Annotated in this window: 80 protein-coding genes and 1 pseudogene (1 of these 81 running past the window's edge); 40 read left to right on the top strand and 41 right to left on the bottom strand. The window is 71.9% G+C overall.

Translation table 11 applies throughout. The features are described from left to right. Window positions 1-542 precede the first annotated feature (542 nt). From rpmH to ACJ5H2_RS21650, 8 genes are all read left to right on the top strand, one after another. Window positions 543-680: a 50S ribosomal protein L34 gene (rpmH, locus tag ACJ5H2_RS21685; RefSeq protein WP_141005144.1), complete on the top strand. Its 138-nt coding sequence runs from the start codon at window positions 543-545 to the stop codon at window positions 678-680. Between the two features lie 32 nt (window positions 681-712). Further along, window positions 713-1,105: a ribonuclease P protein component gene (rnpA, locus tag ACJ5H2_RS21680; RefSeq protein ID WP_408897508.1), complete on the top strand. Its 393-nt coding sequence runs from the start codon at window positions 713-715 to the stop codon at window positions 1,103-1,105. Beyond that, window positions 1,102-1,422 (top strand): membrane protein insertion efficiency factor YidD, encoded by a 321-nt coding sequence (gene yidD, locus ACJ5H2_RS21675; protein WP_408897507.1) that lies wholly within the window; start codon window positions 1,102-1,104, stop codon window positions 1,420-1,422. The genes rnpA and yidD overlap by 4 nt, the downstream gene beginning before the upstream one ends. Before the next feature lie 36 nt (window positions 1,423-1,458). Continuing rightward, window positions 1,459-2,502 (top strand): membrane protein insertase YidC, encoded by a 1,044-nt coding sequence (yidC, locus tag ACJ5H2_RS21670; protein WP_408899666.1) that lies wholly within the window; start codon window positions 1,459-1,461, stop codon window positions 2,500-2,502. Then, window positions 2,499-3,089 (top strand): protein jag, encoded by a 591-nt coding sequence (locus tag ACJ5H2_RS21665; RefSeq protein ID WP_408897506.1) that lies wholly within the window; start codon window positions 2,499-2,501, stop codon window positions 3,087-3,089. Before yidC ends, ACJ5H2_RS21665 begins: the two co-directional genes overlap by 4 nt. Window positions 3,090-3,224: 135 nt before the next feature. Continuing rightward, entirely contained in the window at window positions 3,225-3,962 is a 738-nt protein-coding gene (gene rsmG / locus ACJ5H2_RS21660; protein ID WP_408897505.1) for a 16S rRNA (guanine(527)-N(7))-methyltransferase RsmG, read from the top strand. Window positions 3,963-4,222: 260 nt separating this feature from the next. After that, window positions 4,223-5,107 carry a ParA family protein gene (locus ACJ5H2_RS21655; RefSeq protein ID WP_408897504.1) on the top strand — a complete coding sequence of 295 codons (885 nt, stop codon included), beginning with the start codon at window positions 4,223-4,225 and terminating at the stop codon, window positions 5,105-5,107. Further along, entirely contained in the window at window positions 5,104-6,165 is a 1,062-nt protein-coding gene (locus ACJ5H2_RS21650) for a ParB/RepB/Spo0J family partition protein (RefSeq protein ID WP_408897503.1), read from the top strand. Before ACJ5H2_RS21655 ends, ACJ5H2_RS21650 begins: the two co-directional genes overlap by 4 nt. A gap of 128 nt (window positions 6,166-6,293) precedes the next feature. Here ACJ5H2_RS21650 and ACJ5H2_RS21645 read toward each other — a convergent pair whose 3' ends face one another. Then, entirely contained in the window at window positions 6,294-7,061 is a 768-nt protein-coding gene (locus ACJ5H2_RS21645) for a lysophospholipid acyltransferase family protein (protein ID WP_408897502.1), read from the bottom strand. A 171-nt stretch (window positions 7,062-7,232) separates the two neighbouring features. After that, the gene (locus tag ACJ5H2_RS21640) at window positions 7,233-8,447 is read right to left on the bottom strand and encodes a pyridoxal phosphate-dependent aminotransferase (protein WP_408897501.1); all 1,215 of its coding nucleotides are present in this window, start codon (window positions 8,445-8,447) and stop codon (window positions 7,233-7,235) included. A gap of 62 nt (window positions 8,448-8,509) precedes the next feature. Between ACJ5H2_RS21640 and ACJ5H2_RS21635 the strand changes: the two genes are divergently transcribed. After that, on the top strand, window positions 8,510-9,181 hold the full coding sequence (locus tag ACJ5H2_RS21635; protein ID WP_408897500.1) for an N-acetyltransferase family protein: 672 nt from the start codon (window positions 8,510-8,512) through the stop codon (window positions 9,179-9,181). A 25-nt stretch (window positions 9,182-9,206) separates the two neighbouring features. Here ACJ5H2_RS21635 and trxA read toward each other — a convergent pair whose 3' ends face one another. From trxA to ACJ5H2_RS21600, 7 genes are all read right to left on the bottom strand, one after another. Continuing rightward, window positions 9,207-9,539 carry a thioredoxin gene (trxA, locus tag ACJ5H2_RS21630; protein WP_408897499.1) on the bottom strand — a complete coding sequence of 111 codons (333 nt, stop codon included), beginning with the start codon at window positions 9,537-9,539 and terminating at the stop codon, window positions 9,207-9,209. Between the two features lie 48 nt (window positions 9,540-9,587). Further along, a complete protein-coding gene (trxB, locus tag ACJ5H2_RS21625; protein ID WP_408897498.1) occupies window positions 9,588-10,571 on the bottom strand; it encodes a thioredoxin-disulfide reductase in 984 nt (327 codons plus the stop codon). A 131-nt stretch (window positions 10,572-10,702) separates the two neighbouring features. Further along, window positions 10,703-11,503: a hypothetical protein gene (locus tag ACJ5H2_RS21620; RefSeq protein ID WP_408897497.1), complete on the bottom strand. Its 801-nt coding sequence runs from the start codon at window positions 11,501-11,503 to the stop codon at window positions 10,703-10,705. A gap of 94 nt (window positions 11,504-11,597) precedes the next feature. Then, window positions 11,598-12,341: an RNA polymerase sigma factor SigM gene (gene sigM / locus ACJ5H2_RS21615; RefSeq protein WP_408897496.1), complete on the bottom strand. Its 744-nt coding sequence runs from the start codon at window positions 12,339-12,341 to the stop codon at window positions 11,598-11,600. Continuing rightward, the gene (locus ACJ5H2_RS21610) at window positions 12,334-14,298 is read right to left on the bottom strand and encodes a protein kinase domain-containing protein (RefSeq protein WP_408897495.1); all 1,965 of its coding nucleotides are present in this window, start codon (window positions 14,296-14,298) and stop codon (window positions 12,334-12,336) included. The genes sigM and ACJ5H2_RS21610 overlap by 8 nt, the downstream gene beginning before the upstream one ends. Before the next feature lie 90 nt (window positions 14,299-14,388). After that, entirely contained in the window at window positions 14,389-16,089 is a 1,701-nt protein-coding gene (murJ, locus tag ACJ5H2_RS21605; RefSeq protein WP_408897494.1) for a murein biosynthesis integral membrane protein MurJ, read from the bottom strand. A gap of 11 nt (window positions 16,090-16,100) precedes the next feature. Then, a complete protein-coding gene (locus ACJ5H2_RS21600) occupies window positions 16,101-18,353 on the bottom strand; it encodes a DUF6049 family protein (RefSeq protein WP_408897493.1) in 2,253 nt (750 codons plus the stop codon). Between the two features lie 91 nt (window positions 18,354-18,444). On the opposite strand from ACJ5H2_RS21600, the gene ACJ5H2_RS21595 reads away from it, so the two are divergent. Beyond that, complete coding sequence (locus ACJ5H2_RS21595; RefSeq protein WP_408899665.1) at window positions 18,445-19,884, top strand: CCA tRNA nucleotidyltransferase; 1,440 nt, start codon at window positions 18,445-18,447, stop codon at window positions 19,882-19,884. 33 nt (window positions 19,885-19,917) lie between these two features. Here ACJ5H2_RS21595 and ACJ5H2_RS21590 read toward each other — a convergent pair whose 3' ends face one another. Next, window positions 19,918-20,703 carry an SDR family oxidoreductase gene (locus tag ACJ5H2_RS21590; protein WP_408897492.1) on the bottom strand — a complete coding sequence of 262 codons (786 nt, stop codon included), beginning with the start codon at window positions 20,701-20,703 and terminating at the stop codon, window positions 19,918-19,920. A 165-nt stretch (window positions 20,704-20,868) separates the two neighbouring features. Here ACJ5H2_RS21590 and ACJ5H2_RS21585 point away from each other — a divergent pair, with 165 nt between their 5' ends. Then, window positions 20,869-21,363, top strand: coding sequence for an SRPBCC family protein (locus ACJ5H2_RS21585; RefSeq protein WP_408897491.1), 495 nt, complete (start codon window positions 20,869-20,871; stop codon window positions 21,361-21,363). Window positions 21,364-21,406: 43 nt separating this feature from the next. Beyond that, window positions 21,407-22,414, top strand: coding sequence for an endonuclease/exonuclease/phosphatase family protein (locus ACJ5H2_RS21580; protein ID WP_408897490.1), 1,008 nt, complete (start codon window positions 21,407-21,409; stop codon window positions 22,412-22,414). An 81-nt stretch (window positions 22,415-22,495) separates the two neighbouring features. On the opposite strand, the gene ACJ5H2_RS21575 is transcribed toward ACJ5H2_RS21580, so the two are convergent. Together ACJ5H2_RS21575 and ACJ5H2_RS21570 are read right to left on the bottom strand one after the other, a co-directional pair. Next, a complete protein-coding gene (locus ACJ5H2_RS21575) occupies window positions 22,496-23,578 on the bottom strand; it encodes an inositol-3-phosphate synthase (protein ID WP_408897489.1) in 1,083 nt (360 codons plus the stop codon). Window positions 23,579-23,649: 71 nt separating this feature from the next. Next, window positions 23,650-24,243, bottom strand: coding sequence for a PadR family transcriptional regulator (locus ACJ5H2_RS21570; RefSeq protein ID WP_408897488.1), 594 nt, complete (start codon window positions 24,241-24,243; stop codon window positions 23,650-23,652). A gap of 204 nt (window positions 24,244-24,447) precedes the next feature. On the opposite strand from ACJ5H2_RS21570, the gene ACJ5H2_RS21565 reads away from it, so the two are divergent. From ACJ5H2_RS21565 to ACJ5H2_RS21550, 4 genes are read left to right on the top strand one after another with little or no spacing between them, the layout of a single operon-like run. Further along, window positions 24,448-25,341: a hypothetical protein gene (locus tag ACJ5H2_RS21565; RefSeq protein WP_408897487.1), complete on the top strand. Its 894-nt coding sequence runs from the start codon at window positions 24,448-24,450 to the stop codon at window positions 25,339-25,341. Further along, window positions 25,338-25,838 carry a SigE family RNA polymerase sigma factor gene (locus ACJ5H2_RS21560; RefSeq protein ID WP_408897486.1) on the top strand — a complete coding sequence of 167 codons (501 nt, stop codon included), beginning with the start codon at window positions 25,338-25,340 and terminating at the stop codon, window positions 25,836-25,838. The genes ACJ5H2_RS21565 and ACJ5H2_RS21560 overlap by 4 nt, the downstream gene beginning before the upstream one ends. Before the next feature lie 24 nt (window positions 25,839-25,862). Continuing rightward, window positions 25,863-28,130, top strand: a complete 2,268-nt coding sequence (locus ACJ5H2_RS21555; RefSeq protein WP_408897485.1) for a transglycosylase domain-containing protein — start codon at window positions 25,863-25,865, stop codon at window positions 28,128-28,130. A 16-nt stretch (window positions 28,131-28,146) separates the two neighbouring features. Then, window positions 28,147-29,589: a glycosyltransferase family 87 protein gene (locus ACJ5H2_RS21550; RefSeq protein ID WP_408897484.1), complete on the top strand. Its 1,443-nt coding sequence runs from the start codon at window positions 28,147-28,149 to the stop codon at window positions 29,587-29,589. Here the strand turns inward: ACJ5H2_RS21550 and ACJ5H2_RS21545 are convergent. Both ACJ5H2_RS21545 and ACJ5H2_RS21540 read right to left on the bottom strand, forming a co-directional pair. After that, window positions 29,547-30,623, bottom strand: a complete 1,077-nt coding sequence (locus tag ACJ5H2_RS21545) for an alanine racemase (protein WP_408897483.1) — start codon at window positions 30,621-30,623, stop codon at window positions 29,547-29,549. The two genes, ACJ5H2_RS21550 and ACJ5H2_RS21545, sit on opposite strands and share 43 nt — an antisense overlap. 7 nt (window positions 30,624-30,630) lie before the next feature. Next, a complete protein-coding gene (locus ACJ5H2_RS21540; RefSeq protein WP_408897482.1) occupies window positions 30,631-31,761 on the bottom strand; it encodes a lipid II:glycine glycyltransferase FemX in 1,131 nt (376 codons plus the stop codon). A 288-nt stretch (window positions 31,762-32,049) separates the two neighbouring features. Here ACJ5H2_RS21540 and ACJ5H2_RS21535 point away from each other — a divergent pair, with 288 nt between their 5' ends. Further along, on the top strand, window positions 32,050-32,475 hold the full coding sequence (locus ACJ5H2_RS21535) for a hypothetical protein (protein WP_408897481.1): 426 nt from the start codon (window positions 32,050-32,052) through the stop codon (window positions 32,473-32,475). Between the two features lie 13 nt (window positions 32,476-32,488). On the opposite strand, the gene ACJ5H2_RS21530 is transcribed toward ACJ5H2_RS21535, so the two are convergent. Further along, window positions 32,489-34,165: a hypothetical protein gene (locus ACJ5H2_RS21530; protein WP_408897480.1), complete on the bottom strand. Its 1,677-nt coding sequence runs from the start codon at window positions 34,163-34,165 to the stop codon at window positions 32,489-32,491. 52 nt (window positions 34,166-34,217) lie between these two features. Continuing rightward, window positions 34,218-35,015, bottom strand: a complete 798-nt coding sequence (locus ACJ5H2_RS21525) for a deoxyribonuclease IV (protein WP_408897479.1) — start codon at window positions 35,013-35,015, stop codon at window positions 34,218-34,220. Window positions 35,016-35,116: 101 nt separating this feature from the next. On the opposite strand from ACJ5H2_RS21525, the gene ACJ5H2_RS21520 reads away from it, so the two are divergent. The 6 genes from ACJ5H2_RS21520 (at window position 35,117) to ACJ5H2_RS21495 (ending at window position 39,855) form a co-directional block, all read left to right on the top strand. Beyond that, window positions 35,117-37,138, top strand: coding sequence for an FHA domain-containing protein (locus tag ACJ5H2_RS21520; RefSeq protein WP_408897478.1), 2,022 nt, complete (start codon window positions 35,117-35,119; stop codon window positions 37,136-37,138). 181 nt (window positions 37,139-37,319) lie between these two features. After that, window positions 37,320-37,607, top strand: coding sequence for a 30S ribosomal protein S6 (gene rpsF, locus ACJ5H2_RS21515; RefSeq protein ID WP_141005114.1), 288 nt, complete (start codon window positions 37,320-37,322; stop codon window positions 37,605-37,607). Window positions 37,608-37,734: 127 nt separating this feature from the next. Then, window positions 37,735-38,292 carry a single-stranded DNA-binding protein gene (locus ACJ5H2_RS21510; protein WP_408897477.1) on the top strand — a complete coding sequence of 186 codons (558 nt, stop codon included), beginning with the start codon at window positions 37,735-37,737 and terminating at the stop codon, window positions 38,290-38,292. Window positions 38,293-38,392: 100 nt separating this feature from the next. Continuing rightward, the gene (gene rpsR, locus ACJ5H2_RS21505) at window positions 38,393-38,629 is read left to right on the top strand and encodes a 30S ribosomal protein S18 (RefSeq protein WP_028656466.1); all 237 of its coding nucleotides are present in this window, start codon (window positions 38,393-38,395) and stop codon (window positions 38,627-38,629) included. Between the two features lie 28 nt (window positions 38,630-38,657). Then, window positions 38,658-39,104: a 50S ribosomal protein L9 gene (rplI, locus tag ACJ5H2_RS21500; protein WP_408897476.1), complete on the top strand. Its 447-nt coding sequence runs from the start codon at window positions 38,658-38,660 to the stop codon at window positions 39,102-39,104. Between the two features lie 106 nt (window positions 39,105-39,210). Further along, the gene (locus tag ACJ5H2_RS21495; RefSeq protein ID WP_408897475.1) at window positions 39,211-39,855 is read left to right on the top strand and encodes a hypothetical protein; all 645 of its coding nucleotides are present in this window, start codon (window positions 39,211-39,213) and stop codon (window positions 39,853-39,855) included. On the opposite strand, the gene ACJ5H2_RS21490 is transcribed toward ACJ5H2_RS21495, so the two are convergent. Further along, window positions 39,845-40,402 (bottom strand): hypothetical protein, encoded by a 558-nt coding sequence (locus ACJ5H2_RS21490; protein WP_408897474.1) that lies wholly within the window; start codon window positions 40,400-40,402, stop codon window positions 39,845-39,847. The genes ACJ5H2_RS21495 and ACJ5H2_RS21490 overlap by 11 nt on opposite strands. Further along, window positions 40,399-41,763 (bottom strand): MATE family efflux transporter, encoded by a 1,365-nt coding sequence (locus ACJ5H2_RS21485; RefSeq protein ID WP_408897473.1) that lies wholly within the window; start codon window positions 41,761-41,763, stop codon window positions 40,399-40,401. Before ACJ5H2_RS21485 ends, ACJ5H2_RS21490 begins: the two co-directional genes overlap by 4 nt. 502 nt (window positions 41,764-42,265) lie before the next feature. On the opposite strand from ACJ5H2_RS21485, the gene dnaB reads away from it, so the two are divergent. Next, on the top strand, window positions 42,266-43,675 hold the full coding sequence (gene dnaB, locus ACJ5H2_RS21480) for a replicative DNA helicase (RefSeq protein ID WP_408897472.1): 1,410 nt from the start codon (window positions 42,266-42,268) through the stop codon (window positions 43,673-43,675). A 121-nt stretch (window positions 43,676-43,796) separates the two neighbouring features. On the opposite strand, the gene ACJ5H2_RS21475 is transcribed toward dnaB, so the two are convergent. From ACJ5H2_RS21475 to ACJ5H2_RS21455, 5 genes are all read right to left on the bottom strand, one after another. Further along, window positions 43,797-45,446, bottom strand: a complete 1,650-nt coding sequence (locus ACJ5H2_RS21475) for a hypothetical protein (RefSeq protein WP_408897471.1) — start codon at window positions 45,444-45,446, stop codon at window positions 43,797-43,799. Between the two features lie 43 nt (window positions 45,447-45,489). Beyond that, complete coding sequence (locus ACJ5H2_RS21470; protein ID WP_408897470.1) at window positions 45,490-48,588, bottom strand: type I restriction endonuclease subunit R; 3,099 nt, start codon at window positions 48,586-48,588, stop codon at window positions 45,490-45,492. Window positions 48,589-48,598: 10 nt separating this feature from the next. Further along, window positions 48,599-49,633 carry a hypothetical protein gene (locus ACJ5H2_RS21465; protein WP_408897469.1) on the bottom strand — a complete coding sequence of 345 codons (1,035 nt, stop codon included), beginning with the start codon at window positions 49,631-49,633 and terminating at the stop codon, window positions 48,599-48,601. Between the two features lie 101 nt (window positions 49,634-49,734). Further along, window positions 49,735-50,967 (bottom strand): restriction endonuclease subunit S, encoded by a 1,233-nt coding sequence (locus ACJ5H2_RS21460; RefSeq protein ID WP_408897468.1) that lies wholly within the window; start codon window positions 50,965-50,967, stop codon window positions 49,735-49,737. Continuing rightward, on the bottom strand, window positions 50,964-52,721 hold the full coding sequence (locus ACJ5H2_RS21455; RefSeq protein WP_408897467.1) for an N-6 DNA methylase: 1,758 nt from the start codon (window positions 52,719-52,721) through the stop codon (window positions 50,964-50,966). Before ACJ5H2_RS21455 ends, ACJ5H2_RS21460 begins: the two co-directional genes overlap by 4 nt. Window positions 52,722-53,854: 1,133 nt before the next feature. Here ACJ5H2_RS21455 and ACJ5H2_RS21450 point away from each other — a divergent pair. Then, on the top strand, window positions 53,855-55,687 hold the full coding sequence (locus ACJ5H2_RS21450; protein ID WP_408897466.1) for a hypothetical protein: 1,833 nt from the start codon (window positions 53,855-53,857) through the stop codon (window positions 55,685-55,687). Between the two features lie 15 nt (window positions 55,688-55,702). Here ACJ5H2_RS21450 and ACJ5H2_RS21445 read toward each other — a convergent pair whose 3' ends face one another. The 3 genes from ACJ5H2_RS21445 to ACJ5H2_RS21435 all read right to left on the bottom strand — a co-directional run bounded on the left by ACJ5H2_RS21445 (window position 55,703) and on the right by ACJ5H2_RS21435 (window position 57,039). After that, window positions 55,703-55,912, bottom strand: a complete 210-nt coding sequence (locus ACJ5H2_RS21445; RefSeq protein ID WP_408897465.1) for a hypothetical protein — start codon at window positions 55,910-55,912, stop codon at window positions 55,703-55,705. A gap of 84 nt (window positions 55,913-55,996) precedes the next feature. Continuing rightward, on the bottom strand, window positions 55,997-56,542 hold the full coding sequence (locus ACJ5H2_RS21440; RefSeq protein WP_408897464.1) for a dihydrofolate reductase family protein: 546 nt from the start codon (window positions 56,540-56,542) through the stop codon (window positions 55,997-55,999). Between the two features lie 95 nt (window positions 56,543-56,637). Continuing rightward, complete coding sequence (locus ACJ5H2_RS21435) at window positions 56,638-57,039, bottom strand: VOC family protein (protein ID WP_408897463.1); 402 nt, start codon at window positions 57,037-57,039, stop codon at window positions 56,638-56,640. Between the two features lie 91 nt (window positions 57,040-57,130). Between ACJ5H2_RS21435 and ACJ5H2_RS21430 the strand changes: the two genes are divergently transcribed. Beyond that, window positions 57,131-57,916 (top strand): TetR/AcrR family transcriptional regulator, encoded by a 786-nt coding sequence (locus tag ACJ5H2_RS21430; RefSeq protein WP_408897462.1) that lies wholly within the window; start codon window positions 57,131-57,133, stop codon window positions 57,914-57,916. Here the strand turns inward: ACJ5H2_RS21430 and ACJ5H2_RS21425 are convergent. Together ACJ5H2_RS21425 and ACJ5H2_RS21420 are read right to left on the bottom strand one after the other, a co-directional pair. Further along, on the bottom strand, window positions 57,882-58,031 hold the full coding sequence (locus ACJ5H2_RS21425) for a hypothetical protein (protein ID WP_408897461.1): 150 nt from the start codon (window positions 58,029-58,031) through the stop codon (window positions 57,882-57,884). The two genes, ACJ5H2_RS21430 and ACJ5H2_RS21425, sit on opposite strands and share 35 nt — an antisense overlap. A gap of 271 nt (window positions 58,032-58,302) precedes the next feature. Continuing rightward, window positions 58,303-59,193, bottom strand: a complete 891-nt coding sequence (locus ACJ5H2_RS21420) for an aldo/keto reductase family oxidoreductase (RefSeq protein ID WP_408897460.1) — start codon at window positions 59,191-59,193, stop codon at window positions 58,303-58,305. Between the two features lie 133 nt (window positions 59,194-59,326). On the opposite strand from ACJ5H2_RS21420, the gene ACJ5H2_RS21415 reads away from it, so the two are divergent. Further along, on the top strand, window positions 59,327-59,755 hold the full coding sequence (locus tag ACJ5H2_RS21415; RefSeq protein ID WP_408897459.1) for a winged helix-turn-helix transcriptional regulator: 429 nt from the start codon (window positions 59,327-59,329) through the stop codon (window positions 59,753-59,755). A gap of 278 nt (window positions 59,756-60,033) precedes the next feature. Here the strand turns inward: ACJ5H2_RS21415 and ACJ5H2_RS21410 are convergent, their stop codons facing one another. Both ACJ5H2_RS21410 and ACJ5H2_RS21405 read right to left on the bottom strand, forming a co-directional pair. Beyond that, window positions 60,034-61,638, bottom strand: coding sequence for an MFS transporter (locus ACJ5H2_RS21410; RefSeq protein WP_408897458.1), 1,605 nt, complete (start codon window positions 61,636-61,638; stop codon window positions 60,034-60,036). Window positions 61,639-61,691: 53 nt separating this feature from the next. Continuing rightward, window positions 61,692-62,342: a class I SAM-dependent methyltransferase gene (locus ACJ5H2_RS21405; protein WP_408897457.1), complete on the bottom strand. Its 651-nt coding sequence runs from the start codon at window positions 62,340-62,342 to the stop codon at window positions 61,692-61,694. A gap of 166 nt (window positions 62,343-62,508) precedes the next feature. On the opposite strand from ACJ5H2_RS21405, the gene ACJ5H2_RS21400 reads away from it, so the two are divergent. Beyond that, a complete protein-coding gene (locus tag ACJ5H2_RS21400; RefSeq protein ID WP_408897456.1) occupies window positions 62,509-63,021 on the top strand; it encodes a helix-turn-helix domain-containing protein in 513 nt (170 codons plus the stop codon). 716 nt (window positions 63,022-63,737) lie between these two features. Here ACJ5H2_RS21400 and ACJ5H2_RS21395 read toward each other — a convergent pair. Beyond that, on the bottom strand, window positions 63,738-65,282 hold the full coding sequence (locus tag ACJ5H2_RS21395) for an LVIVD repeat-containing protein (RefSeq protein WP_408897455.1): 1,545 nt from the start codon (window positions 65,280-65,282) through the stop codon (window positions 63,738-63,740). Window positions 65,283-65,373: 91 nt separating this feature from the next. On the opposite strand from ACJ5H2_RS21395, the gene ACJ5H2_RS21390 reads away from it, so the two are divergent. Continuing rightward, window positions 65,374-66,057: a DUF305 domain-containing protein gene (locus tag ACJ5H2_RS21390; protein WP_408897454.1), complete on the top strand. Its 684-nt coding sequence runs from the start codon at window positions 65,374-65,376 to the stop codon at window positions 66,055-66,057. Window positions 66,058-66,084: 27 nt separating this feature from the next. Here ACJ5H2_RS21390 and ACJ5H2_RS21385 read toward each other — a convergent pair whose 3' ends face one another. Continuing rightward, window positions 66,085-66,927, bottom strand: coding sequence for a helix-turn-helix domain-containing protein (locus tag ACJ5H2_RS21385; protein ID WP_408897453.1), 843 nt, complete (start codon window positions 66,925-66,927; stop codon window positions 66,085-66,087). 101 nt (window positions 66,928-67,028) lie between these two features. Here ACJ5H2_RS21385 and ACJ5H2_RS21380 point away from each other — a divergent pair, with 101 nt between their 5' ends. Together ACJ5H2_RS21380 and ACJ5H2_RS21375 are read left to right on the top strand one after the other, a co-directional pair. Further along, window positions 67,029-67,628 carry an NADPH-dependent FMN reductase gene (locus ACJ5H2_RS21380; RefSeq protein ID WP_408897452.1) on the top strand — a complete coding sequence of 200 codons (600 nt, stop codon included), beginning with the start codon at window positions 67,029-67,031 and terminating at the stop codon, window positions 67,626-67,628. Between the two features lie 9 nt (window positions 67,629-67,637). Then, the gene (locus tag ACJ5H2_RS21375) at window positions 67,638-68,135 is read left to right on the top strand and encodes a VOC family protein (RefSeq protein ID WP_408897451.1); all 498 of its coding nucleotides are present in this window, start codon (window positions 67,638-67,640) and stop codon (window positions 68,133-68,135) included. Window positions 68,136-68,157: 22 nt separating this feature from the next. On the opposite strand, the gene ACJ5H2_RS21370 is transcribed toward ACJ5H2_RS21375, so the two are convergent. From ACJ5H2_RS21370 to ACJ5H2_RS21360, 3 genes are read right to left on the bottom strand one after another with little or no spacing between them, the layout of a single operon-like run. Then, window positions 68,158-68,925, bottom strand: a complete 768-nt coding sequence (locus tag ACJ5H2_RS21370) for a MerR family transcriptional regulator (protein WP_408897450.1) — start codon at window positions 68,923-68,925, stop codon at window positions 68,158-68,160. A gap of 44 nt (window positions 68,926-68,969) precedes the next feature. Further along, window positions 68,970-69,737, bottom strand: coding sequence for an ABC transporter permease (locus ACJ5H2_RS21365; RefSeq protein WP_408897449.1), 768 nt, complete (start codon window positions 69,735-69,737; stop codon window positions 68,970-68,972). Continuing rightward, the gene (locus ACJ5H2_RS21360) at window positions 69,734-70,549 is read right to left on the bottom strand and encodes an ABC transporter ATP-binding protein (protein WP_408897448.1); all 816 of its coding nucleotides are present in this window, start codon (window positions 70,547-70,549) and stop codon (window positions 69,734-69,736) included. The genes ACJ5H2_RS21365 and ACJ5H2_RS21360 overlap by 4 nt, the downstream gene beginning before the upstream one ends. A gap of 186 nt (window positions 70,550-70,735) precedes the next feature. On the opposite strand from ACJ5H2_RS21360, the gene ACJ5H2_RS21355 reads away from it, so the two are divergent. From ACJ5H2_RS21355 to ACJ5H2_RS21340, 4 genes are all read left to right on the top strand, one after another. Next, a complete protein-coding gene (locus tag ACJ5H2_RS21355; RefSeq protein WP_408897447.1) occupies window positions 70,736-71,002 on the top strand; it encodes a hypothetical protein in 267 nt (88 codons plus the stop codon). A 54-nt stretch (window positions 71,003-71,056) separates the two neighbouring features. Next, a complete protein-coding gene (locus ACJ5H2_RS21350) occupies window positions 71,057-71,392 on the top strand; it encodes a YnfA family protein (RefSeq protein WP_408897446.1) in 336 nt (111 codons plus the stop codon). Between the two features lie 93 nt (window positions 71,393-71,485). After that, window positions 71,486-71,983: an RrF2 family transcriptional regulator gene (locus ACJ5H2_RS21345; protein ID WP_408899664.1), complete on the top strand. Its 498-nt coding sequence runs from the start codon at window positions 71,486-71,488 to the stop codon at window positions 71,981-71,983. Between the two features lie 172 nt (window positions 71,984-72,155). Then, window positions 72,156-72,596: a carboxymuconolactone decarboxylase family protein gene (locus ACJ5H2_RS21340; RefSeq protein ID WP_408897445.1), complete on the top strand. Its 441-nt coding sequence runs from the start codon at window positions 72,156-72,158 to the stop codon at window positions 72,594-72,596. Between the two features lie 18 nt (window positions 72,597-72,614). Here ACJ5H2_RS21340 and ACJ5H2_RS21335 read toward each other — a convergent pair whose 3' ends face one another. Together ACJ5H2_RS21335 and ACJ5H2_RS21330 are read right to left on the bottom strand one after the other, a co-directional pair. Next, a complete protein-coding gene (locus ACJ5H2_RS21335) occupies window positions 72,615-73,235 on the bottom strand; it encodes a hypothetical protein (RefSeq protein WP_408897444.1) in 621 nt (206 codons plus the stop codon). Between the two features lie 48 nt (window positions 73,236-73,283). Next, window positions 73,284-73,502, bottom strand: coding sequence for an amphi-Trp domain-containing protein (locus tag ACJ5H2_RS21330; RefSeq protein WP_408897443.1), 219 nt, complete (start codon window positions 73,500-73,502; stop codon window positions 73,284-73,286). 71 nt (window positions 73,503-73,573) lie between these two features. Between ACJ5H2_RS21330 and ACJ5H2_RS21325 the strand changes: the two genes are divergently transcribed. Continuing rightward, complete coding sequence (locus ACJ5H2_RS21325) at window positions 73,574-74,575, top strand: enoyl-CoA hydratase/isomerase family protein (RefSeq protein WP_408897442.1); 1,002 nt, start codon at window positions 73,574-73,576, stop codon at window positions 74,573-74,575. Between the two features lie 56 nt (window positions 74,576-74,631). Here ACJ5H2_RS21325 and ACJ5H2_RS21320 read toward each other — a convergent pair whose 3' ends face one another. Beyond that, on the bottom strand, window positions 74,632-75,042 hold the full coding sequence (locus ACJ5H2_RS21320; protein ID WP_408897441.1) for an arsenate reductase ArsC: 411 nt from the start codon (window positions 75,040-75,042) through the stop codon (window positions 74,632-74,634). Window positions 75,043-75,064: 22 nt separating this feature from the next. Beyond that, window positions 75,065-75,781: an aquaporin gene (locus ACJ5H2_RS21315; protein WP_408897440.1), complete on the bottom strand. Its 717-nt coding sequence runs from the start codon at window positions 75,779-75,781 to the stop codon at window positions 75,065-75,067. Between the two features lie 47 nt (window positions 75,782-75,828). Here ACJ5H2_RS21315 and ACJ5H2_RS21310 point away from each other — a divergent pair, with 47 nt between their 5' ends. Next, on the top strand, window positions 75,829-76,509 hold the full coding sequence (locus ACJ5H2_RS21310) for a helix-turn-helix domain-containing protein (protein ID WP_408897439.1): 681 nt from the start codon (window positions 75,829-75,831) through the stop codon (window positions 76,507-76,509). An 18-nt stretch (window positions 76,510-76,527) separates the two neighbouring features. Here ACJ5H2_RS21310 and ACJ5H2_RS21305 read toward each other — a convergent pair. Both ACJ5H2_RS21305 and ACJ5H2_RS21300 read right to left on the bottom strand, forming a co-directional pair. Beyond that, a pseudogene (locus tag ACJ5H2_RS21305) lies at window positions 76,528-77,640 on the bottom strand (MFS transporter); the annotation flags it as partial. A gap of 55 nt (window positions 77,641-77,695) precedes the next feature. After that, a complete protein-coding gene (locus tag ACJ5H2_RS21300) occupies window positions 77,696-79,024 on the bottom strand; it encodes an NAD(P)-binding domain-containing protein (RefSeq protein WP_408897438.1) in 1,329 nt (442 codons plus the stop codon). Window positions 79,025-79,124: 100 nt separating this feature from the next. Here ACJ5H2_RS21300 and ACJ5H2_RS21295 point away from each other — a divergent pair, with 100 nt between their 5' ends. The 3 genes from ACJ5H2_RS21295 to ACJ5H2_RS21285 all read left to right on the top strand — a co-directional run. Further along, complete coding sequence (locus tag ACJ5H2_RS21295; RefSeq protein ID WP_408897437.1) at window positions 79,125-79,478, top strand: ArsR/SmtB family transcription factor; 354 nt, start codon at window positions 79,125-79,127, stop codon at window positions 79,476-79,478. A gap of 244 nt (window positions 79,479-79,722) precedes the next feature. Next, complete coding sequence (locus ACJ5H2_RS21290) at window positions 79,723-80,301, top strand: TMEM165/GDT1 family protein (protein WP_408897436.1); 579 nt, start codon at window positions 79,723-79,725, stop codon at window positions 80,299-80,301. Window positions 80,302-80,303: 2 nt separating this feature from the next. Continuing rightward, a protein-coding gene (locus ACJ5H2_RS21285; protein WP_408897435.1) for an MFS transporter crosses the window boundary here: on the top strand, window positions 80,304-81,464 show its 5' portion. Its footprint extends 132 nt past the window's final position; 1,161 of the gene's 1,293 nt are visible here — the first part of the coding sequence; its start codon is at window positions 80,304-80,306; its stop codon lies beyond the right edge, outside the window.

Here is an 81,464-nt window from a genome sequence, read left to right as displayed (position 1 = left end):
GCCACTCCCTCTCACTCGGGTGTCTCCCCGGGAGCCCGGCCGCACCGGGCGGGGTGCTGGCTCCACAGGTTTGTCCACAGGTTGTGAACTCTTGCATCATCAGGTCGACGATGCCGAACCGAGGCCGCTGTCGGCTCCGCAACAGACGATGTTTGCGCAGGTCAGGGGCACGATCCCGAGACGGGATAATGATCTGCGCAGGACACGTCGTGGCGAGTGACCGGCACCGGCGGGGAATCCCGGATCGGACGAACCTAACTGCCGGCTGGCCCCGGATCAACCCGCTATCCACAGGTCGTGCCCCTGTCCCGGGCAGCGAGGCGGCAGGAGGGGCGACGGCGTCGGTTTGACCCTTGATCCGGCGTCCGCGTACCGTTGATTGGTCAACCGGTGTCGACCGGTGCCGCATGTCCACGACGTCCCGGCCTGATGTCCGGATCCTCGTGGCTGCGCGGTGCCGGCCGACGTGCTGTGCGGCTCCCGACCGGAGTCCGCTCCCGGCTGCCGGCAGACCCTTCCCGCCATCATCTGAGAGGCCGATCGTGAGCAAGCGGACGTACCAGCCCAACAACCGTCGTCGCCACAAGGTGCACGGTTTCCGACTGCGGATGCGCACCCGCGCCGGTCGCGCCATCCTGGCGAACCGTCGCCGGAAGGGCCGTCAGAGCCTGTCCGTCTGAGGACGGACCAGCGTGTCCGCCCAGCGGTTCCCGTGGGGCTGACCGTGCTCGCTGCCGACCACCGGCTCACCGACCCGGACCTGTTCCGGACGGCGAGCCGTCGTGGCCATCGCGCCGGGTCGCGCACCCTCGTCGCCCACCTGCTGCTCCCTGACGGGCAGCAGGTTGTCGGCATGTCCGGGGACGTGCGGGCCGCCCGCGTCGGGTTCGTCGTCAGCAAGGCCGTCGGCAACGCCGTGGTCCGCAACCGGGTCAAGCGACGGCTGCGCCACGCCACGCGCGGCACGCTCGAGCGGCTGCCGGCGGGCGCGGTGCTCGTCGTGCGCGCGCAGGCGGCCGCGGGGGCGGCGTCGTACGCGGAACTGAGCGCCGACCTCACCCGTTGTCTGGATCGCGTGGTCGCCCAGGGGCAGGAGGCGCGATGAACCCGGTGACCTGGGTGCTCGTCGCGCTGGTGCGCGCCTACCAGCTGCTCCTCAGCCCCTTGCTGGGACCGACCTGCCGCTACTACCCGTCCTGCTCGGCGTACGCCGTCGAGGCGCTGCGCACGCACGGCGCGCTGCGCGGCAGCTGGCTGGCCGGGCGACGCCTGCTGCGCTGCCACCCGTGGGCGCCCGGCGGCGTCGACCACGTGCCGCCGCGCCGCGGTCGCGGGCACGACCACTCCCCCATGCGCGCTGAGCGCGCCACCGACCTCCTGCCGGCGTCCGTCGGCGGTCCCGACTCCCAGCAAGGAGCCTGATCCGTGGGTTTCATCGGCGACATCGGCCACTTCATCATGGTGCCGCTGTACTACATCATCTCGGCGGTGCTGATCGGCTGGCACGAGCTGTTCTCGGCCCTGGGTCTGGACCCGGCCGGTGGTCTGTCGTGGGCACTGTCCATCATCGGCCTGACCCTGGTGATCCGCGCGGCGCTGATCCCGCTGTTCGTCAAGCAGATCAAGTCCAGCCGCAACATGCAGCTGCTGCAGCCCAAGGTGAAGGAGCTGCAGAAGAAGTACGGCCACGATCGGCAGAAGCTGGCCGAGGAGACGATGAAGCTGTACCGGGAGGCCGGGACCAACCCGTTCGCCTCCTGTCTGCCGATCCTGCTGCAGATGCCGATCTTCTTCGCCCTCTTCCGCCTGCTCGACCAGGCCGCGAAGAAGCAGAAGGCGCACGGCTTCCTCGACGTGGAGCGTGCCAAGCAGTTCGGCGAGGCGGACATCTTCGGCAAGATCCCGCTGGCCGACTCGTTCTGGGGATCGCGCACCTGGGGCGAGGACCCCAACGGCCTCGTCATGGGCGTCGCGCTCGTGCTGGTCCTCGCGATGACCGCGACCACCTTCTTCACCCAGCGTCAGCTGATGGCCAAGAACATGCCCGCCGAGGCGATGAGCGGGCCGTACGCCCAGCAGCAGAAGATGCTGCTCTACATCCTGCCGGTCGCCTTCGGTCTCGGCGGCGTGGCGTTCCCGATCGGCGTCCTCCTGTACTGGACGACGTCGAACCTGTGGACGATGGGCCAGCAGTTCTACGTGATCCGCAACAACCCCGCCCCCGGCACGCCGGCGTTCCAGGCCAAGCAGGAGCGGGACAAGGCGAAGGCGGCCCGGCACGGGCACGTGGTCACCGACACGGTGACCGAGACCGCCCCGGAGCCGGCCCCGCGTCCGAGCACCCGGCAGCAGCCGAAGCGCCAGACCCGGTCCCAGCGCCGCAGCACCCCGAAGCCGGGCGGCGCGGCCGCCGGCAGCGGCACGAACAAGAGCCGATCGGCCGAGTGGGAGGGCTATGACCCCCAGGCCGGCACCGAGAAGAACGAGGGAGACAGCAAGTGAGCGCGGAGACCGAGACCGGCACCGAGGTCGTGACGGACGAGACGGCCCAGGACCTGGGTGCGGACGCGGCGGAGGACGTGCGCGACGACGCCGAGACCGAGCGGGACGTCCCCGCCGGTGACGCGGACCGGGTCGCCCGCCTCGAGCAGGAGGGCGACATCGCCGCCGACTATCTCGAGGAGCTCCTCGACATCGCCGACCTGGACGGTGACCTGGACATCGACGTCGAGGCCGACCGTGCCGCGGTGTCGATCGTGGGTGCGGACCTCAGCCAGCTCGTCGGCCGCGACGGCAAGGTGCTCGAGGCCCTCCAGGAGCTGACCCGCCTCGCGGTCTACCGGGAGACCGGTGAGCGCTCGCGCCTGATGCTGGACATCTCCGGCTACCGCGCCGACAAGCGGACCCGGCTCACCCAGCTGGGCACTGAGACCGCGGCCGAGGTCGCGAAGACCGGTGAGCCGGTCTCGCTGGAGCCGATGTCGCCGTTCGAGCGCAAGATCGTGCACGACGCGGTCGCCGCAGCCGGCCTGCGCTCGGAGTCCGCGGGCGTGGAGCCCCGCCGCTACGTCGTCGTGCTCCCGGCCTGAGCGACCCGACGGGTCGTCCGTTTCACGTGAAACAACGGCTGCCGGGCCCTCGCGCCCGGCAGCCGGTGCAGTGACCAAGATGCAGCAGCCGCACGGCCGATCGTGAGCCGTGCACCAGGGAGAGGGGGTGGAGTGATGACCGATGGCCTCCCCCCTCCCCCTGCGGTCCTGGCGGACGTCTTCCCCGCCGACCGACTTCCCCTCGTGCAGGCGTACGCCGAGCTCCTCGCGACGGACGGCGTCGTCCGCGGCCTGATCGGCCCGCGAGAGACCCCGCGCCTGTGGGAGCGTCACCTGATCAACTGCGGCCTCCTGGCCGCCGCCCTGCCCGCCCACGCGACGGTCGCCGACGTCGGCTCCGGAGCGGGCCTTCCCGGCCTGGTCCTCGCGATCGCCCGCGCCGACGTGCGGGTGACGCTGATCGAGCCCCTGCTGCGCCGGACCAACTTCCTCGACGAGGCGGTCGAGCGCCTCGGCCTCGGCAACGTCGCCGTCGTCCGCGGCCGGGCGGATGCGCTGCACGGAGTGGCGACGTACGACGTCGTCACCGCCCGCGCGGTCGCGGCGCTGGACAAGCTGGCGACCTGGTGCATGCCACTGGTCGCACCCGACGGCGCGCTCCTGGCCATGAAGGGCTCGACGGCCACCGAGGAGGTTGCCGCCGCCGCGGAGACCTGTCGGCGTCTCGGCTGCGCGCCGGCCGTCATCGAGGAGCTGGGCGCGGAGCTCGCCGACGCGGGTGAGGTCGAGCCGATCCGCATCGTCCGCCTGTCGTGGGCCGATCCGGCCCGCGTATCGTTGCCGCTTCGTGGCCAGCGCGGTTCTCGGACGCCGCGTGGGGGCTCGTCGCGAAGGAAGAGGAGGAAGTCGTGAGCGACTCGTTGGGTTCTGGTCCCGGGTTTTCCACCGGCCCGGGGCCGAGTGCTGAGCGTGAGTCTCCACAGAACGCCCCTGGTTATCCACAGGGCGCCGTCTCAACGGAGGTCGGTACGGACGCGTCGGTTTCACGTGAAACCGACGGGGCCGCCGCAGACGCCGCCGCCGACGTTTCACGTGAAACGGCGGCCACGGCAGGTGTCGCACCGCTGACCGCGGCTCAGCTCGCTGAGCGGGCCGCCGGGTTCGACGACGACATGACCCCGCTCGCGCGGGCCGCCCAGGCGACGGTCATGGTCCGCGCCGGCATCCCCCAGGAGAGCCTCGACCGCCCTTCCGAGACCCGGGTCTTCGTGGTGGCGAACCAGAAGGGCGGGGTCGGCAAGACCACCTCCACGGTCAACCTCGCGGCGGCTCTGACCCAGCTCGGGCAGCGGGTCCTCGTGATCGACCTGGACCCGCAGGGCAACGCCTCCACCGCGCTCAACATCGAGCACCGCCAGGGCACCCCCTCCTCGTACGAGCTCCTCGTCGACGGTGTCGCCATCGCGGACCTGGCCCAGCCCTGCCCCGACGCGGCGGGCCTGTGGGTCGTGCCGGCGACGATCGACCTCGCCGGCGCCGAGATCGAGCTGGTGAGCGTCGTCGCCCGCGAGCAGCGGCTCAAGCGTGCCCTCGACGCACACCCGCGGATCGGCACCGAGGAGGCCGTCGGCGACGATCGGTTCGACTACGTGTTCATCGACTGCCCGCCGTCGCTCGGCCTGCTCACGCTCAACGCGCTGGTCGCCGGCGCGGAGATGCTGATCCCCATCCAGGCCGAGTACTACGCCCTCGAGGGCCTCGGCCAGCTGCTCGCCACCGTCGACATGGTGCGGGCCCACCTCAACCCCGAGCTCGCCGTGTCGACCATCGTGCTGACCATGTACGACGCGCGTACCCGGCTCGCTGCCGGCGTGGCCCAGGAGGTCCGCGAGCACTTCGGGGACCAGGTACTCAAGACGGCCATCCCGCGCTCGGTGCGCGTGTCCGAGGCGCCGTCGTACGGCCAGACGGTGATGACCTACGATCCGGGCTCGCCCGGCGCGCTGAGCTATCTCGAGGCAGCGCGCGAGATCGTCGTCCGAGGGAGCCTCGCGTGAACAACACCCCCCGCCGCGGCCTGGGCCGTGGTCTCGGATCGCTGATCCCGACGGCTCCCCCGGCCGCTCCCCCCGCGCCCGGCCCCGCCGCCGGGAGTGGGGACGCCGAAGGCGGCACTGTCAAGCAGGACGTCCACAGTTCAGACCTTTCCGCTGGAGCGCCTTCCAGCCCCTCGGCGGACCTGGGGTCCACCGACGCGGCGAACGGCGCTCAGATCGCCGATTCGGCTCTGCGGCCCGTCGACGGGGCCTACTTCGCCGAGCTGCCCGTCGAGCAGATCTCGCCCAACGCGGTGAACCCGCGCACCGTCTTCGACGAGGAGGCGATGGCCGAGCTGGTCCACTCGATCCGAGAGATCGGCCTGCTGCAGCCGGTCGTCGTCCGCAGGACGGGTGCCGACCGCTACGAGCTGGTCATGGGCGAGCGCCGGTGGCGGGCCACCCAGCAGGCCGGACTCGCCACGATCCCCGCGATCGTGCGCGAGACCGACGACACCGACATGCTGCGCGACGCGCTGCTGGAGAACCTGCACCGCAGCAACCTCAACCCGCTGGAGGAGGCCGCCGCCTACCAGCAGCTGCTCGAGGACTTCTCGTGCACCCACGACGAGCTGGCTCAGCGCATCGGCCGGTCCCGCCCGCAGATCAGCAACACGCTGCGGCTGCTGCGGCTCTCCCCCGCGGTCCAGCGCCGGGTCGCGGCCGGGGTCCTGTCGGCCGGCCACGCGCGGGCGCTGCTCGGCGTGGCGGACGCGGAGCAGCAGGACCGTCTCGCGCAGCGGGTGGTGGCGGAGGGCATCTCGGTGCGCGGGCTGGAGGAGATCGTCGCCGTCGGCGACGGGTCCGGTACGCCGAGCGCCCGCCCGCGCCGCGCGAAGCCCCAGGCGCCCGGCCTCGGCGAGCTGTCGGAGCGGCTCGGCGACCGGCTGGAGACCCGCGTGAAGATCGACCTCGGCAAGGCCAAGGGCCGCATCTCCATCGAGTTCGCCAACACCGGCGACCTGCAGCGCATCGTGGACCTGATCGACCCGCGCAACCAAGACGACCGCCCGATCTGAAGACTTGTCGACAAAGCGACAGATCGACTGATCGACGTGTCAATTCAACAACACGAACACCACGGGCCCCGGACGTTTCATGTGAAACATCCGAGGCCCGTGGCCGTGCAGGGTAGTCAGGCCCTGGGCTAGGCCCTCTTCTCGGCCGCGCGCTTGGCGGCTCGAGCGCGCAGCTCCTCCTTGTCGAGGCGGTCGGCCTCCTCCGGGGTGGGTGCGGAGCCGCCGAAGCGGGCCGGGGTCCACCACGAGCCGGGGGCCTTCTCCTCCTCGGGGTAGTCGGCGATGACCTCGTCGAGCATCCGCTGCATCGCGGCGCGCAGCGCCGCGGTCTCCGCGGTGATGTCCTCGCCCGTCGGATACATCGGCTCGCCGACCTTGACCACGATGGTCTTCGGCGAGCGGGAGAAGTCCTTCGGGTGGTCCTTCGTCATCAGGCGGTGGGCACCCCAGACGATCACCGGGATGAGCGGGACGCCGGCATCGGCGGCGATCCGGGCTGCGCCGGACTTGAGCTCCTTGATCTCGAAGGAGCGGGAGATGGTGGCCTCGGGATAGATCCCGACGACCTCGCCCGCCCGGAGATAGGCGAGCGCGTCCTTCATGGACTGCACGCCCGAGGCGCGGTCGACGCGGATGTGGTGGAAGGAGCGCAGCAGGTGCCCGACACCCGGCGCGTCCATCATCTCCTTCTTGATCATGAACCGGACCAGGCGCTTGCGCGGCTCCGCCCCGGCGCCGGCGTAGATGAAGTCGACGTAGCCGGTGTGGTTGATCGCCAGGAGCGCCCCGCCCTTGCGCGGGATCGACTCCGAGCCGCTGACGACCACCCGCTGGCGCATCAGCTTGAAGAGGATCTTGGCGGTGACGATGACGGGCGGATAGGTGATGTCGAGCACCGGTGCAGTCTGTCAGGCGTACGCCGCCGATCGCGACTGCGTGTCGCGCAGACTCGGCGGGCGGAACTGACCGGTGGGAACAGTTGCGAGGGGGTGGGGGGTGGTTTCGAGGCTCGTCGCTGGCGCTCCTCGCACCTCAACCACCGGAGGGGGCTCGCCGCCGCCGACCGGTCAGCGGCGGGTGGCGAGGAAGTCGGCGATGCGGCCGATCGCCTCCTCGAGCACCTCCACGTCGGGGAGGGTGACCAGCCGGAAGTGGTCGGGAGCGAACCAGTTGAAGCCGGTGCCGTGCGTGACCAGGATCTTCTTGGCCCGCAGCAGCTCGATGACGAAGCCCTCGTCGTCGTCGATCGGATAGACCTCGGGATCCAGGCGCGGGAAGCAGTACAGCGCGCCGCGCGGCCGGACCGAGGAGACGCCGGGGATCTCGTTGAGGAGCCGGTCGGCGAGCATCGCCTGCTCGTAGAACCGTCCGCCGGGCACGATCAGCTCGTTGATGGACTGGTAGCCGCCGAGCGCGGTCTGGATGGCGTGCTGGGCCGGCACGTTGGCGCACATGCGCATGTTCGAGAGCGTGGTCAGGCCCTCGAGGAAGTCCTCGGCGAGCTCCTTGGGACCGGAGATCATCACCCAGCCGGCACGGTAGCCGCAGACCCGGTAGGCCTTGGACAGGCCGCTGAAGGTGAGGCAGAGGACGTCGTTGCCGGCGGCCTGCGCCGCGTGGTGGTGCACCGCGTCGTCGAACAGGATCTTCTCGTAGATCTCGTCGGCGAAGACGACCAGGTCGTGGCGGCGGGCGATGTCGACGAGCTGGGCCACCATCTCCTTGCTGTACACCGCACCCGTGGGGTTGTTGGGGTTGATGATGACCAGGCCGTGCGTGCGCTCGGTGATCTTGGACTCGATGTCCTCGAGGTCCGGCACCCAGCCGTTCTCCTCGTCGCACCGGTAGTGGACCGGCGTACCGCCCGACAGGGAGACCGCCCCCGTCCACAGGGGGTAGTCCGGCGCGGGCACCAGGATCTCGTTGCCGTCGTCGACGAAGGCCTGCAGCACCATCGAGATCATCTCGGAGACGCCGTTGCCGATGAAGACGTCCTCGACGGCCGTGTCCTTCAGGCCGCGGGACTGGTAGTACTGCGCGACGGCGGTGCGTGCGGAGTAGATGCCGCGCGAGTCGGAGTAGCCCTGTGCGTCGGGCAGGTTGTGCACCATGTCCGCCACGATCGCCTCCGGCGCCTCGAAGCCGAAGGGTGCCGGGTTGCCGATGTTGAGCTTGAGGATCTTGTGACCCTCGGCCTCCAGGCGCTGGGCCTCGACGAGGATCGGCCCCCGCACGTCGTAGCGGACGTCGCGAAGCTTCTGGCTCTGGCGGATCTTGCGCACGGGCCCATCCTCTCAGGTCCGCGCCACTGCTTTCCGGCTCGCTCGCGCGTACCATCCCAGCTGTGGCCCGGACCACGGTCCCCCTCACCCTGGACCTGCTCGACGCCCTGTTCGACGACGCGGCGGCGCCGTGCCGCGCCTGCCTGTTCTGGGAGCGCGAGCCCGTTCTGCGCGAGCGCCTCGGCCCGGCCGAGCGCGCCGCCGAGAAGGAGGCCTGGGTCTCCGAGCTGCTGCGCGAGTGGGGCTCGTGTGGACGGGTGGCGCTCGTCGACGGCCGCCCGGTCGGCTATCTCGTCTACGCGCCGGCCGCCTACGTCCCGGGTGCGGCGTCCTTCCCGACCGCCCCGGTGTCCCCCGACGCGGTGCTGATGACCACCGCATGGGTGCGTCCGGAGTACGCCGGCAGCGGGATCGGGCGGCTCCTGGTGCAGGGCATGGCCCGCGACCTCGTGGCGCGCGAGGGGATCCGGGCGGTCGAGGCGTTCGCCCGCGCCGGCCACGGGCACCCGGGCCGTGCCGCGGCGTGCGCGGTCCCGGCCGACTTCCTCGCCCGCGTCGGCTTCAAGACCCAGCGGCCGCACCCGCGCACCCCGCGGATGCGGATGGAGATGCGCTCGCTGGTGACCTGGCGCGGCGAGGTCGAGGCCGCGTGGGAGCGCCTGGTCGGCGTCGTACGACGACCCAAGCCGGCGCCCACGCCCGTGCCCCGGGAAGCACGAAGCCCCCGGCCGTGAGGACCGGGGGCTCGCGTGAGGGCACTCAGGCGCCGATGAACTCGCTGAGCTCGTTGAGGATCGCGGCCTTCGGGCGGGCGCCGACGATGGTCTTGACGACCTCGCCGCCCTGGTAGACGTTGATCGTCGGGATGCCCGTGACCCGGTACGACGCGGGGGTGACCGGGTTCTCGTCGACGTTCATCTTGAGGAAGGTGATCTTGTCGCCGTGCGCGCCGGCGATCTCGTCGAGGATCGGGGCGACCTGGCGGCACGGACCGCACCACTCGGCCCAGAAGTCCACGAGGACGGGCTTGTCGGACTTGAGGACCTGCGCGTCGAACTCGGCGTCGGTCACGGCGGAGATGTTGTCGGCCACTGCGGCCACCCCTTCGGTTGGTTGAACGAGACGTCTGTGGACTTGAACCTACGCGTTGGCCGGAGCATTCCCGGCGGTCGCGGCGGCGTGGTCGAGCTCGGCGAGGTAGCGCTCCGCGTCGAGAGCGGCCGAGCAGCCGGTGCCGGCCGCGGTGATGGCCTGGCGGTAGACGTGGTCGACCAGGTCACCCGCGGCGAACACCCCGGGGATGTTGGTCGCCGTCGAGCCGGGCCGGACCAGCACATAGCCGTTGTCGTCGAGGTCGACCTGGCCGACCAGGAGCTCCGAGCGCGGCTCGTGGCCGATCGCGATGAACAGGCCGGTGGCGGGCAGCTCGCTGGTGGCGCCGGTGCGGGTGTCCTTGAGGGTCAGGGACTCGAGCGAGTCCTCGCCGTTGATCGACTCCACGACGGAGTTCCACACGATCTCCAGCTTCGGGTCGGCGAAGGCCCGCTCCTGCATGATCTTCGAGGCGCGCAGCTCGTCGCGGCGCACGATGAGGGAGACCTTCGAGCCGAACCGGGTGAGGAAGGTGGCCTCCTCGACGGCGGAGTCGCCGCCCCCGACGACCGCGATGTGCTGCTCGCGGAAGAAGAATCCGTCGCAGGTGGCGCAGTAGGAGACGCCGCGCCCGGAGAGACGCTCCTCGTTGGGGAGGTCGAGCTTGCGGTAGCCCGAGCCGGTCGAGAGGATCACCGCGCGCGCCGTGTAGGTGTCGGTCGCCGTCTTGACGATCTTGACGTCGCCGGTGAGGTCCACCTCCACGACGTCGTCGGCCACCAGCTCGGCGCCGAAGCGCTCGGCCTGGGCGCGCATCTCGTCCATCAGCTCGGGGCCCTGGATGCCGTTGCGGAAGCCGGGGAAGTTCTCGACCTCGGTGGTGTTCATGAGTGCGCCGCCGGCCGTCACCGAGCCCTCGAACACCAGGGGGTTCAGCTGGGCCCGCGCGGCGTAGATCGCGGCGGTGTAGCCGGACGGCCCGGACCCGATGACGATGACGTTGCGGGGCGCGGACGTGGCGGACTCGGACATGGGACTCCCCGACGGGATCTGGGCCAGCGGGACCTGGCCGATGGATGGATGCGGCGGACACTTCGGCTACGAGATGACCACGAGATGACAACGTGATCGTAGGCCGCCGGATTCCCTCGCGGTGCCGGTGGTCACCCGGTGGCGGTGAGCGTGGTCGACTGGAGCACGTCGGCGGTCCCGCAGGCGAGCACCTCGGCGACCTGGGTCGTGCCGACGGGTGCCCGGAAGGCCACGACGGCGGGCTGGCCGTCGTACTGGACGCCGATCAGGCGGCCCGGGCCGAAGGCGGCGGGCTCGCACACGAACTCAGGCGGTGCGACGAGCACGGTGCCGGCGTAGTCGGCGGTCGAGGGGTGCGGGAGGGAGAGGTGCTGCAGGGCGACCAGGTCCTCGCGCAGGTGCGCGGCCCGGATCTCGTGCAGCGGCCCCTCGGCGGGCACTCGCTGCAGGGTCAGCAGGGCGGAGTCCTCGCGGGCGTCGGGCGGGGCGGCGCTCGGGGCCGGCGCGGCCTCGGGCACGCTCGCCTGGTCGTCGCCGCCGGCGCTGCCCGCGACGGCACTCTCCCGGGCCGAGCCGTCCTCGGCCAGGCCGCTCAGGGCGGCGTCCTCGCCGGACCCGGGATCGGACACGATCCCGACACCCACCGCGATCGCGGCGACCGCGGCGGCCGCGCCGAAGAGCACCCGCACGCGGCGCCGGCGGCGCAGCGCAGCGGGGTCCAGGGGTACGACGACCGCCGGCGCCTCGGGGTGCGACTCGTGGACGCCGCCGGGCGGGAGCCCCGCCGTGCGCTCGGCCGCGAGCTCGGCGAGCACGCCGTCGATGCGCTGCGCGACGTCGTCGGGGATGGCGACCGGGCCGGACGCGTCCGCGAGGGCGCGACGGACCGCGGCCTCCCGGGCGGGGCTCAGCGGGTCGGTCGGGTCGGTCATGGGTGGCTTCCTGGGCGGTCGGTCCCGAGCGGGCAGGGGCGGCGAGGTGCGCCGGTGGGTGGAGCCCGGTGGGTGGACGGTGGTGGACGGTGGGTCAGTCGACGGCGGTGCCGGCCGGCGGGCCGCGCGGGGTCACCTCTCCGACGTCCGCCGCGCTCGGCGGGTTCCCGCGCTCGGCGTCCCGAGGGCCGTCCGGTGCCGGCTCCGGGGCGTCGAGGAGCCCGGCCAGCAGGACGGCGAGCCGGGCCCGCCCGCGCGAGCAGCGGCTCTTCACCGTGCCCTCCGCGCACTCGAGGATCTGCGCCACCTCCGCGACCGGGTAGCCCTCCATGTCCACGAGGACGATCGCGGCCCGCTGGTCGGCGGGCAGCGTGGCCAGGGCGGCGAGGACCTCCGCTCGTCGCTCGGCGGCCAGTCCCTGCTCGGCGGGATCCGCGGCGTCGTCGACGGTCTCCCGGCGGCGGTGGGCACCGTCGTCGTCGAGGTCGTCGGGGAGCGGCTCGGCGCGGCGTACCCTCTCCGCACGCAGCCGGTCCAGGCACGCGTTGACCACCACCCGGTGCAGCCAGGTCGTCACCGCGGCGTCGCCGCGATAGGAGCCCGCTCGCCGGAAGGCGGCCACCAGCCCCTCCTGCAGCCCGTCGGCGGCGGTCTCGCGATGTCCGCAGGTGCGCAGCGCGACCGCCCAGAGCCGGTCGCGGTGCCGGGCGACCAGGACGCCGAACGCCTCGGGATCGCCGGCGACGTGCGCCTCCACCAGCTCGCGGTCGGTGAGCGCGCCGGGGTCCGGACGGGACGGCGCGCCCGAGGCTGCGCTGGACGCGCTCGGCTCACTCACCACGGACCACCACCTCGGCGACCTCGGCCCGGAAGTCACCGGCGACCTCGGGCAGGGCCGTCCACCACAGCACAAGGTAGCGAGCCTTCACCGGTTCCGCAGGCGCGAGCGTGAGGAGCCCGCCCCCGCTGGCCTCGGCGAGCGGCTCACCGGCCGGGGCCTCCGCGGGCGCCGCGTCACCCGGCGCCGCGTAGAGGGACACGGCGTTCGCCCCCATGGCGCCCTCGTCGACCATCCGCAGCTGCACGCCGCTGACCGTCCGGGTCTCCCCCAGGTCGACGACCAGGCCGACCCCGGTCTTGAGCCCCGGCGGCGGACCGAGCTGGTCGAAGTAGGTCTGCGTGCTCCACGTGGTGCGAGCATCGCCGTCGACGAGGAGCGGCAGCGTGCCCGGGTTCTCCTCGCCGTCGGTGCCCAGCGGGTCGAAGTCGTCGAGCCGGACGCCCGTGATCGCCGCGGCGCGGGCACCGGTGGTCTCGGCGCTGGGCGTCGACTCCTCGGGGTCGCCGCCCAGCGCGGTGCGGCCGCGGCCGAGGTTGAACGCGATCGCGACCGCCACGAGCAGGATCACCGCGAGCGCGACCGCCATGGCCAGGCGCAGCCAGCTGCGGCCCGGGACCGCCTCCAGGCCGTCGGTGGCGTCGGTGTCGTGCGGCCCGGCCCCGGTGTCCCACGGCCAGTAGCCGGTGACCGGAGGCGCCCCGGCGCCGGAGTCTCCCGACGGTCCCGGAGGCCCCGGAGGCCCCGCGGGCACGCGGGGCCGCCGTACGCCGTCCGGTGGGTCGGGCGCGAACAGCGGCCGCTCCGGCAGGTCCTCGAAGGGGGGCGGCGGCGGGGGCGGCGTGCTGCGGGTGCGCAGCCAGGTGACGTCCTCCTCGCCGAAGACCGGCATCCCGGCCTCGGTGGGGAGCTCGGTGAGCAGCGGGACACCTGGGTCGGCGTCCTCCCGGCCCGGCGCGTCCGCGACGGGCTCCTGCTCGTCGGCCGGGTCCCCGCCGTCGGGCGGGCCCTCCCCCGCCGGCTCGCCGCCGGCGGGCGCGACCACCGGGATGTCGTCGCGCGAGGCGTCGTGGGGCAGCGGGTCGGCCAGTGCGGGCAGCCAGACCGGGCGCAGCTCGTTGACGGGAGGCACGGCCCGGGCCAGCTGCTCGGGCATGACGCTGGGGTCACCGACGAAGGCGACGAGCTCCGCGGCGATCGCGGCCGCGGAGGACACGTCCGGATGGTCGCCACCGCGCCGCCGCCAGCGAGGCGTCCCCCCGGGAGCGCCGCCGCGCTGGTCGAGCTCGCGCCAGAGCGCGTCGAGCGGCTGGGGGACGCCGGCCACGACCTGGCGGGGGCTGAGCGTCACGTCGGCCTCGCGCGGGGCGGCGGGCACGATCGACCCGGACGGCCCCGGCCAGGTGGCGGTGAGCGCGCAGTGCAGCAGGCCGCCCAGGTCCTCGAGATCGCCCTGGACGTCCCCGGGCGAGAGGCCGTGCAGAGCGGCGTCGACGCACATGCCGATGATGCGGACGGCGCCGTAGCGGTCGATGAGGATGTTCTCCGGGTTGAGCCGACCGTGGGTCACGCCCGCCGCGTGCGCCCCCGCGAGGGCGTCGGCCACGTCCGCGACGAGCCAGGCCGCGTTGCGGGGCGCGAGCGGGCCGTCGTGGGTCACGAGGATGTCCAGCGAGATGCCGGTGCCCCACTCGTTGACGACGAAGCAGCGGCCGTCCTCCTCCTCGGCGTCGAGCACCCGCAGGATGCGCGGGTCGAGGACGCGGGCGGAGGTGCGCGCCGCCTCGACCAGGTCCTGCGCGCGCGGGTCGTCCTGGGCGATCACGTGCAGGGCGACGAAGCGCTCGAGCACCCGGTCGTGCGCACGCCAGAAGCGCCCGCCGCCGCTCTCGCTCAGCAGGTCGATCAACCGGTAGCGGCCGGCGAGGACATCACCCGACCGCGTCGACGTCGCCACCTCGGTCCCCCTGCTCGCCCCTGCGTGTGTCCTCGTGGTGCTCGATGCCCCCATGTCCCACCGGTCACCCTAGCCCGCCCGGGGCGCCGGCTACCGCCTGCGCAGGCGTGCGGCGACGGTGTCGGCGACGGAGGTCACTTCCTCGAGCCGCAGCGGCCGCGCCACGCCGAGCAGCACGGCCCCTGCCCCTGCGCCGACCAGGGCCACCTCGAGCGCCGCGAGGCTCCAGTGCGCGTCGCGGCCGACGAGCTCGACGACGGTGTCGGACACCACGATGTCGAGGACGCGCGCGCTGACGAAGACGGCGACCGCGGCCCCCAGGAGGCGCACGACGAAGCCCCACCACCCCGCTGCCCCCGCTCGCCGGGCCCCACCGCGCCGCAGCCGGCGGACCAGCACCACCGAGGAGAGGGTCGCACCGACGGTGTAGGCACCCCCGTAGGCCAGGACCAGCATGGGCGAGGTGTCCCAGGGATCGACCTGGGCGACGAGCAGGACCGCGAGGCCGATGTTGGTCGCCGCGATCGCACACTGCACGAAGAACACCAGGCGGTTGAGCTCGAGAGCGTAGAACCCGCGCAGCACCAGGTAGTGCACGGTGAAGGCCACGACGGCGAAGCCGAAGAGCACCATCGAGGACTCGAAGCGGTAGAAGTACGGCGCCGTGGCGCCGTGGCCCCACACGACCTGGGCCAGTGGCAGGGCGATCGACGGCAACAGCGCCGCGAAGGGCACCACGACCACCAGCGCGGTGCGCAGCGTGCTGCCCAGGGTGGCGGCGAGCCGGTCCAGGTCGCCGCCGGCCGCCGCGGCCGACAGACGCGGGAGGATCGCGGTCGCGAGCGAGACCGTGATCACCGAGTGCGGCACCATCGTTACGAGCATCACGTTGGAGTAGATGGTGATGCCGGTGCCGTCCGCCGCCGCGGCCGTGCCGCTGGAGGCCAGCCGCACCACGACGACGTACGCGATCTGGTTCACCACGACGAACAGCACCGTCCACAGCCCGAGGCGGAAGGTGTGGCCCAGGCCCACCCCGCGCCAGTCGAAGCGCGGACGGAAGCGCACGCCGGCGCTGCGCAGGTAGGGCACCAGGATCAGCAGCTGGGCGGCGATGCCCGCGGTGGACCCGATCCCGAGCAGGCGCTCCTGGGCGGGCGTGAACGCCCCCAGCTGCTCGGCCGGGCTGGCCGGGCCGAAGGCCACCAGGTAGGCCGCCAGCACACCGATGGCGATGAGGTTGTTCGCGATCGGCGCCCACATCATCGGCCCGAACCGGCCGCGCGCGTTGAGCACCTGCCCGAGGAGCACGAACATCCCGTAGAAGAAGACCTGCGGCAGGCAGAACCGGGCGAAGTCGATCGCGGACTGCCGCTCCTCGGCGAGATGGGCGGCGTCGTAGCTGGGCACCAGCACCTGCATCACCCAGGGCGCCGCCACCACCAGGAGCACGGTCACGGCGCCGAGGAAGCAGGCGGCGAGCGTGACCACCCGGTTGACGTACGCCGCGCCGCCGTCGGGGTCCTTCTTCATCGACCGCACCAGCTGGGGCACGAGCACGGCGTTGAACACGCCGCCCGCCAGCAGGATGTAGAGCATGTTGGGCACGGTGTTGGCCACCGTGAAGATGTCGGCGTGCAGGGAGACCCCGAGCGCCGCGGCCAGCAGGGTCGAGCGGATGAACCCGCTGAACCGGGAGACCACCGTGCCGGCCGCCATCACCGCCGTGTTGGCGAGGATCCGCCGCTGCTCGCCACCGGCCTCCCGCTCCGTCGTGTCGCCGTCGCTCATGGCGTCACCGCTCACGCGGCGGCGCCGCGCGCGGCCCGGAAGCGCCGGACCAGGCGGATGCCGATGGCCAGGAAGAGGATGCCGGCGCCGGTGCCGATGATCACCCAGATCACCACGCCCACCTGACCGGAGCGGATCGGCAGCTCGTCCTCGGCGCCGAGCGGGGTCCCGTCGGTGTCGGTGAGGCGCAGCCGCACGTTGTGGACGCCGGTGCCGTTCATGTCCGCGCTGATCGGTACCGACGAGCGGCTGTTGGCGGCCAGCACGATCGGGTTGGCCGCCCGCAGCACCGCGTCGTCGTCCGAGGACGCCTCGATGTGCACGGTCACGGCGTGGTCGAGGTCGTTGCTGACGGCGACGTTGAAGCTGCCCGAGCTGCTCGAGAGGGTCACGCCCTGCGGGGCGTCGAGGCTGACCTGGTCCAGCTGGTCGGTGACCCACGCGCGGGACCGGCCCAAGCGGGGACCCGCGTCGGCGTCGTCGCGCATCGCGTACGACGTGCCGGCGAGCGCCTCCCCCACCAGGGTGTCGCCGATCGCGTAGCCGTCGCCGAGGATGCTCTGCAGCGAGCGGCCGGCCCGGATCAGGCTGCCGGCCTCGGTGAACACGCCGGCGTCGAGCTGGGCCTCGACCTGGCCCTCCGGGTAGGTGAGCTCGTCGAGGTCGAGCTGGCGCTCCCCTGCCTGCTCGGCGGCGAGGTCGTTGGTGCGGGTGATGGTCGGCAGGTCGACCAGCGTCAGCGGCCCGTCGTCGAGGCCCTTCCAGAACTCGGGGGCGCCGGCGGCGTCGACGCTCGAGGGCAGCACCACCACCAGTGGGTCGGGCCGACCCTCCTCGGCGCGCAGGATGCGCGCCACCGCCTCGCTGAGCAGGCGCTGACGCAGCGCCACCGGCGCCTGGGCGGGATCGGGGCCCGGTCCGCCGCGGGTGGTCGCCGTGCTCGTGGCGACCACCGGCCGGTCGTCCACCAGCGCGCCGACGGGCGCACCGTCCGGGAACGCCGTCGGCGAGAACATCTGCTCCCCGAGCAGGACCGTCGCATCGTCGTCGACCTTCTCGATCGCGGCGGCGTCGAGGTAGCCGTTCGGTGCCGCGACGGCCGGTGTCCCCTCGACCCCCCACAGGGCCAGGGTCGGGGACAGGTGCTTGCGCGCGGTCGCGTAGAGCCCGGGGAGAGCGCGCGCCGCCGCGGCGAGATCGGGGTCGCCGTACGGGAGGAGGGCGACGGTGTCGTCGGGCAGCACCGTGCTCGCGCGCTGGAGCCAGGACTGAGCGGAGCGGACGAGCCGGCTGTCCGGCTCGAGGGTCGCGAGGCGCACGTCCGCGGCGTCGTCGCCGGCCTCGCCGGCATCACCGGTGCTCTCGTCCTCGCTCTCCGACTCGGTCGGCGAGGGGCCGTCGCTCGCGTTCGGCTCTCCCGTCGGCTGCAGGGGGGTGATCGCCCGGGTCGGGTTGCCGGCCGCCAGCTGGCTGACCGCGTCGGGCAGGGCGGGGTCCACCAGCCAGGTCACCGGCGTGGTGCCGCTCGCCGCGCCGAAGGCCAGCGGTCCGCCGAGGGTGCCCTCCGGCGACAGGGCGTCCTCCCAGCGTGCGGTGCGGCCGAGCTCGCCGTCCGCGGAGTGCGCCACCCGTCCGCGCAGCGGCACCACGACCGCCGTCGCCACCCGGGCGCTGGTGCCGGGCGCGACGTACGGCAGGAAGGTCCGCGCGCGGCCGTCGGCGAGGTCGTCGCGGCCGGTCGGGTTCTCGCCGAGAGCGTGGACGCCGAACCAGTAGACGCCCGTCGTGGGTGCCGCGAACACCTGCCGCAGCACCCGCTGCGGGATCCGGATGGTGAACGACTCGCTCTCGCCGGGGCCGAGGGTCTCGACCTCCGCCCGCACGGCGGAGTCGTCGGTGTAGCGCACGCCGACCTGGGCCTCGGGGTCGGTCGCGACGGCGGCGGAGATCTCCTCGGCCGTCGTCATCGGCGGCGCACCCGCGCCGAACATGGGGTAGAGGTTGATCCGGTCCCAGCTCTCGAGGTCCACGTTGGTGACCTGGCCCCGGACGACCAGCGGGCCGCGGCGCGGCAGCATCCCCGGCGTGAGGGCGTCGATGGTGACCTCGAGCGGAGCGTCGTACGCCGCGTTCTTGGGCGCCGCCTCCGGTGCCGCGTCAGGCGTCGTCCCCGGCGCAGCGGCGCCGGGCGCGGCCGGCAGCGCCAGCGCGAGCAGAAGAGCGGTCGCCAGACCCGCGAGCAGGCGGGAAGGACGGCGGACCACGAACCCGAGGGTAGTGGGGGGCCCGGCGGGCTCCCGCCTAGACTCTCCGCCCGTGACCGAGACGCCCGACCCGAGAGACCCTCGCGCCCCGCTGAGGCTGGTCGACGTCCAGGCAGCGGTCGGCGCCGAGCTGGACCGCATCGCCCCGGTCATCGACGACCTCGGTGCCCGGTTCGCCGACGCGGGCCACGAGCTCGCCCTCGTCGGCGGGCCGGTGCGCGACGCGATGCTGGGCCGCCGGTCCAACGACCTCGACCTGACGACGTCGGCCCGTCCCGAGCAGACCGACAGGATCCTCAAGGCGTGGGGCGACGCCTGGTGGGACATGGGCCGCGACTTCGGCACCATCGGCTGCCGCAAGGGCGACTGGGTCGTGGAGGTGACGACCTACCGCTCCGAGGCCTACGACCCCGACAGCCGCAAGCCCGAGGTGCAGTACGGCGACTCCCTGGCGGGCGACCTCGGCCGGCGCGACTTCACCGTCAATGCGATGGCGGTGCGGCTGCCCGGCCGTGAGATCGAGGACCCGTTCGGCGGGGTGATGGACCTCGCCCACCGCGTCCTCCGGACGCCGGGCACGCCCGAGCAGTCCTTCTCCGACGACCCGCTGCGGATGATGCGGGCAGCGCGCTTCGCCGCGCAGCTCGGCTTCGCGGTGGACCCGGCGGTGGTCCGGGCGATGACCGACATGGCCGACCGGATCGCGATCATCTCGGCCGAGCGCGTGCGCGACGAGCTGGTCAAGCTCGTCTGCGCGCCGTACCCCCGGCTGGGCCTCGAGCTGCTGGTCGAGACCGGGCTCGCGGACCGGGTCCTGCCCGAGCTGCCCGCGCTCAAGCTCGAGCGCGACGAGCACCACCGCCACAAGGACGTCTACGAGCACACGCTGACGGTGCTGGAGCAGGCGATCGACCTCGAGCCGCGGCTCGCCGAGCGTGCCGGCATCCCCGCGCCGGACTTCGTCTCCCGGTTCGCCGCCCTCATGCACGACGTCGGCAAGCCGCGCACCCGCCGCTTCCAGAACGACGGCACGGTCACCTTCCACCACCACGACGTGGTCGGCGCCAAGCTCACCCGCAAGCGGATGAAGGCGCTGAAGTTCAGCAACGACCAGATCGACGCGGTCGGTGAGCTCGTCGAGCTCCACCTGCGCTTCCACGGCTACGGATCGGGCGAGTGGACGGACTCCGCCGTGCGCCGCTACGTCCGCGACGCGGGCGCCCAGCTCGAGCGGCTGCACGTGCTCACCCGCGCCGACTGCACGACCCGCAACAAGCGGAAGGCCGACCGGCTGCGTCGTACCTATGACGACCTGGAGGCCCGGATCGACCGGCTCTCGGCCGAGGAGGAGATGGCCGCGATCCGGCCCGACCTCGACGGCAACCAGATCATGACCATCCTCGGCATCGGCCCGGGCCGTGAGGTCGGCGAGGCCTACCGCTTCCTCCTCGAGCTGCGTCTCGACAACGGCCCGATGGCCGAGGACGACGCCGTCGCCGCCCTCCGGGAGTGGTGGGCGGCGCGCGGCTGAGCCCGACCAGGGGACGGGCTACCAGGTTGCGGGCTACCAGGGGACGGGGCCCTCGGCGTCGAAGAAGGTGCCGCTCGGCCCGGACTCGTCCAGGAGCGCCGCCCGGGCCACGACCTCGGCGGCCTCGTCCGCCGGCGTCGGCGCGGCCGCCCGGTTCTCCGGGCCGCCGAGATCGGTCTGCACCCAGCCGGGGCACACCGAGTTCACCTTGATCGGGGAGTCGGCGAGGCTCTTGGCCAGCGCGATCGTCAGCGCGTTCAGCGCCGCCTTCGAGGACTGGTAGGCGGGGACGACCAGGGAGTGGTACGGCGAGTCCGGGTCCAGCTGGTCGGCGAGCGAGCCCATCCGGCTGGAGACGTTCACGATCCGGCCCCCCGGAGACCGGTGGAGCAGCGGGAGGGCGGCCTGGGTCACGCCCGCCGCCCCGAGGACGTTGGTGCGGAAGGTCCGCAGGAGAAGGTCGGGGTCCAGCGGCCGCACGGCGTCGCTCGCCGTCGCCTCCGGCAGGATTCCCGCGTTGTTGACGAGGATGTCGAGCCGGCCGTGCTCGCGCTCGACCCGCGCGGTCGCCGCCCGGATGCTCTCGGGGTCGTCGACGTCGAGCGGCACGGCGCTCGCCCAGATGCCGTCGGCCCGCAGCGCGACGACCGCCTCGCGGGAGCGCTCCTCGTCGCGGGCGCCGACGACCACGGTGGCGCCGGCAGCGCCGAGGCGTCGCGCGGTCGCCAGGCCGAGGCCGCGGTTGCCGCCGGTGACGAGGGCGACGGGGGCGACGGGGGCCGGGTGGGAGGAGGGAGGGGTGTCGGTGTGCGTGGTCATGGCACCACCCTGGCGGCGGCGTACCAGCGGGGTCTGGCGGCAATCGGACGTCGCAGCCACCGCGCCCCTGCTCGCGCCGATGCTGTGAGCGGAGTCACGTACCGCCGGTACGCTACCTGCGGGTAGCGTCGCCGGGACCGCCCTGGACCGACGGAAGGCAACCGCATGAGCGACACCTACGAGAAGCTGCTCGAGGACTCCATCGAGATCGCCGCACCCGCCGACGCGGTGTGGACCCTGGTGACCGACATCCCCGCGATGGCCAAGTGGAGCCCGCAGGTCGTCAAGTCGACGGTCAAGGGCGGGGTGGTCAAGCAGGGCGCGACCTTCAGCAACCTCAACAAGCAGGGCATCAAGCGCTGGCCGACCGGCGGCAAGGTCGTCCGCTTCCAGCCGCCGACCGCGTCGACGCCGGGCGAGTTCGCGTTCCGGATCCGCGAGAACCGGACCGTGTGGTCCTTCCGGCTGGAGCCCACCGCGGACGGCGGCACCCGACTGACCGAGCGCCGCGAGGCGCCCGACGGCATCTCCGCCCTCTCGCTCATCCTCACCAAGCTCGTGCTGGGCGGCCAGAAGCCGTTCACCGAGGAGCTGCGCAGCGGCATCCGGCAGACGCTCGAGCGGATCAAGGCCGAGGCCGAGGCCCGCGTCCGCGGGTGAGCCCGGCGTCCGCCACCGACCACCGTCCCGGTTCAATGGGCGCGTGACCGAGGACCGCCCGAAGCCTCCGCGGCCCCAGGCGGTCCCCGCCGCGAGCCCCGCCACGACGGTCGCGACCATCGCGGCCGTGCTCGTCGTACTCGCTGCCGTGGCGGTGGTCCTGCTGCTCCAGGACGCGAGCGAGCCGCCGGGCGGCCGGCCCGGGGCGCCGACGACGGTGCCCGCGCCCCCGTCCTCGGGGGCCACGCCCACGCGGACCGAGCCGCTGCCGCCCACGCCGACGCTCCCCTCGCCCACCGCCCCGCCCCCGCCGAGCTGCCCCACGCCGACGCCGGTCCAGCTCACGGTCCTCACGTTCAACATCCACTTCGGCGTCGGGCACGGACGGGGCGGCCTGGACCGGATCGCGGAGGAGATCCGCGCCTGGCAGCCGGACGTCGTCCTGCTCCAGGAGGTCGACAAGGGCCGGCCGGTGTCCGGCAACGTCGACCAGGCGGCGGCGCTCGGCGAGAAGACCGGCCTGCACCACGCGTACGGCGGCAACTCGCGCAACACCGGCGCGGGACCCCGCGGCAACGCGATCCTGTCGCGCTTCCCGATCACGGCGGCGGGCAACACCCACCTCCCCATGGCCGGCGGTCGCGAGCTGCGCGGCCTGCTGCACGCCCGCCTCGACGTGGGCGGCGTACCGGTGAGCGTCTATGCCACGCACTTCGACCACCGCTCCCGCGACGCGCGGCGGGTGGCGGCGCAGACCGCCGTCGGGATCATGGCCGCCGACCCGCTGCCCAAGATCTTCGGTGGGGACCTCAACACCGGCCCCGACGGGCGCCCGCTCACGATCCTGCGCGCTGCCGGCCTCGGTGACGCGTGGGCCGTCGGGAAGGGCAAGGGCGCGACCGTCCCCGCCGACCGTCCCGGCAGCCGGATCGACTTCATCCTCCACGACGGCTGGTTCACCCCGCTCCAGGCCGAGGTCCTCTACTCCGACGTCTCCGACCACCGCCCGGTCTGGACCCGGATGCAGCTCCAGCCCCCACCCGCCTGCTGACGGCGAGGTGTGAGTCGCGGGAGATGACACCGGCCCGACTCGCGGAGGCGAGCCGGGCCGGAGCCGTGGAGCGGGTGGGCGTCAGACGCCCTTGATGAAGGCCTCGAGCTGGGCGCGACCCTCGGTGTCCTCGATCTGCACCGGCGGGCTCTTCATGAGGTACGCCGACGCGGGGATGATCGGGCCGCCGACGCCGCGGTCCTTGGCGATCTTCGCGGCCCGGACGGCGTCGATGATGATGCCGGCCGAGTTCGGGGAGTCCCAGACCTCGAGCTTGTACTCCAGGTTGAGCGGGACGTCGCCGAAGGCGCGGCCCTCGAGCCGGACATAGGCCCACTTGCGGTCGTCGAGCCACGCGACGTAGTCGGACGGGCCGATGTGGACGTTCTTGTCGTCCTTGAGGTTGGCCAGCGAGCCGGTCAGGTTCGAGGTCACGGCCTGGGTCTTGGAGACCTTCTTCGACTCCAGGCGCTCACGCTCGAGCATGTTCTTGAAGTCCATGTTGCCGCCGACGTTGAGCTGGTAGGTGCGGTCCAGCGCCACGCCGCGGTCCTCGAACAGCTTGGCCATCACGCGGTGGGTGATGGTCGCGCCGACCTGCGACTTGATGTCGTCACCGACGATCGGGACGCCGGCGTCCTCGAACTTCTTCGCCCAGACCGGGTCGGAGGCGATGAAGACGGGCAGGGCGTTGACGAAGGCGACGCCGGCGTCGATCGCGCACTGGGCGTAGAACTTGTCGGCCTCCTCGGAGCCCACCGGCAGGTAGGAGACGAGGACGTCGACCTCGGCGTCCTTGAGCGCCTGGACGACGTCGACCGGCTCGGCGCCGGACTCCTCGATCGTCATCCGGTAGTACTTGCCCAGACCGTCGAGGGTCGGGCCGCGCAGCACCTCGACGCCGAGGGTCGGGACGTCGGCGATCTTGATGGTGTTGTTCTCCGAGGCGTTGATGGCCTCGGACAGGTCCTTGCCGACCTTCTTGTCGTCGACGTCGAACGCCGCGACGAACTCGACGTCGCCGACGTGGTAGTCGCCGAACTGGACGTGCATGAGCCCCGGGACGGTGCTCGCGGCATCGGCGCCCCGGTAGTACTGCACGCCCTGGATGAGGGACGTGGCGCAGTTGCCCACGCCGGCGATCGCTACTCGAACCGAACCCATGGGGTTACCTTCCTTGCTACTCATGACATCTCGTGAATGAACGGTGCTGACCTGTCCGTGTGCGGTGCCGGTCAGGACGGTGTCGACGGTGTTGCGGGAGCCGGCGTGTCCGGCCCGGGTGCTGCCTGCTGCACGTTGCGCTCGGCGTTGATGAGCTCGGAGAGCCAGCGCACCTCCCGCTCGACCGACTCGACGCCGTGACGCTGCAGCTCGGCGGCGTACCGGTCCGCCTCGGCCTGCGTCATCGCCAGCTCGCGCTGGACGCGGTCGAGCCGCTCCTGGAGCCGCGAGCGACGACCTTCGAGGACGCGCAGGCGGATCTCCATGTCGGTGGAGGAGAAGAACCGGAACCGGATGTCGAAGTTGTCGTCCTCCCAGGCGGCAGGACCCACCTCCGACATCAGGCGCGAGAACTCCTGGGTGCCCAGGTCGGTCACCTTGTAGACGATCCGCTGCCGACGGGTCTGGGGACCCGACGGCACGGTCTCCTCGATGAGGTTGCCACGGAGCATCTTCTTCAGCGCGGGATAGAGCGAGCCATAGGACAGCAGCCGGCCCCAGCCCAGCATCAGGTTGAGCCGCTTGCGCAGCTCGTAGCCGTGCATGGGTCCCTCGTGCAGCAGTCCGAGGACTGCGAGCTCGATGGTGTCCCCGCGCCGTGCCATGCGACCTATCGTAGCGATATATCCGCGAGACGTGAACTCCCGATGGATCGGGGGTGTCGCGCTGGGGAGGGGACCGGGGGGTTGGACGACGAAACTCACGCTGGGACGAAGAAGCATCATCGTCCAGGCGTGAGTTTCACCGGCCGGCCGGTGAAACTGTCTCCGCCCCGGCAACCGATCCCCGGCCCGCTCCGTAGGGAGAGCATGAGCACCATCGAGGACCAGATCGCGGTCGCGTTCGAGGCCGGGTACGCCGACGAGCCGGCGCCGCGCTCGCCGGCTGACTACCTGCTGGGTGGTCGCCGACGGCTGCGGAACCGGCGCCTGGGGACGGGTGGCGCCGCGGTGCTCGTCGCGGCGGCGGCACTGGCCTTCGCCCTGCTCCCCGACGGTGGGACGTCGGGCACCACCCCGGACCGCACCCCCGTCGTCGAGGCGCCGACGCCCTCGCCCGCGGCGACGGACCCGGCCACCGCCGAGGCGACGGCCACCACCGAGGAGCGGCCACGGGAGAAGCTCTCCGACGTCCTCGTGCCCGGCCAGCACGTCGGATACGACGGCCGCGGCGAGATCCGGCTCCGGCCCGGCTGGCGGGTCGTGCGCGAGGTGCCCAACCCCCTGCGCGCGGTCGCGCCCGCGACGTCCGTCGGGCTGGTGGTCACCGACGGCAAGCAGACCTACTGGTACCTGCTCGAGCACGGCCCCGACACGGGCGGCGCGACGTGGGACCCCGCGAGCAAGGCCTACGCCCGCTTCGAGGAGTGGCTCGACGTCATGGTCGACCTCGCCCGCGGCACCGAGCAGGCGGCGTACGTCGCCTTCGCGCCCCAGGGCGCGGTCCTGGAGCCGGGGGTCGGCGTGCGGATCGTGCGCCAGTGGCCCGCGCCGGACCTGCCGGGCTTCGCCGCCCCCGGCGAGGACAGCGCGCTCGCCAAGGTGGTGGTCGACGGGCGCACCTTCTTCGTGCTCGCCCGGCGCACGCCCGGCGGCCCGACCGACACCATCCCGTACGACGCCGCGCTGCTCGCCGAGCCGACGCTCGAGGCGTTCCTCGCCCATGCGCGCGAGGCCTACGCCTCGGGCGAGGGACTGCGGTGAGCGCGCGCGAGGAGCGGGACGCCGCGTTCACCGCGTTCGTCGAGGCACACCAGGTCCGGCTGCGCCGGATCGCGTACGCCGTGTGCGGCGACTGGAACCGGGCCGAGGACGTGCTGCAGACAGCGCTGGCGAGGCTGTACGCGAGCTGGCCGCGGCTGCACGCGGGCGGCACCGAGATGGCCTACGTGCGCCGGATCATCGTCAACGCCGACCTCGACGACCGCCGCCGGCCGTGGCGTCGCGAGCGGCCGGGTCTCGACGGACATGACGCGCCGACCCGCCCCGGAATGCCACCGGACGAGCGCACGGACCTGCTCGCCGCGGTCCGGGCGCTGCCCCCGATGCAGCGGCGGGTCGTGGTGCTGCGCCACTGGCTCGGGCTGTCCGTCGCCGAGACCGCGCAGGAGCTGCGGATCGCCGAGGGGACGGTGAAGAGCCAGTCGTCGCGGGCCCTGGCGACACTGCGGGAGGAGATCGGGCGGAAATCGGTCGGCTGACGCGGGCGCCGTACCCTGTCCAGCGTGGTTCAGGGAAAACGGAAGTCCGCAGCGCCGTCCGCGCGGTCGAAGTCGCGCTCCAAAGGGCGCACGAAGGACCGCACGCCGCTGACCTGGAAGCAGCGGCTGAAGAAGTACACCGTGTGGGGCCTCGTGGCCTGCGTGGTGATGGCCCTGCTCGGCGCGGCCGGCTTCTTCGTGGCCTACCGCTCCATCGACATCCCGGACCCGAACGCCGAGTTCCTCACCGAGACGACGCAGGTCCTCTACGCCGACGGCAAGGGCCAGCTCGGCCAGTTCGCCGTCCAGAAGCGTGACTCGATCGAGTACGACGAGATGCCGCAGTACATGAAGGACGCGGTCGTCGCGGCGGAGAACCAGAGCTTCTGGACCGACAACGGCATCGACCCCAAGGGCATCCTGCGCGCGGCGTTCAGCAACGCCCAGGGCAACTCGACCCAGGGCGCGTCGACGATCACCCAGCAGTACGTCAAGATCCTCTACCTCACCCAGGAGCGGACCTGGAAGCGGAAGGTCAAGGAGGCCATCCTCTCGCTCAAGGTCCGCAACCAGCTGAGCAAGCAGGACGTGCTCGAGGGCTACCTCAACACCATCTACTTCGGCCGCGGCGCCTACGGCATCCAGGCCGCGGCGCAGGCCTGGTTCGCCAAGGACGCCGCCGACCTCAACCTCAAGCAGTCCGCCGCCCTGGCCGCGATCCTCAACAACCCCAACCGCCTCGACCCCGACAACGGCGAGGAGGCGACCCAGGAGCTGCTCGGCCGCTACCAGTACGTCCTGGACTCGATGGAGAAGATGGGCACCGCGCCGGCCGGCGAGGTCTCCCAGGCCCGCGAGTCGCTGCCGAAGTTCCCCCAGATCAAGCAGAGCGAGCAGTACGGCGGCCAGCGCGGCCACGCGCTGACGATGGTCCGCAAGGAGCTGCTCCGGCTCGGCTTCAGCGAGCAGGAGATCAACGGCGGTGGCCTCCAGGTCACCACCACGTTCACGAAGAAGGCGATGAGCGCCGCGGCCGAGGGCGTCGCCGAGCAGCGGCCCGAGGGCTTCGGTCCCCAGCAGCTCCACGTCGGCGTCGCCTCGGTCGAGCCCGGCACGGGCGCGGTGCGCGGCTTCTACGGCGGGCAGGACTACCTGCAGTCGCAGATCAACTGGGCCGTCTCAGGCGGCCAGGCCGGCTCGACGTTCAAGCCGTTCGCGCTGGCCGCGGCCATCGAGTCCGGCTTCGAGCTCACCGACACCTTCGACGGCAACTCCCCCTACGAGCTGCCCGGCGGCGGACGCCCCTTCGAGAACCAGGGCGACCGCAGCTACGGCCGGGTCAACCTGATCAAGGCCACGCAGGACTCGATCAACACCGCCTACATCGACATGACCCTGGCCATGCCCGACGGCCCGACCCAGATCATCGAGACCGCCAACACGATGGGCATCCCGCCCGAGCAGCCGGCCGCGAAGCCCTACGGCATCCCGACGTCGAGCCCGGGCCTGCAGGCCAATACCGGCGTCTCGCTCGGCTCGCAGACGGTCAGCCCGATCAACATGGCCAACGGCTACGCGACCATCGCCAACCGGGGCGTCGCCGCGGACCCGTACATCATCGAGAAGGTCGTCGACCGCGAGGGCGTGGTGCGCTACACGCACAAGGTCGCCACGCACGAGGCGATCCGCGAGGGCGTGGCCGACGACGTGGGCTGGGCGCTGCAGCAGGTCGTGCGGGCCGGCTCGGGCACCGCCGCCCTCGGCCTGGACCGCCCCGCCGCCGGCAAGACCGGTACGGCGACCAACGGCCTCGGCGAGGTCTCCTCCGCCTGGTTCGTCGGCTACACCCCGCAGCTGGCCACCGCCGTGATGTACGTGCGCGGCAAGGGCAACGAGCAGCTCAAGGACTGGCTGCCGTCGTACTTCGGCGGCGACTACCCGGCCGAGACCTGGACGGCCGTGATGCTGCGAGCCCTCGAGGGCGAGGAGGTCGAGGACCTGCCGCCGGCGGCGTACGTCGAGGGCGATGCGCCGTCCGACGGGCACGAGTACGTCCCGCCGCCGCCCCCGCCGCCGAAGAAGCCGCAGAAGACCAAGGAGCCGAAGTCGGACAAGCCGACGGAGGTGCCGCCTCCGCCGCCGACGACCGAGCTGCCCCCGCCGCCCCCGCCGACGACGGACGCCCCGACGCAGCCGACGGGACAGCCGACGCAGACGAACTCGCCGGTGTTCCCGGGGCAGGGTGGGAAGCCTCGGGTCCGACACGGCCGCCGTCGTCCCGCCCCCCGCTAACCCCGGGGAGCGACGAGTGGGCCACGTCCACCCGACCCGCGACGACCGGGTCGTCGCGGCGCTGAGCGAGGTCGTCGGCGGGCCGATGGGCGAGCGCGCCCGGCCGCACCGCTGGTGGACCCCGGCGCGTGTGCTGCTGCTGCTCACCGCCGTGGTCTTCGCCGCGGGGCTGGTGCAGAAGGCGCCGTGCTCGCTGGCGGACGGGCGCGACCAGAACTGGGTCTACTCCCACATGTGCTACACCGACCTGCGCCCGCTCTACGTGCCGCGGGGCCTGGTCGAGAAGGCCTGGCCCTACTCCGACGACGAGCAGGTCCGCGCCCGCTACGACGTGATGGAGTACCCGGTCGGCATCGCCTACTGGGCGTGGGGCACCGCGTGGGTCACCCACTGGCTCAACGGCTCCCCCGACCTCTCCGAGCGCTACCGCACCCCCGTCGACCAGCTGTACGGCGACCCGGAGGTCGACGACGAGCAGTCGATCTTCCTGCTGGTCAACGCGGTCGGCTTCGGCGCCCTCGCGCTGCTGTCCACCTGGCTGATCGCGGGCGTGCATCGCACCCGGCCCTGGGACGCCGCGGCGTTCGCGCTCTCGCCGACGCTGCTCCTGACCGGCCTGATCAACTGGGACCTGCTCGCGGTCGTCCTGGTCGCCGGCGCGCTGTGGGCATGGTCGCGCGACCGGCCGGTGCTGACCGGGGTCCTGATCGGCCTCGGGACCGCGGTGAAGCTCTACCCCCTGTTCCTGCTCGGCGGCCTGCTGGTGATCTGCCTGCGCCGTCGCCAGGTGGGCCGGTTCGCCGTCGCTGCGGTGTGGGCCGTGGCGGCGTGGGCGGCGGCCAACGCGCCGGCGTACCTCACCGGTCCGGAGCAGTGGAAGGTCTTCTGGTCGTTCAACTCCGAGCGCACCGCCGACCTGGGCTCGCTGTGGATGCTCGTCGACCAGGCCGGCGACGTCGGCTTCTCCGCCCACACCATCAACCAGTGGTCGTGGATCCTCTTCGGCGCCTGGTGCGTGGGGGTGTTCGTGGTCGGGATGACGGCGGGGCGCGGAGATTCCTACACCTCGGTCCCGCGCCTGGCCCAGCTCGGCTACCTCATCGTCGTCGGCTTCCTGCTGGTCAACAAGGTGTACTCGCCGCAGTACGTCCTGTGGCTGCTGCCGCTCGCGGTGCTCGCGCGGCCGCGCTGGCGCGACCAGATCGTCTGGCAGGCCAGCGAGGTCCTCTACTTCTGCACGATCTGGTGGTATCTCGGCGGCTACCTGGAGCCGGCCGGAGGCGGGGACGCGGGCTTCTACTGGGTGGGGATCGTGGTGCGCGTCCTCGGGGAGCTCTATCTCGCCGCCGTGATCGTGCGTGACCTGTACCGCCCCGCCCACGACCCGGTGGGCGTCGAGCGGATCGAGCCGCCCGCTCAGGCCGTGACGACCACCCGGTCGAAGGCCGTCGCGGTGTAGCGGACCCGGACGTCGACCTCCTCGCCGACCTCCGGCACCCGCGCGCCGTGCGGCAGGAACAGCATCGACGCCTGCATGTGCGGCGGCTCGGCGAAGAGCCGCTGCTTGCCGTCGATCGCGTACGGCGAGCGCACGAAGCCGACCGCGTCGAGACCGCCGCGGGCGAGGGTCGCCGCGCGGGCCTTGATGCTCTGCTCGCCGGTCGGTGCCTCGAGCCCGATGCCGTGGGCGGTGCCGCCGCTGACGACGAGCACGTGCCCGGCCTTGGGGGCCGTGCGCCCGCGGTAGCCGAAGGCGTCGCCGCGCTCGACGGGGTGGACGTCGAGGACGGTCGCGCTGACCCGCAGCGCGCCGCGGTCGCCGAGCCAGAGGCCGGTCCCGATCCGCGGCCGGAGCGTGAAGTCGCCGTACTGGCTGCGCAGCGTGGCGAGCTCCGCGTCGGTGAGATGGCTGACCCAGACCTGGGGCGCGCCGCGGGTGGGGATCTCGGCGGCGACGAAGTCGTTCACCAGACGGGTCACCTCGCGCAGGTGCGTGCCCTGCCCGAGCGGGAGGTGCAGCGCGAGGCCCTCGACCCGGGCGCCGGGGTGCTTGCGCAGCAGCTCACCGGCCTCCCACAGCTCCCGGGCCGCCATGCCGTGGCGGCGCATCGAGGTCATCCGCTCGAGGACGACGCGCGCGGCCGGGTCGCGCTGCAGGAGCTCGCGCAGGTCCCCCAACCGGCTGACGGTGTGCACCAGGCGCCGGCCGAGGGGCGCCGCGGGCACCGGGACCCACGGCCGCCACGGGGCCAGGACGAGCAGCTCGCCGTGCCAGCGCTGGGCGACCTCGGGCAGCTCGTCGTAGGTGCCCACGGCCAGGGTTCGTACGTCGTGGCCGCGCTCGGCGAGCCACTGTGCCTTGCGCGCCAGCCGGCCGAGGGTGAAGCCGTAGCCGTTGCCCTTGGCGACCGGGACGATGCCGGGCTGGGCTGCGGCGACCGACTCCAGGTGGGCGCGCCAGCGCGGACCGTCGACGGTGAGGGTGAGCGTCATGGCGTCCTCATCCCCGCCGCTTGAGGTAGAGCTGGAACGCCTTGTAGAGCGCGCGGTTCACGGGGAGGTCCCACTCGCCGGCGTACTCGACGGCCTCGCCCCCGGTGCCGACCTTGAACTGGATCAGCCCGACATGGGGGTCGTCGGCGTCGAGGGTCTCGGTGATGCCGCGCAGGTCGTAGACGGCGGCGCCCGCGGCGATCGCGTCGCGGATCATCTCCCACTGGACGGCGTTGGAGCCGCGCACCTCGCGCTTCTCGGTCGAGGAGGCGCCATAGGAGTACCAGGCGTGCTCGCCCACCCGGATCGCGATCGTGGAGGCGACCAGGTCGCCGTCGTGGCGCGCGAGCCAGAGCGTGAGCCGCTCCGGGGCGTCGGCCGACAGCGCGTCGTACATCGTCTCGAAGTAGCGCAGCGGGCGCGGCGTGAAGTGGTCGCGCTCGGCGGTGTGGGCGTAGAGCTCGTGGAAGGCAGGCAGGTCCTCGCGGGTGCCGCGGGTGACCTCGACGCCCTCCTTCGCCGCCTTCTTGATGTTGCGTCGCCACAGCTGGTTCATGCCCTTGAGGACCTCGTCCTCGGTGCGCTGGGTGCCGTCCGCGTGGCGCAGCGGGACCTGGAAGACGAACTGCGGCTGGCCGGCCGCGAAGCCGCCCTCGACGCCCTGGTACTGCCAGCCGAGCTCGTGCAGCTGCGCCACGACCCGGGCGCCCGCGGCGGTGCGCTCGGCCGGGGCGATCTCGCGCAGCAGCCGGACGCCGGGGTCCGCGATGCCCTCCTTGACCTGCGCGGTCGTCCAGCGCCGGGTCACGACCGGCGGGCCGATCCGCACCGCGAACGCGCCCTGCGTGCGCAGGTGGGCGACCAGCGGATCGAGCCATGCGGCGAGGTCGTCGCTGGCCCAGTCGATGACCGGGCCCTCGGGCAGGTAGGCCAGGGAGCGCTTCAGCTTGGGGAGCCTGCGGTAGAGCACCAGCGCGACGCCGACCTGGGTGCCGTCCTCGGCGAACCAGCCCAGCGACTCGCTGCGCCACTCGCTCTTCACCCGCGCCCAGCCTGGCGTCTGCAGGAAGCTGGCCGACGGCAGCGTGGCGAGATGCTCGCGGTGCTCGGTCGGGCTGATCGGGCGCACGCTCGGCATGGGTCCAACCTATCGGGCGGCGGATTCGCCACGGGATGGGGCGAGTGGGCTGGGGGGTGGCGGATTCACCACGGGATGTAGGTGAGTCGGGGGCTGGGGGGCGGATTCACCACGGGATGTAGGTGAGTCGGAGCTTCTGTAGCGGAGTTCCGCACGGGAAGTGCGGGTTCGCCTACATCCCGTGGTGAATCCGCCCCCGGGCGGCGGCCACCCCGCTCCCCCGCGCGACCCTCCGCCTCCGCCACCTCCCCCGGGGTGACCCGCCCGAGGCGGGGTACCGCGACCGGCATGACCGCACCCCGCCCGCTGCCGTACTGGATGAGGACCATCGACCGCCTGGTCGACGAGCAGGTGCTCGACGCCGTGGAGGCCGCCGGTATCGACCGGCGCAGCTGGTCGGTGCTGTGCCGTCTGGAGCACGGTGCCGTCCGGGCCGAGGACGTCGAGGAGCTGCTGGCGCCGTACGGCGACTCCGGGCTCACCCCCTCGGAGGTGCTGCGTGGGCTGGTCCGCGAGGGGCTGACGGAGCTGGTGGGGCACGACTACCGGCTGACGTCCGAGGGCGAGCGCCGGGTGGCCGAGCTGCAGGCCGGCCCGGTGCGCGCCGTGGTGGACCGGGCCACCGCCGACATCGACGACGCCGAGCTGGCTCGGACCCTGGAGGTTTTGGAGCGGGTGGCACGCAACCTCGGCTGGCTCGACGCGGCGCGCTGAGCCGGCCCGGGCCTCAACGCCGGCGCTCGAGCTCGGCAAGGAGGTCGCGGGCGACGGCCTCGAGCAGCGCGCGGCGCGCCGCGACCCGCCTCGGTCCGTAGGTCAGCCGCAGGTGCACGACGACGTTGTCCTCGCGGACCAGCAGGAGCCGGGCGCGTCGGCCGAGGGCCGCCTCGTCGCCGAGTCCGGCCAGGGGCACCAGCGGGTTCGCCGGATCGTCGGCGGCGGCGCTGGTGACCGAGTTGGCGAAGGTCGCCTTCGCGTGGTCGAGAGGGGAGAGGTCGTCCGCCCCCTGGAGCGCGAAGGTTCCGGTCGCCAGGTGCAGCGCCTGGCCACCGGTCGCGCTGCGGATCGCGGTGTACTGGCAGTCCACCGGCGCGCCGGCTCCCCGGCGATAGCCCATGCGGACGAGGGTCGCGGGTCGGAGGCCGGTGCAGAGGTCGGCCGCCTGCTGAGGGGTCAGCACGCCCTCCGCGGTCGCGATCAGCTCGCTCGTGCGGACGCCCTCGGCGGGTAGGCGGTAGGCGGCCAGGCCCTCGTCGTTCTCGGCGAGCAGGAGGTCGGCGACGACCGCGACCGGGCCGCCGACCCCCAGCGCGGCCCCGGCCGAGCGTCGCAGCGTCCCCAGCACCCGTGGGTCCCCCGGCTCGTCGGGGTCGACCGCGCGCACCACCGCGCCCGGCGCCAGCAGGTTGCCCTCGCCGGTGAGGGTGACCAGCCGCCCGTCGTGGGCACCGACCAGCGACTCGCCGCTCTCGAGGACGGTCAGCTTCGTCAGGCTCCGTGTGGCCGCGTCCCAGCGGTCGAGCACCGCTCCCTGGCCGTACTGCAGCACGGTGGAGCCGCCCACCGTGACGGCGCGACCGAAGCGCGGGTAGCTGCCGTCCAGCTCCCGGCCGACCACGTGCGAGGGTCGGGAGAGCTCGCGGAAGTAGAACCCGTCCGGGCCGTTGACGGCGACCAGGGCCGGCTCGGTGCCGGACAGGACCGTCTCGACGTCGTACACGTCGTCGACCGGGATCCTGCGCAGGAGGCGGCCGGAGTCCTGGTCGAAGGCCTCGAGGGAGCGCTCGTCGGAGGCGGCCGCGACCACGGTCGTCCCGTCGGTGACCGACGCGCCGGAGCCGAGCGTCCGCATCGGACGACCGTCGGTGATCCGCAGGCGCCGGGCGCCCGCGGCCGCGTCGGTCACCGCGACGGTGCGGTCGCCGACGCCGATCGTGGTCAGGTACGCCGGCTCGGGCACCCGAGTCCGCCAGCGCTCCGTTCCCGCGACGGTGTCGACCGCGACCACCCGGTCGCAGGCCGTGACGTGCACGCCGTCCTCGTCGAGCCGCCCGACGGCGACCGCGCCGATCCCGTCACCGTTCACGTCCGGGGCCGCCGCGCACACGCGCCCGCGCAGCGGGACGCGCGAGAGGCGCTCGCCGGTGGTCACGTCGTACGTCGTCACGGCGTCGTCGCCGATGACGCTGACCCGCTCGGAGGTGGTCCACAGCGCGTCCCCGCGCCGGGTGTCGGCGTCGTGGAAGGTGTCGGTCTCGTCGCTCTGCCAGGCCACGTCCAGGGCGGGGACCGGCGAGGTGGGCTCCGTGGGCTGGCCGCTCCGCTCGGGGCGGCCGCCGCCCGAGCACGCCGAGGTCAGCAGGAGGAGCGTGACCACGACGGCCGGCAGGCGGGCAGGGAGCATGGGAACAACCTCCCCGGCGGCGCCGTCGGGAAACGGCCTCCCCGGTCGCGGCTCAGACCCGCTCGCGCAGCCAGTCGAAGTCGGCGACGTGCTCGGCGGCCCCGCCGGGCGTCTCGCACACGACCGGCGCCCCGGCGTCGCGGACGACCTGGGCCAGCAGCTCGGGGTCGATCTGGCCGGCGCCGAAGTTCGCGTGCCGGTCGGCCCCGGAGTCGAAGGCGTCGCGGCTGTCGTTGGCGTGCACCAGGTCGATCCGGCCGGTGATAGCGCGGATGTCGTCGACGATCGTCTCCAGCGCGTTGCCGCCGGCGTGGGCGTGGCAGGTGTCGAGGCAGAACCCGACCATGTCGGCGCCCTCGGCGGACGCGATGGCGTCCCAGGTCCCCTTGATCCGGTCGAGATAGCGGGTCATCGCGTTGGTGCCGCCGGCGGTGTTCTCGATCAGGAGCGGGACCTTGATGTCCGTGGCCTCGATCGCCTTGCGCCAGTTGTCGAAGCCCTTCGCCGGGTCGTCCTCGTCGGTCACGTGCCCGCCGTGGACGATGAGCCCCTTGGCGCCGATCTCCGCGGCGGCGTCCATGTGCTGCTGGAGCAGCTTGCGGCTGGGGATCCGCTGGCGGTTGTTCGTGGTGGCGACGTTGATGAGGTACGGCGCGTGCACGTACAGGTCCACGCCCGCCGCCTCGGCCGCCGCTCGCAGCGCCGCCGGGCCGCCGTCGTACGACAGCACGGGGCCCTTGTAGGACTGGGGGTTGCCGAGGAAGAACTGCACCAGCGGGGCGTTGCGCGCCGCAGCCTCGGCGATCGGGTCGGTCTGGTCGACATGGGCTCCGATGCGCAGCTCGCTCATGACGCCACGGTAGCGAGCAGGGCGGACAGCCCCCGCCCCCGATCCCGCCCCGATCCGGCGCTCCCCTCGTGGATCGGGGCGCGGAGCACTACCTTCCTCGCGTGAGCACCCTCCACGTCTCCGCGGGCGGCCGCACCTGGTCGTTCGACGAACCCCGCGTCGTCAGCATCGGCCGCGACCCCGGCTCCGACATCGTCCTCTCCGCACCGTCGGTCTCGCGCCGCCACGCCCAGCTGCGCTCCGACGGCTCCGGCTGGGTGCTGGCCGACATCGGCTCCAGCGGCGGCACCTTCCTCGGCGGCACCCGCGTCACGGAGGTCCGGCTCACCGGGCCGACGGCGGTGCGCTGCGGCGGCGTCGACGGAGAGGAGCTCCTGCTCACTCCCGCCGCCGCGCGGCCCCCCGGGCCCGTCCCGATGGCCATGCCGCCGGCCGCGCTCGAGCAGACCGTGCTGCCCGGCGTCGGGCCCGCCTTCCCCGGTCCGGGTGGGCCGGGCGGCTTCGGCGGCCCCGGCCCGGTCGCCGGCCCGGGGCTGCTCGTGCGGGTCGGCGGCGTCTCGAAGCGCTTCCCCCCGGGCGTGGTCGTCCGGATCGGGCGCGACCCCGGCAACGAGGTCGTCGTCGACGACCCGTCGGTCTCCCGGCTGCACGGCGTCGTCGAGGGCCGCCCCGACGGCTGGTGGTACGTCGACCGCTCGACCGCCGGCACCTACCTGGAGGAGGACCGGGTCGTCCAGCGCCGGCTCGAGGACCCGACGACGCTGATGCTCGGCCACCCCACGGCGGGCGCCGAGATCGAGATCGTGCCCGTCGTCGCGGCCGGCGCCGCGCAGCGCTCGATCGCCAAACGGAAGCGCCGGCGCGCCGCGGCCGTGGTCGCGGGCGTCGCAGGCGCCCTGGTGCTCGTGGGCGGTGGGGTGACCGCGGCGGTGCTCCTCGACGACGACGGCTCCGGCGGCGGGGGCGGGTCCTCGGAGACCGCGGGGCTGAGCACCGAGGAGCTGGACCGGGCCAAGCTGGCCAGCGTGCTGATCATCGCCGTCGACGCGACCGGCGAGCCCCTCTACACCGGCTCCGGCACGATCATCAGCGAGGACGGCCTGATCCTCACCAACGCCCACGTCGGCAAGCCGAGCGCCCCCGGCCAGCAGCCGCCGGCGGAGGACCCGGCAGGGCTCCTGGTCGCGCTGACCTCGGCCGAGGACGACAAGCCCGCCGCGCCGTCGTACTCCGCGGAGGCGGTGGTCGCCGACGGCGTCCTCGACCTCGCGGTCCTCAAGATCACCGCGGACGCCGACGGGGACGAGGTCGACGGCGAGGACCTGGACCTGCCCCCGCCGGTACCGCTCGGGGACAGCGACGCGCTCCGCACCGGCGACGAGCTGACCGCCCTCGGCTTCCCCGCGGTGGCGCACGTGGCCGCCGACGACGGGCTGGACCGCGCGCTCACCGTCACCCGCGGGGTCGTCTCCACCTTCCTCAAGGAGGCCGCGGTCCCCGGCAACCGGGCGTGGATCGACAGCGACATCCGGATCGGCTCGGGCAACTCGGGCGGTGCGTCGATCGACGACGACGGGGAGCTGGTGGGCATCAACAGCGCCGTCGTCACCGAGTCGACGATCGGCGACAGCGGCGAGGGGGGCGCGTTCACCGGCGGGTCCGCCCGGATCCGGCCCGTCTCGCTGGCGGCGGACATCGTCGAGATCGCGAAGCAGGGCGGCGACGCCGACTACGTCTCCCCCTATCTCGACGACGTGCCCGAGCCGCCCGTCGACCCGATGGGCCAGGCGAGCGCCTCGCCGGCGGGCTGGAGCACCGACGGCAACAGCGACTGCGCGACGGCGAGCACGCTCGACGACCCGCAGGTGCTGCCGGGGGTGACCCTGCCGGCGACGCTGTTCGCGCACTTCGCGGTGCGCGGGATGCCCGACGGGACCCCGTTCACCATCGAGCTCTACAACCCCCAGGGCGAGCTGCTCGGCTCGCTCGACGGCGCGTGGGACCTCGGCCAGGACGAGGTGTGCGCGGCGGTCTCGCTCGACGTGCCCGCGGGCCTCGGCGGGGCTGTGGCGGTGCTCGTCGTCGACGAGACCCAGATCCGGAACCCGGTGATCTTCGGGTAGCCGAGGGGTCCGCGCGGGCCGGGCGTCGGGATTCGGCCCGAGCGGTCGGGCGCTGTTAGCCTGTCCCGTCCGGTGCCGCTGGCGCCGGATGCCGTCCGCTGGGCCGAACCAGTGGGCAAGCAAGGCCCTCCTGCCGTGGAAAGTCCGCGGCCGCCTGAGTCCAGAGGAGGTGGAGACCGCTTTGCGCAACTATGAAGTCGTGGTCATCCTCGACCCGAGCCTCGACGAGCGGACGGTCCAGCCGTCGCTCGACAAGTACCTGAACGTCGTCCGCAACGACGGCGGCACGGTCGACAACGTCGACGTGTGGGGCAAGCGTCGCCTGGCGTACGAGATCAAGAAGCACGCCGAGGGCATCTACGCGATCGTCAAGCTGACGGCCGCTCCGGCGACCGTCGACGAGTTCGACCGCCAGCTGACGCTCAACGAGTCCGTCCTGCGGACCAAGGTCCTGCGACCCACCGTCTGAGGAACCGAGAGATCGCGTCTGTGGACGCCGACTACCCGATGTCGGCCGTCCGGGACACGATGGGGGCCGTCGTCCGGGGCTGACCCGGACCGTGCCGTTCCGATCCCACCCTCACCAGGAGACCACCATGGCAGGCGAGACCGTCATCACCGTCGTCGGCAACCTCGTCGACGACCCGGAGCTGCGCTTCACCCCGAGCGGGGCTGCGGTCGCCAACTTCCGGATCGCGTCGACGCCGCGCACCTTCGACCGGCAGACCAACGAGTGGAAGGACGGCGACGCGCTGTTCCTCTCCTGCGCGGTCTGGCGGCAGTACGCCGAGAACGTCGCGGAGTCCCTCACCAAGGGCATGCGCGTGATCGTCACCGGCCGGCTCAAGTCGCGCCAGTACGAGACCCGCGAGGGTGAGAAGCGCACCGCCATGGAGATCGACGTCGAGGAGGTCGGCCCCGCCCTGCGCTACGCCACGGCGAAGGTGAGCCGCGCGGCTCGCTCCGGCGGTGGCGGTGGCTACGGCGGCGGTGCCCCGCAGGGTGGCGGCGCTCCGGCGGCGGACCCGTGGGGTGCCCCGTCCGGCGGCGGCGCTCCGCAGGGTGGCGGCGGCTCCGGCTACGGGGGCGGGGCTCCGGCCAACGACCCGTGGGCGGCGCCGGGCGTGGGCTCGAGCGACGAGCCCCCTTTCTGAGGTTTCGAGGCTCGCGAGCTCGCACCTCAACCATCGATACAACCAACCATTCCGGCCGCCTTGTGACTGACGCGGCCGGGCTCTGAGGAGGAGCACCACAATGGCGAAGGCAGTCGTCCGCAAGCCGAAGAAGAAGGTTTGCCAGTTCTGCAAGGAGAAGGCCACCGGTGTCGACTACAAGGACACCGCCCTTCTGAAGAAGTTCATCTCCGACCGCGGCAAGATCCGCGCCCGTCGGGTGACCGGTAACTGCGTCCAGCACCAGCGGGACGTCGCGATCGCGGTGAAGAACGCCCGCGAGGTCGCTCTGCTGCCCTATACCTCCAGCGGTCGCTGAGCAGAGTCAGAGAAGGAGAGCTGAACTCATGAAGATCATCCTGACCCAGGAGGTCGAGAACCTCGGCGCCGCCGGCGACGTGGTGGAGGTCAAGGACGGCTACGGCCGCAACTACCTCATCCCCCGCGGCTTCGGCATCCGGTGGACCCGTGGCGCCCAGGCGCAGGCGGACTCGATCAAGGCCGCGCGCTCGGCGCGCGCCGTCCGCGACGAGGCCCACGCCTCCGAGCTGAAGGCGAAGCTGGAGAACGCTCCCGTCGACGTCAAGGTCAAGGCCGGCCAGGGCGGGCGTCTGTTCGGTGCGGTCACCCCCGCCGACATCGCCGCCGCGCTCGGTGAGGCCGCCGGCGAGGCGATCGACAAGCGGACCATCGTCCTCGGCAACCCGATCAAGTCGCTGGGCAACCACGCGGTGTCGGTCAAGCTGCACGACGAGGTCTCCGCCGCGGTGGCGCTCAACGTCATCCCGAGCTGACCGCTCTCGCTCGCGTGCCACACGGCGTGGCCGGTCCCTACGGGGGCCGGCCACGCCGTAGTTTTGGGGTCACTCCTTCCTTCCCCGATCCCCAGGAGCAATCCCCATGCGTGTACGACGGCTCTGGCCTGCCGCCCTGCTGATGCTCAACCCCGTCCTCGCCGCCTGCGGCGACGACGAGCCGGACGCGGACGACGACCCGACCGTGGCCTCGAGCGCCACGGAGGAGTCCTCGCCGACCGAGGCGACCTCCCCACCGCCGACCTCCGCGCCCGCGGAGCCCACCACGAGCGCCGCCGCGGGCCTGCCGGCCGCCTGCGACGTGGTGACGGCCGACGACCTCGCCGAGGCCTACGGAATGAGCTTCGGCGCTCCCGAGGTCGGTGGCGACGACACCAGCGAGCGGGGCCTGGCCTGGACCAGCGACGACTGCTCCTTCGAGTCCCCGGGACTCGCCGAGGTCACCGTGAAGCTGACCGGCCCGGAGGACTTCACCCAGGGCGCGTTCGGCTGCCCGCAGCCCGCGGACGACGAGGGCGTCGTCGAGCCGGCGGAGGACATCGCCGGTGCCACCGGCGGCTGGTGGAAGGTCAGCAGCCCGCCGGACTTCGAGGGCGAGCTGCGCGCCTGCACCGCCACCGTGCTGCTGCAGATCGACCTCGACTACGAGGAGGGCGTCCAGTACGAGGGCGACCCGCTCAACCAGTCCGTCGGACTCGCCGAGAGGATCCTGCAGACCCTCAAGGGCTGACCACGTCGGGGGGCGTGGGCTCCGGTACGCCGGCCCACGCCCGCCCGCCGTACACCAGGCACAGCACGAACAGGGCGAGCTGGGCCAGGGCGTTGACCGCGACCGCCGGCGTCTCCAGCCACGTCAGGCCGCCGCCGATGACGAGCACGGGCGCGACGGCGCTCGCGAAGAAGCCGATCCCGGTCCACTGCAGGAGGGTCGTGGGCGTGCGGTAGCTGTCGGCGCGGGCGAGGCGCGAGAGCTCGAGGCAGACCAGGCCGCAGTAGGCCATCGCCGGCAGCCCGACGGCCCACCGCACGGCCTCCTCGGCGTCCTCCGCCCACTCGGCACCGGCCGGCACCCAGGTGAGCGCCGCCGCGGCCACCGTGGCCAGCCCCAGCGCCGTCACCAGCCCCGCGCGCTCCAGGCCGGCCCGGCGGGCCACCAGCCGGACCGCGAGCAGGGTGAGCAGCCAGCCGAGCGGTCCGGGCATCAGGTCCCACTCGCCGAGGCGCAGCTCGAGGGCGACGACGACCAGGCCGAAGGCGAACAGGTGCAGCGGCCTCATCGCGCGCGGCCCGTCGTACCGGTCACCAGCCAGGCATCGGTGCGCGAACGGTGCACGAGCGTGACCAGCCGCCCGCCCATGAACACCGCGCAGAACACCACCCACAGCCAGGGCAGGCCTGCTCCCCCTCCACTCGTCAGCAGCACGAGCGGAGCGTAGCCCGCGAGGACGGCGGCGCCGGCCCAGGCGAGGTACCGGCCGTCGCCGGCGCCGATCAGCACGCCGTCGAGGACGAAGACGACCCCGGCCACCGGCTGGGCGAGCGCGGCGACCAGGAGCACCGGCACGAGCGCCTCGCGGACGCCCTCGTCGGGCGTGAAGAGCGCGCCGAGCCAGGGACTGGTCGCGGCGAGGAGGAGTCCGGTGGCGATGCCGCTGAGGACGCCCCAGCCGACCATCCGCCGGGTCACGGCGCGGGTTCCGGCGACGTCGCCGGCACCGAGGTAGCGGCCGGTGATCGCCTGCGCGGCGATCGCGATCGCGTCGAGCACGTAGGCGAGGAAGCCCCACAGTGTCATCGCCAGCTGGTGGGTGGCGATCGGGACGGCGTCCTGGCCGGACCCGCCGGTGCTGCCGGCGCTCAGCACCACCGCGTAGGTCGTCACCAGCAGCGAGGCGCGCAGCGTGAGCGTGCGGACCAGCAGCGGTACGCCGGCGCGGGCCGCGGCGCGCACGCCGGGCAGGTCCGGGCGCAGGCCGGCCCCCTCGCGGTGTGCCGCACGGACCACGACGACCACCAGCGCGAGCGCCATGCCGGCCTGCGCGAGCACCGAGCCGAGCGCCGAGCCGGCGATCTCCAGGCGCGGCACCGGGCCGGCGCCGTACACGAGGAGGACGTTGAGGAGCAGGTTCGCGACGTTGCCGGCGACGGCGACCACGAGCGGCGTGCGGGTGTCCTGCAGTCCACGCAGCACACCGGTCCCGGCGAGGATGAGCAGCAGCGGGACCAGACCGAGGGCGGCCACCCGCAGATAGGTGGTGGCCGGCTCCGCCACGTCGGGGGAGGCACCGAAGACGGCGACCAGCGGGTCCGCGGCCAGGGCGGTCGCCAGGGTGGCGGGGACGCCGATGAGCACCGCCAGCCACAGCCCGTCCAGGCCCTGCGCGAGCGCCGCGGCCCGGTGCCCGGCGCCGATCTGGCGGGCGACCCCGGCGGTCGTGCCGTAGGCGAGGAAGATGCACAGGCCCACGACGGTGGTGACGACGGTGCCGGCCACCCCCAGTCCGGCGAGCTCCGGCGTGCCGAGGTGGCCGACGACCGCCGCGTCGCCCAGCAGGAAGAGGGGCTCGGCCACCAGCGCGAGGAAGGCGGGGAAGGCCAGCCGCGCGATCTCGCGGTCCAGCGCGCGCCGGGTGCTCACCGGGACCGTCCCGATGCCGGTGGATAAAGAGGGCCATCTTGTGGAAATCCGGGACGACCATGTGCTAGTGGAGCGAGGTCCCGGGCAGACGCGGCGGGACGGCCGGGTGGCCGAAAGGTGAACAGGGTCACACCCCGGCTTTTTGCCCTCCACAGCCCTGGAGAGGCGTTTGCGCAGGTCAGAGCGAGGATGGGCCGACCTGGACCACCTGTCTCCACAGTTTCCTCCCCACCTGGTGCACACCATGTCCGCGTGTCGTCCACGCCCGACCCCGAGTTATCCCCAACCCTTGTGGATAAGGCCCTTTCGATAGGCCGCCTCCGGCCCGTAGGTTGCCGCACTGGCGCGGTGTCCGGGCGGTGCCCCGGTGGCCCGCCCGTCGATTGTGTCGGACCGCACCGGCAGCCTGGCCACCGGTCACCGGACCAGACGAGCGACCAGAGCAGACCGAGCCGAGCAGACCGAGCCGAGCAGACCGAGCCGAGCAGGAGGTGGGAGGACCGTGAGCCTCACGGACGACCCGCCGGCCTGGACCGCCGAGCCGCCCGACCAGTGGGGCGACGGCCCCGCGGCGTACGCGCCGGGCGAGGCACCCAGCGGCGGGCGCACCCCGCCGCAGGACATGGCCGCCGAGCAGTCGGTGCTCGGCGCGATGATGATCTCCAAGGACGCCATCGCCGACGTCGTCGAGGTGCTGCGCGGGGCGGACTACTACCGGCCGGCCCACGAGGAGATCCACGAGGCGATCCTCGACCTCTACAGTCGCGGCGAGCCGGCGGACATGGTGACGGTCGCCGGGGAGCTGCAGCGGCGCGGGCAGCTGCAGAAGGTCGGCGGTGCGCCGTACCTCCACACGCTCGCGGCCAATGTGCCGATCGCCGCCAACGCCGGCTTCTACGCCGAGATCGTCTACGAGAAGGCGATCCTGCGCCGGCTGGTCAACGCCGGCACCAAGATCGTGCAGATCAGCTATGCCGGCGAGGGCGAGGTCGACGGCATCGTCAACGAGGCGCAGTCGGAGATCTACAAGGTCACCGACCGCAACAAGTCCGAGGACTATGCGCCGCTCAGCGACATCATGGACGGCGTCCTCGACGAGATCGAGGCGATCGAGAACCGCGAGGCCGGCATCTACGGCGTCCCGACCGGGTTCGCCGACCTCGACGAGCTGACCAACGGTCTGCACGCCGGCCAGATGATCGTCGTCGCGGCGCGTCCCGCGATGGGCAAGTCCACGCTGGCGCTCGACTTCTGCCGCGCCGCGTCGGTCGGGCACAACCTGACCAGCGCCTTCTTCAGCCTCGAGATGACGCGCGCGGAGATCGTGATGCGCCTGCTCTCGGCCGAGGCGCGGATCCCGCTCAACCACATCCGCAACGGCAAGATGGGCACCGAGGAGTGGGACCGCCTGGCCCGCCACGTCGCCAAGGTGTCCTCGGCCCCCATGTTCGTCGACGACTCGCCCAACATGACGATGACCGAGATCCGGGCCAAGGCGCGACGGCTCAAGCAGAAGCACGACCTCAAGCTGATGGTCATCGACTACCTCCAGCTGATGAGCTCGGGCAAGAAGGTCGAGTCCCGCCAGCTCGAGGTCTCGGAGTTCTCCCGGCAGATGAAGCTGCTCGCCAAGGAGCTGGAGATCCCGATCATCGCGCTGTCGCAGCTCAACCGTGGTCCCGAGCAGCGCGCCGACAAGCGCCCGGCGATGAGCGACCTGCGCGAGTCCGGCTCCATCGAGCAGGACGCCGACATGGTGATCCTGCTGCACCGCGACGACGTCTACGAGAAGGAGTCGACCCGTCCCGGCGAGGCCGACCTGATCGTCGCCAAGCACCGCAACGGCGCGACCCGCGACATCGTGGTGGCCTTCCAGGGTCACTACAGCCGGTTCGTCGACATGGCGCACTGAGCGGCAGGTCGTGTTGTCGAGATGCAGCGAATCTTGACAACTCGCTGTCAAGGTCAAGATCTACTGAGCGAGTAGACTTTTCCCGCGGGCCAAGACCTTGCGCTTCTCCGAAGCGCAAGAATCACCCGCCCTGGCGCAGCCGGAGCGTGAGGATGCGTTGCGGAGTGTGGCGGCTGTCCTCGCCTCTGGCGATCTTGACCGCCTCCGGGGTGTCTGAGCCAATCCAGAGCCCCAAGAAGAAGTCAGCCAACTCCTGTTCAACGGGAACCGCGGCGCTGCGGACGTGGTCATACTGGATCGTCACGGACTCGTTGTCACCCAGTCGGGCGCGAAGCACCTTGGCGGCCACCGACAGCACGGGAGGACGGCTGTGCTGCGCGAACAGCCAGTACGTCGCTGTGGGGTCATGGCCCAAGAGGTCATCGAGCTGGCTTCCCGAGATCAGCCACTTCGGCGCCTCTGCCGAAGCGTCCCGGTTGAGGGCCTGTTTGATCTGGACAAGGTGCCCAACCGTGGTCCTCATTTTCGGCAAGTCGATCTCGAGGATCACGCCCAGATCGGCCCCGAAGATCGGTTCGTGTGTGCGTGAATTGGTCGACGTCACGGACAGAACCACGGGAGGCTCGAGACCAACGCTCTGAGGGAGGGGCGCTGGCGACTCGAATGCCTGGCTGAGCGCCTGCAGTAGGGCACCCGTCAGCTCGGTCTCCTCTGACAGTCCCGAATCCGTCAGTTGGCCAACTGCTCGAGCAAGCCGGGCCCGGATCTCGTTCTCCAAACGCGGGTCGCCGAGCCACGTTCCCGCGGGAGCGCTCAAGACCTGCGGGACCGCGTAGAGATTCTGGTCAACCCACCAGGCATAGGTGGACGTGAGAGACACCAGATCTCCCGTGGTCACTGCTAGGTAAATCCCGCGCGCTTCCGGCGAACCGCGCTCGCCTGCATCCTGAAGCGCGTCTCGGACCTCGGCAAAGTCGTGCGCGCATGCTACGACCAGCTGAGTGTGCTCTTCGTCTGCGCGAGCGATGAATTCATCTACGGCTGACGCCACCAGCGCGGGGTTGTCCCGCGCAATCGTGAGCGCCTCATCGAGGTGCGCTCGCCGAGCGTACGCACCTCCCCGTCCAGTGCTCGCCTCCCGCGCTCGGCGGAGCGCCCGCTCGAGCTGGGTCATCGGATGGTCCGACCACGACGTGTCAGCCATCGAGGATGCTTCGTCGGATCCGACCGTCATTGCGACGAGTGGCGCCAATGCAGGTGGGAGTGAGCTGACCGGAACCTGCGCAAGCACCCGCAGATCGCTCATCGCCGCCCAGTCGACGGAGGGCTCCGCGAGTGCTGCGACAAAGCGTTCGCGCGATCGTTCAGGAAGTAGCTCCGCCACCGCCATGCGGAGCGACAACGGCGCCCGTCCTGACACGTTGCCGAGTGGGCCATCGACACCCGTAGCCCGCGCTGAGCGCGCGCGGCGGGCAGGATCAACTTTGGGCCAGTGACCCGGAGCCTCGGGGGCACTCTCGAAGTAAAACCACTCGGCATCATCGGTGTGGTCGTCCTCGGGATCGGCGGCGCGGGCCATCCAGCCTGCGTACTCCTCAACGTCGGCGTCCTCGCACGAACGCGCCCAGTTCGGCCTCACCAGCGCTCCGCTCTCAAGAGCGGCAGCGCCGATCTTCCTCACGCGCTCCCACTCCTCAAGCCAAGGTTGGAAGACCCGCTCCTCCAGTTCAGCAAGCATGTGCGACGCAGCGTCGTTGTCGCCGTGCTCCACGGGGTACGTCAATCGGCTGCAGTTGCAGTCTGGGCGCTCCACGTCAGCTGGTCTCCACTTTGATGTTCTCGTGCACCAACTCACCCAGGAGCTTCACGAGCTGTACCTTCACCCGGTCGTCGGTGAAGAAGTAGTCAGCCATCTTGTGGTGGCTCGTCTGATTTCCCAGGACCGCCTCGGTGACGGCGTCGGACAGGTCGGGCGACTCGACGAACTGCTTGCGGGTGTTGGCGCCCGCCTGCGCGCGGATAGTGTCGTCCTCCATCAGGACAGTGACGAGGCCTTCGACCCAGGACTGTTGTTCGGCAGGAGTGAAGTCCTCGCCGGCGAAGAGGTCGTTGATCTTCGCGAGTACCTCGGCCAGACGCACCATCCGTGGGTCGCGTGCGGCGCCGGTGCCAGTCGCAGACACAGGACGAAGCGCCACAGGCTCGCCACTGTCGAGATCCAGGGCGTGGTCACCTGAGCGAGCCTGCTTGATGTGAGTGAGCTCGACGGTGGAGAAGTCGACGGCCTCAGCGCCCAAGCGCCCGGTCAGCCGGCCGGCGAGCAAGCGAAGGTAGAGCGAGCGCTTCTCCAGGTCGGTGTCCGCGTAGTTCACGATCTGGGAGAGGAAGTCATAGAGCCGGACGAAGCTTCCGACGTCCTTACGGAAAAGATCGAGCTCCTCGACGGCACCGGCGTCACCGTCCGCGACGGCGGCGGTGTAGCGGCTGTTGAACCGATCGGCGGCAGCCTTGAGCGGTGCCGAGATCGCCCCGTGCTTGCCCGCCAGGTAGGCGGTCACGAACGCGTCGACCTCGGCGTCGGTGTAGATCCCCGCGGCGTCGAGCTTGGCCTGCAGGTCGTGGACGATGTCGGGGTCGGTGGCACCCTCAATCGTGGCCTCGCGGTAATAGGGCTTGAAGGAGCCGAGGATCTCGGCTGGATCGTTGACGAAGTCCAGGACGTACGTCGTGTCCTTGCCCCCGGCGGGATAGGTCCGGTTGAGCCGGGAAAGCGTCTGCACGGCCGTGACCCCGGAGAGCCGTTTGTCGACGTACATCGCGCTCAGCAGCGGCTGGTCGAAGCCGGTCTGGTACTTGTTCGCGACGATCAGGATCTGGAAGTCGTCGGTGCCGAAAGCGACCGGAAGTGTCCTGCCACGCAGCCCGGAGTTGAGGTTGGCCTCGGTGTACGGCGGCTCCGCACCGGCGAAGGCGACGCCATCGACGGTGATCGAGCCCGAGAACGCGACCAGCGTGGAGAGCCGGTAGCCGCGCTTGGCGATGTAGGCGTCGATCGCTTCCTTGTAACGCACGGCGTGCTCGCGGGAGCTGGTGACGACCATGGCTTTGGCGTGCCCGTCGAGCAGGTGTCGCACGTTGGCGCGGTAGTGCTCGACGATGATCTGCACCTTCTGAGCGATGTTCGTCGGGTGCAGGGACACCCAGCGCATCAGGCCCTTGGTGGCCTCGGACTCGTCGACCAGCTTCACTTCCTCCAGGTGCTGCCGAGAGCGCTCGGCGATCTGGAAGGCGGTGTCGTACGTCGTGTAGTTGCGCAGGACGTCGAGGATGTACCCTTCTTCGATCGCCTGCTGCATCGAGTAGACGTGGAATGGCCGCGGGACGCCCTCCGCGTCGGGGCGGCCGAACAGCTCGAGCGTCTTGTTCTTCGGGGTCGCGGTGAAGGCGAAGAACGAGAGGTGGGGTGATTCCGCTCGCGCGTCCATCTCCGCCGCGAGGATCGCCTCGGTGTCGATCTCGCCGCCGTCGTCGAGGTCTGCGAGTTCCTCAGCCGTGAGTACGGCGCGCAGTTGCTGGGAGGTCCGTCCGGTCTGGGAGGAGTGGGCTTCGTCGGCGATGATCGCGAACCGCTTCCCGGCCAGTCCTTGGTTGTCGCGGATCGCCTGGAGCGCGAACGGGAAGGTCTGCATCGTGACGATCACGATGAGCTTGCCGGCGAGGAGCTCGGCGGCAAGGAGACCGGACTTGGATCCGGTGCCCGCGTTGCGGACCTGATCGGCGTTGATGGTGGCGACGGTGCCGTCGACGCCCTCGATCTGCTTGATCGCCTTCTGGAGCTGGTCGTCGAGCACAGTGCGGTCGGTAACGACGATGACGGTGTCGAAGACCTTCTGGTTTCGCTTGTCGAACAGGGTGGCCAGGCCGTGCGCGGTCCAGGCGATGGAGTTGGTCTTACCCGAGCCGGCGGAGTGCATCGCGAGGTAGCGGTGCCCCGGCCCTTCATCGGCGACAGTCGCGAGCAGGTTGGTGACCAGCTCCCACTGGTGGAAGCGGGGGAAGAGCAATGTCGTCTTCTTCGACGCTTCGCCGGTGATGGGGTCGATGTCGGTGCGGGTCTCGAGGTGGAGCAGCTTGCCGATGATGTGCAGCCAGGAGTCGCGCTGCAGGACCCGCTCCCACAGGTACGACGTTGCGGCACCGTGCGGGTTGACCGGGTTGCCTGCACCCCCGTCGTTGCCCATGTTGAACGGCAGGAAGTGCGTTGCCTTTCCCGCGAGCCGCGTCGTCATCGCGACCTCGTCGTTGGAGACCGCGAAGTGCACCAAGCATCGGTTGGCGAACCCGAGCAGCGGCTCGCCCTTCGGGTCGCGGTCGATGCGGTACTGCGCCTTGGCGTGCTCGATCGACTGGGTGTTGTCGGTCTTGAGCTCGAGTGTCGCAACCGGCAGCCCGTTGACGAACAGCACCAGATCGATCGATCCCTTGTGCTCCCCGGAGTAGTAGACCTGCCGCATCACGCGCAGCCGGACGGAGCTGTACCGTTCCATCGCGGCCGTATTGAGCGTGGTGGCTGGCTTGAACTCGCACATCGAAAACCGCGCTGGCGTCTTCTTGAACCCCTTGCGGAGTACGGCGAGCGTGCCACCGCCCGACTCCAACGGCAGGTCGAGTGTCTTCACGAGCCGGTCGAGCAGCTGCTCCTTCGCGCGCTCCTGCTCAGCGGGTGACAGCGACGGCTTGATGACCTTCGCCCACTCCTCGGGCTGGGTCTCCTGAAGCCAGACGAAGACGTCGGCGGGGAACAGGGCTCGAGTCTTGTCGTACCCATCGCCGGTCGGCGAGTAGAGCCAGCCATTAGCGGCCAGGTGGGCGCAGATCTCGTCCTCGAAGGCTCGCTCGTGCTCGACGCTCACAGCAGCCACGCTAATGCGGGGATGCATCGACCGTGGCCGACATCGCAAGAACCAGCGGCTCCAGACGCAGCAACTCGCTGCGGATCTGTCCGAGCGTAAGCGTCGGCGCGAACTGCATCCGTGCTCCGAACAGGCACTCCCGATAGGCCTTGGTCGCGACCGCCATCCCGAAACCCTTCCCGAGCCACTTCGGCCCGCCGGCTTCGACCATGGCCTTCCAGGCGGTGCGGTCGACGGGGTGCCGCGGGTTGGCCGGGGTGAGCTGCCAGGGCCAGTCGGGCAACGGATCACCGTTGGCGTCGAGGACATTCTCAGCGAAGACCCGGCGCAGCAGCTCCCAGTCGAAGTCCTCGGAGGTGTCGACATCGCTCAACCGCAGCGACACGACCGGAGCAGGTCCCTTCAGCCGGTCGCGGTAGCGGCGATGAGGGTCATGGCGCCACTCGTACGCGGTCATGCCTTCCTGCACCTCGACCTGCACCCGCAGGTTCGGCACGGCCGTGGCGGACCAGAAGCGCAGCACCCAGATGCCGCCGCCGGAGGACTGGACGAGGTCGCGCTCCAAGGTCATGCCATCCAGGTGATGCGAGAGCCAGGCGATCCTGGCTCGCAGCGCGAGCTCGAACGCGGGCGGATCGTCCGGCACGTCGTTCCAGACCGTGTCGGCATCGACGGCCGGGACGAGGGTGTCCAGCTGCCGCAGCCAGGCCGTCGCTGTGGCCGCCACCCAGGGATGCGCGCTGCAGGAGTACGCCGCCAGCACCGCCTCCCACGAGAGCTCGTACCACCCGGGAGTGGTGGTCGGGTTGACCGGCAGAGCGGCGAGATGAAGCACGTAGCGCCGCTCGGCGTCGGGGAATGCCTTCGCGTAGCGCGCGAGCTGGTCCAGGCCCAGGTCGGAGAGCACCTTCGCCTCGATCGCCGCGACCTGTCGCTCGCCCACCGTCAGCAGAAGGTCGAGCCGGTCGGATCTCCGCCCTGTCCCACCCGGCACGGCGACCTCGCGCCGGACGTCCTCGGGCGCGACCCCGATCAGCTGCTCCATGGGATCGGGATCGGTCTTGATCAGCGAGGCAAGGAGGTCGCTCCACCGGTTCTCGCTCCAGCCGGGGATGACGTAGCTCAGGTCCGGCTGACGAAATCCGCTCACGCCGACGCCCGAACGTCGATCTGCCCCGTCACCGCAGCAGTGATCAGCGCCGACCTGCGCTCCTTCGAGAGCTCGATGAACTGCTCGGTCTTGTCGATCAGGACGTCGATCTTCGCGGTCTGCTTGTCAATGTGTGTAGCGATCTCGCGCTGCTCATCAAGCGGCGGTAGCGGCACCATGAGCGGGGCGATCTGTCCGACACCGATGCCCGGCTGCGCGGTCGTCATCGAGTATCGGCCGAGGTTCATCAGCCGCAGCATGTGCGCGAGCCACCCGACGTCGACGCCTTCCCTCGGTGTGACAACGATTGCGTGCTCCGACGCCCAGAACTCGCCGTGGACCAAGTGAACGTTCCCGCACAGCGCGCCCTGTCGGCCGATGAGCACGAAGGTTCCGTTGTGTGTGTATGCCGTTGCGTACCCGCGGAGTCCATTGCCGCCGAAGACACGGTACGGTCCGGTCTCTTCAATGTTGTCTGCCGTGATTCCTTCGCCAGCACGCATCGCGAGCGCGAGGTGCTTTACGCGAGTCGCATCCCAGTGCGAGGGCACACTGGCGCCAGCGAGCCACGGGATCGCTGCGGCCCTTAGACCGACCGCACGGTTGAGCCCGCAAACGAGGGCGCGTTCGATCAGTCCGTCGCGTCGCTCACGGAGGGTCGCGATCAGTTGCTCCTGCTTGGCAATGAGCGTGTCGATCTGGGCAGTCTCGCGGTCGAGGTAGTCGGCGATGGCGCGCTGCTCGGCCAGTGGCGGGACGGGCACCTCCATCCGCGCAAGGTTGCCAACGGACAGTCGGGGAAGGCCGGCGCCGCGCATCATCGATACCGCTTGGTCCCTCGACGTCTTGGCGGTGAAGACGTATGCGAGGAAGGTTGAGTCCATAACGTCCGGACGAGGGCTCACGATCACCAAGGAGGACGCGACCGCGAACTCCCGGTCTTCACGGATGACTACGGTTTCGCCGACAGTGCCGTCCTTCGAGAATAGGACATCGCCCGGGACCGGCTTACATCCGGTCTTGACCATGTATGCGTAGCTGTCAGGCGTTGTCTTGAGCGCGCTGGCGAAGTCAATTTGACCGCTCTTTACGTCGCGTGTCGAGACGAAGTCGTAGACCCCACCCTCGGTGTCGGGGGAGATGTGGGCGCCATCGGTGACGCGCCGCGCGATCGACTTCACCCGTCCGCGCTTCCAGGTAGTGGGCGTTGCCGCGTACCACTCGCTCACTTCTCAACCTCGCACAGCAGATCGAGGATCTCGGCGACCAATGTGTTGAGGTCGGCGTCGATCTCCTCGAGCGGCCGCGGTGGGAGGTACTTGTAGAAGTGCCGGGTGAACGGGATCTCGTAGCCGACCTTGGTCTTCTTCTCGTCCACCCACGCGTCGGGCACGTGCGGCAGCACCTCGGCTTCGACGTACGCCTTGATGGTGGAGTCGCGACCGTCCTCGCCGAGGTCGTTGCCGGCGTAGGTGAACGGGACGTTCTCGGTGTCGCGGAGCTTCGGGTCCGGCTTCGGGTTGCCCTTGCGATCCCGGACGACCTCGCCATGCTCGTCGAGGAGCGCTCGTTCGACGGTGATGGTCCAGTAGCCGAAGGTGTCGGTGGGGAAGATCTTGGACTGCTCGGTCTCGTCGTAGGCGGCGTAGAGCTTGACGATCTGCTCACGGTCGGCGGGCGAGATCTCGCGGGACTTGTTGCCGAGGTTCTTCCGCATCTTGGAGTGGAACCCGGTGCCGTCGATGAGCTGGACCCTGCCGATCCGCTCGGCGGGCTTGGCGTTGTCGAGAATCCACACATAGGTGGCGATCCCGGTGTTGTAGAACATGTTGGTGGGCAGGGCGACGATCGCGTCGACCAAGTCGTTCTCCAGCAACCAGCGGCGGATCTGCGATGGGCCGGACTCGGCGCCGCCGGTGAACAGCGGCGAACCGTTGAGAACGATGCCGGCGCGGCCGCCGCCGTCGTGGACGGGCCGCATCTTCGTGGCGAGGTGCTGTAGGAAAAGCATCTGGCCGTCGCTGATCGAGGGGAGTCCGCCCGGGAAGCGAGACCGTTCGCCGGCTCGGGCGACCTCGTCCTTGACCGCCTTCTCGGACGCCTTCCAGTCCACGCCGTAGGGCGGGTTGGACAGGCAGTAGTCGAAGGTGGTCCCGGCGAACTTGTCCTCGGCGAGGGTGTCACCCAGCTGGATGTTCGAGGCGTCCTGACCCTTGGCGATCATGTCCGACTTGCAGATCGCATACGACTGGTCGTTGATCTCCTGGCCGTAGAGACGCAGCCGCGCGTCGGGGTTCAGGCCGGGGTGCTCGGGAGTCCCAACGAGGTGCTCCTCTGCGACCGAGAGCATGCCGCCAGTGCCGGCCGTCGGGTCGTAGACCGTGCGGACCACGCCCTTCTCGACCAACGCCTGGTCGTCGCCCGCGAACAGCAGGTCCACCATCAGCCGGATCGCGTCGCGTGGGGTGAAGTGCTCACCGGCGGTCTCGTTGGAGGCCTCAGCGAACTTGCGGATCAACTCCTCGAAGAGGTCGCCCATCTCGGCGTTGCTGATGTTGCTCGGATGCAGGTCGACCTCGGCGAACTTCTGGACGACGATGAGCAGCCGGTTCTTCTCCGACAGGGTGGCGATCTGGTTGTCGAACCGGAACCGCTCGAAGACGTCGATGTTCTTGGAGAATCCCGCGATGTAGTCCGTCAGGTTCGCGGAGAGGCCGTCGGGGTCGCCCACGAGTCGGGTGAAGTCCCATGGGCTGGCGTTGTAGAAGCCCAGGCCAGTGGCGCGCTTGATCTTGACGTCCCGCAGTTCCTCACGCGATTCGGCTTCGGCGATCTGGCGGACGTGGTCACGGGTCGGCTCGAGGACGCAGTCCAGTCGCCGCAGGATCGTCATCGGCAGGATCACGTCGCCGTACTGGTGAGGCTTGTAGACGCCGCGAAGTTGGTCGGCGATCGACCAGACGAAGTTGCCGAGGGTGCTCACATGTCTCCTGTGCTGTGCTGAAAAGAGGGCGACCGTCGGGATGGTCTCGGCCCCTCGGCTGAGGTTACGTGTCGGTCCCGGCGCTTTGAGTGGATCCCAGGGAATCGGCGGCCGCTGCGGCAGAGGGCGGGTACGCCGAGAGCAGCCACTCAAGGCGAGCCAGCTCCGAGCGGATCTCCCGCTCCCGTCGGTACGTGATGTCGCCCGCGAGAGCTCGGTGTCGCTCATCGATCTGCTGGACCAAGGCGGCGGCGGCATACAGCGCTCGCTTACGGCAGTTGGCTGAGCAGAAGAGCGGTGGACGCCCTCGTCCGGCACTCCAGGTGAGGCGCTGGCTGCACTCGGGGTTGTCGCAGCGTCGAGTCATAGCGTCGTCATGGGCCGCGTGCACATGTCAGCGGGCTAAAGCCCCCAGGGCGAGTGGAGCCGTTGGGTGACGGCCGCCCACTAGCCCTGGACGCATCCATGGCCGCGAGGGGCGCACTTTGGCGAGCGTCTCCTGGGCAGCCGACCTCGTCAAGACCGATGGAAACTCGTCAAGCGTCGCTGCGCATGGACAGTCGTCATCCGCGGGCCGCCCTGGCAGCCAGGTCCTGGCCTCACGGGATGCGGTGGGGCGCCGCGCGCCGGGGCGCGAGTGCTCAGCGCGCGAGCAACCCCACTCGGCCACCTGGGGCGGCAGATCGGGCAGCGGCGAGGATCCCCGACACGTCCCAGACCTGATCGTGCGCGGCGTGGGTGTCGTTGCGGACCAAGTCCTCCGCGCGATGCGGCTGTGCGGTGGCGTGGTGCGGCTCGAAGCCCTCGGCGACGGCCGATCGCAGCACCTCGAGCCACGCGGCCGCGCGGAACTCCCTCCATGCCCGGGATCCAGGGAGCCGTGCGCCCGGGGGAGGCCAGCAGCCTCGACGGTGGGAAGTCTCGAGGCTCGGCGCCGGGGCGCCTCGCACCTCGACCACCCGGAGGAAGAGTTGCGGGCGGAGCGCGCCATGCCCGCTGCGGCATAGCTCCGCACCGTTTTGGCAATGGACGGGCATCCGAGGCGCTGCCTAGCCTCCCCTCAGGGCCCACCAGCCCGAGAGGACGGCGTCGAGGACCGCGGACCGTCCCCGCCCACCTTCCGGAGGCACGTCATGCGCAAGTCCACGCTCGGCAGCGGGCGGCGCGGCGCCGTCGCCCTTCTCGGATCCGTCGCCCTGGTCGGTGGCGTGCTCGCGCTCGCGGGCACCACCACGTCGGCGTCCACGCCGGACGCCTCGGCATCCCCCGACCCCCACGTGCCGTTCGCATGCGAGAACCGGCGGCCCGGGCCGGTCGACCCCGGCAGCTACGGCATGCAGCTCGACAAGACGTTCCTCCACCCGGCACTGACCTATGTCAACGAGGCCGAGAAGCACCCCTTCCCGGGCGGAGGCGCGGATCTCTTCGCCGACAACGAGGGCTACGACCCGGCTCGCTACCGCTCGGACAACGTCAAGGTCGAGGCGCACTATCCCGGGGCGGCGTTCACGCCCGACCCCTTCCACACCTGGCAGAACATCGTCGACTTCGACGGGCGCCGCTATCTGTTCCAGTACGACCGCAGCGACGCGCGGGTCTACGACATCACCGACGTGCGCGACGTGCGGATCGTCGAGTCGCTCTCCCGCGACGACGTCCCGTGGGACGTCGAGGGCAACCCGGAGGCACAGCCGAGCGCCGACTGGGCGCCGCATGACTTCTGGGGCGCCTCGACGATCCAGTGGAGCGAGCGGTACGACGCCTATGTCATGGTGCAGAGCTTCGAGCAGAAGCGTCAGATCGGGTTCTGGCTGGAGGACGCCCCCGGGCACAACAAGTTCGACGACCCGCAGGGTGTCGCCGATGCGCGCGCCGACACCCAGCTGAAGGGCTTCAAGGTCTACCGGCTCGACGGACCCCGCAAGCAGGACTGGACCCTGCTGGCCACGGTCAGCACGGACCAGACCCAGGAGGACCCGCTCGCCCCCGACCTGTCCCGGCCCCAGCAGGGCTCGGGCTCGCTGGACGTGCCCTACTGGACCGGAGGCCGCTACATGTTCATCGCGACCGCGCCCAGCGACGACTGGTCGATGAACGAGTACCCGACCTACCTCTACTCGGCCGGCATCCAGGCCTGGGACATGGCCGACCCGGCGCACCCGACGCTGCTCGACACCTGGCACCGCGAGGGGCAGGTCCGCGGCGAGGAGGCGGCGTACCGGGAGAACCCGCGCTGCGGCAACCGCACCTCGTGGATGGGTGCGCGGATGCCGCTGTTCGTCCCGACGCCGCCGGAGGAGGGCGGCACCGTCGCCTTCGCCGCGCTCGGCGGCTTCGGCCTGTCGGTGCTCGACATCTCCGACCCCGCGGACCTGCGCGAGATCGGCCATCTCGACCTGCCGATGTCGGTCGCCGGCACGGAGGGCGACAACGTCGACGTGTCCCAGTACGAGGAGACGGGCTACGTCTACGTGAGCGGCTACCCTCTCTCGGAGGACTGCTACGAGCCCTACAAGGACGTCTTCCAGGTCGACGCCCGCGACCCCAGCAAGCCCCGCATCGTCGGTCGGCTGCCGCGGCCGACCCCACCCGCCGGCGCGGCGATCAGCGACTACTGCCAGCGCGGCGGCAGCTTCGGGCCCAAGCGCACCGGCTCCTACACCTCGCCGGGTGACCCCCAGGACGGCCTGCTCGTCTACGACTTCTACAACGCCGGCGCCCAGCTCTTCGACGTCAGCAAGCCCGGGGCGCCGCGGATCGCGGGCTACTTCGCGCCGCCGACCTACGGCGCGGAGACGCCCGACTACGCCCGCGGCAATGTCACCCACGCGGTGTACGTCGAGTGGGACCGCAAGGTCGTGTGGCTGTTCACCAACGACGGCATGTACGCGCTGACGTCGAAGAGGCTCCTCGGCAAGCCCGACCTGGACCGTCCCGACGCGCCCTTCCGCACCAGCGCCCGGTGAGGGCCGTGCTCGACGTCAGCGGGAGGGCTCCAGGTCGTCGCACTCGATCTTCGGGTTGACGCCGAAGTAGTTGAGCGGCCCGGCGACGATCGTCAGAGCCGTGTCGCCGAAGGTCTTGCAGTTCACCTCCCGGTCGTCGCTGAAGTAGCCGCGCTGCACGGCGGCCACCACGCCGATCACCAGCCAGATGACGACGATGACGCCGCCGATGCCCGTTCCTCTCATCGTGTCCTCCTCCGGGATGCTCTCCCTGAGCAGTACCCGCGACGGCGCGATACACGTGGCCGGGCCGCGAACGCCCGGCAGGCGCTAGCGTCGGGGCACGTAGCGCAGGGCCACCGCGCCGGAGGCGTAGTCGACGCGGTCCACGAGCTCGAGGTCCAGCGGCCGGGCGAGGCCGTCGAAGAGCCGGCGACCCGCGCCGGCCACGCGCGGGTGGACGACCAGCTCGTACTCGTCGATCAGCCCGAGCTCCGCCAGGGCCTGGGGGAGCTGCACGCCGCCGACGAGCAGGCCGTCGCCCGGCTCCTCCTTGAGCCGGCGTACGGCGTCGGCGAGGTCGCCGTGAACGAGCTCGGCGTTCCAGCCGACGCTCGGCAGCGTGCTCGACACGACGTACTTGCGCGCCGCGTCGATCGTCCGTGCGAAGGGATCGTCGTCCCTCGGCGCGCGGAACGCCTCCTCCATCATCGTGTAGGTCACCCGGCCGAAGAGGAGTGCGTCGGCGCGGGCGAGCGTCGCGGCTGCCTGTTGGTGCAGCTCCTCGAGCGCGGCGTCGCCCACGTCGCCGGGCATCGCCCGGTGGTCGCAGACGCCGTCGAGGGTGACGTTGATCGAGTAGCGCAGTGGTCGCATGGAGGCTCCGGGGGACGGGGGAGTGGTCACCAGGTGGACCGGCGGGCGCGGCCGGACTCATCGTCGGCCGCGCCCCCGATTCCTGCGGCTGTGCCTCAGCCGGCGTACTGCGGGTCGGTGGGCTCGACCCACTGGACCAGCTGGAAGACGACCCCGTTGGGGTCGGTCATCTGGAAGTAGCGCTCGCCCCACGGCTCGGTCTCGATCGGCGTGACGATCTCCACTCCCGCGTCCCGGAGCCGTGCGTACTCGGCGTCGATGTCGTCGACGGTGAACACGACGAGCAGCCCGTCGGCGGGCCCCGCCGCGGAGGCCGGCTTGAAGCTCGCCAGCCCGGTGCGGAGGTAGATCAGGTTGAAGCCTGCCTCGGGGTGCTCCAGCGAGCAGAAGCCGTCGGCGGCCATGGCCTCGGTGAAGCCGAGGTGGCGCTGGGCCCAGGCGGCGGACGCGGCGACGTCGGCGACGTTGAGCGAGATGGCGGTGGCGGTGACGTTCAAGCAGGCCTCCTGGCCGTGGGGGATGCGGTCGGATGTATATTGTACATGGTACAGTGTACAACGTACAGAAACGCTGTGCGAGAATGGCGCCGTGAGTGGGAACAGCACCGGTGGCGGCGAGCCGAGCCGCACTCTCGCCCTGTTGTGGGGGGATCCCTCGGTGGGTCCGCGACGCAAGGGACCGGGTCGCTCGGTGAGCGTCGAGCAGCTCGTCGCGGCAGCGCTCGCACTCGCCGACGAGCACGGGCTCGCCGGCGTGACGACGCGGGCCGTCGCGGAGCGGGTCGGCATCTCGACGATGTCGGTCTACACCTACGTCCCGGGCAAGCCCGAGCTGCTCGACCTCATGGTCGACGCGGTCTATCTCGCCATGGCGCGCCCGCCGTGGCGCAGCCGCTCGTGGCGGGCCCGGCTCACCCGGGTCGCCGAGGCCAACCGCGACCTGCTCCGCGCGCACCCCTGGCTGACCGAGGTCGCCGCCCTGAGCCGCCCGCCCCTGGGCCCAGGTGTGATGGCGAAGTACGAGCACGAGCTGGCGGCGTACGACGGCACCGGGCTCAGCGACGTGGACACCGATGCGGCGCTGACCTACCTCCTCGGCTTCGTGCAAGCGCACTGCCGTGCCGCCCACGACGCCGCCCGCGCGAGCACCGACAGCGCGATGAGCGACGCCGAGTGGTGGGCGGCGAACCAGCCCGTCCTCGCGCGGGCCCTCGACCCGCAGGCCTACCCGCGGGCGGTCCGGGTGGGGTCCGCCGCGGGCGCCGCCCAGGGCAGCGCGTGGGACGCCGACCGGGCGTGGCGGTTCGGGCTCGCCCGGACGCTGGACGGGCTCGCGGCCCTCATCGACCCCCGCCCGGGCACTCCGGGTGCGTGAGGTCGTAGCCCCGCGCGAGCTTCTGCGGCACGACCATCCGCCAGGCGTCCACGACCTGCTCGGTCTCCGCCTGGCGTGCTGGGCTTCCGTACCGGGGTCGCTTGCGCTTCTTCATGGTCACGGAGCATGACAGTCAACGTGGGTTGACGCCTCAGCTACTCCAGGGACGACCCGACGGCTACCGAGGGTGCCCGATCCCCACTTCGTTGGCGTGCTCGGCGGCGTGGCAACGAGTGAGGTAGAAGGCCAGGGCGGCCGCCGCTGCTGCTGGCCGAGGACTCCGTCGCCCGTGGGGAGTCAGCGCACGAGGAATAGGCTGCCCAGCGTGTCGAGGAGGAGCGCGAGCCCGAGCGACCGGCGCGCTGAGGCGTTCAGCTTGTTCGGCCTCAGCTGGGCGATCCGATGAGCTCCAGTTCGGCGAGGTCGTCGTCCGACAGGGAGATGGCGGCGCCGGCGACGTTCTCGCGCAGATGGGCGACCTGGGAGGTGCCCGGGATGAGCAGGATGTTCGGAGAGCGCTGCAGCAACCACGCCAGGGCGACCGACATGGGGGTCGTGCCGAGCCGTTCCGCGACGGCCGAGAGGGACGACGACTGCAGCGGGGTGAATCCGCCGAGCGGGAAGAAGGGGACGTACGCGATCCCCTCTGCCGCGAGCCGGTCGATCAGCGCGTCGTCGTGGCGGTGGGCCAGGTTGTACATGTTCTGCACGCAGACAACGGGCGCGATGGCCTGAGCCTCGCGAACCTGCTCGTCGGTGACGTTGCTGACCCCCAGGTGGCGGATCAGCCCTTCCTGCTTGAGGTCGGCGAGCGTCCCGTAGGCCTCGGCGATCGAGCCGGGCTTCGGTCCCTCGGCGTCACCCATCCGCAGGTTCACCACGTCGAGCGCGTCTACGCCGAGGGCCTCGAGGTTGCCGAGCACCTGCTGGCGCAGGTCCTCAGGACGCCGGGCCGTCGGCCAGCCCCCCTGCGCGTCGCGCGTGGCTCCTACCTTGGTGACCAAGTGAAGGGAGTCGGGGTAGGGGTGCAGCGCCTCACGGATCAGCTCGTTGGTCACGCGCGGTCCGTACGCGTCGCTCGTGTCGATGTGCGTAATGCCGAGGGCCACGGCCTCACGCAGCACGGCGAGCGCGCCGTCGTGGTCAGCCGGAGGCCCCATGACCCAGGGTCCGGCGAGTCGCATGGCGCCGTAGCCGAAGCGGGTCACAGTGATGTCACCGAGGGCGAAGGTCCCGCCCGGCAGGGTGGTGGCGCTGGACTTGGTGCTGGTGGTCATGCGGTGTCGTTCCCTTCGGGAGAGATTGTGCTTCTGCCTGTCGTGGTCCATTCTGGAAACGGCACTCTCCGAAGGGAAGTAGGCACTTTCAAGTGCGTTGCTCTCCCTAATGCCCCACGAAGGGACCCCGCCCATGGCACGACAGGACAGGACCGCCGAGGCGCGGATGGAGTTCAACGCCTTCCTGGCGGTGTGCCCGAGCCGACAGCTCCTCGCCCGGATCTCCGACAAGTGGGTCGTCCTCATCCTGTGCGCGCTGAGCGGCGACCGGGACGCGTCCTCACCGGAACCCACCGCGCCCATCCCGATGCGCTACTCCGAGCTGTCACGCCTGCTGGCCGGCGTCAGCCAGAAGATGCTGACGCAGACCCTGCGCTCGCTCGAGCGCGACGGGCTGGTGACCCGGACGGTGACGCCCACGGTCCCGGTCACGGTGACCTACGAGCTCACCGACCTCGGCTCGTCGCTGCACGACGTTACGCGCGGGCTCCGGACGTGGGCACAGGATCACATGGGAGAGGTCCTTCGGAACCGCGAGGAGCACGAGGCCCCGGCCGGCTGAGACGACGGTTGACACCTGCCGATTCCCGGCGGCGAGGTGGAGCCGGCCGACCCAGAGGGACGCACGGTCGACATCGTGCGGAGAGGTCGGCGAGATCGCATTCCGCGGTCAGAACGTGATGAAGGATTACCTCGGCACCCGAGGCCACGGCCGAACTCCTCGACGCCGACGACTGGTTCCGGACGCGCGACCTCGCCCGCACCGACGAGGACGGGTCTTACTGCATCGTCGCGGGTCCGACCGCACCTCGATCCGGCGCGAGGTGGGTCGAGCCGCCGTCACGGCTGGGCTCCTTCGTCCCCAGCGGCGGCCTGCGCGCCCGGCGCATGCTCGTCGGTGGCCATCACCTCCGCCGTGCGGGGACCGCGCACGAGGACGAGCACCGTGAGGACAGCCATCACGCCCACGCCCACCCACATCGCCTGCTGCCAGCCGATGACGAACGACTCGGCGGCCGCCCCCCGGATCCGCTCGGCGTAATCCCCCGCGCCGCGACTGACGACATCGGCGTTGGCGACACCCTCACGGGCCACGCTCGCCAGCGCCTCGGGCACGCCGTCCAGCCGCTGATCGACGGCCGCCTGGTAGCCACCCGCGAGGAGCCCGCCGAGGAGGGCCATGCCCAGCGCCGCGCCCAGCTCGCGAGTCAGGTCGTTGAGCGCGGACGCGACGCCCTGCTGCTCCCGCGGCAGCGACGAGGTGATCGCCTCGGTCGACGGGGTCATCGCCAGGCCCGCGCCCAGGCCCATGGCCATGAGTCCGGGCAGCACGCTGACGTAACCGCCGTCGGTGGACACGAGAGCCGCCATCAGCACCAGCCCGCCCGTGGCGATCGTCAGTCCGGTCGCCATCGCGGCGCGCACGCCCGCCCGGGCCGCCAGCACGGGGGCCAGGCCGGACGCGACGATCATCAGCAGGGCCATCGGCATCAACCCGAGGGTCGAGCGCAGGCCACTCCAGCCGAGGACCACCTGGAAGTACGGGTAGAGCATGAGTGCGACGCCCGCCTGGACGCCGAAGAGAACGAGCAGCAGGGTGGAGCCGGAGGACAGCCCACGGGTACGGAAGTGGCGCACGTCCAGGAGCGGGTGAGGGTGGCGCAGCTCCCACAGGACGAAACCAACGCCCGAGACGGCAGCGATCGCGAGCACGACGACGATCAGCGGGTCACCCCACCCGTGGACCGGCGCCTCGTGAAGGGCGTACGTCAGCGCCACGGCGGCCACGACCGACGCGATGGCACCCCGCAGGTCGAACCGACCCGGCGCAGGTGCGCGGAAGTTCGGCACCGCACCCACGGCGATCGCGACCGCAACGACGGTCAGGGCGATCGGCAGCGCGAACAGCCAACGCCACGATGCGACATCGACCAGCAGGGCGGAGAGGTACATGCCGAGGATCCCGCCGCCGCCCGCGACGGCCGTCCACATCCCGATGGCCTTCGAACGCTCGTCGTCGGGGAAAGTGGAGGTGATGACCGACAGGGTGACCGGCATGATCATCGCCGCCCCCACACCGCTGGCGAACCGGGCAACCAGCATCACCTCGGCCGTCGGGGCGATGGCCCCGGCGAGGTTGGCAGCACCGAAGACCAGAAGCCCCAGCAGCAGCACGGGCTTGCGGCCCCAGCGGTCGCCAGCTGCACCGAGGGGCAGCAGCAGCGCCGCCAGAGCGAGCGTGTAGGTGTTGATGATCCACAGCACAGTGCCCTGGGAGGCATCGATGGTCTCAGCGAGCTGGGGCTGCGCGACGTTGAGCCCGGACACCGAGGCGACGACGGCCATCAACGCGATGCAGACGGCCCACAGGATCGCGCGACGCTGCGCCGGGTCCTCGACGACGGCGGCGCCAGCGACCTCGGACGGGATGACGGGGGATGACATGACAGTGCTTCCTCTCGGGCTGTGGCTTCAGGCTGCGGCTTCGGGCTGTGCAGTCAGCGAGCGCGGTGGACCCGCACGACGACGTCGTGCAGCTCGACCGTGCGACCGCGTGGAGTGACGGTGCGGGAGGCTTCGTAGGCGGCGTCGACGAGCCAGTCGGCGCCGGAGAACAGATCCACGACCTCATCAATCGTCGCGGCGGCGTGCTCCGGGTGAGTGTGACGGTGACCGTGCGCGCGGGCGGGCGCATGGGCGATGACCAGCAGAGTGCCCCCGGGAGCGACCCACTCACCCACCCTGCGGTAGAGCTCGAGCTGGCCGGCGTCGGCGTGCGCATAGCTGGTGACGACAAGGTCCCACGTACGGTCGGGCTCCCACGCCGTGAGGTCGGCACGGACCCAGTCCACGCGGTCGTCGAGGCCGGCCGAGCGCGCGCGGTCCGCCGCTGCGTCGAGCGCCGCGCGGGAGATGTCGGTCGCCACGACGTCCCAGCCGCGCTCCGCGAGCCACAGCGCCTGCGCCCCGTTGCCGCAGCCCGCGTCCAGGGCAGACCCGATCGCGAGTCCCACCGTCTCCGCGGGCAGGTAGGGATGAACGGGGAGCCCGGCGCCGCCGCCGGCGGCGTAGTGGCGGTCCCAGTAGTCCTGGTCGAACGTGTGCTCCACGTGCTCGGTGTGCTCGGTGTGCTCGGTGTGCTCGCTCATCGATCCTTCTTCGTCGCGTGTCCTCCCTCGAGCATGGGTGGCACGCAGGGCGATTCGCAAAGTTCTTTGCCAAATGGAAAACTGGTCGCATGAGCGCCTCGACGGACGACATCATGGATGCGGTGGGACTCGCCTGAAGCACCTGAGACTGAGGCGGGATGTCACCTTGACCCAGCTCGCCGAGGCGACGGGGATCTCGACGAGCACGCTGTCGCGGCTCGAGGCGGGGCTGCGCCGACCGACGTTGGAGCAGCTCCTGCCACTCGCCCGCTTCCACGGCGTCACCATCGACTCACTGGTCGACGCTCCGCGCACCGCCGACCCCCGCGTGGATCTGCGCCCCCTGGCGTGCAGCGACGGGTCGGTGATCATCCCGCTCACCCGCAGGCCTGGCGGCATCCAGGCCTACAAGTTCGTCCTCCCGCCGGGCCGGGACGACGCGGTGCCCGACCTGCGCTCGCACGAGGGCTGGGACTGGGCCTATGTCATGAACGGCACGCTGCGCCTGGTCCTGGGCGACCAAGACCTTCTGCTGCAGGCCGGCCAGGCGGCCGAGTTCGACACCCGCACCCCGCACTGGTTCGGCGCCACCAGCCGGGGTCCCGTGGAATACCTCAGCCTCGTCGGGCGCCAGGGCGAACGCGCCCACGTGCACACGCACGACCAGTCAGCACCGTGATCCGGGCCCGTCCGCCCCTGCGCAATGGGTCGTCATGCCACGATGCGAGCGTGGGAATCTTCAAGCGCAGCGAAGCCGTCCGGGCCGAGAAGATCGGCGCACACGCCCGGTATGTCAATGAGGACGTGCGGACGCGATGCGGCGACTCACGATCAACGACCCGCTCGCCCGCAAGCTGTTGACCCTCGACCGCGACTGCGGCTCCGGCACCGGCGTCCGCGACTCACTCGATGACGAACCGACCCGATGGCCCACCGGGCTAGCTGGGGATGCGGGTCCACGCAGATCATCGCCGACCACCTCGACATCGACTACCCGCTCGGCCGCGAGCGATCGCCGTGACCTCGCAGAACTCCAACGCCCCGCTCGTCGAGCTGATCCGGGCCGGCCTGGTGCGAGCTGACACGCCGGTCTCGCGCGCGTCCCGCTCAAGGTCTACCCGGCAGAGGACCAAGAAGAGTTCCTCGCCCTCCTCCACGCCCTCCTCCACCCGGCGACCCGCGCGAGACCTCGAGCACGACCGCCGTCGGCGCGTGGGGCGCCGGCTTCGGCGCCCCCGGCCACCAACCGGCAGGTCGAGCTGGCCGCCGAGGACGTGGTTCGACGCCATGACGAGGCACCAGGCTGGACCATCGCCGCGCTGTGGACTCATCGCCGACGGCGACGGGGCCCCGCCGTCACCGGCGAGGCCCCGTCGTGGAGGGCAGAGCAAGCGGTCAGTACGACGTCTGCGACTGGACGTTCAGCTCGTCGGTCTTGAAGGACCGCGCCGGCGCCACCAGCGGGTCGTTGACCTTGAACACGTCGAAGCCCTGCTGGATGTCGCTGGAGAAGATGTGGCCGTTGTACCAGTACGCCGACCACGAGCCGCCCAGGATCAGGCGCTCGGTCGAGAGCGGGCCCCGGTCGAAGTGCGCGATCTCCTTCGGGTTCGCCGAGTCGGTGAAGTCCCACACCGAGATCCCGCCCTGGTACCAGGCCTGGACCATGATGTCGCGGCCCTTGACGGGGATCAGCGAGCCGTTGTGGGCGACGCAGTTCTCCGTGTTGGCCTGGGTCCGCGGGATCTTGAAGTAGGAGCGGAACTCCAGCTGGCCGCCAACGATGTCGTAGATGCCGTCCGCGCCCTTCTTCTCGCCGACGGTCGGGTTGCAGGTCGGGCCGCCTCCGCCGCCGAGCTCGTCGGTGAAGACGACCTTGGTGCCGGCGTTGTTGAAGGTCGCGGAGTGCCAGAACGCGAAGTTCTCGGTGTCGCGGACCTGCTCGGTCACGACCGGGTTCTCACGGTCGGAGATGTCGACGAGGATCCCGTCACCCATGCAGGCGCCGGCCATGATGTCCTTGCTCGGGTAGGCCGTGAGGTCGTGGCAGCCCGAGGTCTCCCGCGAGTAGTTCCCCGGCGGGTTGCCCCCGCCCTCCGCCGCCGGGAAGAGCACCGGCTCGCTGACCACGGCGGCGTCCTGTGGCGCGGCGACCGGCACCTTCACGACGCTGACCTGGTCGTGCGGGGGCTGGCAGTCGGGGAAGCTGGCGTTGGGCGAGTACGACGACACGTAGACGTACACGTCCGCGCCGTCCTTCGACGGGGCGAGCGTGTGCGTGTGCGAGCCGCAGGCGGTCTCGACCGAGGCGACGTACTGCGGTGCGGTGGGCTCGCTGATGTCGAAGACGCGGATGCCCTCCCACGAGTCCTTGATCGTCGCGGACTGCGGGACGTTGTCGCAGGAGTCGTTGCTGCGGCTGGAGTCGACGCTGAGCACGAGCAGGTCGCCCATGACCGAGATGTCGTTCTGTGAGCCGGGGCAGAGCACCTGGGTGACCAGGCGCGGCTTGTGCGGCTTGCGGATGTCGTAGACGGACAGACCGTCGTAGTTGCCTTGGAAGGCGTAGTCGCCCTGGAAGGCGAGGTCGGTCTGGAAGGACGACTCGCCGGCGAACGGGCCGGACTTGGGGATGTTGGCGAGGAGCTCGATGTTCGGGCTCTTGTCGACCTCGCCGGGCGCCAGCACGGCAGCGCTGTCGTCGAGCTTCGCCAGGTCCTGGCCGGGCAGGCAGGCCAGCGCGAAGTTGTCGCCGGCGCGCTCGTTCGCGCGCTGCTGGCCGGGCGGGCACGGCTGGGACGCCGCGGCCTCGTGGGTGGTGTCGTGGTTGTCGTCGTCGTGGGCGTCGGCCGGCAGGGTCACTGCCGTGAGGCCGAGGGCCACGACGCCCAGCGTGGTGACGCCGAGCCTGCGCAGGCGCAGAGGGACAGGGATCGCCATGGTGTCTCCCGAGATTGGTGGATGCGTACCCGAACCCCGATCGTGGCCTATGGTGAGCGGGCTCACAAGTCCCCTCTGAGGAGATTTCTCGGTGTCTCGGTCTCGGTCGCTGTCCCCCGCCATCCCTGCCGCGGTGGCCCTCCTGGTCGGGGCGCTCGCCCTCGGCGGCTGCATCGAGAAGGAGGAGCCCGAGCGTCAGGACGCCGACGCGCCCGCCGTCGTCCAGCCCGGCGCGCCCGGGGAGGGGGCCTCGACGCTCGAGCCCGGCGCGACGGCGGAGCATGCCGAGACCGCCCACGACGACGTCGCGTTCATGCAGATGATGATCCCGCACCACGCGCAGGCGCTGGAGATGTCCGAGCTCGCCCCGGAGCGGGCCGGCTCGCCGCGGGTGAAGGCCCTGGCGCGACGGATCCTCGCCGCCCAGCGACCGGAGATCCTCACCATGGCCGCGTGGCTGACCGACCGTGACCTGGCGGTGCCCTCGGCCCAGGACGACCCCGCCGAGTTCGACCACGGTCAGCACGGTCACGCCTCGATGCACGGCATGCTGACCGAGGAGCAGATGCGGGACCTGGAGGCCGCGCGGGGCAGCGCCTTCGACCGGCTCTTCCTCGAGGGCATGATCCAGCACCACCAGGGTGCGATCGCGATGGCCGACGCCGTCGTCGCCACCGCGGGCACCGACGTCCAGGCCATCGAGCTGGCCAACGAGATCGTCATCGGCCAGGGCGCCGAGATCGACCGCATGGAGGAGCTGCTCGCCCAGCTGTGAGGCCTGCGGTTCCCAGGCCCGCGGGTGCTACGACGAGATGCGGCGCAGCGCCCCGGGGACCCACCCCGCGAGCCGGTCGAGGGCGGCCTGGGCGGCCCCGTCGGCGGGCAGCAGGACGGCGACGGTGAGTCCGTCGCGCGCCAGCAGCACCTCGCTGGTCAGCCGGACCAGGCCGACCTCGGGATGCAGGACAGCGCCCAGCCCCAGGTCGGGCTCGCCGGTCGGGCGGGCGTCGTACCGGGTCGAGAACTCGGGACCGAGCGAGGCCGCGAGCGCACCCACCAGCTGCGCGGTGTCCGGCCCGCCCTGCAGGTGCACCCAGCGCACCAGCGCGTCGGCGAAGGCCGCCCAGTCCGGCACGGCCGTGCGGGAGCGGGGGTCCGCGAAGGCGTAGTGCAGCAGCTGCGGCGCCTCGCCATCGAGCATGCCGAGGGGCCGGACCAGGCCGTCGAAGGCGTCGGTCCAGGCCGCGAGCTCGGCATGGCGGCGCACGACGACGGCCGGCGTCGGCTCCAACCGGTCGAGGAGCGCCAGCAGGCCGGCCGGGACCTCCTCCTGCTCCGGGCACCCGCGGGCGCACACCAGCCCGGTGCCCTGGCTGAGCGCGACGAGGTGGTGCAGGTGGAGACGGTCGTCGGCGTCGAGCCGCAGGGCGTCCGCCACGGCGGCCACCACCTGGGTGGACGGGCGGCGGTCGCGGCCCTGCTCGAGCCGGGTGAGGTACTCGACGCTGATCCCGGCCAGGGTCGCCAGCTCCGCGCGCCGCAGTCCGGGGGTACGCCGGCGCTCGCCGCGCGGCAGGCCGACCTCCTCGGGCTGCACGGCCTCGCGCCGCGCCCGCAGGAAGCTGCCCAGCTCTCCTTCGATCACGCCCGCCATTGTGCCCGCCGGGCGCCGACGGAGGGTGGCCCTGGCAGGACCACCCTCCGCGCGGTCTCCCTCCGGCCGCCGGGCCGCACGACGCTGGAGCCATGGACACCACGAACGCACACGACCAGCTCCGGATCGCGATCATCGTCGGCAGCACCCGCCCCGGCCGGCGCGGCGGCGACGTCGCGGCCTGGGTGCACGAGGCGGCGCGCCGCCGTACCGACGCCCACTACGAGGTCGTCGACCTCGCCGACCACCCACTGCCTCACCTCGACGCGGAGCTGCCGCCCATCATGGGCTCCTACGCCGCACCGCACACCCGGGACTGGGCCGCGACCATCGCCGGGTACGACGGCTTCGTCGTGGTCACGCCGGAGTACAACCACTCGATCCCCGGCGTGCTGAAGAACGCCATCGACCACCTCTACGCCGAGTGGAACCACAAGGTCGCCGGGGTCGTCTCCTACGGGGCCGACGGCGGCGCCCGCGCCTCGACGCACCTGCGCCAGGTCTTCGGCGAGCTCAAGGTGCCGGTGGTGCGGCAGGCCGTCGGGCTCTCGCTCTACCTCGACTTCGAGGACTTCACGCGGCTGGCGCCCCGTCCCCAGCTCGCCGGCCAGCTCGACACCCTCTTCGACGAGGTGGCGCTGTGGGGCGGCGCCCTGCGGGCGGTGCGCGGCCGCCTCCGCGCGGCCGCCTAGGCTGGGCCGATGACCGGCTTCGGCCCCGTGACCCAGCTGGCCTGGGTCACCGACGACCTCGACGCCACCGAGCAGGTGCTGGGGGCCACCCTGGGCGCGACCGGCTGGACCCGGATGCCCGAGATCCACTTCGGTCCCGAGAGCTGCACCTTCCGCGACCGGCCCGCCGACTTCACCGCGGACATCTCCCTCAGCTACGCCGGCGACCTCCAGCTGGAGCTGATCCGGCCGGTGACGGGTGCGTCGCTGTACGCCGAGTTCCTCGCCGAGCGCGGTCCCGGGCTGCACCACGTCTGCTGCGAGGTCCCGGACCTCGACACCGCCGTCGAGCAGGCGCGTGGCACGGGCCTCCGCGTCGTCCAGGAGGGCACGATGGCCGACGGCCTGATGCGCTTCGCCTATCTCGACACCTCCGCCGCCGGTGCGTCGTACGTCGAGCTGGCGCAGGTCGCTCCGGACCTGCGCGCGCTCTTCGCCGACGTCCGCGAGCGCGCCCAGGGGTCCTGACGGGAGCGGGACCGGCAGGACGTCAGGCCCGCTCCACGCGGGTCCAGCCGGCCCAGCCCCGCTCGGCGAGGAGCTCGCGCAGGTGGGTGACCATCGGGTGCCCGCTGGCCATGGAGTCGAGCAGCTGCACGAACGCGGAGTCGTCCATCATCTCCTCCTGCTGCTCGAGCTGCCCGTTCGCGGCGGCCTCCTCGAACATCTCGACCAGCAGGTCGGCCATCTCGAGCACCAGCGCCTCGTCCTCCGAGCCGTCGCTGCGCAGCAGCCGGGCGATCAGCTGGTAGAAGCGCACCGTGCGCGGGTCCTTCAGCTGCTCCCGCTTGTCGGCCATGAAGGCCGGGATCTGGTCCGGGTAGCGCGCGGCGACGAGGATCCAGGCGTCGCGCTCCGCCTCGATCATCTCCTCGGGAACGCCGGTCCCGCGCACGAGCTCCAGGTACGCCGACACCTCGTCCGGCACCGCCAGGGTGTCACCGGAGCCCAGCTGGGCGATCCGCCGGCGGTGCTGCTGGATCGCGCGGATCTCGGCCCGCAGCCGCCGGTCGATCTCCTCGACCGCGACGGCGAAGGTCTCCGGGTCGGCGTCCAGCAGCTCCTGCACCCGGGCCAGCGGGACCCCGGCCTCGGCGAGCGTCCGGATCCGGATCAGCCGGACCACGGCCGCGGCGTCGTAGGAGCGGTAGCCGGAGCCGTCCCGCTCCGGCTCCGGCAGCAGCCCGACCTGGTGGTAGTGGCGCACGGTCCGGATGGTCACGCCGGCGTACGTCGCCAGCTGGCCGATCGTGAGCATGGCCCCACCCTGCCCTGTCACTGCTGTGCCCACGCGACCTGGGCTCACGCGAACCGGCGGCGGTAGGCCCGCATCGCGAGCAGGTACGCCAGCGCGAGCAGGCCCACGCACCAGGCCAGCGCGAGCCAGGCGTCGTCGCCGGGGGAGCGCTCGTCCAGCAGGGCGCGCAGGGTGTTCACGATCGAGGTGACCGGCTGGTGCTCGGCGAACCAGCGCACCGGGCCCGGCATCCCGTCGGTCGGCACGAAGGCGGAGCTGATGAAGGGCAGGAAGATGATCGGGTAGGCGAAGCCACCCGCGCCGTCCGGCGACTTGGCGCTCAGGCCGGCGATCACCGCCAGCCAGGTGAGCGCCAGCGTGAACAGCACGAGGATCCCGGCGACGGCGAGCCACGCGAGGATCCCGGCACCGGAGCGGAAGCCCATCACGAGGGCGACCAGGACGACCAGGACGACCGAGATCAGGTTCGCCACGAGCGAGGTCAGGACATGGCCCCACAGAGCCGCCGAGCGGGCGATCGGCATCGACAGGAAGCGCTCGAAGATGCCGCCCTGCAGGTCCAGGAAGAGCCGGTAGGAGGTGTAGGCGATGCCCGAGGCGACCGTGATGAGCAGGATCCCGGGCAGCAGGTAGTCGACATATCTCCCCTCGCCCGTGTCGATCGCCGCGCCGAAGACGTAGACGAACAGCAGCAGCATCGCGATCGGCGTGATCGCGGTGGTGATGATGGTGTCCGGGCTGCGCAGGATGTGACGCAGGGACCGGCCCAGCAGGGCGCGGGTGTCGCTCACGACGTGGGTGCTCGTGCTCATCCTCGTCCTCCGTTCGCGGTGCCGTCGGCGACGGCGGGGGTCGTGGTGGGGGTGCGGTCACCGACGAGCGCCAGGAAGATCTCCTCCAGCGTCGGCTGCTTCTCGACGTACTCGACGCGGGCCGGGGGCAGGAGCTGCTTGAGCTCGGCCAGCGTGCCCTCGACGACGATCCGGCCCTCGTGGAGGATCGCGATCCGGTCGGCCAGCTCCTCGGCCTCGGTGAGGTACTGCGTGGTGAGCAGCACGGTCGTGCCGCCGGCGGCCAGGTCGCGCACGGCCTGCCACACCTCGATCCGCGCCTGCGGGTCGAGCCCGGTGGTCGGCTCGTCGAGGAAGACGACCGGGGGCTCGCCGATCAGGCTCATCGCGATGTCCAGGCGACGTCGCATGCCGCCCGAGTACGTCGCGGCGCGGCGCCCCCCGGCGTCGGTCAGCGAGAAGCGGGCGAGCAGCTCGTCGGCGACCCGGCCCGGGTCGGGCACGTGGCGAAGGCGGCCGACCAGGACGAGGTTCTCGCGCCCCGTCAGGATCTCGTCCACGGCGGCGAACTGCCCGGTCAGGCTGAACGACGCGCGCACCCGGTCGGGCTGGGTCGCGACGTCGAAGCCCTGCACGCTCGCCGTACCGTCGTCGGCCCGCAGCAGCGTGGCGAGGATCCGGATGAGCGTCGTCTTGCCGGCGCCGTTGGACCCGAGCAGGGCCACGATGCTGCCGGGTGCGACCTCCAGGTCGACGCCTCGCAGGACCGGCAGCTCGCCGAACGACTTCCTCACCCCGGCGACCCGGATGGCGGGTCCTCCTGGTGCTTCCATGGTGGCTCTTCCCTTCTCGAGGACTCGCGGGCGGGCCCCGCGAGGTGGCCGGCGTCGGGCCAGCGAAGGAAGCGTGCAGGGTTGACGTTGCGTCAAGGTCAAGACGGTTTCCCGAGAACTTTCTGGTGAGCCCCCGCACCCCGCTCGTATGGGAGGCGGGCGAGCCCTCCCGGTACCGTGAGGGCCATGACTCGGGCTCAGGGCTACGGCACGCACTTCGGTTCGACCGCGCAGGTCCAGGACCGCCAGGGCTTCCGGACCTTCACGGTGCGGGAGCTGGTCGCCTACGGGCGGCTCATCGTCAACCGCGAGCGGGTCGACCCCGAGCGCGTGGTCCACGACTTCATCCGGGCGAACCCCGAGGTCGACCTCGACGCGCGCAGCACGATCACCGACTGGCAGGACGGCCGGCGTCCCGGCGACACGGCCGAGCGGCCGGGCGGCTACTTCTGACCGACGGCTCTTCCTGACCGACGCCCCAGAGGCGCGCCTGGGAGGATCGAGCCCATGGACGTGGCCCGCTCGATCCCGTTGTTCGTCCTGGCCGGGCTCGCCGAGATCGGCGGAGCCTGGCTGGTCTGGCAGGGGGTGCGGGAGCACCGCGGCTGGCTCTGGGTCGGCGCCGGCGTCCTCGCGCTCGGTCTCTACGGCTTCGTGGCGACCCTGCAGCCGGACGCCCACTTCGGGCGGATCCTGGCGGCGTACGGCGGGGTCTTCGTCGCCGGGTCGCTGGCGTGGGGGATGGCGTTCGACGGCTTCCGCCCGGACCGGTACGACGTCGTCGGCGCCGTGGTCTGCCTCGTGGGTGTCGCCGTCATCATGTACGCGCCGCGGTCCGGGTGACGCCTGCGCCCGGTGCGGTCTGGGCGTGGGCCTTGCGCGGCCCGCACATATCTGGATATCATATATCCAGTTAAGGAGGTGCTGGCCGTGCGGATGAACGAAGGCGTCGAGTGGGCCGCCCACGTGTGCCTGCTGCTGCACTGGCTGCACGAGGGCGACGCGACGCTGCCGCCCGCACCGGTGCCCGCACCGGTGCCCGTGGCCCGCCTCGCGGACGCCTACGACCTGCCCTCGCCGTACCTCGTCAAGCAGATCCAGGCGCTGACGCGGGCCGGCGTCACCGAGTCGGTCCCCGGCAAGAACGGCGGCGTCCGGCTGGCCCGGCCGGCCGACCGGATCACCCTGATGGACGTCGTCGCGGCGATCGAGGGCCCCGAGGACGCCTTCGCCTGCACGGAGATCCGCCAGCGCGGCATGAACGAGGGCCGCCCCGCGCGCGACTTCGCCCGTCCCTGCGGGATCGCGCACGCCATGCGCGGAGCGGAGCTGGCCTGGCGGCGCGAGCTGGCCGCCACCTCGATCCTCGATCTCGCCACCTCCACCCCGCGACGGATCGCCGCCGATGCGAGGCGGCACTTCGCGCGGGCGTGAGGGTCGCGGGGCGGCGGTGCTGTAACTGCCTGTTCTTGCTACCACCTGACCCGTAGACCGGTACGCCAGTGACATGAACAGGTAGTTACAGGACGACCGCCTCCCCGGCCCACCCCGACCGCCACACCCATAACTGGATATCTAATATCCCGAATTGAGAGGAAAAAGAAGGATGACCCGCACCCCGATCCGCGACGCGTCGCCGGAGACCTTCCAGGCGCTGCTCGCGCTCGACACCCGGCTGAAGAAGTCCCTCGGCCCGGTCCTCTACGACCTGGTGAAGCTGCGTGCCTCGCAGATCAACGGCTGCGCGTACTGCGTCGACATGCACGCCACCGACCTCGAGCGCCGCGGCATCCCGACCCGCAAGATCCACGGCGTCGGCGCCTGGGAGGAGAGCCCGTTCTTCGACGAGACCGAGAGGGTCGCGCTCGCGTTCGCCGAGCGGCTCACGGGCGGCGTCGGGCAGGTCGACGACGAGCTGTGGGAGACGGCCGGCCGGCAGCTCGGCGAGGAGCGGCGGGCCGACCTGATCGTGGCCGTCGGCACGATCAACACCTGGAACATGACCGGCATCACCACGCACCTGCAGCCGGAGGGGGCACTGGTCTAGCCGCGGGAGCGGAAGGGGCTAGCCCTTCGCGCGCTCGGCCAGCCGCACCGCGGCATGGCGCACGATGGGCGCCTCGTCCTCGTCGCGCGCGGCCTCGTGGGGGACCTGGCCGCCGAGGAGCGCGGCCGGCTGGGTGAGCCAGGCCCACACCTGCCACGTGTCCATCGCGGAGGTGAGGAGGGGCTCGAGCACCGCGCCCAGCTCGGGTCGGAGCTCGCCGGCGTCGTCGAGCTGGAAGGCCGGGACGAGCACGCCGCCGTCGTGGGGGACCACCAGGAGCGCGCCGCGCTCGGCGGCCTTGTGCACCGCGAAGCGGGCGGCGTTCTCGGAGACGCCGCGGACCCGCGCCAAGGTCGCGTAGGTGTGCGTCGGGGAGGACAGGAGCGCGGCGCGGACCTGCGCCTGCCGGCGCAGCTGCACCAGTGCCAGCGGTACGGCGTGCGCGGGCTCGTCGCCGTCCTGGTGCAGCATCCGGTCCAGGTCGGCCAGCTGCTCGGTGCTCAACGGCGCACCGGTGCTCGGGTCGCGCCAGCGGGCGATGCCGGCGAGATCGCGCTCGAAGGACGGCAGCCCCGCCGCGGCCAGGTGGTCGGCCAACCCGAGCCCCTCGAGCCAGTCCGCCAGCTGATCCCCGTTCACGGGGTCAGCCTCGCACGGGCGGGACCAGCCGCGGTCGGCGCCCGCCGATCACCAGGTGAGCTCGATCTCCAGCTCGTTCGTGTCGCCGATCTCGACCTCCACCTTGAGCTCCACCTCGGCGGGCACGTCGACGGTGATGCGGTGTCCGCCCCGCTCGAAGGTCACGCTGTTGTGCCGCTCCAGCGCGTCGGCCAGCGCACGCAGGCGGGCCGCCGCCTCCTCGCGGCGCAGGCGCTGGGTCTGGTCGATCTCGAACAGCTCGTCCACGGGATTCTCCTCGCGCTGGGGGTGGTCCCCCCGACGGTAGCGAGCGTCTGCGCACTGGAAGACTCGTCGTCGTGGACGAAGCCAGCGACGAGACACGCAACGAGGTACGCATCGAGCGCCTCGGCCCGGTGGGACGGATCGTGCTCGACCGGCCCCGGGCGCTCAACGCGATCACGCTGGACATGGTCGAGCGGATCCGCGTGGCACTGGAGGAGTGGCGCACCGCCGGGCTGCGGGCCGTGGTGGTCGAGAGCGCGTCGGACCGGGCGTTCTCGGCCGGCGGCGACATCCGCCGCGTCCGGGAGAACTCGCTGGCCGGCCGGCACGACGAGAGCCTGCGCTTCTTCGAGACGGAGTACGCCGTCAACGCGCTGCTCGGCAGCTATCCCGTGCCCGTCGTCGCCCTCGTCGGCGGCATCTGCCTCGGCGGCGGCATGGGGCTCAGCGTCCACGGGACGTTCGTGGTCGTCTCACCGGAGGCGTCCTTCGCCATGCCGGAGACGAGGATCGGCTTCTTCCCCGACGTCGGCGGCTCGCACTTCCTGCCCCGCCTGCCCGGCCACACCGGCCGCTACCTGGGCCTGACGGGCGCGCGCATCGGCGCGGCCGACGCGCTCGCGCTGGGCGTCGCCACCCACACCTGCTCCGCGGCGGACCTGGCGGCCCTGCCAGAGCTGATCGCAGCGTACGACGGCCCGTTGGAGCAGCTCCTGCGCGAGCGCGCGCCGGACGAGCCCGGCGAGGCGGGAGCGCTGGCGGCAGTGCGGACTGAGCTCGAGTGGGTCTTCAGCGCGCCCGATCTCGGCGGCATCCGCACGCGGCTGGGCCGGCTGACCGATGCCGACGGCCCGGTCGGGGACTGGGCCCGCGACACCAGCGCAGCCCTCGACGCCGCGTCGCCCTCCAGCCTGGCACTCACCGACCGCCTCCTGGTCGAGGGACGCGGGCGCAACCTCGAGGAGTGCCTGCACGCCGAGCTCGCCGCGGCGCGCGACCGGATCGCGAGCGACGACTTCATCGAGGGGGTCCGCGCCGTGCTGGTCGACAAGGACCATGCGCCGCGCTGGCGGTAGCCCGGGGTTTCGAGGCTCGCTGGCGCTCGCACCTCAACCACCGGCGGGCGCGTGCCTCAGTCGGGGGCGGTGGGGGCGAGCTCGGCGACCAGGGCCTCGACCCGTCGCCTGATCTCGTCACGGATCGGGCGGACGGCGTCGAGGCCCTGGCCGGCGGGGTCGTCGAGCACCCAGTCCTCGTACCGCTTGCCGGGGAAGAACGGGCACTCGTCGCCGCAGCCCATGGTGATCACCACGTCGGCCTCGCGGACCGCGGACTCGGTGAGGACCTTCGGCTGCTCGGTCGCGATGTCGATGCCCTCCTCGGCCATCGCCGCGACCGCGACCGGGTTGACCTGGTCGGCGGGCTGGGAGCCGGCCGAGAGGACCTCGACCCGGTCGCCGGCCAGGTGCTGCAGATAGCCCGCGGCCATCTGCGAGCGGCCGGCGTTGTGGACGCAGACGAACAGGACGGTGGGTGTGGTCATCGAGGGCTCCTGAGCTGGTGGGTCAGTGGGGATGGGGCACGACGACATCGTCGGCCCGCTCTCCGGCGTCCGGATAGAGCGCGAGCGTGAGGCCGATGCCGACCAGCAGCCCGACGAGCTGCATCGCGATGAAGGCGGGCGCCGAGCCCGGCGCGATGCCGGCGAAGGTGTCGGTGAAGACCCGGCCGATGGTCACCGCCGGGTTGGCGAAGGACGTCGAGCTGGTGAACCAGTACGCCGCGCCGATGTAGGCGCCGACGGCCGGGGCCGCCAGGGCGCCCCGGCCCGTGCGCACCAGCGCGAAGACCAGCGCGACCAGCCCGGCGGTCGCGACGACCTCGGCGACGAGGTGGCCGCCGCCGAGCCGGTCCTTCGTCGACAGCCCCTGGTCCACCTCGAACATCACGTTCGCGAGCACGGCGCCGGCGACGCCGCCGACCACCTGGGCGAGGCCGTACGCCGCGACCTCGGGCAGCGACAGGCCCGCGCCGGTCCGGCGGCCCAGGAACCAGTCGGCGAGGGAGACGACCGGGTTGAAGTGCGCGCCGGACACCGGGCCGAACCACAGGATCAGCACGGTCAGCCCGAGCACCGTCGTGGTCGAGTTCTCGAGGAGCTGCAGGCCCACGTCGCCGGGCGACAGCGTCTCGGCGGCGATGCCGGATCCGACCACGACGGCGACGAGCAGCGCGGTGCCGAGGAGCTCGGCGAGCAGGCGACGGGTCAGCGGATCACGCACGGCGCCTATCTTGACGGGACCAAGATCGCTCAGTCAAACTTGAGGCAATGAATATTGAGCAAACGGTGGCGCTCGAACGACGGGTCGCGAGCTACGCCGCCCTCGCCGACTCGACCCGGCTCCGGGTGGTGGACCTGCTGGCGCTCGGCGACGCCGCCTCCTCCGAGCTCGCGTCCCGGCTCGGGGTCGCGTCGAACCTGCTCGCGCACCATCTCAAGATCCTCGAGTCGGCCGACATCGTGGAACGCCGTCGCTCCGAAGGGGACGGCCGGCGCGGCTACTGGCGGCTGCGTCCAGACGCGGCCCCGACGATCGACAGCCCCTCGCTCCCGGCGCCGGGCCGCGTGGTCTTCGTCTGCACGGCCAACACCGCTCGCTCCCACCTCGCCGCCGCCCTCTGGCGCCGCGCGAGCAGGGTCCCGGCCACATCGGCGGGAACCCACCCGGCCGCGCGGATCGCCGCCGGCGCCCGGGCCGCCGCGCGCCGGCACCGTCTCGACCTGCCCGACCTGGCACCGCGCCATCTCGACGATCTCGCGCCCGGCGACGCCGACCTCGTCGTCACCGTTTGCGACCGGGCCCACGAGGAGCTGGGGCCCCGGTCACAGCTCCACTGGTCGGTCCCCGACCCGGTCGCGTCCGGCACCCGGGCCGCCTTCGACCGGGCCGTCGACGAGCTCGGGCGCCGCGTCAGCCACCTCGCGCCCCTCGTACCGCGCGCGTCCTGACCCGCCCGGACCGGGGGTACTGCCCGCACCCGCCGCCAGCGCCGCGGCGACGAGGCCGAGGACGCCGAGCACGACGAACAGCCCGCCAGAGCCTCCGGTCCAGGCGGCCAGGGCCGCGCCCAGCGCCGGGGCGAGCGCGGCCGCCACGCCCGACGGCGCGTTGTAGACGCCGTTGAGCGCGGCGTACCGCTCGGGACCCCAGTGGTCGCTGACCACCGTCGCCGCGACGAGGGTGAACAGGCCACGAGCAGCCCCCGCCGCGACGGCGATCGCGACCAGGAGCGCGACCGGCCCCGGGACGAGCGCCAGGGTGAGCACCGTCGCCGCCAGGACCAGGATCACCAGGCCGGCCCGGGGGTTCGGGGCGAGTCGGGCGTCGAGCGCGGGATAGAGCAGGCGGCCGAGGACCTGACCCGCGCCGCTCAGACCGAGCGCCCACGCCGCGAGCTGGACGCCGGCACCGCGGTCGAGCAGGAGGGGCACCAGGTGGACCAGGGAGGCGTACATGACCAGCGAGGTCAGCGCTCCGGACACGGCCAGCAGGACGAAGCGCCGGCTGCGCAGGACGGCGCGGTCGGCCTGCGCCTGGCCGGGCCGCGATCCCGGTGGCGCGGGCGCCCAGGGCAGGCGCAGGGCCCAGGCGTGGGCGGGAGCGGTCACCACCAGCATCAGCCCGCCGAGCACGAGATAGGTCGCGCGCCAGCCCAGTGCGTCGTCGAGGAGCGCGGTGAGCGGCGCGAAGACGGTCGAGGAGAAGCCCGCGACGAGGGTGAGGGTCGTGATCGCCCGCACCCGGCGCGCGCCGTACCAGTGGGTCAGGGCCGCGAACGCCGGTGGATAGAAGGTGCCGGCGCTCGCCGTCCCGGCGAGCAGCCAGCCGACGGCGAACACGGGCAGCGACGGCGCCGTCGCGATCACGGCCACGGCGAGCGCGGCCAGGACGCTGCACGCGGTCATGACCGGCCGTGGGCCCCGGGCCTGCAGGACGCGGCCCGCGACGACCCCGGCGAGCGCGCCGACGAGACTGCCCCCGGAGAACGCCGTGGTGATCGCGGTCGTCGACCAGCCGGTGTCCCCGGCGATGCCGGGCGCGAGGACGGTGAAGGCGTAGTAGAGGACGCCGTACGCCACCGTGACGGTGACGCAGAGGGCGACGAGGGCCCGGGTCGCCGCGGGGTCGGGATGCTCAGGCGTCGACAGGGGCTCGGCCGATCTCGATGACCTCGACGGGCGACGCCGGCGTGCAGCATCCGCCTCCCGCCGCGGCCGGGTCGTCGAACACGCCCGCGCCGCCGCAGACCCCGGTGTCGGGGAGGACCAGCTCGACGCGGGCGGCCGCCTCGTGGTCGCCGGCGATCGCGGCGACCACGCTGCGCACCTGTTCGTAGCCGGTCAGCGCCAGGAAGGTGGGGGCGCGGCCGTAGGACTTCATGCCGACCAGGTAGAGGTCCGGCTCCGGCTGGGCGAGGTCGGCGGCGCCGGTCGCCCGGACCGAGCCGCACGAGTGGACGTTCGGGTCGATCTCCGCCGCGATCCGCCGGGGCGCCTCGAGGGTCGGGTCCAGGTCCAGGCGCATCTCGGACAGGAACGACAGGTCGGGGCGGAATCCGGTCAGCACCACCACGGTGTCCGCGGCGTCCAGCGCGCGGCCGTCCTCGCCGACGAGCACGGCCCGCTCGCCCACGCGACGTACGGCGGCCGTGCGGAAGCCCGTCACCAGCTCGACCGCACCGGACGCGACCGCGCGGCGGGCGCGCTGGCCCAGCGCGCCGCGCTCCGGCAGCTCGTCGGCAGCGCCGCCGCCGAACGCGCCGGCGACCCGGCGGATCGCCCAGGTCACCCGCGTGCCGGGGTGCGCGGCGGCGATCTGGACCAGCTCGTGGACGGCGTTGAACGCCGAGTCGCCCGCTCCGACGACGACCGTGTGTCGGCCGGCGTAGCGCTCGGGCCGGGCGCGGTCCGGAACCTCGTAGGCGACCAGGTCGGCGGCGGCGCGCTCGCCGAGCGCGGGCAGCCCGTCGGCCCCGGCCGGGCTCGGCCTCCGCCAGGTGCCCGAGGCGTCGATGACCGCCCGGGCCTCGAGGCGGGTCTCGTGGCCGGCGCCGTCGGTGACGTGGACGGTGAAGGGCTGCGCGGCACGGTCGGCGTCGACCAGGCGGTCCCGCCCCCTGCGGGAGACTCCGGTGACCCGGGCGTCGTACCGGACGCGCGCGCCGAGCCGGTCCGCGAGCGGGGCGAGATAGTCCTCGACCCACTCCGCGCCGGTCGGGTAGCCGCTGGCCGGGGCGGTCCATCCGGTGGGCTCGAGAAGGCGGACGGCGGCGGCGTCGACCAGCTCGGGCCAGGCCGAGAACAACCGGACATGTCCCCACTCGGCCACCGCGGACGCGGGTCCGAGCCCGGACTCGAGCACGAGGGGCGCGAGGCCGCGCTCGAGCAGGTGGGCGGCGGCGGCCAGGCCCTGGGGTCCGGCGCCGATCACCACCACGGGCAGGTCGGAAGATCGGTCACTCATCACGCACTCCTCGCTCCACATGATCACGCATCGACGTTCTTCGATGCGAACACCCTACGGTCACATCGACAAATGTCAATGGGTGGGGCAGAATGTCCGCATGTCCTCCTCCCTGCCGGTCATCCAGGCGGACGGCCTCGCAGCCTGTTGCTCACCGGTCACCGGCGGGCTGGTGTCCGACGGGGCTGCCGAGACGCTGGCCCGGATGTTCAAGGCGCTCGGCGACCCGACCCGGGTCAAGCTGCTCTCCCTCATCGCCGCCGCGCCGGACGGCGAGGCGTGCATCTGCGACATGACCGAGCCGGTCGGTCTCAGCCAGCCGACCGTCTCCCATCACATGCGGCTGCTGGTCGAGTCCGGCCTCGCCACCCGCGAGCAGCGCGGGCGGTGGGCCTACTACCGCGTCGCCCCCGCCGCGCTGAGCGCGCTCGCGGCGGCGCTCGACCCGCGCTGACGGCCGGCTCCGATTGGCCGACCCGCGCGGACCTGGCCTAGGATCGGGGACACGAAGGGGAGTAGTCCTCAACGGTTGCGTCGACATACTGGACCGCGTTCGCTCGCGGGCCCGGCGCAGCAGGCCACCGTGAGGTGGCGGACGAGACTTTCGGTCAGATGCGCGACCCATGAGATGGACGTGCCTGGCCGAAGGCACGTCCATCGCGACGGGTTCCTCCGGCCCGGCACCGGAGAGGAACCAGATGTACGCCTTCCTGCTGAGCACCGCCGTGATCTTCGTGGCCGAGCTCGGGGACAAGAGCCAGCTGATGGCGATGACCTTCGCCACCCGCTATCGCGCCCGGGACGTCCTCCTCGGACTGACCGCGGCGACGGCCGTGGTGCACCTCGCGTCGGTCGGCATCGGCTATGCCATCGGCGACGCCTTCGGCGACTACCAGGGCGCGATCGAGATCGGAGCCGGCATCGCGTTCCTCGGCTTCGCCCTGTGGACGCTCCGCGGGGACGAGCTGACCGAGGACGACGAGCGCAAGGCGCGCAACGCGACCGGCCGCGCCGTCCTCGTGGTCGCCGTGTTCTTCTTCCTCGCCGAGCTCGGCGACAAGACGATGCTCGCGACCATCACGCTCGCCACCCAGGAGGGCTGGTTCGGCACCTGGCTCGGCTCGACTCTCGGCATGGTGGCCGCGGACGCCCTCGCCATCGGCGTCGGTGCGGTCCTCGGCCGTCGTCTGCCGGAGCGCGCCATCACCTACGGCGCCGCCGCGCTCTTCGCGCTCTTCGGCCTGCTGCTCATCGCGAGCGGGGCTGGTTGGATCTGAGGGTGACCCCGCCCCCGGCCCCGACGAGCCCGACGAGCCCGACGGCCCCGACGGCCCCGTCGGCCTCGGCCCGGCCGATGTGGACGCCGTGGCGCACCGTGTTCGCCTTCGGGCTGGTCAGCCTGGCCGCGGACATGGTCTACGAGGGGATGCGGGCCATGGCCGGCCCCTTTCTCGGCAGCCTCGGCGCGTCCGCCCTCACCGTCGGCCTGATCACCGGCGCGGGCGAGGCCGTCGCCCTCGTGCTGCGCCTGGTCACCGGGCCGTGGGCGGACCGCGGTCGGCGGCACTGGCGGCTGACGGTCGTCGGGTACGCCATGACCGCGGTGTGCGTGCCGCTCCTCGCCGTCACGCCCTTCCTGGGCAGCGCGGGCCTGGCGGTCGCCGCGACGCTGATCGTGCTCGAGCGCACCGGCAAGGCGGTGCGCAGCCCGGCGAAGTCGGCGCTGCTCGCCGGGATGGCGACGGCGACCGGCCGGGGCAAGGGCTTCGCGGTGCACAAGGCGCTCGACCAGGTCGGCGCCTTCTCCGGACCACTGCTGCTCGCCGGCATCGCCGCGCTGACCGGGCTGCTGTGGCCGGGCTTCGCGGTGCTCGCCGTCCCCGGAGCGGTGGCGATGGTGCTGCTCGCCCAGCTGCGCCGGCGCGCGCCGATCGCGACCCGGGCCGCGCCGGAGGAGGACGAGCCCGCGGACCGGCCGGCGCGCGGCGCCTGGGCCGAGGTCCGCTCCGCCGCGGTCGGCGCCGACCTGCCGCGGGCCTTCCACCTCTTCTCCCTCGCCGCCGCCCTGACCACCGTGGGGCTGATGACCTTCGGGGTGATCTCCTACCGCTTCGTCGAGACCGGCCTGGTCCCCGCCGCGGTGGTCCCACTGGTCTACGCCGTGGCCATGGCCGTCGCGGCGCTCGCCGCACTCGCGACCGGCGGCATGTTCGACCGCTGGGGCGGCCGGGTCCTCCTCACGGTCCCGGTCCTGGTCGCCGTGGTGCCGTGGTGCGTCTTCACCGATCGGCTGGGCCTCGTGCTCGTCGGTGTCGTCGCGTGGGGTGCGGCGGCGGGCGTCCAGGACTCGACGGTCAAGGCGTACGTGGCGGACCTGGTCCCCGCGGGGCGCCGCGCCACGGCGTACGGGGTGTTCGCGGCCGTGCAGGGCGTCGGCGCA

The organism is Nocardioides pymetrozini (genome assembly GCF_046058985.1).
Taxonomy (GTDB): Bacteria; Actinomycetota; Actinomycetes; order Propionibacteriales; family Nocardioidaceae; genus Nocardioides.
Note: the sequence above shows the minus strand (reverse complement) of the source record. Positions and strands in the feature narration are given on the sequence as shown.

Bases quoted from the DNA above. Each gene is read 5' to 3' on its own strand.
- yidD (WP_408897507.1), top strand. From the start codon at position 1,102: ATGAACCCGGTGACCTGGGTGCTCGTCGCGCTGGTGCGCGCCTACCAG.
- yidC (WP_408899666.1), top strand. From the start codon at position 1,459: ATGGTGCCGCTGTACTACATCATCTCGGCGGTGCTGATCGGCTGGCAC.
- rsmG (WP_408897505.1), top strand. From the start codon at position 3,225: ATGACCGATGGCCTCCCCCCTCCCCCTGCGGTCCTGGCGGACGTCTTC.
- ACJ5H2_RS21655 (WP_408897504.1), top strand. From the start codon at position 4,223: ATGACCCCGCTCGCGCGGGCCGCCCAGGCGACGGTCATGGTCCGCGCC.
- trxB (WP_408897498.1), bottom strand. From the start codon at position 10,571: ATGTCCGAGTCCGCCACGTCCGCGCCCCGCAACGTCATCGTCATCGGG.
- ACJ5H2_RS21620 (WP_408897497.1), bottom strand. From the start codon at position 11,503: ATGACCGACCCGACCGACCCGCTGAGCCCCGCCCGGGAGGCCGCGGTC.
- murJ (WP_408897494.1), bottom strand. From the start codon at position 16,089: ATGAGCGACGGCGACACGACGGAGCGGGAGGCCGGTGGCGAGCAGCGG.
- ACJ5H2_RS21590 (WP_408897492.1), bottom strand. From the start codon at position 20,703: ATGACCACGCACACCGACACCCCTCCCTCCTCCCACCCGGCCCCCGTC.
- ACJ5H2_RS21585 (WP_408897491.1), top strand. From the start codon at position 20,869: ATGAGCGACACCTACGAGAAGCTGCTCGAGGACTCCATCGAGATCGCC.
- ACJ5H2_RS21575 (WP_408897489.1), bottom strand. From the start codon at position 23,578: ATGGGTTCGGTTCGAGTAGCGATCGCCGGCGTGGGCAACTGCGCCACG.
- ACJ5H2_RS21570 (WP_408897488.1), bottom strand. From the start codon at position 24,243: ATGGCACGGCGCGGGGACACCATCGAGCTCGCAGTCCTCGGACTGCTG.
- ACJ5H2_RS21565 (WP_408897487.1), top strand. From the start codon at position 24,448: ATGAGCACCATCGAGGACCAGATCGCGGTCGCGTTCGAGGCCGGGTAC.
- ACJ5H2_RS21545 (WP_408897483.1), bottom strand. From the start codon at position 30,623: ATGACGCTCACCCTCACCGTCGACGGTCCGCGCTGGCGCGCCCACCTG.
- ACJ5H2_RS21540 (WP_408897482.1), bottom strand. From the start codon at position 31,761: ATGCCGAGCGTGCGCCCGATCAGCCCGACCGAGCACCGCGAGCATCTC.
- ACJ5H2_RS21535 (WP_408897481.1), top strand. From the start codon at position 32,050: ATGACCGCACCCCGCCCGCTGCCGTACTGGATGAGGACCATCGACCGC.
- ACJ5H2_RS21530 (WP_408897480.1), bottom strand. From the start codon at position 34,165: ATGCTCCCTGCCCGCCTGCCGGCCGTCGTGGTCACGCTCCTCCTGCTG.
- ACJ5H2_RS21525 (WP_408897479.1), bottom strand. From the start codon at position 35,015: ATGAGCGAGCTGCGCATCGGAGCCCATGTCGACCAGACCGACCCGATC.
- ACJ5H2_RS21510 (WP_408897477.1), top strand. From the start codon at position 37,735: ATGGCAGGCGAGACCGTCATCACCGTCGTCGGCAACCTCGTCGACGAC.
- rpsR (WP_028656466.1), top strand. From the start codon at position 38,393: ATGGCGAAGGCAGTCGTCCGCAAGCCGAAGAAGAAGGTTTGCCAGTTC.
- rplI (WP_408897476.1), top strand. From the start codon at position 38,658: ATGAAGATCATCCTGACCCAGGAGGTCGAGAACCTCGGCGCCGCCGGC.
- ACJ5H2_RS21495 (WP_408897475.1), top strand. From the start codon at position 39,211: ATGCGTGTACGACGGCTCTGGCCTGCCGCCCTGCTGATGCTCAACCCC.
- ACJ5H2_RS21490 (WP_408897474.1), bottom strand. From the start codon at position 40,402: ATGAGGCCGCTGCACCTGTTCGCCTTCGGCCTGGTCGTCGTCGCCCTC.
- ACJ5H2_RS21465 (WP_408897469.1), bottom strand. From the start codon at position 49,633: ATGGAGCAGCTGATCGGGGTCGCGCCCGAGGACGTCCGGCGCGAGGTC.
- ACJ5H2_RS21450 (WP_408897466.1), top strand. From the start codon at position 53,855: ATGCGCAAGTCCACGCTCGGCAGCGGGCGGCGCGGCGCCGTCGCCCTT.
- ACJ5H2_RS21445 (WP_408897465.1), bottom strand. From the start codon at position 55,912: ATGAGAGGAACGGGCATCGGCGGCGTCATCGTCGTCATCTGGCTGGTG.
- ACJ5H2_RS21440 (WP_408897464.1), bottom strand. From the start codon at position 56,542: ATGCGACCACTGCGCTACTCGATCAACGTCACCCTCGACGGCGTCTGC.
- ACJ5H2_RS21425 (WP_408897461.1), bottom strand. From the start codon at position 58,031: ATGAAGAAGCGCAAGCGACCCCGGTACGGAAGCCCAGCACGCCAGGCG.
- ACJ5H2_RS21420 (WP_408897460.1), bottom strand. From the start codon at position 59,193: ATGACCACCAGCACCAAGTCCAGCGCCACCACCCTGCCGGGCGGGACC.
- ACJ5H2_RS21415 (WP_408897459.1), top strand. From the start codon at position 59,327: ATGGCACGACAGGACAGGACCGCCGAGGCGCGGATGGAGTTCAACGCC.
- ACJ5H2_RS21410 (WP_408897458.1), bottom strand. From the start codon at position 61,638: ATGTCATCCCCCGTCATCCCGTCCGAGGTCGCTGGCGCCGCCGTCGTC.
- ACJ5H2_RS21405 (WP_408897457.1), bottom strand. From the start codon at position 62,342: ATGAGCGAGCACACCGAGCACACCGAGCACACCGAGCACGTGGAGCAC.
- ACJ5H2_RS21395 (WP_408897455.1), bottom strand. From the start codon at position 65,282: ATGGCGATCCCTGTCCCTCTGCGCCTGCGCAGGCTCGGCGTCACCACG.
- ACJ5H2_RS21380 (WP_408897452.1), top strand. From the start codon at position 67,029: ATGGACACCACGAACGCACACGACCAGCTCCGGATCGCGATCATCGTC.
- ACJ5H2_RS21375 (WP_408897451.1), top strand. From the start codon at position 67,638: ATGACCGGCTTCGGCCCCGTGACCCAGCTGGCCTGGGTCACCGACGAC.
- ACJ5H2_RS21370 (WP_408897450.1), bottom strand. From the start codon at position 68,925: ATGCTCACGATCGGCCAGCTGGCGACGTACGCCGGCGTGACCATCCGG.
- ACJ5H2_RS21365 (WP_408897449.1), bottom strand. From the start codon at position 69,737: ATGAGCACGAGCACCCACGTCGTGAGCGACACCCGCGCCCTGCTGGGC.
- ACJ5H2_RS21360 (WP_408897448.1), bottom strand. From the start codon at position 70,549: ATGGAAGCACCAGGAGGACCCGCCATCCGGGTCGCCGGGGTGAGGAAG.
- ACJ5H2_RS21355 (WP_408897447.1), top strand. From the start codon at position 70,736: ATGACTCGGGCTCAGGGCTACGGCACGCACTTCGGTTCGACCGCGCAG.
- ACJ5H2_RS21350 (WP_408897446.1), top strand. From the start codon at position 71,057: ATGGACGTGGCCCGCTCGATCCCGTTGTTCGTCCTGGCCGGGCTCGCC.
- ACJ5H2_RS21345 (WP_408899664.1), top strand. From the start codon at position 71,486: ATGAACGAAGGCGTCGAGTGGGCCGCCCACGTGTGCCTGCTGCTGCAC.
- ACJ5H2_RS21340 (WP_408897445.1), top strand. From the start codon at position 72,156: ATGACCCGCACCCCGATCCGCGACGCGTCGCCGGAGACCTTCCAGGCG.
- ACJ5H2_RS21320 (WP_408897441.1), bottom strand. From the start codon at position 75,042: ATGACCACACCCACCGTCCTGTTCGTCTGCGTCCACAACGCCGGCCGC.
- ACJ5H2_RS21310 (WP_408897439.1), top strand. From the start codon at position 75,829: ATGAATATTGAGCAAACGGTGGCGCTCGAACGACGGGTCGCGAGCTAC.
- ACJ5H2_RS21300 (WP_408897438.1), bottom strand. From the start codon at position 79,024: ATGAGTGACCGATCTTCCGACCTGCCCGTGGTGGTGATCGGCGCCGGA.
- ACJ5H2_RS21295 (WP_408897437.1), top strand. From the start codon at position 79,125: ATGTCCTCCTCCCTGCCGGTCATCCAGGCGGACGGCCTCGCAGCCTGT.
- ACJ5H2_RS21290 (WP_408897436.1), top strand. From the start codon at position 79,723: ATGTACGCCTTCCTGCTGAGCACCGCCGTGATCTTCGTGGCCGAGCTC.